The 115343-nt window shown below is 70.6% G+C and carries 93 protein-coding genes and 1 riboswitch (1 of these 94 running past the window's edge); of the genes, 63 read left to right on the plus strand and 30 right to left on the minus strand.

Features of this window, described 5'->3' with window-relative positions:
* From ACTMVF_RS20145 to ACTMVF_RS20180, 8 genes are all read left to right on the plus strand, one after another.
* Positions 1–366, plus strand: a 366-nt coding sequence (locus tag ACTMVF_RS20145; RefSeq protein ID WP_414113871.1) for a DNA-directed RNA polymerase subunit alpha C-terminal domain-containing protein, incomplete at its 5' end; no start/stop codon positions are given.
* Between the two features lie 178 nt (positions 367–544).
* Positions 545–1054, plus strand: a complete 510-nt coding sequence (gene rplQ / locus ACTMVF_RS20150; RefSeq protein ID WP_441272460.1) for a 50S ribosomal protein L17 — start codon at positions 545–547, stop codon at positions 1052–1054.
* Between the two features lie 141 nt (positions 1055–1195).
* On the plus strand, positions 1196–2059 hold the full coding sequence (gene truA / locus ACTMVF_RS20155) for a tRNA pseudouridine(38-40) synthase TruA (RefSeq protein WP_441272461.1): 864 nt from the start codon (positions 1196–1198) through the stop codon (positions 2057–2059).
* 419 nt (positions 2060–2478) lie between these two features.
* On the plus strand, positions 2479–3894 hold the full coding sequence (locus tag ACTMVF_RS20160) for a glycosyltransferase family 2 protein (RefSeq protein ID WP_441272799.1): 1416 nt from the start codon (positions 2479–2481) through the stop codon (positions 3892–3894).
* A complete protein-coding gene (locus ACTMVF_RS20165) occupies positions 3894–4916 on the plus strand; it encodes a glycoside hydrolase family 26 protein (protein WP_441272462.1) in 1023 nt (340 codons plus the stop codon). Before ACTMVF_RS20160 ends, ACTMVF_RS20165 begins: the two co-directional genes overlap by 1 nt.
* Entirely contained in the window at positions 4916–6766 is a 1851-nt protein-coding gene (locus ACTMVF_RS20170; protein ID WP_441272463.1) for an ArnT family glycosyltransferase, read from the plus strand. The genes ACTMVF_RS20165 and ACTMVF_RS20170 overlap by 1 nt, the downstream gene beginning before the upstream one ends.
* Positions 6767–6800: 34 nt before the next feature.
* Positions 6801–8111: a UDP-glucose dehydrogenase family protein gene (locus ACTMVF_RS20175; protein ID WP_441272464.1), complete on the plus strand. Its 1311-nt coding sequence runs from the start codon at positions 6801–6803 to the stop codon at positions 8109–8111.
* Between the two features lie 29 nt (positions 8112–8140).
* Complete coding sequence (locus ACTMVF_RS20180) at positions 8141–8905, plus strand: polyprenol monophosphomannose synthase (protein WP_441272465.1); 765 nt, start codon at positions 8141–8143, stop codon at positions 8903–8905.
* Between the two features lie 20 nt (positions 8906–8925).
* On the opposite strand, the gene ACTMVF_RS20185 is transcribed toward ACTMVF_RS20180, so the two are convergent.
* Positions 8926–9813, minus strand: a complete 888-nt coding sequence (locus tag ACTMVF_RS20185) for a hypothetical protein (protein WP_441272466.1) — start codon at positions 9811–9813, stop codon at positions 8926–8928.
* Between the two features lie 70 nt (positions 9814–9883).
* Between ACTMVF_RS20185 and ACTMVF_RS20190 the strand changes: the two genes are divergently transcribed.
* The 5 genes from ACTMVF_RS20190 (at position 9884) to ACTMVF_RS20210 (ending at position 15333) form a co-directional block, all read left to right on the plus strand.
* On the plus strand, positions 9884–11248 hold the full coding sequence (locus tag ACTMVF_RS20190; RefSeq protein ID WP_441272467.1) for a glycosyltransferase 87 family protein: 1365 nt from the start codon (positions 9884–9886) through the stop codon (positions 11246–11248).
* 806 nt (positions 11249–12054) lie between these two features.
* Positions 12055–12498 (plus strand): 50S ribosomal protein L13, encoded by a 444-nt coding sequence (gene rplM, locus ACTMVF_RS20195; RefSeq protein ID WP_030046395.1) that lies wholly within the window; start codon positions 12055–12057, stop codon positions 12496–12498.
* A gap of 42 nt (positions 12499–12540) precedes the next feature.
* Positions 12541–13053, plus strand: a complete 513-nt coding sequence (gene rpsI, locus ACTMVF_RS20200) for a 30S ribosomal protein S9 (protein WP_067018959.1) — start codon at positions 12541–12543, stop codon at positions 13051–13053.
* 196 nt (positions 13054–13249) lie between these two features.
* Positions 13250–14608: a phosphoglucosamine mutase gene (gene glmM, locus ACTMVF_RS20205; RefSeq protein ID WP_441272468.1), complete on the plus strand. Its 1359-nt coding sequence runs from the start codon at positions 13250–13252 to the stop codon at positions 14606–14608.
* Positions 14609–14805: 197 nt separating this feature from the next.
* A complete protein-coding gene (locus tag ACTMVF_RS20210) occupies positions 14806–15333 on the plus strand; it encodes a hypothetical protein (protein ID WP_441272469.1) in 528 nt (175 codons plus the stop codon).
* On the opposite strand, the gene ACTMVF_RS20215 is transcribed toward ACTMVF_RS20210, so the two are convergent.
* Positions 15330–16277, minus strand: a complete 948-nt coding sequence (locus ACTMVF_RS20215; RefSeq protein ID WP_441272470.1) for a DUF389 domain-containing protein — start codon at positions 16275–16277, stop codon at positions 15330–15332. The genes ACTMVF_RS20210 and ACTMVF_RS20215 overlap by 4 nt on opposite strands.
* A gap of 47 nt (positions 16278–16324) precedes the next feature.
* Positions 16325–17293 (minus strand): type I pantothenate kinase, encoded by a 969-nt coding sequence (coaA, locus tag ACTMVF_RS20220; protein ID WP_441272471.1) that lies wholly within the window; start codon positions 17291–17293, stop codon positions 16325–16327.
* A gap of 200 nt (positions 17294–17493) precedes the next feature.
* Here coaA and ACTMVF_RS20225 point away from each other — a divergent pair, with 200 nt between their 5' ends.
* From ACTMVF_RS20225 to glmS, 3 genes are all read left to right on the plus strand, one after another.
* Complete coding sequence (locus tag ACTMVF_RS20225) at positions 17494–18510, plus strand: ATP-binding cassette domain-containing protein (RefSeq protein ID WP_441272472.1); 1017 nt, start codon at positions 17494–17496, stop codon at positions 18508–18510.
* Entirely contained in the window at positions 18507–19322 is an 816-nt protein-coding gene (locus ACTMVF_RS20230; RefSeq protein WP_441272473.1) for an ABC transporter permease, read from the plus strand. Before ACTMVF_RS20225 ends, ACTMVF_RS20230 begins: the two co-directional genes overlap by 4 nt.
* 248 nt (positions 19323–19570) lie before the next feature.
* On the plus strand, positions 19571–21418 hold the full coding sequence (glmS, locus tag ACTMVF_RS20235) for a glutamine--fructose-6-phosphate transaminase (isomerizing) (RefSeq protein WP_441272474.1): 1848 nt from the start codon (positions 19571–19573) through the stop codon (positions 21416–21418).
* Positions 21419–21748: 330 nt separating this feature from the next.
* Here glmS and ACTMVF_RS20240 read toward each other — a convergent pair whose 3' ends face one another.
* Together ACTMVF_RS20240 and ACTMVF_RS20245 are read right to left on the minus strand one after the other, a co-directional pair.
* Positions 21749–22933, minus strand: a complete 1185-nt coding sequence (locus ACTMVF_RS20240) for an FAD-dependent monooxygenase (RefSeq protein WP_441272475.1) — start codon at positions 22931–22933, stop codon at positions 21749–21751.
* 45 nt (positions 22934–22978) lie between these two features.
* Positions 22979–24415 (minus strand): NAD(P)H-hydrate dehydratase, encoded by a 1437-nt coding sequence (locus tag ACTMVF_RS20245; protein ID WP_441272476.1) that lies wholly within the window; start codon positions 24413–24415, stop codon positions 22979–22981.
* Positions 24416–24560: 145 nt separating this feature from the next.
* Between ACTMVF_RS20245 and ACTMVF_RS20250 the strand changes: the two genes are divergently transcribed.
* Positions 24561–25706: a hypothetical protein gene (locus ACTMVF_RS20250; protein WP_441272477.1), complete on the plus strand. Its 1146-nt coding sequence runs from the start codon at positions 24561–24563 to the stop codon at positions 25704–25706.
* Between the two features lie 43 nt (positions 25707–25749).
* Here the strand turns inward: ACTMVF_RS20250 and ACTMVF_RS20255 are convergent, their stop codons facing one another.
* Positions 25750–26121 (minus strand): holo-ACP synthase, encoded by a 372-nt coding sequence (locus ACTMVF_RS20255; protein WP_441272478.1) that lies wholly within the window; start codon positions 26119–26121, stop codon positions 25750–25752.
* Positions 26122–26237: 116 nt separating this feature from the next.
* On the opposite strand from ACTMVF_RS20255, the gene ACTMVF_RS20260 reads away from it, so the two are divergent.
* The 5 genes from ACTMVF_RS20260 to ACTMVF_RS20280 all read left to right on the plus strand — a co-directional run bounded on the left by ACTMVF_RS20260 (position 26238) and on the right by ACTMVF_RS20280 (position 30838).
* A complete protein-coding gene (locus ACTMVF_RS20260; protein WP_441272479.1) occupies positions 26238–27356 on the plus strand; it encodes a L,D-transpeptidase family protein in 1119 nt (372 codons plus the stop codon).
* An 83-nt stretch (positions 27357–27439) separates the two neighbouring features.
* The gene (alr, locus tag ACTMVF_RS20265) at positions 27440–28606 is read left to right on the plus strand and encodes an alanine racemase (protein WP_441272480.1); all 1167 of its coding nucleotides are present in this window, start codon (positions 27440–27442) and stop codon (positions 28604–28606) included.
* 177 nt (positions 28607–28783) lie between these two features.
* Positions 28784–30025 (plus strand): alpha/beta fold hydrolase, encoded by a 1242-nt coding sequence (locus tag ACTMVF_RS20270; protein WP_441272481.1) that lies wholly within the window; start codon positions 28784–28786, stop codon positions 30023–30025.
* A complete protein-coding gene (gene tsaE / locus ACTMVF_RS20275) occupies positions 29991–30503 on the plus strand; it encodes a tRNA (adenosine(37)-N6)-threonylcarbamoyltransferase complex ATPase subunit type 1 TsaE (RefSeq protein WP_441272482.1) in 513 nt (170 codons plus the stop codon). The genes ACTMVF_RS20270 and tsaE overlap by 35 nt, the downstream gene beginning before the upstream one ends.
* Before the next feature lie 161 nt (positions 30504–30664).
* Complete coding sequence (locus ACTMVF_RS20280) at positions 30665–30838, plus strand: hypothetical protein (RefSeq protein ID WP_441272483.1); 174 nt, start codon at positions 30665–30667, stop codon at positions 30836–30838.
* 159 nt (positions 30839–30997) lie between these two features.
* Here ACTMVF_RS20280 and ACTMVF_RS20285 read toward each other — a convergent pair whose 3' ends face one another.
* Positions 30998–31552, minus strand: coding sequence for a hypothetical protein (locus ACTMVF_RS20285; protein ID WP_441272484.1), 555 nt, complete (start codon positions 31550–31552; stop codon positions 30998–31000).
* A gap of 115 nt (positions 31553–31667) precedes the next feature.
* Between ACTMVF_RS20285 and tsaB the strand changes: the two genes are divergently transcribed.
* The 4 genes from tsaB to ACTMVF_RS20305 are packed head-to-tail and all read left to right on the plus strand — an operon-like array spanning position 31668 to position 34273.
* Complete coding sequence (gene tsaB / locus ACTMVF_RS20290; RefSeq protein WP_441272485.1) at positions 31668–32324, plus strand: tRNA (adenosine(37)-N6)-threonylcarbamoyltransferase complex dimerization subunit type 1 TsaB; 657 nt, start codon at positions 31668–31670, stop codon at positions 32322–32324.
* A 56-nt stretch (positions 32325–32380) separates the two neighbouring features.
* The gene (rimI, locus tag ACTMVF_RS20295; RefSeq protein WP_441272800.1) at positions 32381–32878 is read left to right on the plus strand and encodes a ribosomal protein S18-alanine N-acetyltransferase; all 498 of its coding nucleotides are present in this window, start codon (positions 32381–32383) and stop codon (positions 32876–32878) included.
* Complete coding sequence (gene tsaD, locus ACTMVF_RS20300; protein ID WP_441272486.1) at positions 32871–34019, plus strand: tRNA (adenosine(37)-N6)-threonylcarbamoyltransferase complex transferase subunit TsaD; 1149 nt, start codon at positions 32871–32873, stop codon at positions 34017–34019. Before rimI ends, tsaD begins: the two co-directional genes overlap by 8 nt.
* Positions 34016–34273, plus strand: coding sequence for a hypothetical protein (locus ACTMVF_RS20305; RefSeq protein WP_441272487.1), 258 nt, complete (start codon positions 34016–34018; stop codon positions 34271–34273). Before tsaD ends, ACTMVF_RS20305 begins: the two co-directional genes overlap by 4 nt.
* A 176-nt stretch (positions 34274–34449) precedes the next feature.
* On the opposite strand, the gene ACTMVF_RS20310 is transcribed toward ACTMVF_RS20305, so the two are convergent.
* Positions 34450–36768 carry a glycoside hydrolase family 3 N-terminal domain-containing protein gene (locus tag ACTMVF_RS20310; protein WP_441272488.1) on the minus strand — a complete coding sequence of 773 codons (2319 nt, stop codon included), beginning with the start codon at positions 36766–36768 and terminating at the stop codon, positions 34450–34452.
* 155 nt (positions 36769–36923) lie between these two features.
* On the opposite strand from ACTMVF_RS20310, the gene ACTMVF_RS20315 reads away from it, so the two are divergent.
* The 3 genes from ACTMVF_RS20315 (at position 36924) to ACTMVF_RS20325 (ending at position 40578) form a co-directional block, all read left to right on the plus strand.
* Complete coding sequence (locus ACTMVF_RS20315) at positions 36924–38012, plus strand: LacI family DNA-binding transcriptional regulator (RefSeq protein ID WP_441272489.1); 1089 nt, start codon at positions 36924–36926, stop codon at positions 38010–38012.
* 83 nt (positions 38013–38095) lie between these two features.
* Positions 38096–39454 carry an endo-1,4-beta-xylanase gene (locus tag ACTMVF_RS20320; RefSeq protein WP_441272490.1) on the plus strand — a complete coding sequence of 453 codons (1359 nt, stop codon included), beginning with the start codon at positions 38096–38098 and terminating at the stop codon, positions 39452–39454.
* 74 nt (positions 39455–39528) lie between these two features.
* Positions 39529–40578, plus strand: a complete 1050-nt coding sequence (locus tag ACTMVF_RS20325) for an LCP family protein (RefSeq protein WP_441272491.1) — start codon at positions 39529–39531, stop codon at positions 40576–40578.
* A gap of 51 nt (positions 40579–40629) precedes the next feature.
* On the opposite strand, the gene ACTMVF_RS20330 is transcribed toward ACTMVF_RS20325, so the two are convergent.
* A complete protein-coding gene (locus tag ACTMVF_RS20330) occupies positions 40630–41313 on the minus strand; it encodes a TetR/AcrR family transcriptional regulator (protein WP_441272492.1) in 684 nt (227 codons plus the stop codon).
* Between the two features lie 94 nt (positions 41314–41407).
* Here ACTMVF_RS20330 and ACTMVF_RS20335 point away from each other — a divergent pair, with 94 nt between their 5' ends.
* The 3 genes from ACTMVF_RS20335 to ACTMVF_RS20345 are packed head-to-tail and all read left to right on the plus strand — an operon-like array spanning position 41408 to position 44607.
* Positions 41408–42901: an MFS transporter gene (locus ACTMVF_RS20335; protein WP_441272493.1), complete on the plus strand. Its 1494-nt coding sequence runs from the start codon at positions 41408–41410 to the stop codon at positions 42899–42901.
* Positions 42902–42943: 42 nt separating this feature from the next.
* Positions 42944–43300, plus strand: a complete 357-nt coding sequence (locus ACTMVF_RS20340) for a YciI family protein (RefSeq protein WP_126394316.1) — start codon at positions 42944–42946, stop codon at positions 43298–43300.
* Positions 43301–43347: 47 nt separating this feature from the next.
* Positions 43348–44607, plus strand: coding sequence for an RNA polymerase sigma factor (locus ACTMVF_RS20345; protein ID WP_441272494.1), 1260 nt, complete (start codon positions 43348–43350; stop codon positions 44605–44607).
* Between the two features lie 41 nt (positions 44608–44648).
* Here the strand turns inward: ACTMVF_RS20345 and ACTMVF_RS20350 are convergent, their stop codons facing one another.
* Positions 44649–45818 carry a class I SAM-dependent methyltransferase gene (locus ACTMVF_RS20350; protein ID WP_441272495.1) on the minus strand — a complete coding sequence of 390 codons (1170 nt, stop codon included), beginning with the start codon at positions 45816–45818 and terminating at the stop codon, positions 44649–44651.
* Between the two features lie 90 nt (positions 45819–45908).
* Between ACTMVF_RS20350 and ACTMVF_RS20355 the strand changes: the two genes are divergently transcribed.
* The 4 genes from ACTMVF_RS20355 to groL all read left to right on the plus strand — a co-directional run bounded on the left by ACTMVF_RS20355 (position 45909) and on the right by groL (position 50264).
* Positions 45909–46931, plus strand: coding sequence for a polysaccharide deacetylase family protein (locus ACTMVF_RS20355; protein WP_441272496.1), 1023 nt, complete (start codon positions 45909–45911; stop codon positions 46929–46931).
* A 155-nt stretch (positions 46932–47086) separates the two neighbouring features.
* Positions 47087–47860, plus strand: a complete 774-nt coding sequence (locus tag ACTMVF_RS20360) for a polysaccharide deacetylase family protein (protein ID WP_441272801.1) — start codon at positions 47087–47089, stop codon at positions 47858–47860.
* A gap of 340 nt (positions 47861–48200) precedes the next feature.
* Complete coding sequence (groES, locus tag ACTMVF_RS20365) at positions 48201–48509, plus strand: co-chaperone GroES (protein ID WP_003998759.1); 309 nt, start codon at positions 48201–48203, stop codon at positions 48507–48509.
* A 129-nt stretch (positions 48510–48638) separates the two neighbouring features.
* The gene (gene groL / locus ACTMVF_RS20370; protein WP_441272497.1) at positions 48639–50264 is read left to right on the plus strand and encodes a chaperonin GroEL; all 1626 of its coding nucleotides are present in this window, start codon (positions 48639–48641) and stop codon (positions 50262–50264) included.
* 65 nt (positions 50265–50329) lie between these two features.
* Here groL and ACTMVF_RS20375 read toward each other — a convergent pair whose 3' ends face one another.
* Entirely contained in the window at positions 50330–51022 is a 693-nt protein-coding gene (locus ACTMVF_RS20375; RefSeq protein WP_441272498.1) for an ester cyclase, read from the minus strand.
* 122 nt (positions 51023–51144) lie between these two features.
* Here ACTMVF_RS20375 and ACTMVF_RS20380 point away from each other — a divergent pair, with 122 nt between their 5' ends.
* Positions 51145–54579: a hypothetical protein gene (locus ACTMVF_RS20380; protein WP_441272499.1), complete on the plus strand. Its 3435-nt coding sequence runs from the start codon at positions 51145–51147 to the stop codon at positions 54577–54579.
* Positions 54580–54609: 30 nt separating this feature from the next.
* On the opposite strand, the gene ACTMVF_RS20385 is transcribed toward ACTMVF_RS20380, so the two are convergent.
* The 3 genes from ACTMVF_RS20385 to ACTMVF_RS20395 form a co-directional block, all read right to left on the minus strand.
* Complete coding sequence (locus tag ACTMVF_RS20385) at positions 54610–55383, minus strand: SDR family NAD(P)-dependent oxidoreductase (RefSeq protein WP_441272500.1); 774 nt, start codon at positions 55381–55383, stop codon at positions 54610–54612.
* A gap of 43 nt (positions 55384–55426) precedes the next feature.
* Positions 55427–56959, minus strand: coding sequence for a multicopper oxidase family protein (locus ACTMVF_RS20390; RefSeq protein WP_441272501.1), 1533 nt, complete (start codon positions 56957–56959; stop codon positions 55427–55429).
* A gap of 171 nt (positions 56960–57130) precedes the next feature.
* On the minus strand, positions 57131–57799 hold the full coding sequence (locus ACTMVF_RS20395) for an MOSC domain-containing protein (protein ID WP_441272502.1): 669 nt from the start codon (positions 57797–57799) through the stop codon (positions 57131–57133).
* Between the two features lie 80 nt (positions 57800–57879).
* On the opposite strand from ACTMVF_RS20395, the gene ACTMVF_RS20400 reads away from it, so the two are divergent.
* Entirely contained in the window at positions 57880–58791 is a 912-nt protein-coding gene (locus tag ACTMVF_RS20400; RefSeq protein WP_441272503.1) for a LysR family transcriptional regulator, read from the plus strand.
* 66 nt (positions 58792–58857) lie between these two features.
* Here the strand turns inward: ACTMVF_RS20400 and ACTMVF_RS20405 are convergent, their stop codons facing one another.
* Positions 58858–59187 (minus strand): WhiB family transcriptional regulator, encoded by a 330-nt coding sequence (locus tag ACTMVF_RS20405; protein ID WP_128433186.1) that lies wholly within the window; start codon positions 59185–59187, stop codon positions 58858–58860.
* 381 nt (positions 59188–59568) lie between these two features.
* Here ACTMVF_RS20405 and ACTMVF_RS20410 point away from each other — a divergent pair, with 381 nt between their 5' ends.
* From ACTMVF_RS20410 to ACTMVF_RS20425, 4 genes are all read left to right on the plus strand, one after another.
* Positions 59569–60180: a response regulator transcription factor gene (locus ACTMVF_RS20410; RefSeq protein WP_003948568.1), complete on the plus strand. Its 612-nt coding sequence runs from the start codon at positions 59569–59571 to the stop codon at positions 60178–60180.
* 304 nt (positions 60181–60484) lie between these two features.
* Positions 60485–61072, plus strand: coding sequence for a sigma-70 family RNA polymerase sigma factor (locus ACTMVF_RS20415; protein ID WP_441272504.1), 588 nt, complete (start codon positions 60485–60487; stop codon positions 61070–61072).
* Positions 61073–61226: 154 nt separating this feature from the next.
* Positions 61227–62729 carry an IMP dehydrogenase gene (gene guaB / locus ACTMVF_RS20420; protein WP_441272505.1) on the plus strand — a complete coding sequence of 501 codons (1503 nt, stop codon included), beginning with the start codon at positions 61227–61229 and terminating at the stop codon, positions 62727–62729.
* Between the two features lie 137 nt (positions 62730–62866).
* The gene (locus ACTMVF_RS20425; protein ID WP_301997589.1) at positions 62867–63991 is read left to right on the plus strand and encodes a GuaB3 family IMP dehydrogenase-related protein; all 1125 of its coding nucleotides are present in this window, start codon (positions 62867–62869) and stop codon (positions 63989–63991) included.
* Positions 63992–64080: 89 nt separating this feature from the next.
* Here ACTMVF_RS20425 and ACTMVF_RS20430 read toward each other — a convergent pair whose 3' ends face one another.
* Together ACTMVF_RS20430 and ACTMVF_RS20435 are read right to left on the minus strand one after the other, a co-directional pair.
* Positions 64081–64578 carry a hypothetical protein gene (locus ACTMVF_RS20430; protein ID WP_441272506.1) on the minus strand — a complete coding sequence of 166 codons (498 nt, stop codon included), beginning with the start codon at positions 64576–64578 and terminating at the stop codon, positions 64081–64083.
* A gap of 151 nt (positions 64579–64729) precedes the next feature.
* Positions 64730–65938, minus strand: coding sequence for a nucleotide sugar dehydrogenase (locus tag ACTMVF_RS20435; protein ID WP_441272507.1), 1209 nt, complete (start codon positions 65936–65938; stop codon positions 64730–64732).
* A 262-nt stretch (positions 65939–66200) separates the two neighbouring features.
* On the opposite strand from ACTMVF_RS20435, the gene ACTMVF_RS20440 reads away from it, so the two are divergent.
* A complete protein-coding gene (locus ACTMVF_RS20440; RefSeq protein ID WP_441272508.1) occupies positions 66201–67907 on the plus strand; it encodes a glycerol-3-phosphate dehydrogenase/oxidase in 1707 nt (568 codons plus the stop codon).
* Positions 67908–67969: 62 nt separating this feature from the next.
* Here the strand turns inward: ACTMVF_RS20440 and ACTMVF_RS20445 are convergent, their stop codons facing one another.
* On the minus strand, positions 67970–69037 hold the full coding sequence (locus tag ACTMVF_RS20445) for a serine hydrolase domain-containing protein (RefSeq protein ID WP_441272802.1): 1068 nt from the start codon (positions 69035–69037) through the stop codon (positions 67970–67972).
* Positions 69038–69246: 209 nt separating this feature from the next.
* Here ACTMVF_RS20445 and ACTMVF_RS20450 point away from each other — a divergent pair, with 209 nt between their 5' ends.
* The 8 genes from ACTMVF_RS20450 (at position 69247) to ACTMVF_RS20485 (ending at position 84560) form a co-directional block, all read left to right on the plus strand.
* Positions 69247–71400 carry a serine/threonine-protein kinase gene (locus tag ACTMVF_RS20450; protein WP_441272509.1) on the plus strand — a complete coding sequence of 718 codons (2154 nt, stop codon included), beginning with the start codon at positions 69247–69249 and terminating at the stop codon, positions 71398–71400.
* 185 nt (positions 71401–71585) lie between these two features.
* Positions 71586–74225 carry a protein kinase gene (locus tag ACTMVF_RS20455; RefSeq protein ID WP_441272510.1) on the plus strand — a complete coding sequence of 880 codons (2640 nt, stop codon included), beginning with the start codon at positions 71586–71588 and terminating at the stop codon, positions 74223–74225.
* Positions 74226–74394: 169 nt separating this feature from the next.
* Positions 74395–76182 carry a serine/threonine-protein kinase gene (locus ACTMVF_RS20460; RefSeq protein ID WP_441272511.1) on the plus strand — a complete coding sequence of 596 codons (1788 nt, stop codon included), beginning with the start codon at positions 74395–74397 and terminating at the stop codon, positions 76180–76182.
* A gap of 94 nt (positions 76183–76276) precedes the next feature.
* Complete coding sequence (locus tag ACTMVF_RS20465) at positions 76277–77443, plus strand: serine/threonine-protein kinase (RefSeq protein ID WP_441272512.1); 1167 nt, start codon at positions 76277–76279, stop codon at positions 77441–77443.
* Between the two features lie 92 nt (positions 77444–77535).
* Positions 77536–79257: a protein kinase domain-containing protein gene (locus tag ACTMVF_RS20470; RefSeq protein ID WP_441272513.1), complete on the plus strand. Its 1722-nt coding sequence runs from the start codon at positions 77536–77538 to the stop codon at positions 79255–79257.
* 38 nt (positions 79258–79295) lie between these two features.
* A complete protein-coding gene (locus tag ACTMVF_RS20475; RefSeq protein WP_441272514.1) occupies positions 79296–80969 on the plus strand; it encodes a serine/threonine-protein kinase in 1674 nt (557 codons plus the stop codon).
* A 142-nt stretch (positions 80970–81111) separates the two neighbouring features.
* Positions 81112–82725: a succinic semialdehyde dehydrogenase gene (locus ACTMVF_RS20480; RefSeq protein ID WP_441272515.1), complete on the plus strand. Its 1614-nt coding sequence runs from the start codon at positions 81112–81114 to the stop codon at positions 82723–82725.
* A 29-nt stretch (positions 82726–82754) separates the two neighbouring features.
* Positions 82755–84560, plus strand: a complete 1806-nt coding sequence (locus ACTMVF_RS20485; protein WP_441272516.1) for a GMC family oxidoreductase N-terminal domain-containing protein — start codon at positions 82755–82757, stop codon at positions 84558–84560.
* 113 nt (positions 84561–84673) lie between these two features.
* Here ACTMVF_RS20485 and ACTMVF_RS20490 read toward each other — a convergent pair whose 3' ends face one another.
* Entirely contained in the window at positions 84674–85708 is a 1035-nt protein-coding gene (locus tag ACTMVF_RS20490; protein WP_441272517.1) for an LAETG motif-containing sortase-dependent surface protein, read from the minus strand.
* Positions 85709–85955: 247 nt separating this feature from the next.
* Between ACTMVF_RS20490 and ACTMVF_RS20495 the strand changes: the two genes are divergently transcribed.
* Positions 85956–87209 (plus strand): hypothetical protein, encoded by a 1254-nt coding sequence (locus tag ACTMVF_RS20495; RefSeq protein WP_441272518.1) that lies wholly within the window; start codon positions 85956–85958, stop codon positions 87207–87209.
* Between the two features lie 474 nt (positions 87210–87683).
* Here ACTMVF_RS20495 and ACTMVF_RS20500 read toward each other — a convergent pair whose 3' ends face one another.
* A complete protein-coding gene (locus ACTMVF_RS20500) occupies positions 87684–87980 on the minus strand; it encodes a chorismate mutase (protein ID WP_441272519.1) in 297 nt (98 codons plus the stop codon).
* Positions 87981–88301: 321 nt separating this feature from the next.
* On the opposite strand from ACTMVF_RS20500, the gene guaA reads away from it, so the two are divergent.
* Complete coding sequence (gene guaA, locus ACTMVF_RS20505) at positions 88302–89879, plus strand: glutamine-hydrolyzing GMP synthase (protein ID WP_441272520.1); 1578 nt, start codon at positions 88302–88304, stop codon at positions 89877–89879.
* Between the two features lie 51 nt (positions 89880–89930).
* On the opposite strand, the gene ACTMVF_RS20510 is transcribed toward guaA, so the two are convergent.
* Positions 89931–90404, minus strand: coding sequence for a pyridoxamine 5'-phosphate oxidase family protein (locus tag ACTMVF_RS20510; protein ID WP_441272521.1), 474 nt, complete (start codon positions 90402–90404; stop codon positions 89931–89933).
* A 175-nt stretch (positions 90405–90579) separates the two neighbouring features.
* Here ACTMVF_RS20510 and ACTMVF_RS20515 point away from each other — a divergent pair, with 175 nt between their 5' ends.
* Complete coding sequence (locus ACTMVF_RS20515; protein WP_441272522.1) at positions 90580–91386, plus strand: class II aldolase/adducin family protein; 807 nt, start codon at positions 90580–90582, stop codon at positions 91384–91386.
* A gap of 17 nt (positions 91387–91403) precedes the next feature.
* Here ACTMVF_RS20515 and ACTMVF_RS20520 read toward each other — a convergent pair whose 3' ends face one another.
* Entirely contained in the window at positions 91404–92288 is an 885-nt protein-coding gene (locus ACTMVF_RS20520) for a DUF4429 domain-containing protein (RefSeq protein WP_441272523.1), read from the minus strand.
* Between the two features lie 274 nt (positions 92289–92562).
* Here ACTMVF_RS20520 and ACTMVF_RS20525 point away from each other — a divergent pair, with 274 nt between their 5' ends.
* The gene (locus tag ACTMVF_RS20525; protein ID WP_441272524.1) at positions 92563–93843 is read left to right on the plus strand and encodes a hypothetical protein; all 1281 of its coding nucleotides are present in this window, start codon (positions 92563–92565) and stop codon (positions 93841–93843) included.
* Positions 93844–94467: 624 nt separating this feature from the next.
* Positions 94468–94998, plus strand: a complete 531-nt coding sequence (locus tag ACTMVF_RS20530) for a DoxX family membrane protein (protein ID WP_441272525.1) — start codon at positions 94468–94470, stop codon at positions 94996–94998.
* A gap of 28 nt (positions 94999–95026) precedes the next feature.
* On the opposite strand, the gene ACTMVF_RS20535 is transcribed toward ACTMVF_RS20530, so the two are convergent.
* Positions 95027–95278, minus strand: a complete 252-nt coding sequence (locus tag ACTMVF_RS20535; protein ID WP_441272526.1) for a hypothetical protein — start codon at positions 95276–95278, stop codon at positions 95027–95029.
* Positions 95265–96698 (minus strand): PspC domain-containing protein, encoded by a 1434-nt coding sequence (locus ACTMVF_RS20540; RefSeq protein ID WP_441272527.1) that lies wholly within the window; start codon positions 96696–96698, stop codon positions 95265–95267. The genes ACTMVF_RS20535 and ACTMVF_RS20540 overlap by 14 nt, the downstream gene beginning before the upstream one ends.
* Before the next feature lie 143 nt (positions 96699–96841).
* On the opposite strand from ACTMVF_RS20540, the gene ACTMVF_RS20545 reads away from it, so the two are divergent.
* Both ACTMVF_RS20545 and ACTMVF_RS20550 read left to right on the plus strand, forming a co-directional pair.
* On the plus strand, positions 96842–98167 hold the full coding sequence (locus ACTMVF_RS20545) for an ATP-binding protein (protein ID WP_301997553.1): 1326 nt from the start codon (positions 96842–96844) through the stop codon (positions 98165–98167).
* Positions 98164–98883: a LuxR C-terminal-related transcriptional regulator gene (locus ACTMVF_RS20550; RefSeq protein WP_441272528.1), complete on the plus strand. Its 720-nt coding sequence runs from the start codon at positions 98164–98166 to the stop codon at positions 98881–98883. The genes ACTMVF_RS20545 and ACTMVF_RS20550 overlap by 4 nt, the downstream gene beginning before the upstream one ends.
* A gap of 40 nt (positions 98884–98923) precedes the next feature.
* Here the strand turns inward: ACTMVF_RS20550 and ACTMVF_RS20555 are convergent, their stop codons facing one another.
* Positions 98924–99988, minus strand: a complete 1065-nt coding sequence (locus ACTMVF_RS20555; RefSeq protein WP_441272529.1) for an NlpC/P60 family protein — start codon at positions 99986–99988, stop codon at positions 98924–98926.
* A gap of 521 nt (positions 99989–100509) precedes the next feature.
* On the opposite strand from ACTMVF_RS20555, the gene ACTMVF_RS20560 reads away from it, so the two are divergent.
* Positions 100510–100863, plus strand: coding sequence for a hypothetical protein (locus ACTMVF_RS20560; RefSeq protein WP_441272530.1), 354 nt, complete (start codon positions 100510–100512; stop codon positions 100861–100863).
* 459 nt (positions 100864–101322) lie between these two features.
* On the opposite strand, the gene ACTMVF_RS20565 is transcribed toward ACTMVF_RS20560, so the two are convergent.
* Positions 101323–102489 carry an NlpC/P60 family protein gene (locus tag ACTMVF_RS20565; RefSeq protein WP_441272531.1) on the minus strand — a complete coding sequence of 389 codons (1167 nt, stop codon included), beginning with the start codon at positions 102487–102489 and terminating at the stop codon, positions 101323–101325.
* A gap of 8 nt (positions 102490–102497) precedes the next feature.
* Positions 102498–102651, minus strand: a riboswitch (cyclic di-AMP (ydaO/yuaA leader).
* 408 nt (positions 102652–103059) lie between these two features.
* On the opposite strand from ACTMVF_RS20565, the gene pcrA reads away from it, so the two are divergent.
* Positions 103060–105546 (plus strand): DNA helicase PcrA, encoded by a 2487-nt coding sequence (gene pcrA / locus ACTMVF_RS20570; RefSeq protein ID WP_441272532.1) that lies wholly within the window; start codon positions 103060–103062, stop codon positions 105544–105546.
* A 60-nt stretch (positions 105547–105606) separates the two neighbouring features.
* On the opposite strand, the gene ACTMVF_RS20575 is transcribed toward pcrA, so the two are convergent.
* Positions 105607–107109 (minus strand): M23 family metallopeptidase, encoded by a 1503-nt coding sequence (locus ACTMVF_RS20575; protein ID WP_441272533.1) that lies wholly within the window; start codon positions 107107–107109, stop codon positions 105607–105609.
* Positions 107110–107418: 309 nt separating this feature from the next.
* Positions 107419–108279 carry an esterase/lipase family protein gene (locus tag ACTMVF_RS20580; protein ID WP_441272534.1) on the minus strand — a complete coding sequence of 287 codons (861 nt, stop codon included), beginning with the start codon at positions 108277–108279 and terminating at the stop codon, positions 107419–107421.
* A 647-nt stretch (positions 108280–108926) separates the two neighbouring features.
* On the opposite strand from ACTMVF_RS20580, the gene ACTMVF_RS20585 reads away from it, so the two are divergent.
* On the plus strand, positions 108927–109349 hold the full coding sequence (locus ACTMVF_RS20585; RefSeq protein ID WP_301997542.1) for a cobalamin B12-binding domain-containing protein: 423 nt from the start codon (positions 108927–108929) through the stop codon (positions 109347–109349).
* Positions 109350–109438: 89 nt separating this feature from the next.
* On the opposite strand, the gene ACTMVF_RS20590 is transcribed toward ACTMVF_RS20585, so the two are convergent.
* Positions 109439–111100, minus strand: a complete 1662-nt coding sequence (locus ACTMVF_RS20590) for a DUF5691 domain-containing protein (protein WP_441272535.1) — start codon at positions 111098–111100, stop codon at positions 109439–109441.
* A 169-nt stretch (positions 111101–111269) separates the two neighbouring features.
* Complete coding sequence (locus tag ACTMVF_RS20595) at positions 111270–112625, minus strand: SWIM zinc finger family protein (RefSeq protein WP_441272536.1); 1356 nt, start codon at positions 112623–112625, stop codon at positions 111270–111272.
* A 166-nt stretch (positions 112626–112791) separates the two neighbouring features.
* On the opposite strand from ACTMVF_RS20595, the gene ACTMVF_RS20600 reads away from it, so the two are divergent.
* Positions 112792–113922 (plus strand): ATP-binding protein, encoded by a 1131-nt coding sequence (locus ACTMVF_RS20600; RefSeq protein ID WP_441272537.1) that lies wholly within the window; start codon positions 112792–112794, stop codon positions 113920–113922.
* Positions 113923–114529: 607 nt separating this feature from the next.
* Positions 114530–115343 carry the 5' end (the start) of a DUF5682 family protein gene (locus tag ACTMVF_RS20605; RefSeq protein ID WP_441272803.1) on the plus strand. 1802 nt of this gene lie beyond the right edge of the window, so only the first 814 of its 2616 coding nucleotides appear in the window; its start codon is at positions 114530–114532; the stop codon falls past the right edge of the window.

The following is a 115343-nucleotide window of genomic DNA, read 5'->3' on the forward strand; positions in this document are numbered from 1 at the left end:
GGTCTCGCCCGTGAGCTGAACATCGACGCCGAGGGCATCGACATGGGCCCGTCCCCGACGGACGCCGCCCTTGCCGCTGATCTGGCGCTGCCGATCGAGGAGCTGGAGCTCACCGTTCGGTCGTACAACTGCCTCAAGCGTGAGGGCATCCACTCCGTGGGTGAGCTCGTGGCTCGTTCCGAGGCCGACCTGCTCGACATTCGTAACTTCGGTGCGAAGTCGATCGACGAGGTCAAGGCGAAGCTGGCCGGCATGGGCCTGGCCCTGAAGGACAGCCCGCCCGGATTCGACCCGACCGCTGCGGCGGACGCCTTTGGGGCGGACGACGACGCGGACGCCGGGTTCGTCGAGACCGAGCAGTACTAAGCGCTCCGCGGGGAGGCCGTACTGTGGCTGCGGGCCGGCTGTGGCTGGCAGCGCAGTTCCCCGCGCCCCTTCCGGGGTGCCCCTTCGGGGACACCCCGGATCTCTGACAGACAACCGTCTGCTCAGATACTGACCCCGGTACCTGATACGGCCGGGGCAGACACCTAGGAGAAACACCATGCCGAAGCCCGCCAAGGGTGCCCGTCTGGGCGGCAGCGCCGCGCACGAGAAGCTGCTCCTCGCGAACCTCGCGAAGGCGCTGTTCGAGCACGGCCGTATCACCACCACCGAGGCGAAGGCCCGCCGTCTGCGGCCGTACGCCGAGCGTCTGGTCACCAAGGCGAAGAAGGGCGACCTTCACAACCGCCGTCAGGTGCTCCAGGTCATCACGGACAAGAGCGTCGTCCACACGCTCTTCACCGAGATCGGCCCGCGGTACGAGAACCGTCCGGGTGGCTACACCCGTATCACCAAGATCGGTAACCGCCGTGGCGACAACGCGCCCATGGCTGTCATCGAGCTGGTCGAGGCGCTGACGGTTGCGCAGGAGGCCACGGGTGAGGCCGAGGCGGCCACGAAGCGTGCCGCCAAGGACGCCGAGGTTGCTGAGGTTGCCGAGGCCAAGGTCGACACGACCAAGGCTGAGGACGCCGCTGAGGCTCCCGCCGAGGAGTCGAAGGACGCCTAAGCGTTCTGCCGGGGGCTGTGTGTTGGCGGCTGCGGGTTCGTCGTGGCCGGTCGCGCAGTTCCCCGCGCCCCTACAGGGCGATTGCGGGCCCGTTCCTTTTCAGGAGCGGGCCCGCTCTTGTGTTGCTGAGAGGATCTGTACGTGAGTGATGAAGTTGCAGCCGGTTACGTGCGTATCCGCCTCGATCTGTCGTACGACGGTGCCGCGTTTCACGGCTGGGCCAAGCAGGCCGGTGGGAAGCGGACCGTGCAGGGGGAGATCGAGGATGCGCTGCGTACGGTCACGCGGTCCCGGGAGACGTATGAGCTGACCGTCGCCGGACGTACCGATGCCGGGGTGCACGCGCGGGGCCAGGTGGCACATGTGGATCTGCCGCGGGAGGTGTGGGCCGAGCACAACCCGAAGCTGCTCAAGCGGCTCGCCGGGCGGCTGTCCAAGGATGTGCGGGTGTGGGCGCTGAGGGAGGCGCCCCGTGGGTTCAACGCGCGGTTCTCCGCCGTCTGGCGGCGGTACGCGTATCGCGTCACCGACAATCCCGGCGGTGTCGATCCGCTGCTGCGCAGTCATGTCCTCTGGCACGACTGGCCCCTCGATGTCGAGGCCATGAACGAGGCGGCGCGGCCGCTGCTCGGCGAGCATGACTTCGCTGCCTACTGCAAGAAGCGGGAGGGGGCCACCACCATCCGCACACTGCAGGAGCTGAGTCTGGTGCGGGGGGACGACGGGATCATCACCGCGACGGTTCGGGCCGATGCCTTCTGCCACAACATGGTGCGGTCGCTCATCGGGGCGCTGCTGTTCGTGGGGGACGGGCACCGGCCCACCGACTGGCCGGGCAAGGTGCTCGCCGCCGGCGTACGGGACTCGGCCGTGCATGTCGTACGGCCCCATGGGCTGACGCTCGAAGAGGTCGGGTATCCCGCCGACGAGTTGCTCGCGGCGCGGAACAAGGAAGCGCGAAACAGACGATCCCTGCCCGGGACGTCCGGATGCGAAACCTGTTAGTTACCCGACATTTGAGGTCGGATAGCACCCATGTCGGGACTTACCTGGCGTAAGTCCCCTAGTTCCCCCTTACGACCTTCTTACCTCTCGTATAGCCTTTCGTCGCTCGACTGTTGGTTCGAGCTGCTCGGCCATTGTTCGAGAAATCGACATGGGGAAGGCCGAGTAGGGGTGGGGGTCAACGGGCCGTATCCGGGCCCGGGGGTGGGTTTTGCATGAGTTCAGTTGGTCCTGCGCGGACTGGGGGGCGCCGAACCGCGCGCCAGAGCAATCCTGGTGGGCGACGGAAGGCGGGACGGGGTGAGGGTGCCCCGTTGGGGCTGCTGCCGCTGCCGCCGACGGACAGGGAGAAGTACTCCTACGCGCGCCGGCGTCTGTGGATCCTGACGATCAGTTCGCTGATCAGTTTCTGCTGCCTGGTGGTGAGCCAGTTCAAGCTGGCCCAGTCGACGCCGGTGCTGTGGATCTACACACCGCTGCTCGTCTTCACGGTCATCTACTACCTGGTGTCGCTGCGGGTGAACGGCTTCACCCGGGACTTCGACATCGCGCATCACAAGCGGCTGGTGCACAACTGGCGGCCCGAGGTGTACCCGAGCGTGGATGTGTTCCTGCCGGTGTGCGGTGAGCCCATCGAGGTGCTGCACAACACCTGGCGCCATGTGCGGGAGATGGCCGACCGGTATCCGGGTGTGTGCGTGCCTTTCGTGCTCGACGACGGTGCCAGTCCCCAACTGGCCGCCATGGCCCGCGACTTCGGGTTCCGCTATGGCACCCGGGAGAACCGCGGCTGGTTCAAGAAGGCCGGCAACCTGCACTTCGGGTTCGGGCAGTCCGACGGCCAGTACATCCTGATCCTCGACGCCGACTTCACACCGCGCTCCGATCTGCTCCAGGAGCTGCTGCCGTACATGGAGGCGGACCCGAGCATCGGGATCGTCCAGTCGCCGCAGTACTTCCGGGTGCTGGACTCGCAGAACTGGATCGAGCGCGGCGCGGGTGCGGTGCAGGAGCTGTTCTACCGGTCCGTGCAGGTGTCGCGGCAGGGCAGCGACGGCGCGATCTGTGTGGGTAGCTGTGCTGTGTATCGGCGGGCCGCCTTGGAGACCAACGGCGGTACGACGCTGATCGAGCACTCCGAGGACGTGCACACCGGGTTCGACCTGCGGGGGCTCGGCTGGGATCTGCGGTATGTGCCGGTCGCGGTGTCGACGGGGGTGTGCCCGGACACCGCGGGTGCCTTCTTCAACCAGCAGTACCGCTGGTGTTCGGGATCCATGAGCCTGCTCGGCAGCCGGAAGTTCTGGCAGGCGAAGATCCGGCTGTCCAGCCGCCTGTGCTACATGTCCGGGTTCTTCTACTACATCCACACGGCGCTGTTCACCTTCGCCGCCCCGGTCATCCCGATCGTGCTGCTGCTGATGATGCCCGAGAAGCTCATGGTCGAGCACCTGATCCTGGTGCTGCCCAGCATCATCTACACCACGATCATCTTCCCGATGTGGCACAAGGCGCCCTACCGCCTGGAGGCCTGGGCGGCCCGCATGATGTACGGCTGGGCGCATGTCTTCGCCATCTGGGACATCCTCCGCAAGAACCGCATGGGCTGGCAGCCCACCGGCTCCTCCGGCGCCAAGAAGAACAAGACCCGGCGCTTCTGGATCGGCATGTGGGTCTGGAGCGGCGGCACCGCGCTGATCTGGGTCGTGGGAGCGGTCTACCGGACCTTCACCATGGACGCCCCGGACTTCGCCCTGATCCTGTCCTCCGGGCTCTTCTACGCCCTCGTCGTGGGCCGTGTCCTGGTCCAGCCCCGCGAGAAGGCGGTCGCCTGATGCAGCTGTTCACCCGTACCCGCACGGCCCTCGCGGCCGGTCTGCTCAGTGGCGTGCTCGCCCTCAGCGGCTGCTCGGTCCTCGGTGAGGACTCGGGCGGCTCCTCGGGGAACAGTGAGCAGGGCAAGGCCGGGGACGACGCCTCGGCGAGCCCCGAGGCCGACGTGCCCTACGACGTCGTACCGCTCCTGAAACCGGACAAGAAGTACTTCGGCGCCGCGGTGGACGGCGCGCCGAACTCCATGAAGGGCGTGGACACGTACACGAAGATGGTCGGCAAGCAGCCGAACCTCATCGAGTACTACGCCGCCTGGGGCGACGGCTTCGACGCCACCGGCGTGCGCAACGCCTGGCGTGAGGGCGCCATGACGCTGATGTCGTGGGAGCCCTTCGACACGCCGATCGCGGACATCGCGGCGGGCAAGTCGGACGCGTACATCAAGGAGTACGCGACGGCGGTGCGCAAGCTGAACCTGCCCGTCGTGATCTCCTTCGCCGACGAGTTCAACGGCCACTGGGAGAAGTGGGGCACGAAGAACGTGACCTCCAAGGACTACGTGGCCGCCTGGCGGCACATCCACGAGACCTTCATCGACGCCGGCGCCTCGAACGTCATCTGGGCCTGGTCGCCCAACATCGTCAACCCGGTCAAGAGCGTGCGGCTCAAGCCGTACTACCCGGGCGACGCCTACGTCGACTGGGTCGGGCTGATCGGCTACTGGACGATCGAGGAGGACGGCGCCTTCGACAGCGTCTTCGGGCCGACCCGGGACCAGGTCCGCACCTTCACCAAGAAGCCGATGATCCTGCTGGAGACCGCCGCGATGGCGGGTGAGCGGCGGCGCGCCGACATCCGCAATCTGTTCGCGGGCGTCGCGGCGGACGGCGACATGCTCGGCTTCGTCTGGTTCAACCACAAAAAGCGTGCCGACTGGCGACTGGAGGCGAGCCCGCTGGCGCTGAAGGAGTTCAAGCGCCTGGCCGCCGACGACAGCTTCGGCTTCGACGTACGGAAGCCGTGATGAACTCCAACTCCCGACACGAGCACTACACGCCTCAGCCCTACGATCCGTATGCCGAGGAAGAGTCGGCGTCCACGTGGTTCAACTCGAACGGGCGGGGCTCCCAGCAGCAGGGTCACGCGTACGACGACGACCAGTACGGCTACCAGCAGGAGCAGTACCAGGAGCCGTATCAGGACCAGCAGTACCAGCAGGACCCGTACGCGACGCAGATCCCGCAGCAGCCGCACGGCCGGCACGAGGACCATGCCGACCAGCCGACGTACGCGCTGCGCACGGTCCAGTACCAGCAGGTGCCGGACGACGAGCCCGAGTACCACATCCCCGAGACGCCGGAAGCCGGCTGGGAGATGGCGGCGAGCAGGCGGCGGGCCTGGGTGAGCCGGGTCGTGCTGCTGTGCATCATGGCCATCCAGGCGGCGCTGTCGCTGCGTCTGTCGAACACCGCGTTCCAGGACGAGGCGCTGTACCTCGCGGCCGGCCATGCCCAGCTGGACCATATGCTGGGCGGCACCGAGCTGCCTCGCGACTACGCCGCCTACTTCTCCGGCTCACCACAGCTCTACCCCGTACTCGCCGCGATCGTGGACGCGGAGTTCGGGCTCGCCGGGGCGCGGACCCTGAGCCTGTTCTTCATGCTCTGCACCACGGGGCTGCTGTATTCGTTCACCCGGCGACTGTTCAACGAGCGGGCCGCGCTGGCCGCCGCCGCGCTGTTCGCGGTGCTCCAGTCGACCGTCGTCATGGGCTACTTCGCCACTTATGACGCGGCCGCGGTCTTCCTGCTGGCCCTGACCACCTGGATCGTCGTACGCACCGACCGGGCGCCCGTGATCGCCGTGCTGCTGGCCGCGCCCTTCGGGGTGCTGGCGGTCGGGGTGAAGTACGCCTCCGCGCTGTACCTGCCGACCATCGTCGTGCTCGCGCTGCTCACCGCGTGGCCGCACAAGGGCCGCGGTGCCTTCGTGCGGATGGTGGTGCTCGCCCTCGGCATCGGCGGTCTGCTGGCGGCGGGGATGTACACCACCGACCTCATGGCCGGTGTGCGGCAGACCACCACCGACCGTGCCCATGGCACGGACACCGTCGAGTTCCTGTTGGAGCAGACCGCCAAGTGGGGCGGGCTGATGTTCCTCACCGCCGTCGGCGGCGCCATCTCGTATGTGCGGCGCAGCCGTATGAACGAGTCGCCGCTGGCGCTGCGGCTCGGCAACCCCGGCTGGCGCTGGCGGGCCCTGCTCGGGCTGGTGCTGTGCGGTACGGCCGTGCTGGCACCGGCGTACCAGATTCATCTGGGGACCGTGGTCTCGCTGTTCAAGCACGTCGGCTTCGGTCTGCTCTTCGCCGCGCCGATGGCCGGTGTGGGAGTCAGCCGCCTGATGGGCGCGCACTTCCGCTATCCCCAGCTCGGCATCATGCTCTGGACCGCCGTGCTGTGCCTGGGCATCCAGCAGGCGGACTGGCGTTTCGACATCTGGCCGAACTCCACGAAGATGATCAACGCCATCGAGCCCCATGTGGACTCCAAGGGCGAGTACCTCGCCTCGACGCCCGAGGTGCCCGTCTACTACCTGTACGACAAGTCCAGCCACCGTCAGTGGCACAGCCTCTTCGGCATGGAGTACAAGGACGCGAAGGGCAAGTACTACGGCGGCGACGAGGCCTACAAGGCGGCGGTGAAGGCCGGCAAGTTCGACCTGATCGTCCTCGACGGGCTCACCAACCCGAGGGTCGACGACATCATCGCCGCCGCTGCCAAGGGCAACTCGCACTACCGGCTGCTGGCCGAGATCCCGTTCCGCAACGCGAACGGCACGAGCGAGTACCGCATCTGGATCAAGACCTCCTGAGCGCATCCGCGCTGAAGCAAGAAAGGCCGTACCCATGCGGCTCACCGTCATCGGCACCGGCTACCTCGGTGCCACCCACGCCGCCTGCATGGCGGAGCTCGGCCACGAGGTGCTCGGGGTCGACGTGGACCCCGAGAAGGTCGCCGCGCTGCAGGCCGGGCGCGTGCCGTTTCACGAGCCCGGGCTGCCGGAGCTGATCGCGAAGCACACGGCGAGCGGGCGGCTTCGGTTCACGGGCGACTACGCGGAGGCCGGCGCCTTCGGCGACGTGCACTTCGTGTGTGTCGGGACGCCTCAGCTCAAGGGGTCCGAGGGCGCCGATCTCACATACGTCGACTCCGCCTTCGCTGCCGTCGCCGCGCACGCCCGGCCGGACGCGCTGCTGGTCGGCAAGTCCACCGTGCCGGTGGGGACGGCGGGGCGGCTCGCGGAGACGTACGCCGGTGTCGAGGTGGCCTGGAACCCGGAGTTCCTGCGCGAGGGCTTCGCCGTCGAGGACACGCTGCGGCCGGACCGGCTGGTGTTCGGGGTGCGGTCGGAGCGGGCCGAAACGATTCTGCGGGATGTGTACGCCCCCGTTCTCGCCGCCGGGACCCCGCTCGTCACCGCCGACTTCCCGACCGCCGAGCTGGTCAAGACGGCCGCCAACGCCTTCCTCGCCACCAAGATCTCCTTCATCAACGCGATGGCGGAGGTCTGCGAGGCCGCGGGCGGCGACGTCGGCGTGCTCGCCGAGGCGATCGGGTACGACGACCGGATCGGGAAGAAGTTCCTGCGCGCCGGCGTCGGCTTCGGCGGCGGCTGTCTGCCCAAGGACATCCGTGCCTTCGCGCACCGCGCCGACGAGCTGGGGGTCTCGCTGGCGTTCCTGCGGGAGGTCGACGCGATCAACATGCGGCGGCGCGACAAGGTGGTCGAGGTGGCGCGGGAGTGGTGCGGGGGAACGGTGCTGGGCGCCCGTATCGCCGTACTCGGTGCCGCCTTCAAGCCCGACTCCGACGACATCCGTGACTCGCCGGCGCTCAACGTGGCCGCGCGGCTGCGCCTCGACGGAGCCGACGTCACGGTCTACGACCCCGAGGCGATGGACAGCGCCCGCAAGGCCTTCCCGCTCCTCGGGTACGCGCTGTCGGCCGAGGAGGCGCTGCAACGCGCCGATCTCGTGCTGCATCTGACCGAGTGGCCGCAGTTCCGGGAGATCGACCCGGAGCGCGCCCGGTCGCTGGTTTCCCGTCCGCTGATCGTGGACGGGCGGGGGGTGCTCGACGCGGACCGCTGGACCGCGGCGGGCTGGCGGTTCTGGGCGCTGGGAAGGTCCGCGCCCGTTGGGGAGGGGCCTCGGTAGGGGCTCCTAGGGGAGGGAAAGAGAAAGCCATGACGGGACGTGACAACCACGACAGACACCCGGGCGTACCGGTCACCGTGGTCATGCCTACGTACAACGAGGCCGCGAACCTGCCGCGGATGGCCGAGCTGGTGCTCGGGCTGCCGCTCGACGGGCTGCACCTGAAGATCGTCGACGACTCCAGCCCGGACGGCACCGGGCGGATCGCCGAGGAGCTGGCCGAGAAGTACAACTGGGACGGGCGCCGCCGGATGAGCGTGCTGCACCGCACCGAGAAGGACGGTCTGGGACGGGCGTACGTCGCGGGCATGACCGCGGCGCTTCAGGAGGGCGCCGCGTACGTCGTCCAGATGGACGCCGACGGCAGCCACCCGGCGGAGGCGGTGCCGCGGATGCTGGGGACGGCCGTGGCCTCGGGGGTGGGCCTGGTCGTCGGCAGCCGGTATGTCGAGGGTGGCTCGCTCGACGAGGACTGGGGCATCCACCGCGTCCTGCTGTCCCGGTTCGCCAACCGCTACGCCCGTGCCGTGCTCGGCACCAAGATCCGGGACATCACGGCCGGCTTCAACCTGTGGTCGGCGGCGACCCTGCGCGACCTCGACCTGGCCACCCTGGACAGCGCGGGCTACAGCTTCCAGGTCGAGCTGAAGTACAAGGCCGTGCGGGCCGGGCACAGCGCCGTGGAGATCCCGATCCGGTTCGAGGAGCGGACGGAAGGTGTGTCGAAGATGACGCTGAAGACGCAGCTGGAGTCGGCGGTCGTACCGATCCGGCTGCGCCTGAAGCACCGGTGAGCCCGTCGGGCGGCGGTTGACTACTCGTTGGCCGCCGCCGACGCCTGCACCTCGCCCCGCTTGCGGATCTGACTGAACGTGAAGTCCTCCAGGTTGTCACTGGCCCGGAAGGCGTCCGTGTCCTTGTCCGTCATGTCCTTGCCGTTGGTGAAGCCGGTGATGGTGAAGTAGGCGTAACGGCCGTAGGAGTTGGAGGTCGAGAGACAGACGGAGGACGTGCAGAAGTCCTTGACGCCCTTGCCCGAGAGCGACCTGATGATGTCCTTCTTGGTGTTGACCTGGCTCTTGACCTTGGTGGCCTGCGCAGCCGTGTCGAACACGGCCACCCCGACCGTCACCGCGATGCCGTCCTTGACGTAGGACACGCGCAGGAAGCGGGTGCAGTCGTTGGCGGTGAGGATCTTCGGGAGTCCGCCCTTGGTGGCCGCGGAGCAGCTCTTGGTGTCGTCCGTCGCGCCCTTCTTGTACACCGTCCCCCCTGGCACGGTCAGCTGCGTGCCCGGGAAGAGGATCTGAGCACCGAGCGGGGCGGTGTCCTTGCTCTTGCTGGAGACGAAGTCCTTGGGATCCAGCGGCGGCGGAGCGCTCGTCGACTCGAACGACGGGGTCGCGCCGGTGGTCTCGCCCGGTACGTTCCCGCTCGCGGGGTTGCCCGAAGCCGGGTTGGTCGCGGGGTTGTTGTCGTTCGCCGACACCACGGCCACGGCGACGGCGGCACCGATCGCGACGGTGGCCAGTGCGCCGCCGCCGATGAACAGCAGCCGACGCCGCTTGTTGCGGGACTCGGACGCCTCGGCGAGTGCCGCCCAGTCCGGGGTCTCGTCGGCGCCGCTGTTCCACGGCTGCTGGGAATGCGGTTTCCAGGGATCCCACTGGGACTGGGGTCCCCCCTGCTGCCCGAAGCTCATGGGGCGCATCTTAGACGGGACGAGGGCGTGCCGGTCTGCCTCAAGGGGCCCATGCGCACCTAGCGTTCACATGGTGAGTGAGTACAAAAGCGACATCTCCGGGTGGTTGGTGCGGCGGGCGAGCTGGCATCTGTGGGTGGTGCTCGGGGCCGTCCTGGGCGCTCTCGCGGCGCGTACGGCGCGTGTGACCTCGGACGGAGGGATGGACAACGCCATCGTTGTGCGGGCGGCGCGGGTCTGGCTGGGCGGGGGGTCGCCGTATGACGACCCCCACTTCCTCTATTTGCCGAGCGCGGTGCTGGCGGCGGCTCCTCAGGTGCTGGTTCCGCGGAGTGTGCTGGCCGTGCTGGTGCCGGTGGTGGTGACCGGGTGCCTGGTGGGTGGGTGGGGGTGTGCGCTGCGGCTGTACGGCGTCGGGCTGCGCAGCCGCTTCGCCGTCCTCGGGCTGGTCGGCCTCGCGGTCGGGTTCGCGCCGTTCGCGCACCTCGTTCTGCTGGGGAACTGGACGGCGACGGCGGTGCTTGCCCTGCCGTTGGGGTTGTTGCTGGCGGGGCGGGGGCGGTGGGTGGCGGCGGGGGTGGTGATCGGAGCGGCGGTCGCGTTGAAGCCGTTGCTGGCGCCGGTGGGGTTGTTGTTCGTGTTCGCGGGGCGGTGGCGGGGGCTGGTGGTGATGGTCGGGGTGCCGGTGGTGGCGTCCGTGGGGGCGGCGCTGTTGCTGCCGGATCCTGTGGGGTTCTTCACTCGTACGTTGCCGTTTCTGCTGCGGGGCGATGACGGCTTTGTACGGCTGTATGAGGCGTCGCTGGTTGCTGTGCTGCCGAGGGTGGGGGTGCCGGGGGTGGTGGCCGGGGGGATCGGGTTGGGGGCGGCGGCGGTGGGGGTCTGGTGTGCGTATCGGCGGTGGCGGGGGCGGGGGCGGGGGTGTGGTGAGGGGGGCGGGGCGAGCGGTCCGCTGTGTCTCGCGGAGACCGCGGCGATGTTGATGCTCTCGGCGTTTCTGGTCTCCAGGCCGTCGTACGACCACTATCTGCTCGTTGTCGTGCCGGTGCTGTTGGCGGGGGTGCCGTGTGAGGGGGCGGTGGGGCGGGGGGTGTGGTTCTGGATGGCGCTGGTGCCGCAGCTGCCTGGGGTGACGTGGCCTTATCTGGAGGGGGTTCAGCGGCGGGCGTTTCGGGATGCGGTGACCTTGTGCGGGCTGGCGGCGACGTTGGCTGTTCGCTGTTTCGGGGGTGCGCGGGTTTTCTCGCCCCCGCCGCCCCTACCCGTCCCGTCCTCCAGGGGCGCTGCCCCTTCGACCCCGCCAGGGGCTCCGCCCCTGGACCCCGCTGAGGGCTCCGCCCCCAGACCCCCGGGGGGTTGCCCACCCACCCACCCGACTCGGTCGGCCAAGAGGCGGGCCTCGGGGGCGTCGGGGGTGCCCGGGGTGGGGGAGTGAGCGTCGGTGTTGGGCCGGGTGCTCGCGGGGCGCTGTCCGGGGGTGGGTGCGGGTCTCTGTCGGGGTTGCTTTTCTGCGTGGGGTTGTTGTCCGGGGTTGGGTGTAGGCCTCGGCCGGGGTCGCTTTTCTGCGCGGGGTCGTTGTCCGAGGTTGGGCGCTGATCTCTGTCGGGGGCGCACTCCTGCCGGGGGTCGCCGTCCTCGGCTGGGGTTGGTTTCTGCGGGGGTCGCTTTCCTGCGCAGGGTCGCTTCCCCGGGCTGGGCGTGTGACTCCGTCGGGCCGTTTTCCTGCGTGGGGTCGCCGCCCCGCCTGCGTAGGCCTCCGGTGATCCGCGATGCCGGGCCGCTGATCGTCGTTTCCCGGCAGGGGTGGCCGCTTCCCGGCGCCGGGTGGCGCCGCCGTGGGAGAGGTGGTCCAGGCCGTTCGGCGGTGGTGAATCGCCGGGGCTCCTCTGGCTCCGGGGCGCATCATCCAGGCCGTCCGGCGTTTGAGGACGAGGCCCGTTCAGGGGCGAAGCGGAGGTCTGGGGGCGGCAGCCCCCGGGCGGGGCGTTTACCCTGGGGGTCGGACAGCAGCGGCCTGCCGCGCCAAGCCATTTTGACCCGGCCCGGGCGCCGCAGGTATCCTGCATGTTCGTTGTGTATTGGCTTGCTCATTCTCACGGGACGGGCCCTTACACCGGTCCACCGGGCCGATGACCAGCGACCCCACGTACGCGGTATGCGTCGCCGCAGTGCGGTCCAGGCTGTCGTGATCGTTTCGGTGACCTTGTCAGGACCATTCACTCGAAGCGAAGGCTACGAACCGTGCGTACGTACAGCCCCAAGCCCGGCGATGTGACGCGCCAGTGGCACGTCATTGACGCTCAGGACGTCGTCCTGGGCCGTCTCGCCAGCACCGCCGCCTCCATCCTGCGGGGCAAGCACAAGCCGATCTACGCGCCTCACGTCGACACCGGTGACTTCGTCATCATCATCAACGCCGACAAGGTGCACCTGTCCGGCAACAAGCGGACCCAGAAGATGGCATACCGCCACTCCGGCTACCCGGGTGGTCTGCGCTCCGTCCGTTACGACGAGCTCCTCGACAAGAACCCCGAGAAGGCCATCGAGAAGGCCGTCAAGGGCATGCTCCCCAAGAACACGCTGGGCCGTCAGATGCTCTCGAAGCTGAAGGTCTACAAGGGTGACCAGCACCCGCACGGCGCGCAGCAGCCGCAGCCGTACGAGATCACCCAGGTCGCGCAGTAAGTCCGGCCACCCCCTAAGCCTGAAGAGAATCTGAGGAGAATCGTGGCCGAGACCACTGCCGAGCAGCCGCTCGAAGAGCTTGACATCGACAGCTACACCACCGAGTCCGAGGTTCCGGTGGAGGGTGAGTACACCTCCGAGTCCCTCGCCTCGCGCTTCGGTGAGCCCCAGCCCGCCGCCGGTCTGGGTCGTCGTAAGAACGCCATCGCCCGCGTCCGGATCGTTCCGGGCACCGGCAAGTGGAAGATCAACGGTCGCACCCTTGAGGACTACTTCCCCAACAAGGTGCACCAGCAGGAAGTCAACGAGCCGTTCAAGGTTCTCGAGCTCGAGGGCCGTTACGACGTCATCGCCCGCATCGCCGGTGGCGGTGTCTCCGGTCAGGCCGGTGCGCTCCGTCTCGGTGTCGCCCGTGCGCTGAACGAGGCCGACGTCGACAACAACCGCGGCGCGCTGAAGAAGGCCGGCTTCCTCCGCCGCGACGACCGTGCGGTCGAGCGCAAGAAGGCCGGTCTGAAGAAGGCCCGCAAGGCCCCGCAGTACAGCAAGCGCTAAGCTTCGCTGCCTGTACGTCCGAACGCCCCGGCGGCACGCCACAGTGCCGCCGGGGCGTTCGTTTTCTCACAGGCTTGGGCGTATAACGGCACAAGGTGTTCAAAGGCTGATGTGCTCGTGTGCCTGTGGGCTCGTGTGATCGGGCGATGGGATGATCGGACGATCTCCGGAAACTGATGCTTCCTCAGGAGGACAAGTGGGACGACTCTTCGGCACGGACGGCGTGCGCGGCGTCGCCAACGCGGATCTGACGGCCGAGATGGCGCTCGGTCTGTCCGTGGCGGCGGCGCACGTACTGGCCGAGGCGGGCACCTTCGAGGGCCACCGGCCGACAGCGGTGGTCGGACGGGACCCGCGTGCGTCCGGGGAGTTCCTGGAGGCCGCCGTGGTGGCCGGTCTGGCGAGTGCGGGTGTCGATGTGCTGCGGGTGGGGGTACTGCCGACGCCGGCGGTGGCATTTCTGACGGGATCGCTCGGCGCGGACCTCGGCGTGATGCTCTCCGCCAGCCACAACGCCATGCCCGACAACGGCATCAAGTTCTTCGCCCGCGGTGGCCACAAGCTCGCCGATGAGTTGGAAGATCGTATCGAGTCCGTTTACGACGAGCATCGGCACGGTGAGCCCTGGGAGCGGCCCACGGGTGCCGCTGTCGGGCGCGTGCGGTCGTATGACCAGGGGTTCGAGGAGTACGTCGCCCACCTCCTCGGGGTGCTGCCCAACCGGCTGGACGGACTCAAGATCGTTCTCGACGAGGCGCACGGTGCCGCGGCGGGCGTCTCGCCGGAGGCCTTCTCGCGGGCCGGGGCCGAGGTCGTCACCATCGGTGCCGAGCCGGACGGGCTCAACATCAACGACGGGTGCGGGTCCACGCATCTGGACAAGCTGAAGGCCGCCGTCCTCGAGCAGGGCGCGGATCTCGGTATCGCGCACGACGGTGACGCCGACCGTTGCCTCGCCGTGGACCACACGGGCGAGGAGGTGGACGGCGACCAGATCCTCGCCGTGCTCGCGCTGGCGATGCGGGAGCGGTCCGCCCTGCGGTCCGACACCGTGGTGGCGACCGTCATGTCCAACCTCGGCTTCAAGCTGGCGATGGAGCGCGAGGGCATCCAGCTCGTACAGACCGCGGTCGGTGACCGGTATGTGCTGGAGGAGATGAAGGAGAAGGACTTCGCGCTGGGTGGCGAGCAGTCCGGGCACGTCATCGTGCTGGACCACGCCACGACCGGCGACGGCACGCTGACCGGGCTGATGCTGGCCGCGCGGGTCGCCGAGAGCGGGCGTACGCTGCGGGATCTCGCGTCGGTGATGGAGCGGCTGCCGCAGGTGCTGATCAATGTGCCGGACGTGGACAAGGCGCGGGTGAAGACCTCGGCCGACCTCGCCGCCGCTGTCGCCGAGGCGGAGCGGGAGCTGGGGGAGACCGGGCGGGTGCTGCTTCGGTCCTCGGGGACCGAGCCGTTGGTGCGCGTGATGGTCGAGGCCGCCGACATCGACCAGGCACGGTCGGTCGCCGGGCGGCTCGCCGATGCCGTGAAGTCGGCGCTGGGATAGCGCTGCGGGACGTCGTCCGGGGTGGGTGCGCAGGTCCGCTCTCTGCCCCGGATGCCTCATGCCGCTGCGGTGCGATGTGCGTCACTCCGTGGCCGTAACAAAGAGTGCCGGGTTGATCGCTGGTTGTTTCACTGGCGTCGAGGCCGCCCCTACGTGGCGAGCCCCTCGACGGAAGTGAGAAACGCAGCATGAAGACAGTGAGCAGCACCCTGAAACGCGCGGCCGTTCCGGCCCTGGCCGCCGGTCTCCTCGTCACCGCGCTCGCCACCCCGGCCGCGGCGCAGACCCCCGGCTCCACTGCGTTCCGTTTTTTCGGCAACGTCGGGCTCAGCGCGCGTGCCGGGTTCGTGAACAACGTGACGGCCACCGTCGTCGGCGCCAATCTGAGGCTCACGGACAGCTCGGGCGTCGCGGCGGGACCGGGGTGCCGTCAGGTGGACTTCAACACTGTCGACTGCCCCCTCCCCGTCAGCCGGCTCTCGGTCGGGCTGGGTGACCAAGGTGACACTTTCGACGGGACGAGCATCGTCATCCGCACTGTCGTCGATGCCGGCCCGGGCGGGGACACCGTGGCGACCGGCGGCGCCAACGACATGATCGGCGTGGACGACGACACGCCCAACAACGACACCGTGACCACCTGCGGCCTCGGTTCCGACGCGGTGTTCGCCAACTCCGGTGACCGCATCGGCACGGGCTGCGAAGCGCGTTACATCTCTTCCTAGGCGCTGCCCGCCTTCGCCGTACGTTCGCGCTGCCTGGCCCAGAGCCACTTCTGGGCCAGCAGCGTGAGCGTGCCGGCGAGGACGATGCCCAGCAGGTTCAGGAGCAGCTGGCCCGTCGAGAGCCAGGTCTGGTTGGCGTCGTCGTAGATCAGGGCCACGGCGGCGTTGGCGGCGGCCGGGACCGTGGTCACCGAGATGGCGACGCCGACCAGGGCGCCGGACTTCGACGACGTCAGCGAGAGGGTGCCGGCGGCGCCGGCGAGGACCGCCACGACGAAGGAGAACCAGTCGGGGGCGTAGATGAAGCCCGTGTTGGGCCGCTCGGCCTCCAGTTTGGCCTCGGTGAACAGGCCGACGGCGTCCATGAAGTAGCTGAAACCCACCGTCACCGCCATCGCCACGGCGAAGCCGACCAGCAGGGCGATCAGTGAGCGCAGCGCCAGGCGCGGCGCCCGCTGCACCACGGCCGTGCAGATGCCCGCCAGCGGTCCGAACTCCGGGCCGACCGCCATCGCGCCCACGATCAGGATCGCGTTGTCGAGGACCACACCGCAGGCCGCGATCATCGTGGCGAGCGTGATGAAGGCGAGGTAGGTGATGGAGAGGGTGGACTCCTCGTGCGTCGCGTCCGTGAGGTGCTCCCACAGCACCGCGTCCGCGCCCTCGCCAGGGGCCTCCGCCTCGGCCTTGTCGGCGCGCTCGGACAGCGACAGGTCGATGTTCTCGACGGCGATGGAGCCGTGCTTGTCGAGGTCCAACTCCTGCAGCCTGCTCAGGAGTTCGTCGCCCGCCTCGCGCGCCACGTCGCACAGGACGACGTCCCCGGAAGGGTTACGGGCGGCGCCCGGCAGTACGACGAGGTGTGTGGTGCCGATCGTCTTCTCGATCAGGCGGACCACGGCGTCGGTCTTGTCCGCCGGGGTGATCAGGCGCAGATGCAGCATGACGTCTTTCTAACAGGCCCGCGCAACGGCCTCACGGCCCCAGTGTCTTACAGCTTGCGCAGGCTCAGGCGCTGGACCTTGTGGTCCGGGCCCTTGCGGACGACGAGGGCGGCGCGGCCTCGGGTGGGGGCGATGTTCTCCACGAGGTTGGGCTTGTTGATGGTGCGCCACATCGTGCGGGCGTAGTCGAGGGCCTCCTCCTCGGACACCTGGGTGTACTTGCGGAAGTACGAGGAGGGGTTCTGGAAGGCGGTCTCGCGCAGGCGCTTGAAGCGGTTGAGGTACCAGTGCTCGATGTCCTCGGTGCGGGCGTCGACGTACACGCTGAAGTCGAAGTAGTCCGCGAGGCCGACCCGGGTGCGGCCGTCCTTGCCGGGGAGGGCGGGCTGGAGGACGTTCAGGCCCTCGACGATCAGGATGTCGGGCCGGCGGACCGTGAGCCGCTGGTCGGGGACGATGTCGTAGATCAGGTGGGAGTAGACGGGGGCCGTGACCTCGTCCTTGCCCGCCTTGATGTCGGCGACGAAACGGGTCAGGGCGCGGCGGTCGTAGGACTCGGGGAAGCCTTTCCGCGACATCAGGCCGCGGGCCTGGAGTTCCTTGGTGGGCAGCAGGAAGCCGTCCGTCGTGACCAGTTCGACGCGCGGGTGCTCGGGCCAGCGGGAGAGCAGGGCCTGCAGGAGGCGGGCGACCGTGGACTTTCCTACGGCGACCGAGCCGGCGACTCCTATGACGAACGGGGTGCCGGACTGGGAGCCCTGTTCGCCGAGGAAGGTGTTCAGGGCGCCGCGCAGGCCGTCGGTGGCGCCCACGTAGAGGTTGAGGAGCCGGGAGAGCGGGAGGTAGATGTCACGCACCTCGTCGAGGTCGATGACGTCGCCCAGGCCGCGCAGCTTCTCGACCTCCTCCGCGGTGAGCGGCAGCGGGGTCTTGTCGCGCAGCGCGCTCCACTCCGAGCGGGTGAGGTCGACGTAGGGAGTCGCCTCCGGCCGCTGCCGGTGGGCGCTCCGGGGCATCGAGGAGACCGGAGAGATCACAGTCCATTGTTACGGCAGTACGAACAGACGGTGAGGTGGGATCCGTCACGCGGGTCCCGTTCTCATTCCTTTTCTGGAGGAAACGGGACAAGGAGGGGAATGTCAGTGGTGTGGGTCACAGTTGTGGGAGAGGTGGGCCCGGGCCGGGGTCCGCTGAGCCGAACCCCGAGGGGTGACCCATGACGTATGCGATAGAGGCGGAAGGTCTGGTCAAACGGTTCAAGGAGACCGAGGCGCTGGCCGGTGTCGATCTCGGGGCCCGCAAGGGCTCGGTGCTCGGGCTGCTGGGACCCAACGGGGCGGGGAAGACGACGGCGGTGCGGATCTTCGCGACGCTGCTGAGGCCCGATGGGGGCAGGGCGCGGGTCGCCGGGCACGACGTGGTCCGGGAGGCCGGGGTCGTACGCGCCATGGTGGGGCTGACCGGGCAGTACGCGGCGGTGGACGAGAACCTGACCGGTACGGAGAACCTGCTGCTCATCGGCCGGCTGCTCGGTCTGCCGAGGCGGGAGGCCCGGGCGCGGGCGGCTGAGCTGCTGGAGCGGTTTCAGCTGGCGGACGCGGCCGGGCGGGCCGTGAAGACCTTCTCCGGAGGCATGCGCAGGCGGCTGGATCTCGCGGCCAGTCTCGTCGGCCGGCCCAGCATCCTCTTCCTCGACGAGCCGACCACCGGCCTTGATCCGCACAGCCGCGGTGAGCTGTGGGACCTGCTGCGGGGCCTGGTCGCGGACGGTGCGACGGCCCTGCTGACCACGCAGTATCTGAACGAGGCCGATGTGCTCGCCGACGACATCGTGGTGATCGACAAGGGCCGGGTGATCGCCGAGGGCACCCCGGATCAGCTGAAGTCGCAGGTCGGAGGGCAGGTGCTGGAGCTGCGGCCGGTGGCGGGGCAGGACCTCGCGCGGGCGCATGCGCTAGTGGCGGGGGCCGCCGGACCGGAGGCGCGGATCGAGGGCGAGACGATCACCGCGCCAGTGAAGGACCCCGAGCTGATGCCGGCCGTCGTACGCACGCTCGACCGCGAGGGGATAGCGGTCGGTGAGCTTGCCCTGCGCCGCTCTTCGCTCGACGAGGTCTTCCTCGCCCTGACCGGCCACCGCGCCGAACCCGGCGCGCCCGAGGGAAACGGCGGCGCGGCCGTCCGGGACGGCGGCGAGGACGCCGAGCTGCAGAAGGCGGTGATGCGGCCATGACCGCCACCAGCACGACCATCACGGCACCGGTCACCGAGTCGGGCCGGGTGCGGCCGCTGGACGGGCTGCGGCAGACCTTCACGATGGCCTGGCGGAGCCTGGTCGCGGTCAAGCACAACCCGCTGGAGCTGGTCGACTACAGCATCACGCCCATCATGTTCGTGTTCCTCTTCACGTATGTGCTGGGCGGGCAGATGGCCGGAACACCGGAGGCCTATCTGAAGTACGCGCTGCCCGGGATCATCGTGCAGAACACCCTGTTCATGACGATGTACACGGCGATGGCGCTCAACACCGACCTCACCAAGGGTGTCTTCGACCGGCTGCGCAGCCTGCCGATAGCCCGCTCCGCCCCGCTCATCGGCCGGATCACCGCGGATCTCGCCAAGCATGTGTGGGCACTGCTGTTGATGATCGGCCTCGGGCTGCTGCTCGGTTTCCGGGTCACGGGCGGGCTCGACGGGTTCCTGCTCGGCACGCTGCTGGTGGTGGTGTTCGCCGCGGCCGTGTCCTGGAGTGCCGTGCTGATCGGGATGCTGGCGGGAGATGCGGAGAAGGTGCAGGCCTTCGCCTTCACGCTCATCTTCCCGATCACCTTCACCAGCAGCGCGTTCGTCATGGTGGACACCATGCCGGGGTGGTTGCAGGCGTGGAGTGACGTCAATCCGGTGACGCATCTGTCCGACGCGTTCCGGGGGTTGCTGCTGGGCGGGCCGGTCGCGGAGCCGGTGTTGTGGTCGTTGGTGTGGGCCGCGGGGATCGCGCTGGTGTTCTATCCGTTGGCCATGCGGGCTTATCGGGCCAAGACATGAGGCTGCGGCGGTTGATGGGGCGCGGTGCTGATCTCGCCGGAGGCTGCCGTCGCGGTCGTGACGTGCAGGGCTCGCCCCGACTGCCGGGCTCCTTCAGAGGTGCGGCGTCGACGGCCAGGACATGTGTGACGTCGCCGCGGGCTTCGCGGCGGAAGTGGCACCCCGCCGTACCGAAGTGAGGCGGGAATTTCCGAAATCGGGCACGCTACGGCCGTTTCCGGGCGGCGTTCGGTCGTAGGCTGCCGCGCATGTGCGGAATCGTGGGATACGTGGGGTCGCAGTCGGCGCTCGAGATCGTGATGGCCGGACTGAAGCGGCTGGAGTACCGGGGATACGACTCGGCGGGCGTCGCCGTGCCGGCGGACGGGGGGCTGGCTGCCGCGAAGAAGGCGGGCAAGCTCGCGAATCTCGAGAAGGAGCTGACCGAGCGGCCGTTGCCGACGGGGAGCACGGGGATCGGGCATACCCGGTGGGCCACACATGGTGGGCCCACCGATGCCAACGCCCATCCGCACCTCGACAACGCCGGGCGCGTGGCCGTCGTGCACAACGGGATCATCGAGAACTTCGCCGGCCTGCGGGCCGAGTTGGAGGAGCGGGGGCATGAGCTGGGGTCCGAGACCGACACCGAGGTGGTCGCCCATCTGCTCGCCGAGGAGTTCTCGGTGACCGCCGACCTCGCCGAGGCCATGCGGCTCGTGTGCCGGCGGTTGGAAGGGGCCTTCACGCTGGTCGCGGTGCATGCCGACGAACCTGATGTGGTCGTCGGCGCGCGACGGAACTCGCCGCTCGTGGTGGGCGTTGGGGAGGGTGAGGCCTTTCTCGCCTCGGACGTCGCCGCGTTCATCGCCCACACGCGGTCGGCGATCGAGCTGGGTCAGGACCAGGTGGTGGAGCTGCGGCGGGACGGGGTGACCGTCACCGGGTTCGACGGGCGGCCGGCGGATGTGCGGTCGTATCGCGTCGACTGGGATGCCGCCGCCGCGGAAAAGGGGGGCTATGACTACTTCATGCTCAAGGAGATCGCCGAGCAGCCCAAGGCGGTCGCCGATACGTTGCTGGGGCGCATCGACGCCGTCGGCTCACTGACGCTGGACGAGGTCCGGATCAGCGCCTCCGAGCTGCGGGAAGTCGACAAGATCGTCATCGTCGCCTGCGGTACGGCCTTCCACGCCGGGTTGATCGCCAAGTACGCCATTGAGCACTGGACGCGGATTCCGTGCGAGGTGGAGTTGGCCAGTGAGTTCCGGTACCGGGATCCGATCCTCGATCAGCAGACGCTCGTCATCGCCATCTCCCAGTCCGGCGAGACCATGGACACGCTCATGGCGCTACGGCATGCCCGTGAGCAGGGGGCCCGGGTACTGGCGATCTGCAACACCAACGGGTCGACGATTCCGCGGGAGTCGGATGCGGTGCTGTACACGCACGCCGGGCCGGAGGTCGCGGTCGCTTCGACGAAGGCGTTTCTCACGCAGCTCGTGGCCTGCTATCTCGTCGCGCTGTATCTGGGGCAGGTGCGGGGCACCAAGTGGGGGGACGAGATCCACGCGGTGATCCGGGACCTGTCGCAGATCTCCGGTGAGGTCGAGCGGGTGCTGGAGACCATGGAGCCGGTGCGGGAGCTGGCGCGGAGCCTGGCCCACAAGAACACGGTGCTGTTCCTCGGTCGGCACGTGGGGTATCCGGTGGCGCTGGAAGGTGCGCTCAAGCTGAAGGAACTCGCCTATATGCACGCCGAGGGGTTCGCGGCGGGGGAGTTGAAGCACGGGCCGATCGCCTTGATCGAGGACGATCTGCCCGTGGTCGTGGTGGTGCCCTCGCCGCGGGGGCGGTCGGTCCTGCACGACAAGATCGTGTCCAACATCCAGGAGATTCGGGCTCGGGGGGCGCGGACGATCGTGATCGCGGAGGAGGGGGACGAAGCGGTGGTGCCGTACGCGGATCACCTGATCTGGATTCCGGCTACGCCGACCTTGCTTCAGCCGCTCGTGGCTACGGTGCCGCTTCAGGTCTTCGCGTGCGAGCTGGCCACCGCCCGGGGGAACGAGGTGGATCAGCCTCGGAACCTGGCGAAGTCGGTGACGGTGGAGTAGTCGGCCTCTACGCCGTCGAGGAAGGCCGCGAAGGCCCCGGTTGGGAAGGTGAGGGGTGCCCTGGCCGGGCTGCGTGGCATCCCGGTCTCGCCGTCGGTGCGTGAGCGGGTCAGGGCTTGCTCCGGCCTCGATCTGCTCGACACCTGGTTCAAGCGGGCGCTCCACGTCGAAAACGCGGAGGACCTGTTCGTTGGCGACCGAACCCGACAAGCGGGCGCCCTAATCTCTTCGTCTGGCGGGGGATTGGGGTGCCGGAATCGGTCAGGCGCAGGCTGTGGGAGACCGAAGACCTGTCTCAGCTGCGGCAATGGCGTGATCGTGCTTACGAGATCACCGATCCGGGGGACCTGTTCCGCGAGGCTCCTCCCGCCACGCCGCCGCCTGCGGCATGAACCTGTGCTCGGCCGCATGCGCCGCCATACGCGCGTTCCGAGCCTCGGCCTCCGGCCCGTCCGGCACATGAAACTCACCGCCCGCCCGTGCGGAACGGGCCTGCATGCCCGTCGCCCCCGCCCGCCGTCGCCGGACGTAGCGGTCCAGGGCCTCGGGTACGTCGGCCGGTATCACGCCCGTCATGACGTCGCCCAGTACCGCCGCGTCCAGGATCGCCTGGGCCGCCCCCTGCGCCTGGAACGGGACCATCGCGTGGGCGCTGTCGCCGAGCAGGGTCACGCGGCCCAGGCTCCAGCGCTCCAGCGGGGTGCGAGTGAAGATGCCGTAGCGGAAGACCTGGCCCGCGCGTTCGAGGACGCTCAGGACGCGGGGGTCCCAGCCGGCGAACTCGCGCAGTTGTTCTCCGGGATCTGCCTTCGCCGTCCACGACTCCTGGGCCAGTTCCGCCGTGCTGAACACGGCCACCACGTTGAGCAGTTCACCGCGCCGCACCCAGTAGTGCACGAAGTGGCGGTCCGGGCCGAGCCAGACGGCGAGTGGAGGGAGGCCCAAGCCGGCCACGTCGCCGGCCGGAAGCAGGGCCCGGTAGGCCGCCGTTCCCGAGAACACCGCCTCGTCCTTGCCGAAGAGCCACTGGCGGGCGGTGGACCGGATGCCGTCCGCCGCGACCACGAGGTCCGCGGTCAGACGTTCGCCGGTCGCCGTCATCACCTGGGCGTAGCCGTCGTCCTGGCCGACCGCGACGACCGTCGTGTTCAGGCGTACCGCCTCCCGCGGCACCGCGGCGGCCAAGGCGCCGTGCAGGTCCGCCCGGTGGACCACCAGATACGGCGCCCCGAACTCCTCCTCCGCCTCGCGGCCCAGCGCGTAGCGGCAGATCTCCGAGCCGTCCGACCAGGTGTGGAAGCTGACGTGGGCGGGGCGGGCGGCCAGGGCGGCGACCGCGTCCAGCACGTCCAGCCGGCGTAACTCCCGCGTGGCGTTGGGGGCGAGCTGGATTCCGGCGCCCACCTCGGTGAAGCGCGCCGTCTGCTCGACCAGGGTCACGTCGACGCCCGCGCGGCGCAGGCTCAGTGTCGCGGCCAGTCCGCCGATGCCGGCTCCGACCACGATCGCCCTCATGGGGCGGCGCCCGGTGAGACAGGCCGCCGCCGCGTCAACGTCTTGTCAGCCCCGTACATCCCGCCAAGCTCCCGGAATCCCCTCGGCCACGTCATGCGCCCCCACCGGCGCCCCGTCCGCCGCGAATCTCGCCGAGAGGCCATGGAGATACGCCGCCACGCTCGCAGCGTCCACCGTCGTGAGCCCCGCCGCCAGCAGCGATCCCGCCAATCCGGACAGCACGTCACCGCTCCCGGCAGTGGCCAGCCAGCCGGTTCCGGTCGGGTTGACGCGCACGGCCCCCCTACCGCCGGCGTCCGCCACCAGCGTCGTCGACCCCTTCAACAGCACCGTCGCCGCGTACCGCCCCGCCAACTCCCGTACCGAAGCCAGCCGAGCCCCCTCGACCTCCTCCCGTGCCACCCCGAGCAGTGCCGCCGCCTCCCCGGCGTGCGGGGTCATCAGGGTCGGTGCCGTACGGCCCCGTACCGCCTCCGCGTCCGCCAGCCGCAGCCCGTCCGCGTCGATCAGTACCGGGACGTCCGTCGCCAGCACCTCCGCCACCGTCGCCGCGTCGTCCCCCGCGCCGGGGCCGACGACCCAGGCCTGCACGCGCCCGGCCTTCTTCGGCCCCCGGTCCGACACCAGCGTCTCGGGGAACCGCGCGATCACCGCGTCCCCGGCGGGACCGACGTACCGTACGGCGCCCGCCCCGCCCCGCAACGCCCCCGCCACGGCCAGTACGGCCGCGCCCGGATACCTCGCCGATCCCGCAGCGATGCCGACGACCCCCCGGCGGTACTTGTCCGTCTCCGCCGCCGGCAGCGGCAACAGCCGTGCCACGTCGGCGTGTTGCAGCGCCTCCAGCTCCACCGCGTCGTTCGGCAGCGCCAGACCGATGTCCACCAGCCGCACCACCCCGGCGTACTCCCGCGCCGGATCGATCAGCAGCCCCGGCTTGTGCGTACCGAAGGTGACGGTGAGGTCGGCCCGCAGCGCCGTGCCGCGTACCTCGCCCGTGTCGACGTCCACGCCACTCGGCAGGTCCACGGCGACCACGGCCGCCCTCGACCGGGCCACCGCGCCGGCCAGCGGGGCCGCCTCCGGACGCAGCCCGCCCTTGCCGCCGATCCCGACGATCCCGTCGACGACCAGATGCGCGCGCTCGATCACATCCTCGGCGGCATCGACACCGGTCGTCCTCCCCCCTGCCCGGCGCAGCGCCTCCAGCCCCCCGGCATGCGCCCGCTCGGGCGTCAGCAGGATTGCCGTAACTCCCGCCCCGCGCCTGGCCAGTCGGGCCCCGGCGTACAAGGCGTCGCCGCCGTTGTCGCCGCTGCCGACCAGCAGGACGATCCGGCTGCCGTACACCCGGCCCAGCAGATCCGCGCAGGCGGCGGCGAGTCCGGCCGCCGCCCGTTGCATCAGTGCCCCGTCCGGAAGCCGTGCCATCAGCTCCCGTTCGGCCGCCCTTACCGTCTCCACGCTGTACGCACTCCGCATGCGACCGAGTCTCCCGTACCCGGCAAGGCTCGTCGCATCCATTGACGCTTTGCCGTGCCTTTGCCAAACTCACCGGCCCCCACAGGATGAATCGATTCAGTCGAACGGATTCGATGAGATCGGTTCTATTGAGAGGAAGCCCCTCATGGGACGCAGAGCCGCCCTCCTCGCCGCCGCCGGTGCCACCGCCCTCCTCACCGCCGTCGGCACCCTCACCGCCCCCACCCCCGCCGCGGCCGCCGCCTGCGGCGACGGCTCCTACCAGGCCGAGGCCGTCCTCAGCGGCAGCACCTGGACCGCGCGGCGCGGCGGCAGCACCGTCTATACGGGCGGTGACATGCGGGCCGCCGTCCAGGCGGCCGTCAACAGCCTGACCGCCGGGCGTACCGCCAAGGAGCGGGTGGTGGTGCGGGGTTCGGGAGCCATGTCCGCCGGGTCGCGCATCTCCCTGCCCAGCTACACCGTGCTCGACGTCTGCGGCACCATCAACGTCACCGGCAGCGGTTCCGGCGACCAGGCGCCCGTCTACTCGCGCGGCACCCGGGACGTCGAGGTCCAGCACCTGAACCTCACCGGCAGCCCGCTGTACGGCGTCTTCATGCGGAATGTTCAGAACGTGGTGCTCGGGCAGATCGACATGCGTCTGTCCCGCGGACTGGGCGTGCGGATCGACAACCGCGGGGACACCAGCCAGTGGACGCGGAACGTCCGGATCGACAACGTGTATGTCTCCGGGGCCTCCAGCCACGCTGTGGAGACGTACGGCGTCGACGGCATCACCATCGGGACGGTGACCGCGCGCAACGTGGGCGAGTCGGGTCTGCTGCTCAACCAGACGATCAATGCCACCGTCACCAAGGTCGACGCCGAGAACGCGGGGACGGGCACCGGGTACGCCGCCTTCCGCATGGCCAACCGGAACGGGCGGGTGGGGAGTTCGTACCCGACCAACATCCGGGTGGGCGAGGTCGTCGCGCGTGGCGGCGGGCGTGGTGTGTTCTGCGTGTCCGAGAGCGGCGGGGCCGTCATCGACCGGGTCACCCTCTCCAACACCGGCAACAACTCGGTCCTGATCGAGAACTGCTACAACGTCAGCCTCGCCGCCCAGAGCGGCACGATCACGGGGGGTGGTGAGCTTCGGTTGGCGGCGCGGTCCGAGTTCCCGAACAACCGGGACATCACCGTCCAGAACCTGACCGTGACCAACTCGGCCATCAGGGAGAGCCCTTGCGGTGAGAACACCACGTTCCGGAACATCACCCGTGTGAACACCAGCCAGTCGATCTGCTGACCGCCGCGTGCGTGGTGGCGGAGGCTCGGCCCGTGCCGGTGGCTCAGCCCTCCGCCACCACCACCGCCGACGCCACTCCGGCGTCATGGCTCAGCGACACGTGCCAGGACCGCACGCCCAGTTCGGCCGCCCGTGCCGCCACCGTTCCCGTCACCCGCAGGCGCGGCCGGCCGCTGTCCTCGACGAAGACCTCGGCGTCCGTCCAGAGCAGGCCCGAGGGTGCGCCCAGTGCCTTGGCGAGGGCCTCCTTCGCGGCGAAGCGGGCGGCGAGCGAGGCGATGCCCCGGCGTTCGCCGCTGGGCAGCAGCAACTCGCTCTCCAGGAACAGCCGATCGGCCAGCCCGGGCGTGCGTTGCAGCGCCGCCTCGAATCTGTCGATCTCGGCCACGTCGATACCGACCCCGATGATGCTCATGCCGAGCACCCTACGATCGGCGTCCCGTTCGCCGATGCCGGGCTCCCGCTCCTCGTTAGGGTGACGCCGCCGCGCGGCACCTGCCGCCCGGCAGGCCCTCACGCTTCCCTGTGCGCATGATCAGCGGACGTATCGCATGTCGGAGCCTGGCCGTAGTGCTCGCGGCGGCCACCCTGCTGCCCGTGGGCAGCGCCTCGGCCGACCCCGTCCCCCCGGACTCCGGACCGCAGGCCGAACTCGCGCCGCAGGATTCCGGACCGCAGACCGAACCGGTGCCGCAGGATCCCGAGCCACAGGCCGGCTCTGTCTCCCGGGACGCCGAGCCGCAGACCGGCCCCGATTCCCGGAACGCCGAGCCGCAGGCCGACCCCGTCTCCCCGGACTCCGAGCCGCAGGCCGAGCTCGTGCCCCCGGACTCCGCAGCACAGGCCGACCCCGTCCCCTCGGACTCCGGACCGCCGCACGACCTCGTGCCCGGAATGCCCCTGGGCCTCCCCCCGCTCTGGCAGACGGACACGCCCGACCAGGCGCTGGCGCCGGAGGTGTACACGCCCACCGCCGAGGAGGACGCCGTCGAGCCGGAGGACGCGCCGCGGGAGGCGTACGACAGCGTGGAGTACGTCGATCCCATCGACGCCCTCGGGGGCGTGAAGTGCAGCGAGGAGACGGGCCCGCGGCAGCGGCAGGTCGAGCGGTGGCTGAAGCTGCCGGTGGACGGGGAGCAGTCGGCCGCCGACTGCCGGACCATCCGCGCCTTTCAGAAAAAGCACGGCATCAAGCCCGCCATCGGCTTCGCCGGGCCTCTGACCTGGTCCACCATGCAGCTCGTCGACGCCCGGAAGAACCCGAACGCCGCCAAGAAGTGCCCGGTGCGGGCGTACCGGGTCGCCTGTGTCGACCTCGACCGGCAGCTGACCTGGGTGCAGCACGGCAAGAAGGTCGTGTTCGGGCCCGCGCCCATCCGGAGCGGACGGGAGGGGTACGGGACGCGCACCGGGTGGCACACGGTCTACTGGCGGCACAAGAACCACGTGTCGTCGCTGTACAAGAGCCGCATGCCCTACTCCCAGTTCTTCAACGGGGGCCAGGCCTTCCACGGCGTCTACGGCAACATCTTCAGCCCCGTCGGCTCGATGGGCTGCGTCAACATGCGCCTGGACGAGGCCCGGCGGCTGTGGCGCGTGCTGAAGCAGAACGACCGGGTGTACGTGTGGGGGCACCGGCAGGAGGCGTAAGTCCGCCGGCCGGGACCGGTGGCCACGGGTGGGGGTCCCGGCTCGGCGGTGTTGTCGGACCCCTCTGAGACACTGGGGGCGCGATGACAGAAACAGCAGCCCTGCGGACCGCGCCCCTGCGTGCCCGCGCCGAGATCGATCTGGCCGCCCTGCGGGCCAATGTGCGGACCCTGCGCGCCCACGCGCCGGGCGCGGCCCTGATGGCCGTCGTGAAGTCGGACGCGTACGGCCACGGGGCGGTGCGGTGTGCCCGCGCGGCCGTCGAGGCGGGCGCCGCCTGGCTCGGTACGGCCACGCCCGAGGAGGCCCTCGTGCTGCGGGCCGCCGGGCTGGACGACGTACGGATCATGTGCTGGCTGTGGACGCCGGGCGGACCCTGGCGCGAGGCCATCGAGGCCGACCTCGACGTCTCCGTGAGCGGGATGTGGGCCCTGCGGGAGGTCACCGACGCCGCCCGGCAGGCCGGCGCCCCCGCGCGCGTGCAGCTCAAGGCCGACACCGGGCTCGGGCGGGGCGGCTGCCAGCCCGGGGACGACTGGGCCGAGCTCGTGCGTGACGCCCTGCGGGCCGAGGCCGAGGGGCTGGTCCGGATCACCGGGCTCTGGTCGCACTTCGCCTGCGCCGACGAACCGGGCCATCCGTCCATCACCGCCCAGCTCTCCCGGTTCCGGGAGATGGTCGCCTACGCCGAGGCACAGGGCGTGCGCCCCGAGGTGCGGCACATCGCCAACTCACCCGCCACGCTCACCGTCCCCGACAGCCACTTCGACCTGGTGCGCACCGGCATCGCGACCTACGGCATCTCGCCCAGCCCCGAGCTGGGCAGCCCCGCCGACTTCGGGCTGCGGCCCGTGATGACCCTTTCGGCGTCCCTCGCGCTGGTGAAGCACGTGCCGGGGGGCCACGGCGTCAGCTACGGGCATCACTACATCACCCCGGGCGAGACCACCCTCGGCCTCGTCCCCCTCGGCTACGCCGACGGCATCCCGCGGCACGCCTCGGGCGCCGGGCCCGTCCTGGTCGGTGGCAAATGGCGGACGGTCGCCGGACGCATCGCGATGGACCAGTTCGTCGTCGATCTGGGCGGGGACGAGCCCGAGCCGGGCGCGCAGGCCGTGCTGTTCGGACCCGGGGACCGCGGTGAGCCCACCGCCGAGGACTGGGCACAGGCCGCGGGAACCATCGCCTACGAAATCGTCACCCGGATCGGAACGCGCGTTCCACGCGTCTATAGAAATGCGTCCATGTGATGCGGTCACCTGATGCGGCCACCTGATGCGTCCATGTGATGCGTCTATCCGAATGCATCTAGGTGAATGAGGAACAAGACGGGTAACCCGTAGCGGAACAGCCCTTCGGACAACACCCGCACCATCCAGCACCTACGTCACACCGGCACCACCCGACCCAGCGAAGAGGAGCGGTACGTGAGCGAGAGCAGCGCGGAGGTCGTCGCGGCCGTCGCCTCCGCCACGGGGGCGGCCGCGAACTGGCGCAGGGCCACAGGCATCGCCGGTGCGGCGATAGGCGTGATCGCGGCGGGCGCGGCCGCGGGCGTCGCCATAGAGCGGATGACGGTGGGCCGGGGCATGCGGCAGAAGGCCCGCCTCGCCCTCGACTCGGCGGGGCCGTACGGCTCGCTGCGCGGCATGCCCGGCAAGGCGTACGCCGACGACGGCACCGAGCTGTACTACGAGGTCGACGACCTCGACCCCGAGGCCGCTCCCGCCCTCACCCCGCGCCGACGACGGCTCTTCGGGCGCAAGTCCCCCGCCCCCGTCACCGTCGTCTTCAGCCACGGCTACTGCCTCAGCCAGGACTCCTGGCACTTCCAGCGCGCCGCGCTCAGGGGCGTCGTCCGCACCGTGCACTGGGACCAGCGCAGCCACGGCCGGTCCGGGCGGGGTGTGGCCCAGGTCGAGGACGGGGTGCCGGTCGACATCGAGCAGCTCGGGCGCGACCTGAAGGCCGTCATCGACGCCGCCGTGCCCGAGGGGCCGATCGTGCTGGTCGGCCACTCCATGGGCGGGATGACGGTGATGGCGCTGGCCGACCAGTACCCGGAGCTGATCCGCGACCGGGTCGTCGCCACCGCCTTCGTCGGTACGTCGTCCGGGCGGCTCGGCGAGGTCAACTTCGGACTGCCCGTCGCCGGTGTGAATGCGGTACGCCGGGTGTTGCCGGGCGTGCTCAAGGCGCTGGGGCAGCGGGCCGAGCTGGTGGAGAAGGGGCGCCGGGCCACCGCCGACCTGTTCGCGGGGATCATCAAGCGGTACTCGTTCTCGTCGCGGGACGTCGACCCGGCCGTCGCCCGGTTCGCCGAGCGGATGATCGAGGGGACGCCGATCGACGTGGTCGCGGAGTTCTACCCGGCCTTCACCGACCACGACAAGACCGCGGCGCTCGCCCTCTTCACGGAGATGCCCGTGCTCGTCCTCGCCGGTGTGGGCGACCTCGTCACGCCCAGTGAGCACAGCGAGGCGATCGCCGATCTGCTGCCGGACGCCGAGCTGGTGCTGGTCCCGGACGCCGGGCACCTGGTGATGCTGGAGCACCCCGAGGTGGTCACCGACCGCCTGGCCGACCTGCTCACCCGCTCGGGTGCCGTGCCCGCAGGGGCTACCGTAAGTGGCTATGGAAGCACCAGCAGCACCGCACAACGCGGGTGACCTCGAGCTGACCGTCACTTCTCCCGACCAGATGCGGGAACTGGGCCGCCGCCTCGCCAAGCTGCTGCGCGCCGGCGACCTCCTGATGCTCAGCGGGGAGCTCGGCGCGGGCAAGACGACGCTGACCCGGGGGCTCGGCGAGGGGATGGGGGTGCGGGGAGCGGTCACGTCCCCGACCTTCGTGATCGCCCGCGTGCACCCCTCCCTCGCCGACGGTCCGCCGCTCGTCCACGTGGACGCCTACCGGCTGTCCGGCGGCCTGGACGAGATGGAGGACCTCGACCTCGATGTCTCGCTGCCCGAGTCGGTGATCGTCGTGGAGTGGGGCGAGGGCAAGGTCGAGGAGCTGACCGAGGAACGGCTGCAGGTCGTGATCCACCGGGCCGTCGGGGACACGACCGACGAGGTTCGGCACGTCACCGTGACGGGGCTCGGCGAGCGCTGGGCGGCGGTGGATCTGAGCGTGCTGTCCGCGTGAGCGGGTGGCGGGCGGGCCGGGTGCGGTGAATGCGCCGAATGAACATTCCGACAAGACGTCGGCAAGATATTGCGTTCGCGGTCTTGCGCGTGGTCACATGGTATCCAGTCCGTAGTTAGGTGTACCTAACTACGTCCGCCCCCGGCCCCAGGAGGCGTCCCATGTCGGCATCGGAGAACAAGGTCCAGCAGCGGCCGCAGGTGGTCGCGGGGGTGTCCATGCGTGATCTGCTGGCGGCCGGAGCGGCTGCGAACGTGATCTCGACCCCGCCGCGGGTGCCCGAGCCGGAGGGGGCGCGGGCGCCGGCTGATCAGGGGCATCGCAAAGCGGCGTAGCTCCGCTGGTCGCGCCGGGGGAAAGTGCCGCGCTGTGTCGTCGGTCGTGTGCTGCGCCGTCGTGGCTGGTCGCGCCCACGCGGCGGAGCCTCATATCCATACAGCCCCGCGCCCCTGAAGGGCGCTCCCGCGCCTTCAGGGCGGTTCGCCCGCCCTGCCTCAGGGGATCACCGCTACCGTTCGGCCGATTGTTGCGAAGTCCCACATCGCGGCTCCGTCCGCGCGGGACTGGCGGATGCCGCCCGTTTTCACGGTCGGGTCGGGCTGGGGGGTCGAGCCGTCGACGGCCGCGCTGAAGCCGATGGTGACGTCGTCCACTTCGCTGAAGCGGACGACGTGCTCGATGGCGGTGCCGTCGGTGCCGGTGACCGCGTTGGAGCGGGACGTGACCGAGTAGACGCCCGGTGCCGGGTCGACCGATCCGGCGGTGACGCGGAACGTGCGCTTGACCGTGTCGCCCTCGCCGACCAGCCACACCCGGTCGTCGTCCAGCGCGTACACGACCCGCACACCCGTACCCGACCCGGCGGGCAGCGCGCCGGGTTCCTCGCCGTCGCGGGGCCCCTTGGCGGCACTCACTTCGGGTGAGCTGCTCGCCCCGGGCCTGGCCAGGTCGGCCGGGACGCTCGCCGAGGCCTGGTAGGCGAGGAAGCCGACGGTCGCGAGGGCGGCCGTGGTGAGCCCCGCCACGAATCCGGAGCTGCTGGTTGCCACCGTCGCCCACCTCGGTCGTTCGCGTCGTACGTCATGATCCAGCCCGACCGTAGCAGCCGTCGGGCGTGCCGCCGGGGCGGCGCTTCCTGGGGCGAGAGCGCCGTAGGCTGTTTGCGTGCTCTTGCTCGCTCTGGATACCGCCACCCCCGCCGTCACCGTCGCGCTGCACGACGGTACGGACGTCATCGCCTCGTCGAGCCAGGTGGACGCGCGCCGACACGGTGAGCTGCTGCTGCCGGCCGTCGACCGCGTCCTCGCCGAGGCCGGCGTGCGGCTCGACGCCGTCACCGGCATCGTCGTAGGCATCGGCCCCGGCCCGTACACCGGGCTGCGCGTCGGCCTGATGACCGCCGACACCTTCGGGATCGCCCTCGGCGTCCCCGTGCACGGTGTGTGCACGCTCGACGGTCTCGCGTACGCCGCCGACATCGAGAAGGGCCCCTTCGTCGTGGCGACCGACGCCCGGCGCAAGGAGGTCTACTGGGCGCGCTACGCCGACTCCCGTACGCGGCTGACCGACCCGGCCGTCGACCGGCCCGCCGACATCGCCGACCAGGTCGCCGGGCTGCCCGCGGTCGGCGCGGGCGCGCTGCTGTACCCCGACACCTTCCCCAGCGCCCACGAGCCCGAGCACGTGTCGGCGGCGGCCCTCGCGGGGCTGGCCGCCGAGAAGCTGGCGGCGGGCGAGGAACTGCCCGCGCCCAGACCGCTGTACCTGCGCCGGCCCGACGCCCAGGTTCCCAAGAACTACAAGGTGGTCACCCCCAAGTGACAGGACAGCCGACCGGACCGCAGGCCGGGCCGCCCGTGACTCCTGTGCTGCGCGAGATGCGCTGGTGGGACATCGACCTGGTGCTGGGCCTGGAGAAGGACCTCTTCCCCGAGGACGCCTGGTCCCGGGGCATGTTCTGGTCCGAGCTGGCCCACTCGCGCGGGCCCGAGGCGACGCGGCACTACGTCGTCGCCGAGGAGGGCGGACGGCTCGTGGGATACGCCGGACTCGCGTCCGCCGGGGACCTGGCCGACATCCAGACCATCGCCGTCGCCCGGGACTACTGGGGGACGGGCCTCGGCGGCCGTCTCCTGACCGAGCTGCTGCGGGCCGCCACCGCCTTCGAGTGCGCCGAAGTGATGCTGGAGTGCCGCGTGGACAACGTCCGCGCGCAGAAGCTCTACGAGCGCTTCGGCTTCGAGGCCATCGGCTTCCGGCGCGGCTACTACCAGCCGGGGAACGTGGACGCCCTGGTGATGAGACTGACCACGAAACCCAACGGCGGCTCCGCCGCGGGTTCAACTTCCGTACAAGGAACCGAGATCAATGGCTGACTCACGCGACGAGCCGCTCGTACTCGGCATCGAGACCTCCTGCGACGAGACCGGCGTCGGCATCGTCCGCGGGACCACCCTGCTCGCCGACGCCATCGCCTCCAGCGTCGACGAGCACGCCCGCTTCGGCGGCGTCGTGCCGGAGGTCGCCTCCCGGGCGCACCTGGAGGCGATGGTCCCGACGATCGACCGTGCGCTGAAGGAAGCGGGGGTCAGCGCGCGGGATCTGGACGGCATCGCCGTCACCGCCGGCCCGGGTCTCGCGGGCGCGCTGCTGGTGGGCGTCTCGGCGGCGAAGGCGTACGCGTACGCGCTGGGCAAGCCGCTCTACGGCGTCAACCACCTCGCCTCCCACATCTGCGTGGACCAGCTGGAGCACGGGGCGCTGCCGGAGCCGACGATGGCGCTGCTGGTGTCCGGCGGGCACAGCTCCTTGCTGCTGTCCTCGGACATCACCTCCGATGTCCGCCCGATGGGCGCGACCATCGACGACGCGGCGGGCGAGGCCTTCGACAAGATCGCCCGCGTGCTGAACCTGGGTTTCCCGGGCGGGCCGGTCATCGACCGGTACGCACGCGAGGGCGACCCGGCGGCGATCGCCTTCCCGCGCGGTCTGACCGGGCCGCGCGACCCGGCGTACGACTTCTCCTTCTCCGGCCTCAAGACGGCGGTCGCCCGCTGGATCGAGGCCAAGCGGGCCGCGGGCGAGGAGGTTCCGGTGCGGGATGTCGCGGCCTCCTTCCAGGAGGCGGTCGTGGACGTGCTGACCCGCAAGGCCGTCCGCGCCTGCAAGGACGAGGGCGTCGACCACCTGATGATCGGCGGTGGCGTGGCGGCCAACTCCCGGCTGCGGGCGCTGGCCCAGGAGCGGTGCGAGGCGGCCGGGATCCGGCTGCGGGTGCCCCGGCCGAAGCTGTGCACGGACAACGGGGCGATGGTGGCGGCGCTGGGTGCGGAGATGGTGGCGCGCAACCGGCCCGCGTCCAGCTGGGACCTGTCGGCGGACTCTTCGCTGCCGGTGACGGATCCTCATGTGCCGGGGAATTTCGGTGACCAGGGTGACGGTCAGGGCGGGGGACAGGGCCACCATCACGGCCACGACCATGTGCACGAGGTCAGCAAGGAGAACCTCTACTCGTGACGGTCACGCTGATGTGGGAGGCGCGGGCGGTGCCCGGGCGGGGGGAGGAACTGCTCGCCTGGGCGCGGGCGCAGGAGCTCGACGCCGAGCCCCTGCGCCGTGAGACCTTCCGCGCTCCCCAGGACCGGGTGCTGGTGATCACGTGGTGGGACGCGGCCTACGACGCCGGGCTCCCCGAACTGCCCGAGCCGGACGCGGACTTGGTCATGCGGGCTGTGCACCGGTGGCGGTTCGAGTCGGTGGGCGTGAGCTGACAGCGGCCTCGAAGTGCCGCACGTCGCTGAACCCCTTGATCCTGGTCGCCTTCAAGAGTGTCGACACGAGCAGGAGGGCGAACAGGATCGTGACGAAGCGCAGACCGCCGGTACTCGGCGGCGAGAACCCGCGGACGACACCCGCCACGGTCCCCCTGGCGCTCTCGGCGCGGAGGTCACGCCACCCCCGACACCTCCGTCCCGCACCGCAGCAGCCGGTCGGGGCCGAGGACCCGGACAGGGCCCGTGAGGTTCAGCCGTGCCGTGTGGCGTACGTCCGCGCTGGACGCGGCCACACGTAGTTCGAGGGCGCCCGGCTCGACCACCCTCCGGCCTGAACGGTCGGTGAACGCCGACAGATCCGTGTGGAAGCGGAAGGTCACCCGCGCTGCCTCGCCGGCCGCCAACTCCACGCGCTGATAGCCGATCAGACGGACGTCGGGCCGGGTCACGGAGGCCACCGGATCGTGCAGATACAGCTGGACCACCTCCGCGCCCGCGCGCTCGCCCGTGTTGCGGACGGTCACGGACACGTCGTACGACCCGTCCGTGCTGATCTCCGTCTCTCCCGGATCCACGGACTCCCACGCGAACGACGTGTACGAGCGCCCGTGCCCGAACGCGTACAGCGGCGTCGGATCCAGGTTGCTGACCTCGCCCGCCAGCCCCAGCGGCGGCTGGAGATACGTCCACGGCTGGCCCCCGGGCACCCTCGGCATGCTCACCGGCAGCCGGCCCGACGGGTTGATCCGGCCCGACAGCACTCCCGCCACCGCCGGACCGCCCTCCTCGCCCGGGAAGAACGCCTGGACCACCGCGGCCAGACGCCCGTGCCAGTGGCCCAGCGCGTACGGGCGGCCGGTGAGCAGGACCAGCACCACCGGGACGCCCGTGGCCACGAGCGCGTCCAGCAGATCTCCCTGCACACCCGGCAGCCGGAGGTCCGTCACATCGCAGCCCTCGCCCGAGGTGCCCCGCCCGAACAGCCCCGCCCGGTCGCCCAGCACCGCCAGGCACACATCCGCCTCCGAGGCCCGCGCCACCGCCTCCTCGAAGCCCGCCGGGTCGGGGTCCAGGACGCCGCAACCCTCGGTGAACGTCACCTTGGCGTCGGGGAGTTCGGCGCGCAGGGCCTCCAGGACCGTCGGGATCTCGATGCCCATCGGCACCTCGGGGTGGTGCGTGAGGACGTGGGAGGGGAAGGAGTAGCAGCCCAGCATCGCCAGGGCGTCCGCCGCGCGCGGGCCCACGACCGCGATACGGGCGTCCGGGGGGAGGGGGAGGACGCCGTCGGGGTTGTCCAGCAGGACCACCGACTCCTCGGCCACTCGGCGGGCCAGGGCGCGGTTCGCGGGGGAGTCCAGGTCGAGGGGTGCCGTCGTCGGCTCCGGGGTCCAGTCCTCGTCCAGGAGGCCCAGTTCGCACTTCTGGAGCAGGACCCGGCGGGCCGCGCGGTCCACCAGTTCCTCCGGGACCTCGCCCGCCCGAACGGCGTCCACCAGCGGCTTGCCGTAGCACTTCAGGGTCGGCAGCTCCACGTCGATGCCGGCTGCCAGCGCCGCGTGCGCCGCCTCGGCCGGTGAACCCGCCACGCGGTGCAGGGTCTCCAGGAACGCGATGCCGAAGTAGTCGGAGACCACGGTGCCCGTGAAACCCCATTGCTCGCGCAGGAGTTCGCTCAGCAGCGCCGGGTCGGCGGAGGCCGGTACCCCGTCCGTCTCGTTGTACGCCGCCATCACCGAGCGTGCCCCGCCCTCGCGCAGCGCCATCTCGAACGGCGGCAGGGTGACGTCCGCGAACTCGCGGATGCCCGCGCGTACGGGCGCGAGGTTGCGGGCGCCCGCCGAGGACGCGTACCCGGCGAAGTGCTTGAGCGTCGCGACGACCCCGGCCGACTCCAGGCCCCGCACATACGCCGCGCCGACCGTGCCGACCAGGTACGGGTCCTCGCCGACGGTCTCCTCGACCCGGCCCCAGCGCGGATCGCGGACGACGTCCAGGACGGGCGCCAGACCCTGGTGGACGCCGACCGAGCGCAGGTCCTCGCCGATGCGCCGACCCATCTCCTCGACGAGCGGCGGGTCGAAGGACGCCCCCCACGCCAGCGGCACCGGGTAGGCGGTGGCCTGCCAGGCCGTGAAGCCGGCCAGGCACTCCTCGTGCGCGACCGCGGGGATGCCGAAGCGGCCGGCGGCGGCGATACGGCGCTGGGCGCGGGCCAGTGCTCGCGCGCCCAGCGCCGGGTCCACGGGGGCGGTGCCGAAGGAGCGGGTGAGCTGGCCGAGGCCGAGGGCGATCAGCTCGTCCCATTCTTCCTCGGCGGAGCCGGCGGTCATGTCGTGCTGGTGCGGGGCGACGCCGTCGCCGTCCGTGGCGGCCCCCACCCACACGCCGTACAGCTGGGCGGTCTTCTCCTGAAGGGTCATCCGGGAGAGGAGGTCGTCGACGCGGGCGGCGGCGGGCAGGGCGGGGTCGCGCCAGGGGGCGGTGGTCATGAATCTCCTGTCCGGGCGATGGCTGGAAACTCCTGTCGGGGCGGTGACGGGACGGCCCTCTCGCGAATGTTTCGTTATTCACCTCGAATGTTCCGGGAACCTAGGGGTGGTGAGAAGGGTTCGTCAAGAGGGCGCGCAGGGATACGATCGCCGCCATGACACCCCCGGAGCCCGCCGAAAGCCGGACGACAACACGTGAAACCCGGACGACATCACCGTCGGCCGGGCGGTCCACGCAGACCGCGACGCTCGCCGAGATCGCCCGCGAGGCCGGCGTGTCCGCGCCGACTGTTTCGAAGGTCCTCAACGGACGAGCCGACGTCGCTCCGGCCACCCGCAGCCGGGTCGAGGAACTGCTGCGCGCCCACGGCTACCGTCGACGGCGGGCCGAGGCGAGCCGGTCGCCCCTGATCGACCTGGTCTTCCACGAGCTGGAGAGCGCGTGGGCGATGGAGGTCATCCGGGGCGTGGAGAACGTCGCCAGGGACGCCGGGCTGAGCGTCGTGCTGAGCGAGAGCGCCGGGCGGCTCACCCCCGGCCGCACCTGGGCCGACCAGGTCGCCGCCCGGCGCCCGCACGGCGTGATCCTCGTGCTGTCCGGCCTCGACGAGTCCCAGCGCGCCCTGCTCACCAGCCGGTCGATCCCGTTCGTGGTGATGGACCCGGCGGGCGACCCGGGCGCCGACGTGCCGTCCATCGGGGCGACCAACTGGCAGGGCGGACTCGCCGCCACCCGGCACCTGGTCGAGCTGGGCCACCGCAGGATCGGCGCGATCACCGGACCGTCCCGGATGATGTGCAGCCGCGCCCGCATCGACGGCTATCGGGCCGCCCTGGAGACGGCCGGGCTCCCGGTCGACCAGGACCTGATCCGGCCCGGCGACTTCCACCACGAGACCGGCTACCGGCAGGGCCTTGAGCTGCTGCGCCGCCCCGACCGGCCGACGGCCGTCTTCGCCGGGAACGACCTCCAGGCGCTCGGGCTGTACGAGGCCGCGCGCGAGCTGGGGCTGCGGATTCCGGAGGACCTGAGCGTGGTCGGCTTCGACGACCTGCCGATCGCACGCTGGGTGGGGCCGCCGCTGACGACCGTACGACAGCCGCTGACGGAGATGGCGGAGGCGGCGGCGAAGCTGGTCCTCGACCTCGCCCGGGAGGAGGGGACACCGGCGGCGACGCGGGTGGAGCTGGCGACCAGCCTGGTGGTGCGCAGCAGCACCGCGACGCCTGTGGCCGGAAGTTGACGTATTGACGGGTGGGGCGGGCGCCTTCACACTCCTCCGAAGTCAATCGGTTGTACGACCGAAACTTTCGGAGGCGCCCCGCCATGAGAACCTCCAGATCGTTACGTGCACGTCTTGCCGCCCTCGTCAGCGGGGCCGCCGTCGTCCTGCTGACGCTCGGCGCCACCCCGGCGCACGCTGCCGACCCACCCCTGCGCGACCTCGCCGCCGCCAAGGGCAAGGTCATGGGTACGGCCGTCACCGGCTCCAAGCTCACCGGCACCTACGGCGACATCGCGGGCCGGGAGTTCAACGCGCTGACCCCCGGCAACGCCATGAAATGGGGCTCGGTCGAGCCGACGCGCGGCAACTTCGACTGGGCCGAGGCCGACCAGATCGTCGCCTTCGCCGAGGCGCACGGACAGCAGGTGCGCGGCCACACCCTGGTCTGGCACAGCCAGAACCCGAGCTGGCTGACGAACGGCAGCTGGACGTCGGCCGAGCTGAGCGAGCTGATGAACGATCACATCGCACTGGAGGTCGGCCGCTACAAGGGCAGGCTGGCGACCTGGGACGTAGTGAACGAGCCGTTCAACGAGGACGGCACCTATCGCCAGACTCTCTGGTACAACGGCCTCGGTGCCGACTACATCGCCCAGGCCCTGACCGCGGCCCGCGCCGCCGACCCGAGCGCCAAGCTGTACATCAACGACTACAACGTCGAAGGCGTCAACGCGAAGAGCACCGCCCTGTACAACCTGGTCAAGTCGCTGAAGGAGCGCGGCGTCCCGATCGACGGCGTCGGCCTCCAGGCCCACCTGATCCTCGGCCAGGTGCCGTCCACCATGCAGCAGAACATCCAGCGGTTCGCCGACCTCGGCGTCGACGTGGCGATCACCGAGCTGGACATCCGTATGCAACTGCCGTCGGACAGCGCCAAGCTGACGCAGCAGGCCGCCGACTACAAGGCCGTCATGAACGCCTGCCTCGCGGTGTCCCGGTGCGTCGGCGTCACCGTCTGGGGCTTCACCGACTCCGACTCCTGGATCCCGAGCACCTTCCCGGGGCAGGGCGCGGCGACGCCGTACGACGAGAACTACGCGCCGAAACCGGCGTACTCCGCGATCGCCGAGTCGCTGGGCGGCGGCACGACCACGCCGCCTCCCACGGACGCCTGCACGGCGACCTACAGCGTGCCCAGCCAGTGGAACACCGGCTTCACCGGGCAGGTCAGGATCGCCTGCTCGGGGGCGGCGCGGGCGTCCTGGAAGGTGAGCTGGACCTTCGGCGCGGGGCAACGGCTCACGCAGGCCTGGAACGCGAGCTGCACGCAGTCGGGGGCGATGGTCACCTGTTCCAACGCCTCGTACAACGGGACGGTTCCCGACGGTGGTTCGGTGACCTTCGGGTTCAACGGATCGTGGAGCGGGAGCAATCCGGTGCCCACGGTGACGCTGGGCTGAGAAGTCTGAGATTTTCCGAAGAAAACCCGGTCTGACGTTCCTGCCCGTAATAATTCGGACTTACGTTCCTCCCTGTGAGTGGACGAGGCGGGAACGGGGACGACGGCAGACGCGCGGGCCGGCGGTCGAGGGTGCTGAAGACCGCCGGCCTCGTCCTCGCGGGCGCCCTGGTGCTGGGCGCGACCTCCGCGGGCTGGGCCTACTGGCACCTGAACGGCAACATCAAGAGCGTCGACATCAACAACGCCCTCGGCGACAACCGCCCGGCGAAGCCGGTGGCGACGCCGTCGGTCTCCGCCTCGGCGTCCGAGCTGCCGACGCAGGCGCTGAACATCCTGGTCCTGGGCTCGGACTCACGCAGCGGCGACGAGAACCAGGCGTTGGGCGGCGGCAGCAGCACCGGCGCCCGCTCGGACACCGCGATGGTGGTGCACGTCGACGCGGGCCGGACCTCGGCCACGGTGGTGAGCATTCCGCGCGACACGCTGGTCACACGACCGTCCTGCCCGCTGCCGTCGGGCGGTTCGACGAAGCGGGCGCACAGCGCGATGTTCAACAGCGCGTACGCGGTGGGCGGGCCGGTGTGCGCGGTCAAGACGGTCGAGTCGCTCACGGACGTCCGCATGGACCACTACATCGAGATCGACTTCTCGGGCTTCGCGAAGCTGGTGGACGCCCTCGGTGGCGTGACCGTGACGACGGACGAGGACATCGACGACGAGGACAGCCACCTGACGCTGGAAGCGGGCACCCACCACCTCGACGGCAAGACGGCCCTCGCCCTGGCGCGCACCCGGCACGGCATAGGCGACGGCAGCGACCTCGGCCGCATAGGCCTGCAGCAGAAGCTGGTGAAGGCGCTGCTGGCACAGATCTCCTCGACCGACCTCCTCACCGACCCCACCAAGCTCTACAAGGTCGCCGACGCGGTGACGGGCAGCCTGACGACCGACACCGGCCTTGACTCGCTGAGCGAGTTGATGTCCCTCGGCAAGAGCCTGCAGGGCTTGCCGGCGGGCGAGGTGAAGACGGTGACGATGCCGGTGGTCACGGCGGCGTCGGACGCGAACCGGGTGGTGGCGCAGGAGCCGGAGGCGAGCGAGTTGTGGGAGTCGTTGCGGTAGGCGTCCATGACCTGTGGGGCAGGTCGGCTGGGGTGGGCCGGCTGAAGCGGGTCAGCGCCCCTTCCGCAGCAGCCCGTCCACCACGGCCTCCAGCTGCTCGGCGATGTCGTAACGCCCCTTGATCTCCTCCCAGTTCGCCGCCATCTCGGCCATACGCGGCAGCGCCACCGCGTCCTCCTTGGCGAGGAAGGTCGGGAAGAACGGCCGGCGTTCGGGGTCGGCGGCCCGGCGGGCGTCGGCTCGCTGGAAGACCAGGGCGCCGTAGACGACGTACCAGATGGTGCGGTAGGCGTGCAGGGCCTGGGTGGGGGTCAGGCCGCAGGCGATGGCCGCGTCGATGATCTCCTCGGGCATCCACAGCGCGTCCTTGTCGGTGAGGTCGCCGAGGCTCAGTACGTCGATGACCCAGACCACCTCGCTGAGGATCGCGTGCATGTGGACGGCGGTCGTGAGGATGCGCTCGCGGGGGTCGGCGGGGAGCGGCGGGCGCGGGAACGTCGCCGCCATGCCCCGCAGGGTGAGCAGGAGCAGCTCGTCCTTGTCGCGTACGTGGTTGTAGAGCGCCATCGGCGTGGCGCCGACCTCCTTCGCCACCCGGCGCATGCTGACCGCCTCGACGCCCTCCTCCTGGAGGAGCCGCCGGGCCGCGTCGACGATCTGCTCCGCCGCTATGCGGGGCGGACGGCCGCGTTTACGACTCTGCGAGTTCGCTGTCTCTGCTGCCACGGGAGGCATTGTCTCGCGGTGGTGTCGGTCGGTCTTCGGCCGGAGCTGGGAGGCTCGCTCGGACCCTGGCTAATTTATGTACGCGTATATTAATCTGCTCGGCATGGTGGATACCCTCAACTCCCAGAAGCCGGGCGCCCGTTGGTTACTGCCGGTGCTGCTCACCGTGCAGTTCCTCGTCTCCCTCGACATGTCCGTCGTCAACGTCGCCCTCCCGGACATCGGCACCGGCCTCGGCTTCGACGCCGGGTCGCTGGCCTGGGTCGTCAACGCCTATGCGCTCACCTTCGGCGGGCTGCTCATGCTCGGCGGACGGCTCGCCGACATCGCCGGACGGCGGCGGGTGCTCGTGGTCGGCTTCGTCGTCTTCGGGCTCGCGAGCCTCGTCGGCGGACTCGCCCAGGCGCCGGGGCAGTTGATCGCGGCCCGGGCGGTGCAGGGGGTGGGCGCGGCCCTGTTGTCGCCGGTCGCGCTGGCGCTGATCACCGTCAACTTCCCGGCGGGGGCCGCCCGTTCACGCGCCCTCGGACTGTGGGGTGCGGCCGGTGCGGCCGGCGGGGCCGTCGGGGTGCTCGCCGGCGGGCTGCTCACCGACTGGTTCGGCTGGCGGGCGGTCATGCTGGTCAACGTGCCCGTCGTGCTCGCCGTACTGGCCGTCGTACGGCCCGGTGTACCCGCCGACGACCGGCGGGCGAGCGGGAGCCGGCCGCGGCTCGACGCCCTCGGCGCGCTCCTCGTCACCGCCGGAACCTCGCTGCTCGTCCTCGGGCTCGTGCGGACCGAGCCCCACGGCTGGACGGCATGGCGGACCGGCGGGGTGCTCGGCGCGGGCGTCGTCCTGCTGGCGGTCTTCGCCGTGGTGGAGACCCGCGTACGGCAGCCGCTGCTCAGGCTCGGGCTCCTGACCCGAAGGCCGGTGCTCGCGGCGAACGTCTTCGCGCTGCTGATGTCGGCAGGCCAGTTCGCCGCCTTCTACTTCACCTCCCTCTACATGCAGCAGGTGCTGGGCTACGGCCCCACCGCCGCCGGGAGCGCCTTCCTGCCGTTCTGTGTCGGGGTCGTGGCCGGGTCGGTGATCGCCGCGCGCACGGTCGGGCGGGTCGGGGCCGGGGTGCTGCTGCTGGTCGGCGGGCTGCTCGGGGCGGCCGGGATCGCGTGGTTCGCGGCGGCGGTGGCGGTGGACGGCGGGTTCCTGCTCTCCGTCCTCGGCCCGTCGGCGGTCGCCTCGGTCGGCATCGGCATGTGCTTCGTACCGCTGGGCACGGCCGCCACGGAAGGGGTCGCGCCGGAGGAGACCGGGATGGCGTCCGGGCTGCTCAACAGCGCGCGGCAGGTCGGCGGGGCGGTGGGGCTCGGGGTGCTGGTGACGGTGGCGGCGAGTGCCGGCGGGGACGGGGCGGAGGGGGCCGAGGGGCTCGTCGACGGGTACGCGGCGGCGTACTGGGTGGCGGCGGGGCTGCTCGCCGTGGCCGCCCTGGCCGCCGGTGCGCTGCACGGGGTGAGGGCTCGGCCTGCGGAAACGCCCGCCGGAGAAAAAGATTCGAAGAATTCCGGCGAGCGTGTCGATCCGGGTGTCTCCCGTTCGACGCAGGGGTGAGAGGCCGGGAAGGAACCGGTCACCGAACCCTGAGGAGTCACCATGCCGCGTTACCTGTCCCTCGTCCGGATCGACGAGTCCACCGCGCCCGCCGAGGGCCCCAGTCCTGAGCTGATGCAGCGCATGGGGGAACTGCTGGAGGAGATCACCAAGGCCGGCGTGATGCTCGACACGGCAGGGCTCACCCCGTCGGCACAGGGCACCCGCGTGCACTGGGACGGCGCGAAGACGTCCGTCACCGACGGGCCCTTCACCGAGTCCAAGGAGGTCATCGGCGGCTACGCGATCATGCAGTGCAAGGACAAGGCCGAGGCGCTGGAGTGGGCCTCGCGGTTCCTGAAGGTCCACGGGGAGGAATGGCAGGTCACCTGCGAGGTGCGGGAGATCGCCGAGGGCTGACCTGCCCTCCTTGGATCCACGACCGTACGGGTGTTGCATGGTGGGCTGTGACCCCGCAGCCCACCGCCGACCCGCGCGGCACCGTCGAAACCGTCTTCCGCATCGAGTCCCCGCGCATCATCGCCGGCGTCGCCCGCATCGTCCGCGACGTCGGCATCGCCGAGGAACTCGCCCAGGACGCTCTCGTCGCCGCCCTGGAGCAGTGGCCCCGCGACGGCGTCCCCGACAACCCGGGCGCCTGGCTCATGGCCGCCGCCCGGCACCGCGCCGTGGACCTGATCCGCCGCCGCGAGAACTACGCCCGCAAGCTGGCGGAGATCGGGCGGGACCTGGAGACGACGGCCCCGCCCGAGGAGCCGGCCGACCCCGACGACATCGACGACGACCTGCTCAGGCTCGTCTTCACCGCCTGCCACCCCGTGCTGTCTCCCGAGGCCCGCATCGCCCTCACTCTCCGCCTCCTCGGTGGCCTGACGACGCCGGAGATCGCCCGCGCGTTCCTCGTCCCGGAGCCGACGATCGCCCAGCGCATCGTGCGCGCCAAGCGCACGCTCGCCACGAAGAACGTCGCCTTCGAGGTCCCGTACGGCCCCGACCGCGAGGCCCGCCTCGGCTCCGTCCTCGACGTCATCTACCTGATCTTCAATGAGGGCTACGCCGCCACGGCCGGCGACGACTGGCTGCGCCCGGCCCTGTGTGAGGACGCGCTGCGGCTGGCCCGCGTGCTCTCGGGACTGATGCCGAAGGAACCGGAGGTGCACGGCCTGACCGCCCTCCTGGAATTCCAGACGTCCCGCGCGGCAGCCCGCACCGGCCCGTCCGGCGAACCGATCCTCCTCAAGGACCAGAACCGCCGCCGCTGGAACCGCATGCTCATCGCGCGCGGCATCAAGGCGCTGGGCCGTGCCCGTGCCACCGCCACGGGTGCGCCGGGCCCGTACGCCCTCCAGGCCGCGATCGCCGCCTGCCACGCGCACGCGTACACGTACGAGGAGACGGACTGGAAGACCATCGCCACCCTGTACGGCCTGCTGTCCGCCCGATCCCCTTCCCCCGTGGTCGAGTTGAACCGCGCGGTCGCCGTGTCGATGGCGGACGGCCCGGAACCCGCTCTGGAGATCGTCGACGCGATCGCCACCGAACCCGCCCTGCGGGACTACCACTTGCTGCCGAGCGTGCGCGGCGACCTGCTGCTGCGCCTCGGCCGTACGGCGGAGGCGCGGGCGGAGTTCGAGCGGGCGGCGGAGCTCGCACGGAACGAGCGGGAGCGGGAGATGCTGCTGCGCCGGGCGACGGAGGTCTCGTAGGGCGAACGTGAGCCTCGACTCGTCCCGCTCCCTCGACCCGACTAGGCCGGCCGCCCGACGAGCATCGTCGGCGCCCCCGCCACCCGCGTGAGAATCACGGTCGCCGAGTTGGGCCCCTGCGGCTTGACCTTCTTCCGCAGCTCCTCCGGCTCGACGGCCGACCCGCGCTTCTTCACGGTCAGCGTGCCGACCTCCCGCTCGCGCAGCAGCGCCTTCAACTTCTTGACGTTGAAGGGGAGTTGGTCGGTGATCTCGTACGCCGTGGCATACGGCGTCGCGTGCAGCTCGTCCGCAGTGATGTACGCGATGGTCGCGTCGACCAGCCCACCGTTCAGTTGGTCCGCCACTTCGGCGACCAGATGCGCCCGGATGACGGCACCGTCGGGCTCGTACAAGTACCGCCCGACGGGCCGCACCTCGGGGTCGGGCAGCCCTCGGGAGAGCAGCGAACGCGGCCCCGGCAGCAGTGTGGCCCGGATGGCCCCGGGCTCCGTGCCGAACCACAGCACCGCCTCCTTCACCTCCCCGCCGTCCGAGATCCACTCCGCCTCGGCCTCGCCCGGAACGGCCTCGTGCGGAATGCCGGGCGCGATCTTCAATGCGGCGTGGGGAGCCCGGCCGGCGGTCTCGACGGCCCATGACAGCGGGGGCGAATACGCTTCGGGGTCGAAGATCCTGCCGCGACCGCCCCGGCGGCCGGGGTCGACGAACACGGCGTCGTAGCCGGCCGTGTCCACCTCGGTGACGTCGGCCTCCCGCACCTCGATGAGGTCGGCAAGACCGAGACCCTCCGCATTGGCCCGGGCCGCCGCCACCGTCACCGGATCCCGGTCCACCGCCAGCACCCGGATCCCGGCCCGCGCCAACGCGATCGCGTCACCTCCGATCCCGCAACACAGATCGGCGACCGACCCCACCCCCAGCTCCTTCATCCGCCCGGCCCGATACGTGGCGACACTCGCCCGCGTCGACTGCTCGACGCCGTTCGGCGTGAAGAACATCCGCCCCGCGTCCACCGCCCCGAACTTCGCCACCGCCCGCTGCCGCAACCGTGCCTGTCCGAGCGCCGCCGACACCAGCTCGGCGGGGTGCTCGCGGCGCATCCGGGTGGCGACGGCGAGTTCGTCGGCGGGATCGGTGTCGCGTACGGCGTCGAGGAGGGCGCTGCCCTCGGGGGTGAGGAGGCGGGAGAAGGAGGCGAGGTCGTTCACCGGGTCATTGTCGGCCAGTCGGTGGATGGTCCGCCTCCGGCGGCGGTGTCGGCCGATCTTCGGGGCGGGTGCCTGCGAGGATCCGGCTCCATGCGAGTAGTACGACAAAATGACAAAAGTCGCCGCAATGGGGTAGCCGCGGGGTGTCGTCATGGGACGGCGGGGCGTTCGCGGATCCGCGGCGGAATCGCCGCGCTCACCGTCGCCGCCATCGCCTCGGGGTGTGCCCAGGGCGGGGGAGGCGGGCAGGGCGGCGGAGGCGGAGGCGGACATGAGGCCGTACGCCCCACGCCGAGCCGGCAGCCCCTCAAGGCGCCGCCCCCGGTCGAAACCCCGGACCCGAACGCCGAAGCCCCCCGGACCAAGAAGTTCCGGTCCGCCCAGGCCGCCCACGCCGCCCGGGTCGCCGCCGCGAGGCGCTGGCGCCTGGCGCGAGTGCCGCTCACGCCCCCGCCGCCACCCACCAAGAAACCGGAGATCACCACCCGCGACGGCTTCGAGGTCGACGGCCACGAGGAACTCGGCCTCCCGCCGGTCTTCACGACCGTCCCCACCAAGCAGCGGGTCGTCTTCCTCACCATCGACGACGGCGCCGAGAAGGACCCGGCGTTCCTGCGGATGATGAGCGAGCTGCAGGTGCCGTACACCGCCTTCCTCAGCGACTACCTGATCAAGGAGGACTACGGCTACTTCAAGCGGATGCAGCGCGCCGGCGTGGTCCTGAACAACCACACCCTCCACCACCCCTACCTCCCCGCCCTCTCCTACCACCGCCAACGGCATGAGATCTGCGGCATGCAGGAGGTGATCGAGAAGCGCTACGGCAAGCGCCCGCTGCTCTTCCGCCCGCCCTTCGGCAACTACAACAGAAACAGCCTGCGCGCCGCGAAGTCCTGCGGCATCGAGTACGTCCCGCTGTGGAACGAGGAGGTCTTCGTCGACCACTGGGACTACCGCGAGTGGGACCGGAAGATCCGCCCGGGCGACATCGTCCTCAGCCACTTCCGGGGCCGGGACGACTGGAAGGGCACAATGCCCGACATGATCCGCCGATTCCTGAACAAAGTGACGGCCGAGGGGTACGCGGTGGCCCGGCTGGAGGACTACCTGTGAGGCGGGCGCCGGCAGCGGTGCCGGCGCCCGAGCCGGCGGCTCCCACGGCCGTACGCGCCCTCACAGTCGTCACAGTCGTACGAGTTCCGGCGGTGGTACGTGCTCTGACAGCCGTCGCCCTGGCAGCCGCGGTGCTCGCCGGTTGCGCCCGGCCGATGGGGTCGGTCGAGCCCGGCGGGCGGTCGGCCGAGAGGGCGGCGCAAGAGGCGCGTTCGGCTAAGGGCCCGACGACCACAGCACAGCCGTACCGCCGATGGGGCCTCACCGCCCCGCTGCCCGCACCCCCGTCCCCACCCGCCCGGCGGCATTGGCTGCCCGGGGGTGATGGGCCGTCCGCGGGCGGGCTGCTGCCCGTCGTGGACCGCATCCGCACCCACGACCAGGTCGTGTTCCTCACCTACGACGACGGCGCCGAGAAGGACCCCCGCTTCGTCGACATGGTCCGCGAGCTACGGCTGCCCGTCAGCATGTTCCTCACGGACAGCGTGGTCGGCCCGGGCTACGGCCACTTCGCGCGCCTGCGCTCGGTGGGCGCGTCGATGCAGAACCACACCCTCGACCACGCCGCCCTGCGCGGCCTGCCGTACGCCGGCCAGCGCGCCGAGATCTGCGGCCAGCAGAACAAACTCCGGGCCCGCTTCGGCATCCGGCCCCAGCTCTTCCGGCCGCCCTACGGCACGTACGACACCACCACGCTCCGCGCGGCGGCCGACTGCGGTGTGCGGGCGGTGGTGCTGTGGCGGGCGGCGATGGAGGGCGACGGCGAACTGACGTACGCGCAGGGCCCGGCCCGGCTGCGCCCCGGCGACATCGTCTCCGTCCCTTCGGGCGAACCGACCGGCCTGAGCCTGAGGGAGCGCACGACGAGGCTGCTGCGGGAGATCCAGGGGCGGGGGCTGACGGTGGGCCGACTGGAGGACTACGTCTGACGGTGGGCCGGCTTGAGGACTACGTCTGGCGGTGGGCTGTTCGGAGGATTGCGTCCGGCGAACTTCTCGGCGCCGTCCAGGCATCCCAGCCCGTCTGGGGGCGGCAGCCTCAGGAGCGCTCACGGCAATGCCGGCGACAAGGAACCCGGCTCAACCAGCGCAGCGAATTAGCAGTCCGCTTGACCGAGTGCTAATCACGGTCATAGTCTCGGCTCTGGCACTCCCCACTGGAGAGTGCCAACTACGCGACGGGCAGGTCCGGCACCCGCGACGACGGATCCACCTGGTCGCCACCTCAGACAGTTAACCCCGTGAGATCTCCGAAGGGGGAGGTCGGATCGTGACGACCACCAGCTCCAAGGTTGCCATCAAGCCGCTCGAGGACCGCATCGTGGTCCAGCCGCTCGACGCCGAGCAGACCACCGCCTCTGGCCTGGTCATTCCGGACACCGCCAAGGAGAAGCCCCAGGAGGGCGTCGTCCTGGCCGTGGGCCCGGGCCGCTTCGAGAACGGCGAGCGTCTGCCGCTCGACGTCAAGACCGGCGACATCGTGCTGTACAGCAAGTACGGCGGCACCGAGGTGAAGTACAACGGCGAGGAGTACCTCGTCCTCTCGGCTCGCGACGTGCTCGCGATCATCGAGAAGTAATTCACCCGCTTCCTCACCGAAGCACATTGCTTGTGAGCTGCGCCCTTGGCCCCCGCGACCACTAATCAGCCGGGCGTCGGGGGCGCAGTTCGTTTCACCCACGTTTTCCGAGAGGGCTGAACCGCTCCCATGGCGAAGATCCTGAAGTTCGACGAGGACGCCCGTCGCGCCCTCGAGCGCGGCGTCAACAAGCTGGCCGACACGGTCAAGGTGACGATCGGCCCCAAGGGCCGCAACGTCGTCATCGACAAGAAGTTCGGCGCGCCCACCATCACCAACGACGGCGTCACCATCGCCCGTGAGGTCGAGGTCGAGGACCCGTACGAGAACCTCGGCGCCCAGCTGGTGAAGGAGGTGGCGACCAAGACCAACGACATCGCGGGTGACGGTACGACCACCGCCACCGTGCTCGCCCAGGCGCTGGTGCGCGAGGGCCTGAAGAACGTCGCCGCGGGTGCCTCCCCGGCGCTGCTGAAGAAGGGCATCGACGCCGCCGTCGCCGCGGTCTCCGACGAGCTGCTGGCGACCGCCCGCCCGATCGACGAGAAGTCCGACATCGCCGCCGTCGCCGGTCTGTCCGCCCAGGACACGCAGGTCGGCGAGCTCATCGCCGAGGCGATGGACAAGGTCGGCAAGGACGGTGTCATCACCGTCGAGGAGTCCAACACCTTCGGTCTGGAGCTGGACTTCACCGAGGGCATGGCCTTCGACAAGGGCTACCTGTCGCCGTACTTCGTGACGGACCAGGAGCGCATGGAGGCCGTCCTGGAGGACCCGTACATCCTCATCAACCAGGGCAAGATCTCCTCCATCGCGGACCTGCTGCCGCTGCTGGAGAAGGTCATCCAGGCGGGCGCCTCGAAGCCGCTGCTGATCATCGCCGAGGACGTCGAGGGCGAGGCCCTGTCGACCCTGGTCGTCAACAAGATCCGCGGCACCTTCAACGCGGTCGCCGTCAAGGCCCCGGGCTTCGGTGACCGCCGCAAGGCGATGCTGCAGGACATGGCGGTCCTCACCGGCGCCACGGTCATCTCCGAGGAGGTCGGCCTCAAGCTCGACCAGGTCGGCCTCGAGGTGCTGGGCTCCGCCCGCCGCGTCACGGTCACCAAGGACGACACGACCCTCGTCGACGGCGCCGGCAACTCCGAGGACGTCCAGGGCCGCGTCGCCCAGATCAAGGCCGAGATCGAGAACACCGACTCCGACTGGGACCGCGAGAAGCTCCAGGAACGCCTCGCGAAGCTGGCCGGCGGCGTGTGCGTGATCAAGGTCGGCGCCGCCACCGAGGTGGAGCTGAAGGAGAAGAAGCACCGTCTGGAGGACGCCATCTCCGCGACCCGCGCCGCGGTCGAGGAGGGCATCGTCTCCGGTGGTGGCTCCGCGCTGGTCCACGCCGCCAAGGTGCTCGAGGGCGGCCTCGGCAAGACCGGCGACGAGGCCACCGGTGTGGCCGTCGTCCGCCGTGCCGTCGTCGAGCCGCTGCGCTGGATCGCGGAGAACGCCGGCCTGGAGGGCTACGTCATCACCTCCAAGGTCGCCGAGCTCGAGAAGGGCCAGGGCTTCAACGCCGCCACCGGCGAGTACGGCGACCTGGTCAAGGCCGGCGTCATCGACCCGGTCAAGGTCACCCGCTCCGCCCTGGAGAACGCCGCCTCCATCGCCTCCCTCCTCCTCACGACCGAGACCCTGGTCGTCGAGAAGAAGGAAGAGGAGGAGCCGGCCGCCGCTGGTCACGGCCACGGCCACGCCCACTGAGGCACGCACCACCTGAAGAAGCCCCCCGTTGCTGCGGCAACGGGGGGCTTCTCCCTTCGCGGGCGTCACTGACCGAGTACCCCCAACTGCTCCAGCAGTCCCGCCCGGTCGTAGAGCCAGTGGCCCTCGCAGATCTTGCCGTCCCGGAACCGCTGCCAGGTCATGCCCTGCATGCTGACCTCCTGTCCGGTCGCCGGGATCCCCAGGAACTCGCCCTTGTGCCGCGCGGTCCAGGTCCACCGCGTGCACACCTGGTCGCCCTGGGCCAGCTGATCGTCGATCCGGAACGTGAAGTCGAAGGCGGCACGCCACCCCGCGTACTGCTCGCGCACTCCCTCGACCCCCTGCACGGGCTGCGGATACGACGGATCGTGATCCACGTAGTCGTCCGTGAAATGCTCACCGATCGCCGCCGGCGCCATCCTGCCCATGGCCTTGAAGAAGGCCTGCGCGGCCAGGACGTTCAGCTGCTCGTCCCGCACGACGTCGAGATCGGTGAACGTCGGCGTCTCGTCACAGAGCGCGACCATCTCCTGGAAGATCCGATCGGTCTCGGGGAGATTGGAGTTCCGCATCGCCTCCTCGTACGAGGCGAACTCCACGATCTCGATGAAGTGCGACGCGTCCGACCGGTCCTTCCCGATGATGTCGTGCGTCGCCGTCCGCTTCCCCTTGGTCTGCTCGACCCACCTGTCCATCAGCCGGTTCATCTCGTCGAAGCGGCTGGTCCTGCAGTCGATGAGCTGTACGAAGGTCATAGGGGCGCCTCCCGACCCTTCGGGTCCGGTACGGTTGATATGCATATTTTATTGCTCTTTGGGTGCTCGCTCTCCTCGAGTGTTCGCCGCTTCCAGGGATCGGACGGCGACGATCTGGGACCATGGCGCACATGCAGGCGCGGGGGAGGCAGTCTGTCGCAGCGGGCGGCGACATCGGTGTGGCCGTCACGGGCGACAACAACCAGGTCGTACTGGCCCGGCCGGTGCGCTCGGCCTACTGGGAGCAGGTGCGCCGCATCGCGCCGCGGGAACTCATCGGCCGCGGCAGGGAGTTGACCGACCTCGCCGCCTTCTGCACCGCCAAGTCCGGCCCTGCCTACGCCTGGTGGCGGGCGGGGGCGTGGGCGGGCAAGACCGCGCTCATGGCGTGGTTCGCACTCCATCCTCCTGAGGGGGTGCGGATCGTGCCGTTCTTCATCACCGCCCGACTACGTTCGCAGAACGACGCGGTGGCCTACGGCGATGTAGTGCTCGAGCAACTGACCGAACTGGCCGGGGACAGCCTGCCCGCACATCTGACGGAAGCGACGCGCGATGGACACTTGCTGCGGCTGTACGACCAGGCGGCCCGCGTTTGCCATGAGCGGGGTGAAAGGCTGGTTCTCCTCGTCGACGGTCTGGATGAAGACCGTGGCGTGACCACGGGCCCCGAGGCCCGCAGCATCGCGAGTCTCCTGCCGAGTCGCCTGGAGTTCGGTGCCCGGGTCATCGTCTCCGGCCGTCTCAATCCACCGCTCCCCAGTGACGTGGCGCACGACCATCCGCTGCGAGATGCGCGGCACATACGGAGCCTCCAGCCTTCGCCTCGTGCCCAGGCCATTCGTGCCGAAGCAGAGCGAGAGCTGAAGGGATTCCTGGCCGAGGGACATCTGTGCCGTGATTTGCTCGGCTTCGTTGTCGCAGCTGAGGGCGGCTTGACGGCGTCCGATCTGGGCCACCTTTCCGGGGAGCGACTCTATGAAGTGCACGACCTGCTTCGGAACCGGGCTGGAAGAACCTTCGCGAGACGTGATGCTCCTTCGCTCGACACTTCGAAGGCCGGCCTCTTTCTCCTTGCCCATGAGGAACTCCAGGAGCGGGCAGAGGAGATGCTCGGACCTCATGATGTCGACCTGTATCGCCAACGGCTGCACGTCTGGTGCGACGAATACCGGGAGAAGTGCTGGCCGCCCGAAACCCCTGCCTACTTGTTGCGTGGCTATTTCCAGATGCTGCATGCGCGGGGAGACATTGAGCGGGTAATTCTCTGCGCTGTCGACCGAGACCGGCACGAACGTCTTCTTCACGCCTCCGGGAACGATGCCCTTGCTCTCGCCGAGATCAGAGTGGCGAGCGAGATGATCATCGAGGAAGGCGGCCGGCGGCTGCGGGACATGCTCCGGTTGTCGATCCGCCGGAACGCCCTTGAGGAGCGAATCTCGAAGGTGACTCCGGCCATGGCGGCGGCGTGGGTGCGGGTCGGTGAGGAGACCAGAGGCGAGATGCTCGCACGGAGTTTCCCGGACAGACGGGAGCGTGCGCTCGCCCTGGCAGAAGTGGGCGAGAGTCTCGTCGGACCCGAAGCGGCGCGAGTGCTGGGGGAGGCCGAGGAAGTGGCTCGTCAGGCAGGCGATGAGGCCACTCGAGAGGCCATCTTGGTGCGCATCGTGCTGGCGCTGGTGCGAGCACGACAGTTTGCACGGGCGGAGGAATTGGCCGCGACCCTGTCCCATCCCCGCGTGGGCCGGGAGTCGGCGCGGCGCATCATCGCCGGGCTGGTGGAAGCGGGCGAGGCCGATCGTGTCGAAAGGATGGCGTCGGCCCTGGGAATCTCCAGAGAGGTTCCGATCCATGCGGCGGTCGCACTGGCCGAGCGCGGCAGCCACTCCGAAGCGGAGGCAGTGGCCCGTGGCGCGGTTGATCCGGTGGTGAGAAGAGAGGCGCTTGCCAGGCTGGCCTCCGTGCGACGCCGTCTGACGGACGGTGACGGCGCCGACATCCTGATCCAGGAGGCTCTGTCGAGTGAGGTGACCGTCTCGGTGGAGCGCCTGGCACCCGCGCTGGCATCGGCAGGCGAGCTGGCCGCCGCACTCGACCTGGTGAAGGAGGTGACCCTGGACGACTGGCGCTTCGAACTGATCTCAAGAATGGTGGGAGAAAGCGCTCGGTCCGGGCATTTGGATCAGGCCAAGGAACTGCTCCGATTATTGCCCGACGGGGACTACCTATCCACAGGTGCGGCTGCCGCAGTCGCGGCGCTCTGCCATGAGGGCAGTGTGGATCAGGCGTTCGGCATGGCTCGGCTCATCACGGCGGACCGCATGCTCTCCAGGGCTCTCCTCGCCATCTCCCTGGCCATGGTCCGCGCAGGACAGTCGGAAGAAGCTCTGAGAATCGGTCGCATTCTGGTCATGGACGACGGCTCTATCGACCCACTGATTCGCATTTCCGTCGAACTGGCGTCGAGCGGCTCGGTCGAGCGAGCTCGCGAGGTTCTGGTGAGTGCCGAAGAGCTGGCTCGCAGGTCCGTGAGCACCCCGGCGAGGCTTCGTGATACGGCGGCGGTTGCCCAGTCGTTGGCCGCAGCGGGGTTTGTCGAGGCGGCGCAGTCCCTCTTGGAAGGCGCGGAGGACGACCTTGCGGCGGTGGTGGGCCGGACGACGCACGGTACGTCGTGGCGTGAGGAACTGGAGATCTCTCTTGCTCGGGCGCTGGCGCAGGCAGGTCTTCTGTCGCGCGCCGAAGAGTTGGCGAAGCGAGCGGACAGCGCCCGGTGCCAGGAACGCATCTGGGCAGAGATCGCGAAGGTGATGTCCGGTCTCGGTAGATTCGAGGAGGCAGAGAGGGCGGCGCGAACGCCCTTGAAGCTTGGCCGCAGCCGACTTCCTGGTCTTGCAGCCGTTGCGCTGGCGGCCGACGGGGAGTTCGAAAGGGCCGCCGGCCTCGCCCGGGGCCACGCGGAAGCGCATCACGATGCCTGGGCTCTGTCGGAGATCGCGGGCGCGTTGCAGGCCGCGGGGCGGCATGGCGAGGCCAGGGCTTACCTCGCCGAGGCCAAGGAACTGGCCAGGGGCGCGCCGTCGGCCCGAACCGCCGCGAGCCTGGTCCGTGCCCTGGTCAGGGCGGACGACGTAGCGGACGCTCGAACTCAGCTGGGGCAGGCCGAAGCCGCCATCGGCAGAGTGCTGGTCACCGACCCGAACGGCGTCCGTGACATCGCTCGCGCCATGGTCGCAGTCGGGGACTTCGACCGTGCCGAAGACCTCGTCGACAGTACTCTCGGACCGTCAGCCCAGGCAGCGGCGCAAGCCGATCTGGTGGAGGCCTATGCGTCGCAGGGCGAGTACACGCGAGCCGAGGCCATGGCCGAGCGCATCAGGATCGGCCGAGAGGCGGCCCGGGCATACCTGGCCATCGCGCGGAGCACGAGTTCTGCGCGCCCCCACGTCTCCGTGGCACAGGCTCTCCACCATGGCTGGTGGCCACTCTGCCTTCCCGAGCTGCTGCTCCTCGACCCAGCCACGGCAGGTATCGCGATCGGTGCGGTCAAGGGCTGACGGAAGCTCATGACCGAATGCCGAAGCGACTCACTGCGGCCCGTACTTCCGCCCCGTCTTCGAACTGATCCCCCCGAGCAGCCCCCGAGGCACCAGCTTCGTCGCGCCCATCAGCACCTTGTAGCGAGGATCCGGAATGGACAGGGACTTCCCCCGCGCCAGATCCTCCAGCGCCGCGGCCGCGACCTTGTCCGCATCCAGCCACATCCACCCCGGAATGTTGTCCGTCCCCATCCCCGCCCGCTGATGGAACTCCGTCCGCACGAACCCCGGGCACAGCGCCATCAACCGCACCCCGCTCCCGGCCAGATCCCGCGCCGCCCCCTGCGTGAACTGCACGACCCACGCCTTGGACGCGCCGTACGTCCCGCGCGGCACGAAGGCCGCGACCGACGCGACGTTGACGACACCCCCGCGCCCCCGCTCCCGCATCGCCGCCGCTGCCGCCGAGGTCAGCCGCAGTACCGCCTCGCAGTGCACCTTGAGCATCATCAGCTCGTCGGCCATGGAGACGTCGAGATAGCGGCCCTTGTTGCCGAAGCCGGCGTTGTTGATCAGCAGGTCGACGGGGTTCCTGCGGTCGCCGAGGCGGGCGGCGACGGCCTCGATGCCTGCGTCCTGTGCCAGGTCGGCCGTCAACACCTCCGCCTCGATGCCGTGCCGGTCGTGCAGCTCCGTCGCCTGCTCCCGCAGCCTCTTGGTGTCCCGGGCCACCAGGACGAGGTCATGCCCGTCAGCCGCCAGCCGCCGCGCGAACGCGGCGCCGATGCCCGCGGTCGATCCCGTAATCAATGCCGTTGTCATGGCGCAAGATTAGTGACCTGGACTGCGCGTTTCCCCTCCCTGCTCAGCCATGCTGGTGCCCTGAGTGACCGAGTGCCCCGCGTCCCCTCGACGGAGCTCCCGCCCGCTGCCCCTTCTCCGCCACCACGAACTGGCCCATCATCCCCTCGTCCTCGTGATACAGCAGATGGCAGTGGTACATGTACGGCGTGTCCGGATCCGCCGGCCCGGTGAAGCGCAGCGCCAGCTTCATGGCCGTCCCGTTGGGCAGGAACACCGTGTCCTTCGGCCCGCGCAGCGCCGGCGGCGGTGTCTCGCCGTTCACCTCCAGCACTCGGAACTGGACGTCGTGCACATGGAAGTTGTGCGGCATGCCGTTGCTGTTGCGGACCGTCCACACCTCCGTCGTTCCACGCGTGACCGTCTCGTCGACGCGGCCCAGGTCCATCGATCGCCCGTTGATACCGGACCGCTTCAGATCGAAGTGCCTGCCCCGCACCGCATCGGCGCCGTCGGGTGTCTCCAACTCGCCCAGTGCGGTGGGTATGCCGGGCGAGGGCCGCAGCTCTCGGGCCGCCCGCAGCTCCAGGACGTCGAAGGAGTCGTCGCCCCCACCGAACCTTCGCTGCCAGCCGTCCCCGTAGTTGTCTTGCGGAAAGCTGCGCAGCATCACACGCTCACCCGCCCGCATCCGTACGACGATCTCGGCCCGTTCGCCCGGCGACAGCTGGACACGGTCCATCGACTCGGGCCGCTCCAGCAGACCTCCGTCCGTCGCTATCAGCGAGAAGGCGCGGTCGTCCGGGAATCCGAAGGCGTACGTGCGTGCCGTCGAGGCGTTGAGCAGCCGCAGCCGTATGAGCTCGTCGCCGACCGCCCGGTAGGGACGCAGCGTGCCGTTGACCATCGTCCGGTCGCCGAGGAAGCCCACGTTCTGCATGATCCTGCGGTCGCCGTCGAGCTCCGCGCCGTCGAAGCGCACGTCCTGCACGATGACGGGCAGGTCGTCGACGCCATACCGCTTCGGCAGGGCGAGCTTCGTGGACCGCTCGTCGTCGAGGATGAACATGCCGGCCAGACCCTTGCGGACATGCCGTTCGGTCGACCCATGCGGGTGCGGGTGGTACCAGAGCGTCGCGGCGGGCTGGTCCACGGTCCAGTGGGGAGTCCAGGTGCCGCCGGGGGCGATCATCTGGTGCGGGCCGCCGTCCATCCGCGCCGGCAGGTGCATGCCGTGCCAGTGCACGCCGGACGCCTCGTCGAGCCCGTTCGCTATGCGTACGCGGACCTTCTCACCACGGGTCGCGCGGAGTGTCGGGCCGAGGTAGGAGCCGTTGAAGCCCCAGGTCGGGGTCTTCAGGCCGGCCTCGAACTCCGTTTCGCCGGCGCGCATACGCAGGTCGAAGACGCGGGTGCCGTCCTTGTCCACGGACGACTCGGCCAGGGGCGGTATCGCCAGCGCGTTGTCCAAGGACGCCTTGCCGACCGTGCTGACGTCGGCGCCGGTCCACAGCCAGGTGAACAGCCCGCCGACCGCCATCACGAGGACCGTGACGACGGACCCTAGAACGAGGAGGACGCGCTTGAAGCGAGACATGCTTCGAGCGTCCTCGACCGCGGCCCGCCGAACATCCGGGTCGTCCCCCGGACCACCCCGAGTCAACCCCCGCCGCTCGTACGGGGTTTCCCCCTAGGAGCCCTGCCGCGCCTGGGCGACCGCCGGGCGACCGCCGGGTGACCGCCGCATCAGCCGTCGGCCGACGTCCCGTCAGACCCCGTACTTCGCCACGTACTTACGCGCCGCCTCCAACGACTCCGGATGCAGCGCCTCACCCGCGGCCAGCAGCCGCGGCAGCAGCTTCCGCTCCGTCGTGACCGCCCGGAACTGCAGCGCCACCGTCACGTCGTGATCCGGACGGTGGATGATCTCCAGCGCATCGCCGGCCCGGACCTCGCCCGGCTCGATCACCCGCAGATAGGCGCCCGGCGCACCCTTCGCCGTGAACCGCTTCACCCACTGCTTCTCACCCAGGTGGCCCTGGAAGGTGACGCAGGGAATCCGCCCGCACGTGACCTCCAGCACCACCTCGGACCCGATCCGCCAGCGCTCGCCGATCAGCGCGCCGGACACGTCCAGACCGGAGGTCGTGAGGTTCTCGCCGAACCCGCCGTTCGTCAGCGACCGCCCCAGCTCGCGCTCCCAGTCGTCGAGGTCCTCGCGCGCCACCGCGTACACGGCCTGGTCGTTGCCGCCGTGGTGCTGCTTCTTGCACACCGCGTCGCCGGCCAGCCCGCTCCCTCCGATGCCCTTCGGCCCGGGCGCAGCCACCCGTACCGGCCCCGTCACCGGCTGCTTGTCGATGCCGGTCACGCCTTCGGGGTTATCCGTGTACGGCACGGCCTTCGAACGGCCCAGGTTCACAGACAGCAGCTTCATGGCGGCACGGTAGGCCAGGCCTGGCCAAAGCGTCCATGCATTATTCGGCGCCATGCCCAAGGATCACTTATGCTCGATGGGTGATCGAGGCCCGTCATCTCCGTGTGCTGCGCGCCGTCGCCGCCACCGGTTCCTTCTCCGCGGCGGGGCGTGAACTGGGCTGCACCCAGCCCGCCGTCAGCCAGCAGATGAAGGCCCTGGAGGCGTCCGTCGGCACACCCCTGCTGATCCGCAGCGGGCGCGAGATGCGGCTGACCCAGGCCGGTGAGGCACTGGTGCGGCACGCCGCCGGGATCCTGGCGGGACTCACCGCCGCCGAGGAGGAGGTCGCCGCCATCGCCGGGCTGCGGGCCGGGCGCGTCCGCCTCGTCTCCTTCCCCAGCGGCAGCTCCACCCTCGTCCCCACCGCCCTCGCCGCCCTGCGCGCCGCGCACCCCGGCACCCGCGTCTCGCTGGAGGAGGCCGAGCCGCCGCAGTCCGTCGAGATGCTGCGCGAGGGCGACTGCGACGTGGCCCTCGCCTTCCGGTACGAGGGCGCCGCGGGCGTCCCGGAAGGGGAGTGGGACGACCTGGTCGTACGCCCCCTGCTGACAGATCGTCTAGTCGCGCTCGTACCCGAACGGCACCGGCTCGCGCGCACCGCGCCCTCGGGGTCCGTCGCCATCGGGGAGCTCGCGGCCGAGCCGTGGATCGCCGGATGCCCGCGCTGTCGGGGCCAGTTGGTCGAGGTGTGCGAGAGCGCGGGCTTCACGCCCCGTATCGACTTCGCCACCGACGACTACCCGGCGGTCGTCGGCCTCGTGGGGGCCGGCCTCGGCGTGGCCGTCCTGCCCCAGCTCGCCGTCGAGTCCGTACGGCCGCGAGGCGCGCGCATGGTGGCGCTGGAGCCGGCGGTGCGGCGGGAGATCGTCGCGCTCACCCTGCCCGACCTCGCGCAGGTGCCGGCGGTGGCGGCGACGCTCGAACAGCTGACGCGGGCCGCTGCCCGCTAGCGAAGGGCAAGGGCACGGCGAAAGCACGGGCACGCGCGTGTGTGCCCTTCTTGGAGAAACGTTCCTTCAGTTGTGCGGGCCAGCCTCTCCGCTGGTCGTCGACGCCGAGACCAGCCGGTTGCGCGCCCGCCCCATGAGCTCCTCACGCTCGTCCTCGGTCAAGCCGCCCCACACGCCGTACGGCTCGCGCACGGCCAGCGCGTGCGCTGCGCACTGCGCGCGCACCGGGCACCTCATGCAGACCTCCTTGGCCGAGTTCTCACGAGCGCTCCGGGCCGCACCGCGCTCACCCTCCGGATGAAAGAAGAGCGAGCTGTCCACCCCGCGACAGGCAGCCAGGAGCTGCCAGTCCCATAGGTCCGCGTTCGGTCCGGGAAGGCGGGAGAAATCTGCCATTGCGTGACCCCTTGTAGCCGTTCTGGGCGGATACGGTGTCCACGACCGTACATCTACGATCTAAGGAGATGAAAATATGACTCATTGCGAATCTAGCCTCAGACGCCAATAAATGGGAAGAAAAAGGGCTGAATGGGGCATGGGTTGTGATGAAAGGTTGAGGGTCCGTCGTGCATGTCTGCCCCGTGTCCACCCCCTCACGTAGAGTGCCGAAGACGGCATATGGCCCCGTAACTCTTTCGAGTGACCGTCGTTGAGAGGGCGGAGGCGGTTGAAGGAACAAGCGCTCGGGCAGGCGTCCGAGACGGTCGACCGCACAGGTGACGATTTCGTACCAGCCTGGAGGCTCAAGGTGACGTGCATCAGCTGCGGAGGGCGGCCATGACATCCGTCCTCGTCTGCGACGACTCCCCGCTTGCCCGAGAGGCGCTTCGCCGTGCGGTCGCGACCGTGCCCGGCGTCGAGCGCGTGACGACGGCGGCCAACGGCGAGGAAGTCCTCCGCCGCTGGGGCGCCGACCGCTCGGACCTGATTCTGATGGACGTACGCATGCCCGGCTTGGGCGGCGTCGAGACCGTCCGGCGGCTGCTGTCCGCCGACCCAGGTGCGCGCATCATCATGCTCACCGTCGCCGAGGACCTGGACGGCGTGGCTCTCGCGGTCGCCGCCGGTGCCCGCGGCTATCTGCACAAGGACGCCTCGCGCGCAGAGTTGCGCGCCACCGTCACGCAGGCCCTCGCCGACCCCACCTGGCGGCTCGCCCCACGTCGGCTGCGTTCCGCCGAGATGGGCGCCGCGCCGACGCTCACCGCGCGTGAGATCCAGGTCCTCGAGGGCATGAGCCACGGCCGTTCCAACGCCGAGATCGGCCGCGAGCTGTTCCTCTCCGAGGACACCGTCAAGACGCACGCCCGACGCCTGTTCAAGAAGCTCGGCGCCTCGGACCGGGCGCACGCGGTGGCGCTCGGCTTCCGGTGGGGCCTGGTCCGGTAGGTGGGCCTCAGCGGGGGCACGGGAGTCCCCGCCTGCCAACTGGTGGGCGGGGCTGCTTTTCACAGCGTGGGTCGGCGTGTTTACCCCAAGGTGAGCGGTGGTGGCAAAGCGGCCTGCCGGGTGCCCGCTGCTCGTTTCGGCGCGGATGCCGCATCCTTGAGATGTGGAGTCTCTCGGGGACGAGTCGGTCGAGCGGAAGGGGAGGGCGCAGGGGATGAGTGCCGGCGCACCTGCTCATAACGCTTCAGTGCACAACATCGGGCGTGATGCCGCGGACCGTACGGCCGCAAGGCACCATGGACCGATGCGCGACGACGAGGCGGCTTGTGCCCCAGGGGCGATCGGTGCACTCGTCCATCGCGCCGTGGACGGGGACGAGCAGGCCACGCACGATCTGCTCGCGCACGTCCACCCCCTGGCCCTGCGCTACTGCCGCACCAGGCTGTCCCGCCTTCCGGGCGACGCCCGCCACTTCGTCGAGGACCTCGCCCAAGAGGTCTGCGTCGCGGTCCTCCTCGCGCTGCCGCGCTACAAGGACACCGGCCGCCCCTTCGAGGCGTTCGTCTTCGCCATCGCCGCGCACAAGGTGGCGGACCTGCAGCGGGCGGCCATGCGCCACCCCGGCTCGACGGCCGTGCCGTCCGACGAGATGCCGGAACGCCCGGACGACTCCCTGGGCCCGGAGGAGCGGGCGCTGCTGAGCAGCGACGCCGAGTGGGCCAAGAAGCTGCTGGCCAACCTGCCCGAAAACCAGCGGGAGCTGCTGCTGCTGAGGATCGCGGTGGGGTTGACCGCGGAAGAGACGGGTCAGATGTTGGGAATGTCACCCGGCGCAGTACGGGTGGCCCAGCACCGGGCGCTGAGCAGGTTGCGGGCGCTGGCCGAGCAGTAGTGCTCCCCTTGAGCGCGCCCCAAATGAACAGGCTTCTCCGCGGTTCCGTACGAACATACGAAGCCTGAAGCCACCCAGAACCGTGGAATGAGTCAGCCATGCTTCCCGTTAGCATGGACATCCGCACCGATCAAGGCCATTTGGGGAAGGTGTCATGACTGCCAACGTCGACGGAGTGCCCGAGAAATTCGCGACACTCGGGCTGACCTACGACGACGTGCTGCTGCTGCCGGGTGCATCCGAGGTGCTCCCCAACGCGGTCGACACCTCGTCCCGCATCTCCCGCAATGTCCAGGTGAACGTCCCGCTGCTCTCGGCGGCCATGGACAAGGTGACCGAGTCCCGCATGGCCATCGCGATGGCCCGGCTGGGCGGCGTCGGCGTGCTGCACCGCAACCTCTCCGTCGAGGACCAGGTCAACCAGGTCGACCTGGTGAAGCGGTCCGAGTCCGGCATGGTCACCGACCCGATCACGGTGCACCCGGAGGCGACCCTCGCCGAGGCCGACGCCCTGTGCGCCAAGTTCCGCATCAGCGGCGTCCCGGTCACCGACCCGGCCGGCAAGCTGCTCGGCATCGTCACCAACCGGGACATGGCCTTCGAGTCGGACCGCAGCCGTCAGGTGCGCGAGGTCATGACGCCGATGCCGCTGGTCACCGGCCAGGTCGGCATCTCCGGCAGCGACGCGATGGAGCTGCTGCGCCGACACAAGATCGAGAAGCTTCCCCTGGTCGACGAGGCGGGCGTCCTCAAGGGCCTGATCACGGTCAAGGACTTCGTCAAGGCGGAGAAGTACCCCAACGCCGCCAAGGACCCCGAGGGCCGTCTCCTCGTCGGTGCCGCCGTCGGCGCCAGCCCCGAGGCCCTGGAGCGCGCCCAGGCGCTCGCCGAGGCCGGTGTGGACTTCCTGGTCGTCGACACCTCCCACGGCCACAGCAGCAACGCCCTCAGCTGGATGTCGAAGATCAAGTCGAGCGTGGGCATCGACGTGATCGGCGGCAACGTCGCCACCCGTGACGGCGCCCAGGCCCTGATCGACGCCGGTGTCGACGGCATCAAGGTCGGTGTCGGACCGGGCTCCATCTGCACCACCCGCGTGGTCGCCGGCATCGGTGTCCCGCAGGTCACCGCCATCTACGAGGCCTCCCTCGCCGCCCGCCCCGCGGGCATCCCGCTGATCGGCGACGGCGGCCTGCAGTACTCCGGCGACATCGGCAAGGCGCTCGCCGCCGGCGCCGACACCGTGATGCTGGGCTCGCTGCTCGCGGGCTGTGAGGAGTCCCCGGGCGAGCTGCTGTTCATCAACGGCAAGCAGTTCAAGTCGTACCGCGGCATGGGCTCGCTGGGCGCCATGCAGTCCCGCGGCCAGGGCCGGTCGTACTCGAAGGACCGCTACTTCCAGGCCGAGGTCGCCTCCGACGACAAGCTCGTGCCCGAGGGCATCGAGGGCCAGGTGCCCTACCGCGGCCCGCTGGCCAACGTGCTGCACCAGCTCGTCGGCGGGCTGCGCCAGACCATGGGCTATGTGGGCGCGGCGACCATCGGCGAGATGGAGACCAAGGGCCGCTTCGTGCGGATCACCTCCGCCGGTCTCAAGGAGAGCCACCCGCACGACATCCAGATGACGGTCGAGGCGCCGAACTACAGCCGTAAGTGACGGCCACGCGCGCGTGAGGCGTATCGAGGGCGGGCCCGGAGCTTCCGGGGCCGCCCTCGTCGTACCGCTGGGCGGCGCTGTCGTACCCGTCGGCGATACTGGAAGACGCTGAAACGCATCAGGGAAAGGCCACAGACGTGACTGAGATCGAGATCGGGCGCGGCAAGCGCGGCCGCAGGGCGTACGCCTTCGACGACATCGCCGTCGTCCCGAGCCGTCGTACGCGGGACCCGAAGGAGGTCTCGATCGCCTGGCAGATCGACGCCTACCGCTTCGAGCTGCCCTTCCTGGCCGCCCCCATGGACTCGGTCGTCTCCCCGGCCACCGCGATCCGCATCGGCGAGCTCGGCGGCCTCGGCGTGCTGAACCTCGAGGGCCTGTGGACGCGGTACGAGGACCCGCAGCCGCTGCTCGACGAGATCGCCGGGCTGCCCACGGAGGCCGCCACGCGCCGTCTTCAGGAGATCTACGCCGCCCCCATCAAGGAAGAGCTGATCGGGCAGCGCATCAAGGAGGTGCGCGACTCGGGCGTGGTCACGGCCGCCGCGCTCTCGCCGCAGCGCACGGCCCAGTTCTCCAAGGCGGTCGTCGACGCGGGCGTGGACATCTTCGTCATCCGCGGTACGACGGTCTCGGCGGAGCACGTCTCCGGTGCGCACGAGCCGCTGAACCTGAAGCAGTTCATCTACGAGCTCGACGTCCCGGTGATCGTCGGCGGCTGCGCCACCTACACCGCGGCCCTGCACCTGATGCGCACCGGCGCGGCGGGCGTCCTGGTCGGCTTCGGCGGCGGCGCCGCGCACACCACGCGCAACGTCCTGGGCATCCGGGTCCCGATGGCGACGGCGGTCGCGGACGTGGCGGCGGCCCGCCGTGACTACATGGACGAGTCCGGCGGCCGGTACGTGCACGTGATCGCGGACGGCGGCGTCGGCTGGTCCGGCGACCTGCCCAAGGCGATCGCCTGCGGCGCCGACGCGGTCATGATGGGCTCCCCGCTCGCGCGCGCGACCGACGCGCCGGGCAAGGGCCACCACTGGGGCATGGAGGCCGTCAACGAGGAGCTGCCGCGCGGCAAGAAGGTCGACCTCGGCACGGTCGGCACCATCGAGGAGGTGCTGACGGGCCCGTCCCACACCCCGGACGGCTCGATGAACTTCTTCGGCGCCCTGCGCCGCGCCATGGCCACGACCGGCTACAGCGAGCTCAAGGAGTTCCAGCGCGTCGAGGTGACGGTGGCGGACTCGCAGCACCAGCGCTGACGCCGCGCCCGGCTCGAACGGAAGGGGCCCGGACCACCGAGAGGTGTTCCGGGCCCCTACGCGTGCGTGACGCGTGTGCGCGGGACGGCTCAGGCCGCGGCCTTCTTCGCGCCGGAGAACGCGGCGAACGCGCCGATGCCGAGGAAGACGAAGCTCAGCGCGTCCGCCTCCTCGCTCCAGACCTCGGTCACCACGTCCAGGTGGTCGGTGAGGACCGTGGTCACGGAGACGCCGAGCTCCTCGGCGCCGATCGCCGCGATGCCGATGAGCTGGCCGAGGTAGACGGCGCCCAGGGAGAGGATCGCGCTCATCACGGGCAGTGCCGGGTTGGCGCCGCCGACCTTGCCGGCGGCGAAGCCGATGACGAAGCCGACGCCGACGGCGGCGTAGCCGATCTCGTACTCGGTGGCGCCGACGATGCCGCCGTAGATGCCGGCGGTGACCAGGGCCGCGACGACGGCGGCGACGATACCGAGGGCGATGTTGCCCCGCGCAGGCGTAGGCGCGGGCGGCGCCGGGGGCACGGCGTCCGACTTCTGGGCGAACGGGTTGCCGTCGGTGGGCTGTGGCGGCACTGACTGGGTCATGACAGGAATCCCCCCACGGGACTGTGGTCCCCCCACGGGACCTTGAATGAGCGGTGTGACTGCGCACGGTGTGCGATGAGACGCCGAAGAGTAACAGGCAGCCCGCCCCGGTTCGCCAGTGTTTTCGGGGGAGGATCGGTGGTCGCCGTCGTCAGAGCCGGTGTGCCGCCCCCATCGGCGTCGCCCCCCGGGTGTCCAGCAGCAGCTGGGCCTTCACCGACAGGCCCTGGAGGTCGTAGGTGCGGTGCTGCTGGAGCAGGATCGTCAGGTCGGCGTCGGCGGCGGCATCGTAGAGGGAGTCCGCGCGCGGGACCGGGCGGTCCAGGATGCTCCAGGACGCGATGTGCGGGTCGTGGTAGCTCACGGAGGCGCCCAGCTCCATCAGGCGGATCGCGACCTCCTGGGCGGGCGTGGACTGCTGGTCGGCGAGGTCGGGCTTGTAGGTGACGCCGAGAAGGAGGATGCGGGCGCCGCGCGCGGACTTGCCGTGCTCGTTGAGGAGGGTCGCGGAGCGCTGGACGACGTAACGGGGCATCTGGCTGTTGACCTGCTGGGCCAGTTCGACCATCCGCAGGGTGCGGCCCGCGGGGGCGGTGAGCTCCTGTGGGACGGCGTGTCCGCCGACGCCGGGGCCCGGGCGGAAGGCCTGGAAGCCGAACGGCTTGGTCTCCGCACAGCGGATGACGTCCCACAGGTCGACGCCCAAGTCATGGCAGAGGACAGCCATTTCGTTGACGAGGGCGATGTTGACGTGCCGGAAGTTGGTCTCCAGCACCTGCACGGTCTCCGCCTCGCGCGGTCCACGCGCGCGTACCACCTTGTCGGTGAGCCGGCCGTAGAAGGCCGCGGCCGACTCGGTGCACGCGGGCGTGAGGCCGCCGATCACCTTGGGGGTGTTGGCGGGCGTGAAGTCGCGGTTGCCGGGGTCGACGCGGGTGGGGGAGTAGGCCAGGTGGAAGTCGCGGCCGGCGCGCAGCCCCGAGCCCTCTTCGAGGAGGGGGCGCAGGACGTTCTCGGTGGTGCCCGGGGGCACGGGCGACTCCAGGATGACGGTGCTGTGCGGGCGCAGTCGTGCGGCCAGGGTGCGGGCGGCCGCCTCCACCTGGCTCAGGTCGAGCGCGCCGTCCGCGCCGCGCGGCGTCGGCGCGCAGATCACGGCGGTGCGCACGCGGCCGAGCTCGGCGGGGCTGGTGGCGTGCTGGAATCCCCCCGCGAGCATCCGGCGCAGCTCGGCGGGGCTGAGGGAGCCGGCCTCGGGCCCGGTCCGGTAACCGAGCGTGCGGATGCCGGCGGCGACGGCAGCCTGGGCCAGGGGCAGGCCGTACAAGCCGAGTCCGATGACGGCGAGATCTGCGGGCATGGCGTGGGCCGTCCTTCCCAATAACCGAAGCGGGGCGGGTGCGCAAGCCCTGTGGACAGGACGAGGGAGCGCAATGTCAGACTAGGAGTAAATATGACCGATTTGCGGGATTGGACGTTGGCGTTTCCGTGAGTGTTGTCCACAGGCTGGGGGCGAGTGGTGGCTGAAGTCGGGCAACCCGGTCAGAATTTGGGCATGGGGGGTACGAAGCGGGCTTCGCCCGACGGGTGCGGCCTACGCGACCGATGAGCGGGAGGCAGCGGTGAGGACAGCGACACTGGGGCCGGCGGAGCGCGCCGAGTCACTGGCATCCATGGCCGAGCGTGAGCTGGACCTACTGGTCGTGGGCGGTGGCGTCGTGGGCGCGGGCACCGCCCTGGACGCGGCCACTCGCGGACTGTCCACCGGCCTGGTCGAGGCACGTGACTGGGCGTCGGGCACATCGAGCAGGTCCAGCAAACTGATCCACGGCGGCCTGCGCTATCTGGAGATGCTCGACTTCGTGCTCGTACGGGAGGCCTTGAAGGAACGCGGCCTGCTGCTGGAGCGGCTCGCCCCGCATCTGGTGAAGCCGGTGCCGTTCCTGTACCCCCTGCAGCACAAGGGCTGGGAGCGCCTGTACGCCGGTTCGGGCGTCGCGCTCTACGACGCCATGTCGATGGCCCGCGGCCACGGGCGCGGCCTGCCCATGCACCGCCACCTGAGCCGCCGTCACGCCCTGCGCGTCGCCCCGGCCCTGAAGAAGGACGCGCTGGTCGGGGCGCTGCAGTACTACGACGCCCAGATGGACGACGCCCGCTATGTGGCCACCCTCGTGCGCACGGCGGCGGCCTACGGCGCGCAAGTCGCCAACCGCGCGCGCGTGACCGGGTTCCTGCGTGAGGGCGAACGCGTCGTCGGCGCCCGGGTGCAGGACGTCGAGGCGGGCGGGGAGTACGAGATCCGCGCCAAGCAGATCGTCAACGCGACCGGGGTGTGGACCGACGACACCCAGTCGATGGTGGGGGAGCGCGGGCAGTTCCACGTACGCGCCTCCAAGGGCATCCACCTGGTCGTCCCCAAGGACCGCATCCACTCCACGACGGGGCTGATCCTGCGCACCGAGAAGTCCGTGCTGTTCGTGATCCCCTGGGGACGGCACTGGATCGTCGGTACGACCGACACCGACTGGGACCTCGACAAGGCCCATCCGGCCGCGTCCAGCGCGGACATCGACTACCTGCTGGAACACGTGAACTCGGTGCTCGCGGTACCGCTGACAAGGGACGACGTGGAGGGCGTGTACGCGGGACTGCGGCCCCTGCTCGCCGGCGAGTCGGACGCCACCAGCAAGCTGTCGCGCGAGCACACCGTGGCGCACCCCGTGCCCGGGCTCGTCGTCGTGGCCGGCGGCAAGTACACGACGTACCGGGTGATGGCCAAGGACGCGGTGGACGCCGCCGTGCACGGTCTCGACATGCGGGTCGCCGAGTGCGTGACGGAGGACATTCCGCTCCTGGGCGCCGAGGGGTACCGGGCGTTGTGGAACGCGCGGGCGCGGATCGCCGTGCGGACAGGGCTTCACGTGGTGCGGGTGGAGCACCTGTTGAACCGGTTCGGTTCGCTGGCGGAGGAGGTGCTCGAACTCATCGCCGCCGATCCCACGCTGGGCGAACCCCTGCAGTCCGCCGACGACTATCTGCGCGCCGAGATCGTCTACGCCGCCTCGCACGAGGGGGCGCGGCATCTGGACGACGTGCTGACGCGGCGGACGCGCATCTCGATCGAGACGTTCGATCGCGGGACGCGGTGCGCCCGCGAGGCGGCCGAGCTGATGGCGCCGGTGCTGGGCTGGGACGAGGGCCACATCGAGCGCGAGATCGAGCACTACCGGAAGCGGGTGGAGGCCGAGCGGGAGTCGCAGCGGCAGCCGGACGATCTGACGGCGGACGCGGCGCGGTTGGGGGCGCCGGACATCGTGCCGTTGTAGTGCACCGCTTATCACTCGAACGGGTGGCTGAAGCTGGGATCTCTGCTCGAACCTCGGCCGTTCTACCAGGTGCGAGGGCAGAACTCGGCGGCGAGCAGCCGGGGTTCGAGACCGGGATCTGCGATCGCCGTCGTGTTCACCCGGAGTGTGAGGACGCGACGACCGCCGACGGTGGCCGCGGAGCGCACGTAGCTGCCGGCGATGCGCCCGGTGTGCCCCCACACGACGGTGCCGCACGGCAGTTTCATGGGAAGGAGCCCCATGCCGTACGAGCCATGCGCGGCACGGGTGTCGAGCATCTCGCGCAGCCAGTGCGGGGGCAGCAGCCGGCCGCCGAGCAGTGCGGCGTAGAAGCGATCGAGATCGGCGAGCGTCGTCACCAGCTCGCCCGCGGCGCCGGCCACCCGCGGGTCGAGTTCGGTGACGTCGGTCCCGTCGGCGGCGTAGGCGCGGCCGTGCGGCAGGGGAAGAGAGGTGCGGGATCCAGGAAAGGAGGTGCCGGTCAGACCCAGCGGAGCGATGATGCGGCGCTCGGCCTCGGCGGCGTAGGAGCGGCCGGTGACCTGTTCGATGACCAAGCCGAGCAGGACGTAGTTGGTGTTCGAGTAGGAGAAGCTGCCTCGATCGGCAGGGGGGTGGGCGAGTGCGATGCGTACGGCCTGAAGCGGCGTGACGGGGACGGTGCCCCCGGTGTCGGCGGTGAAGTCGTACAGACCGCTGGTGTGGGTCAGCAGGGAACGAAGGGTCAGCGCGCGCCCGTCGTTGCCCGACCCGCGTACTAGGCCCGGCAGATGCTGCTCCACCGTGTCGGCAAGGGACAGCCGTCGTTCGGCGGCCAGTTGAAGGACGACCGTCGCGAGGAAGGACTTCGTGATGCTGCCGGCGCGGAAGTGGTCGGTGGGGGCGATGCCCTGGCCGGCCTGGGCGTAGCGGGTGCCGGTCTCCTCGCGGGCCAGCAGGGCCGCGGTGGGTGCCTTGCCCTTGGTGACGAGCAGCGGAAGGAGGGTGCCCGTCGCCCATACCGGGGGCGCCGAGGAGGCGATGGGGGCCAGACCGAGGAGTGCCACGGACACCAGCCCGAGGAGGGAGAGGGACACAGGAATGCCCAGTAGCGTCCGAAACGGCGGCATCGTCGGTCGCGCCATGCGGGTTCCTTTCCTTGTGGCGGCTCATCATGCCGGGCGGCGGAATGTTCGATTCAGCTGGGCTCGGGTGCATCGGGGCCGAGAGGTTCGTGCCTTGCGATGGCGTGGTGGTGCGACGGGCACCCTGGGCGTTGGGCACTTGTCGGGTGAGAGACAATGGAGCCTCTGTCAGGGCGGGTTGTATGAGGGGACGCATGTCGGAGGCGGAGCGGGCGGGGACATCTCGTCAGGACACTCGTCAGGACAACCGCGAGCGTCTCCTGGCGGGGCGGTATCGGCTGGGCGATGTGCTCGGCCGCGGCGGTATGGGCACGGTGTGGCGTGCCGAGGACGAGACCCTGGGGCGGACGGTCGCCGTCAAGGAGTTGCGGTTCCCGTCGAACATCGACGAGGAGGAGAAGCGGCGACTGATCACGCGCACGTTGCGTGAGGCCAAGGCGATCGCGCGGATCCGCAACAACAGTGCGGTGACGGTGTTCGACGTGGTTGAAGAGGACGACCGGCCGTGGATCGTGATGGAACTCGTCGAGGGCAAGTCGCTCGCCGAGGTCATCCGCGAGGACGGCCTGCTCGAGCCGAAGCGTGCGGCCGAGGTCGGCCTGGCGATCCTCGACGTGCTGCGGTCCGCGCACCGCGAGGGCATCCTGCACCGCGACGTGAAGCCGTCGAACGTCCTGCTCGAGTCAGACTCCGACCGGGTCGTGCTCACCGACTTCGGCATCGCCCAGGTCGAGGGCGACCCGTCCATCACCTCGACCGGCATGCTCGTCGGCGCGCCCTCCTACATCTCTCCGGAACGGGCCCGCGGTCACAAGCCGGGCCCGGCGGCCGACCTGTGGTCGCTGGGCGGACTGCTGTACGCGTCGGTCGAGGGTGTGCCGCCGTACGACAAGGGCTCCGCGATCGCGACGCTCACTGCGGTGATGACCGAGCCGTTGGAGGAGCCGAAGAACGCGGGGCCGCTGAAGGACGTCATCTACGGCCTGCTCACCAAGGACCCCGCCAAGCGGCTCGACGACGCCGGTGCGCGGGCGATGCTCAACGCCGTCATTCACGCGCCCGAGCCCAAGGACGAGCCGGAGCCGGCGCTGGACGTGACGCGGGTCGTGCCGTTGCCGCCGCAGCCGGACGGGCCTGCGGACAAGGGCCGTTCGGGCGCGGGGTCTGGGTCCGGTTCCGGGGGCAAGCGGGGCGAGGAGGCCGGGGAGCGGTTGCGCGGGGCGCTGCGTTCCGTGCGGAAGGCCGCGGTGAGTGCGGGGGCGGCAGGGGCGGCGGCCGCCGCTCGTACCAAGTCCGGGAGTGAGACGACTGTCTCGGAGCCCGGTGGTGGAGCGGCCGGCGGTTCGTCCACGGGCGTGGGCGGGGCCGGGGCGTCGGCGACGACATCCGCGACGGCGGGGGAGTCGGGCCGGGCTTCCGGTGCCAAGGATGGAGCGGCTGCCGGGGCCGACAGCAGCGCCGGTTCCGGTGCCGGACAGCGGGATGCCCGGACGGTGAACGAGAAGAGCGGCGCCCGGAGTTCGGGGTGGCCCGTGGTGCCGCCGCCGGATCTGCCGCCGCGGCCCGTGCCGCGGGCTCCGCTGACCGATGTGGTGCCGAAGCGGACGCTGGTGATCATCGCGGTGGTCGTGGTGCTGGCCGTGATCGGAGTGGTGCTGGCCTTCGTGTTCGACGGGGACGGCGACGGGTCGAAGGCGTCCGCGAGTGGTGGCAAGCCCAAGGCCTCGGCCAGCGCGGGTGCGAGTGCCGACACCAAGGAGGACGAGAGAGGCGGCACTCACACGGACGGTGAGGCGACCGAGTCCGCGGACTCCGGTGCGGGGTCGGGATCCGGCAAGGAGACCGGAAGCAAGCCGAGTGCTGGGGTGAGCGCGACCGGCGGGAGCGGTGCCGAGGCGGGATCCGGGAGCGACAGCGGGGCCGCGGAGACCCACAAGGGGGGCCAGGGGTACTCGATCGGGCTGCCCAAGGGGTGGAAGTTCCAGTCCACGGGGTCGGCGGGGGACCGGTTCACCGGGCCGGACGGGCAGAAGCTGCTCGTCGCCTGGACGTCCGCCCCGAAGGGTGACCCGGTGACGGACTGGAAGAACCAGGAGCAGTACATGGTGCGCTCCCAGTACAAGAGGATTCGCATAGAGGCGGTGGACTACCGCGGCTGGAACACGGCCGACTGGGAGTTCACCTATACCGAGGGCGGTACCAAGTACCGGACGATCGACCGTGGGTTCGTGGTGAACGACGATCTCGGATATGCGTTGATGTACACCGCGAAGGCCAGCAATTGGGGCAGCGACCTACGCAAGGACACATGGCGGACGTTCACGGACACGTTCAAGCCGAAGTCGTGATCTGAGCGGCTCTCGGTTCGGGGCCGCGACGGACAGGGGCGAACGGTGAGATACGGCAACCCCTCTTTGCGGGTTGCCTACGGCACGTATCGTGAATGCTTGCGGACCGTACGCATCCAGTCGCGCGTCCGGAACGGGACGCAACACGAGCGGAATTGACCAGCCGGGCGGCCGGGGGAGGCAACGTGGACGACTACGCGGGTCGGGTACTCGCCGACCGCTACCGCCTGCCGCTGCCGCCCTCCGACGAGTACGAACTCACCGAGTCCCGGGCCTTCGACACCTACAGCGGGCAGGAAGTCCTCGTCCGGCAGGTGCCGTTGCCGGAGGTCGTCGAGGCGGAGGTGCTCGATGCGGAGGGGCTGCCCGACGGGTTCACCGCCCGGGACGCGCGGGAGCGGGGGACGGGGCGACGGCCCTCGGGGCGGTCGAGTACGCGCCGGCCGAGTGATCCCGCCGTACGGCGGGCGGTCGAGGCGGCGCAGGCCGCGGCACGGATCCCCGACCATCCGCGGCTGGACCAGGTCTTCGACGTGTTCGCCGAGGGCGGTTCGCTGTGGATAGTGAGTGAGTTCGTGGCCGCGCGTCCGCTGGCCGCGTTGCTCGCCGAGCAGCCGCTGACGCCGTATCGGGCGGCCGAGGTCGCCTCCGACGTCCTCATGGCGTTGCGGGTGCTGCACGCGCATGGTTGGGTCCACCGGAACATCACCGCCCGTACGGTGCTCGTGTGCGACGACGGCCGGGTGATGCTGACCGGACTCGCCGTCGGCGCCGCGGAGGAGGCGCTGTGCGGGTACGACCCGGTGCCGGTCGAGGACGGTGACGGGGGCGGCGGGGCCGCGACGTTCGGTGGTGCGGGTGGCCCCGGGGCGCCCGGTCGACCCGCGGCGGCGGCCGGGGGCGATGGGTCCGGCGTCGGTGGTACGGATCCCGAGGCCGCTCGGCGTGCCGCCATCGAAGCGCGTGCGGCCGGGGGGCTGCCGGTGCCCGGCGCCGACGCCGGCCACGGGACAAGGGACTCGGCGGCGGCGAGCGGTGCCTTGGAGACCGGCGGGGACGTCAGGGCCGCGCGGGCCGGGGCGATCGCCGCGTATCGGGCGGGCGCCCGTGCCGCGGCCCGGGTGCAGGAGGGCCAGCAGAACGGACGCGTCGCGTTGCCCGGCGCCCGCTCGGCGCCCGAAGGCGACCCCGCGTCCCGGACGAACGGCGCGGCGCAGCAGCCGTACCCCTCCGGCAACGGCATCACCACGCCCTCGGGCCAGATCGCCGACCCGTACGGCGTGCAGGCCACTCCCTGGCACGGCGCCGCGCCGCGCATCGGGCTCGGCGGCGCACCGACGGAAGAGAGCCCCGAGCGCACGGCCCTGCCTCCGGCGGGCCAGGGCGCCCAGCCCGGCACCGGCGGCTTCCTCCCCACCCAGGGCGGGGTCCCCACCCAGGGGCACTCCGCGCCCGGCCCCACCCCCACCACAGGCACCCCTGCCCCACCCCCGGCCGTCCCCGCCCCGACCCGCTGGAACGAGCTCGTAGCAGACACCCCCGGCCATCGGGGCCCCACCCGAGGCCCCACCAGCGCGCTCGCCGCGGAGCGAGCCCGGCAGGCGCGGATGGCCGTGGTCGGGCCCGTGACCGAGCGGTGGGCGCCGGAGCAGGCCGGGCCCGTGCACGAGAACTGGCAGCTCGCCGCGCCGATCGGGCCCGCGACCGACCTGTGGGCGCTGGGGGCACTGCTCTTCCGGGCCGTGCAGGGGCATGCGCCGTATCCGGAGGAGTCGACGGCCGATCTGGTGCAGCTGGTGTGCGCGGAGCCGCCCGCCTACGCCGAGGAGTGCGGGCCGCTCAGGCCGGTCGTGGAGTCGCTGCTGCGTCAGGACCCCATCGAGCGCCTGGACTTCGAGGAGCTGCGGGGCTGGCTGCGCTCGCTGGTGCGGTCCGCGCCCGAGCCGGAGGCAGGCGCGCATGTCGTCGCCGCTCCGCCGGCCGACCCGAACCGGCTGCCGATCGTACGGCGCCGGGGCGAGCTGGTGCGCCGGCGGCGGGCCGGGCTGCCCGCGCATCACGGGCGGCACAAGCGGGCCAAGCAGGAGAGCGCCTCGCCCCGCAGGCTGGGGCGTACGTTGCTGCTGCTCGTCCTGCTCGGTATGGCCGCGGCGATCGCGTACGCCATGCTGTTCATGCCGAAGGCCGACAGCGGCAACGGCGGTACCGCGGACGCCGATCGCACCGGAGCCGCCGGGGCCACTCAGGCGGCGCCCGAGCAGTCCGCCGAGGCGAGCAGTGAGCCGAGGCCCGACCAGACCACCCCCGGGTCCGGCAACAGCCCCTCGAAGTCGGCTGGTTCCGACGAGACGCAGACCTCCGGCCCCGAGGTCCCCGACGGTTTCACCCTGCGCGAGGACGCGGCCGGCTTCCAGATCGCGGTGGCCAACGGATGGGACCGCACCCCGGAGAACGGGCGAGGGCAGGTCGTGTACTCGCACGGCGACTTCGACCTCATCGTCGTACCCGGCCGGGACACCGCGGACGAGTACGGCAGCGACCCGATGGTGTACCAGCGGGAGCACGAGCGTGAGTTGCAGCCGTACCGGGACTCCAGCTGGGCCTCGTCCGGCGGGCTGAAGACGATCCGGGTCGGCGAGCGGACCATGGCCGAGGGGCAGTTCACCTGGACCGACGACCAGGGGCGTGAGCTGTTCGTGCGGAACGTCGCGATCCTGATCGGCGGGCGGTACCACGTGGTGCAGTTGCGCGGGCCGGACGCCGAGCGGGACGAGGTGACGCGGCTGTTCGAGCAGGCGTCGGCGACTTACCAGGTCACCGGCTGAACCAGGTCACCTGCTGAACCCGCCTGTCGACCCTGTGTGATGGTTGCGTCCCGCTCGCGAAAGCGAGAACCATCACAGTGCGGTCTCCTTGGTACCCCCGCGGTTCCCGTCCCCTCCGCCGGTCCCTAATCTGACCCTGTCAAGAGCATTGCGGGGCAACGTGAATCAGATGCAGGGCCAGCTCGTTTCGGGGCGCTACCGGCTCGCCGACGCGATCGGCAGCGGCGGTATGGGCCGAGTCTGGCGTGCGCATGACGAGGTGCTGCACCGGGCCGTCGCGATCAAGGAGCTGACCGCAGCGCTCTACGTCTCCGAGAGCGACCTGGAGCGGCTGCTCGTGCGCACGCGCGCCGAGGCACGGGCCGCCGCGCGCATCAACCACTCCGCCGTCGTCACCGTGCACGACGTCCTGGAGCACGACGGCCGGCCGTGGATCGTGATGGAGCTGGTCGAGGGGTACTCGCTGGCCGACGCGGTCAAGGAGAGCGGACGTGTCGAGCCGACCGAGGCCGCCCGTATCGGACTGTGGGTGCTGCGGGCGTTGCGCGCCGCGCACGCCGCCGGAGTCCTGCACCGCGACGTCAAGCCCGGCAACGTCCTGCTCTCCGAGGACGACGGCCGCGTACTGCTGACCGACTTCGGCATCGCCCAGATCGAGGGCGACACCACCATCACCCGCACCGGAGAGGTCGTCGGCTCGGTCGACTACCTCGCCCCCGAGCGTATCCGCGGCCACGACCCGGGCGCCTCCTCCGACTTGTGGGCGCTCGGCGCGACGCTGTACACGGCGGTGGAGGGGCGTTCGCCGTTCCGCCGCACCTCGCCGCTGAGCACCATGCAGGCGGTGGTCGACGAGGAGCCCGCCGAGCCGCAGCACGCCGGCCCGCTCGGGCCCGTGATCACCGCCCTGCTGCGCAAGGATCCGGCCACCCGGCCCGACGCGGCCGAGGCCGAGCAGATGCTGGCCGAGGCGGCGGAAGGACGGCGGCCGAGCACGGCGCAGGCGTACGTGCCGACGCAGCACACCCGGTACGAGCCGGAGGCGCGCGCGGGGGGCGCGCACAGCGGGACGGCGGCGGGCTCCGGGGCAGCTGCGGGCACCGGGGCGGAGGCGGCGACCGGTACGCCGTATCCCCCGTTGACCGGCCGGACGCCGACGGGTACGCCGTACCCGCCGATGACCGGCCGGACGCCGACCGGCACGCCGTACCCCCCGATGAACGGCCCGACGACAGGCGGCCAGCCGTACGACATCTCGGGCGCCGGCGCCGTGACCGCCGGGCCGCACCGGCCGCGCCGTCGGCTGCGCACGCTCGCCCTCCTTGTCGCGTTCGCCGCGATCGTCGGCGGGGGCACCGCGGTGGTGCTGCGGCAATGGTGGCCGCAGAGCGTTGACGGCACGTCCGCCTCGACCTCGACCTCGACTTCGACCTCGCCGAGCGCCTCGCCGACCGAGGCCCAAGGCCCGGAGGGCGGTGTGCCCGCGTCGTGGGAGCAGGTCGACGACCCCCTCGGGTTCAGCCTGTACCTGCCCAAGGGCTGGAAGCGGGACGAGGTCGGCAGGGAGATCGGCGGCCTCCGACAGGTCGACTACACGCCCGACGGCGGCGAGCACTTCGTCCGCATCGCCGTCGACACCTCGCCGGACTTCGCGAATGCCTACGACCACCAGCGCGACCTGGAGGAGCAGGTGGGGCGGCGGCTGGTCGCGTACCGGACGGTGTCCCTGGAGGAGAACCTCTACCGCGACCGCGAGGGCTCCCTGTGGGAGTACACGTGGACCGCGCGGGCCGAGGACACAGCCTTCCCCGGGCCGCGCCGCGCCATCGACCAGGCGTACATCGACCGGGACGGCACGGAGTACGCGATCTACATGTCCTCGCCGGCGGCGGACTGGGCGGCCACGCGCACACAGTTCACCGCGGTACTGAAGGGCTGGCGGCCGGGCGGCTCCTGAGGCTCTTTGCCGCGTTGCGGAGGCTTTGCGGCTTTGCATAGTTGGCCGATCGGCGCCCCGGAGTCGATCCGTCCGGTGCGGCATGATGGGGCGCATGGGGACCGAGGGCGCCAACTTCCGTGTGATCGCGGGGCGTTACCGCATCGAGGCGAAGCTCGGTCGCGGCGGCATGGGCGTCGTATGGCGGGCGACCGACCAACTGCTCGGACGGCAGGTGGCCGTCAAGGAGATCCCCCTCGACGAGACGCTCTCCGCGGCCGAGGCCCGGCGACAGCGCGAGCGCACACTGCGCGAGGCCCAGGTGGTGGCGCAGTTGAGCCACCCGCACGTCATCGTCGTCCACGACATCCTCGAGGACGACGAACGTCCGTACATCGTCATGGAGTTGATCGACGGCGACTCCCTCGCCGACCGCATCGCGGCACACGGGCCCGTCGACGCCTACGAGGCCGCCCGGATCGGCGTCGACCTGCTGAGCGCGCTGCGCACGGCGCACGCCGCCGGGGTCCTGCACCGCGACATCACGCCGGCCAACGTGCTCATCGAGAACGGCACCGACCGCGTCGTCCTCACCGACTTCGGCATCGCACAGATGGCCGGCACGTCCACGCTCACCGAGTCCGGGTCCTTCGTCGGCTCGCCGGAGTACACCGCGCCCGAGCGGATGTCCGGGGCCAGGACCGGTCCCGCCGCCGACCTGTGGTCGGTGGGTGCGCTGCTGTGTGCGGCCCTGAGCGGCGAATCGCCGTTCCGGCGCGACTCGTTGAGCGGCATCGTGCTCGCCGTCGTGTCCGACGAGATCCGTCCGCCCGCGCAGGCGGGGCCGATCCTGCCCGTCGTCCAGGGGCTGCTGGAGCGGGATCCTGGGCTGCGGCTGGACGCGGCGGGGGCGGAGCGGATGCTGCGGGAGTTTCTGGAGACCGGGCTGGCGCCTGCGCCGAAACGGTTCGACGGCGCGCAGCGCCGGTACTCCACGCGCAGCGTGCTGGCCGCCGCGATGCTGGTCGCCGCGATGGCGGTGGCGGGGGTGTCGGCGGCGGCGCTGCTGGCGGACGGGGGCGGGGACGGGGGTGTGGTGCCGACCAGTTCGGCGCCCAAGGTATCGGTGAGGCCGTCCAGTACCTCTCCCTCACCGAGTACGCCTCCCCCACCGAGTACGCCTCCCTCACCGAGCGCGTCTCCCTCACCCAGTACCTCTCCCGCACCCAGTACCTCTCCCTCATCGAGTACTCCGACTCCTTCGCCCACCAACTCCGAATAAAGGGGAGATAAGTGGCGACCTGAGTCACGGCTCTGTGACCGGAAAGCATTCCCGCTGGATGCCGAAGCGCTTGCCGCGATATTGATGGAGCCATGAGCAGCAACGGGGGAGTCCCTAACCGGTCCGACGAGCCGACGAGTTTCGAACTGCAACCGCCGCAGACGAACCCGCCCGCGCCCGTGCCGCACCCGGACAATCCATACGCGGCACCCACTCGGGTCGTACCGCAGCAGGGCGCGCCGGCATCACAGCCCGCGGTTCCCGTGCGGCCAGCCCCTGCCCCCACCTCCGCTCAACCCGCCCAGCCCACCGCCCCCGACCCCGGCACCGGCAGGCTGATCGCGGACCGATACCGGCTGCTCGCCAAGCTCGGGCACGGCGGCATGGGCACGGTCTGGCGGGCCAAGGACGAGACAGTGGACCGCGAGGTCGCCGTGAAGGAGCCTCGCGTACCGGATCATCTTCCCGAGCGCGAACGCGCGAACGCTTTCGAGCGGATGCGCCGCGAGGCACGCGCCGCGGCCCGGCTCGATCATCCGGCGGTCGTGAACGTGCACGACGTCGCCGTCGTGGACGGCCGCCCCTGGATCGTGATGGAGCTGGTGCAGGGCCGTTCGCTGGGCGCCGCGTTGCAGGAGGGCACGCTCGGTGCCCGGGATACGGCGAGAATCGGCCTCGAAGTGCTCGGCGCGCTGGAGGCCGCGCACGCGGCGGGCATCCTGCACCGGGACGTGAAACCGGACAACGTCCTGCTCGGCCGCCACGACCGCGTCGTCCTCACCGACTTCGGCATCGCCCAGATCGAGGGCGAGACCAATCTGACCGACACCGGCGGCTTCGTAGGCTCGCCCGAGTACATCGCACCGGAGCGGGTGCTGGGCCAGCGGCCGGGCCCGGCGAGCGACCTGTGGTCCCTGGGTGTCGTCCTGTACGCGGCGTCGGAGGGCGTCTCGCCGTTCCGCCGCAGCAACACCCCGGCCACCCTCCAGTCGGTCCTCAACGCCACGCCCGCACCGCCCGCCTCGGCCCAGGGCCCGCTCGCCGATGCCATCAACGGCCTGCTTCAGAAGGACCCGGCGCGCCGCCCGAACGCCGCGCAGACGCGGGCGCTGCTGGAACAGGTGGCCAACCCGCCGGCGCCGGTCCCCGCCACGCAGGTCGTGCGGATCCCCGAGGACGTCAAGGGCATCAAGGGCGGCGTCCGGCTGGGGCGCAAGGCGCTGCTCGGGCTCGGCGCGGCCGTCGTCGCGGCCGCGGTGGCGGCGTATCTGGTGATCGCCGATCCGTTCGCGGGGCCGTTGCCGGACCACTGGAAGATCCGCGAGGAGACAGCCCTCGCCGCCTCGCTGGCGGTGCCCGAGGGCTACAAGCGGGGTGTGCCCGAGGACACGGACGACGACCACTGGGTGACGTACACCGACGAGAGCGGTGCGATCTCGATCGGCCTGAGGCTCGACAAGAAGGCCGAGGACACCAGCAACACGATCGCCGGTTCCGCGGCCGCCGAGATGTACGAGGACGACGGCGACTACAAGGAGAACGGCTACTACGAGGCGAGCATGCCGGCGAATCCGAACACGGACCCCAAGCAGACCACGTACCAGGGCCACAAGTCCGCCGAGAACACGATCGTCTACACCACCACCGACACCCAGAACCCGCGCCCGCGCGAGATGAGGATCTTCTACTACAAGACGTCGGCCGGGGACATGTACAAGCTCACCGTCAGCTATCCCGGCAAGGGCGATTTCACGGACCGAGGACGCGAGGTGGCGCAGACGGCCATCGACAACCTGGAGATCGACAAGCTCTGAACTGGCCAACGGCCGGTCCCGCAAGGTAGGCATGGAACATGACCAACGACGGGGGCGGCACCGGCCACAAGGAGCGCGTGATCGGCGGGCGTTACCGGCTGGTCGAGCGCATCGGCTCCGGTGGGATGGGCACCGTCTGGCGGGCGCTCGACGAACTGGTGGAGCGCGAAGTCGCCGTCAAGCAGCCGAGGTTGCCCGGCGACCCCGAGGACGCGGCCCATCAGCGCGCCGCCCACCGGCTCTACCGTGAGGCCCGCGCCGCCGCCCGCGTCGACCACCCGGCCGCCGTCGCCATCCACGACGTCGTCGTCGAGGACGGACTGCCCTGGATCGTCATGGAGTTGATCCGCGGCGAGTCCCTGCACGAGGCCCTCCAGCGCGGCCCGGTCGAGGCGGCCGAGGCCGCCCGCATCGGCGTCGCCGTCCTCGGCGCCCTGCGCGCCGCGCACACCGTCGGCATCGTCCACCGGGACGTCAAGCCCGCCAACGTGCTGCTCGGCCCGCATCGCCGCGTCGTCCTCACCGACTTCGGCATCGCCCATATCCAGGGCGAGGAATCCCTCACGGTCAGCGGTGAGTTCATCGGGTCCCTGGAGTTCATCGCCCCCGAGCGGATGTCCGGCCGCAGCGCCGGCCCCGCCTCCGACCTGTGGTCGCTGGGCGTGCTCCTGTACGCCGCCGTGGAGGGCTGGTCGCCGTTTCGCCGTACGACCCTGGAGTCCACGCTCGCCGCGATCCTCTCCGCCGATCCGCCCGAGCCCAAGCAGGCGGGCCCGCTGGGGTCACTGATCGTACGGCTGCTGGCTAAGGATCCCGAGGCGCGGCCCGGCGCGGAGGAGGCCGGGGCGGTGCTGGAGGCGGTGGCGGAGGGGTGGCCGGTGCCGGATCCCTCCGGAGGTTCGGCCGGGGCTGAGCCGCAGGATGCTTCGGAGCTACGGGAGTTCGCGGAGGACTCCGGGACGGTACGGCTGGGCGGTACGGCGGGGCGACCGGCGGGTGAGCGTGAGCCGGGGCCCGAGCCGACGGCCGATGTGAGCCAGGAGCCGACCTCCGAGTCCACGGACGCGACTTCGAAGCGCAGGGGCCGCTTCCTCCTTCGCCCGATTCCCGTCGCGGTCCTGGGTGTCCTCCTCGTCGGCGGCACCTGGTTGACGACGTCCTCCTTCCTCGTCGACAAGGGCGACGACCGCAAGGAGATGAACCCCGTCCGCACCTCGGCCCCGCCGGCCACGGCAACGACCCCCGCCCCCACTCCCACCGCCGGCACCTGGACCACGCACCGGGAGAAGGACATGGGCGCCGTACTCTCGGTCCCGAGTCGGTACAAGGAGTTCGCCCGGCAGGGCAGCGCGAGCTATCAGCCACGCATCGTGATCTACGAGAACGACGGCATCCAGGTCCGGCTGAGCCAGTGGGACAAGGCACCCGGTTCCCTGAAGGCCCAGGCCCAGGAGGCGCACGCCACCTGGGACAGCTACAACGGCGATGCGCTCACCAATGACACGAGCACGAGCTTCGACGGCTTCGATGCCGTCCTCGTGGACACCACGTACGACATGGAGGAGAACCCCACCCGGGTCATGCAGCTGCTGATCCTCACCGCCGGCAGCCGCATGTACGAACTCCGCGTCGACATGCCCAAGGGCAGCCCCGACGAGAAGGAGGGCACCGCGGTCTTCAAGGGTGCCCGTGACCGACTCGAGATCGAGTGACTCGGCACTGACTCGACACCGACTCGGCAACGCCCTGATCAGCGCGTTTGTTGCCAGTGGACACTGGCGTCGTGTGAGCACTCGGTGAATCCGCGTTACCGACGGGTACACAAAGCCTCCGCTCCGGCATACTCTGCGCCTCATGACGGACGCGCAGGCCCCGGCCAAGACCGGCACCAACCCCCTCGCCCCCACCCCGGAGGGCGCCCGCACCGCCGCCGACGTGGTCACCCCCGAGCTGGTCGCCCAGCTCACCAAGGGCGTGGTCGGCTCCGGTCGTACCGCCAACCACACGCCGTTCACCGGCGAGAAGCTGGCCGACCTGCCCGAATCCACGCCCGAGGACGTGCGGAAGGCCTTCGAGGCGGCCCGCACGGCGCAGGCGGTCTGGGCGCAGGTCCCCGTACGGCAGCGTGCCGCCGTCCTGCTCCGCTTCCACGACCTGCTGCTCGAACGCCAGGCCGAGGTCCTCGACCTCATCCAGCTGGAGACCGGCAAGGCCCGTCTGCACGCCCACGAGGAGGTGCAGGCCGTAGCCGTCGCGGCCCGCCATTACGGTCGTAAGGCACCCTCCTACCTCAGGCCGAAGCGGCACGCGGGCGCCATGCCCACGCTCACCCGCGTCACCGAACTGCGCCACCCGCGCGGCGTCGTCGGCCAGATCGCCCCCTGGAACTACCCCCTGGAACTGTCCGTCGGCGACGCGCTCCCGGCGTTCGTCGCGGGCAACGCGGTCGTCATGAAGCCCGACACCGAGACCTGCCTCACCGCCCTGTGGGCCCGTGACCTGCTCATCGAGGCCGGTCTGCCCGCCGACGCCTTCCAGGTCGTCCTCGGCGAGGGCCCGGTCGTCGGCCCCGAGGTCGTCAAGCACGCCGACTACGTCTCCTTCACCGGCTCCACCCGCACCGGCCGCCAGGTCGCCCAGGGCGCCGCCGCCCGCCTGGTCGGCGTCTCGCTCGAACTCGGCGGCAAGAACGCCATGCTGGTCCTGGAGGACGCCGACGTCGAGAAGGCCGCCGCGGGCGCCGTCCGCGCCTGCTTCTCCTCCGCGGGCCAACTGTGCATATCCATCGAGCGGTTGTACGTCCACGAGTCGATCGCGGACGCCTTCGTAGAGCGCTTCGCCGCCCGCACCAAGGCGATGCGGCTGGGCAAGTCCCTTGCCTACGGCGCCGACATGGGCTCCCTGGTCGGCGAGCGCCAGCTGGAGACCGTCACCCGGCACGTCGACGAAGCCGTAGCCAAGGGCGCGAAGCTCGTCGCCGGCGGCACCGCCCGCCCCGACATCGGCCCGTACTTCTTCGAGCCGACGATCCTCGACGGTGTCGAGCCGGAGATGACCGTCTGCACCGAGGAGACCTTCGGCCCGGTCGTCTCCATCTACCGCTTCAAGACCGAGGACGAGGCGATCGCGCACGCCAACTCCACGCCGTACGGCCTCAACTCCTCCGTCTGGACGAAGGACGGCAGCCGCGGCCGCGCGGTCGCCGCCCGTCTGCGCACCGGCACGGTCAACGTCAACGAGGGCTACGCCCCCGCCTACGGCAGCGTCCAGTCGCCCATGGGCGGCATGAAGGACTCCGGCCTAGGCCGCCGCCACGGCTCCGAGGGCATCCTCAAGTACACGGAGGCCCAGACGGTCGCCCAGCAGCGGCTGCTGCCGATGGCGCCGTCGCTGGGGATGGACGACGAGAAGTACGCACAGTTCATGAGCAGGAGCCTGCGGCTGATGAAGGCGTTCCGCTTCCGCTAGACAGCACCCGTTCTCAACGAGGAGAGCACGTGTCACAGGAGAAGTCTGTCCAGACCCGGGACGAGGACGGGTACGACTACGACGTCATCGTGGTCGGATCGGGGTTCGGCGGCTCCGTCACCGCGCTCCGCCTGACCGAGAAGGGCTACCGCGTAGGCGTACTGGAAGCCGGCCGCCGCTGGACCCGCGAGAGCCTCCCCAAGAACTCCTGGGACCTGAAGAACTACCTCTGGGCCCCCAAGCTCGGCATGTACGGCATCCAGCGCATCCACCTGCTGGGCAACGTCATGGTCCTCGCGGGCGCAGGCGTCGGCGGCGGCTCCCTCAACTACGCCAACACCCTCTACGTACCGCCGAAGGCATTCTTCGACGACTCCCAGTGGCGTGACATCACCGACTGGCAGGACGAGCTGAAGCCGTACTACGACCAGGCCCAGCGCATGCTCGGCGTACGGCTCAACCCGACGATGACCCCCTCCGACGTCCACCTGAAGGCGGCCGCCGAGCGGATGGGCGTCGGCGACAGCTTCCACATGGCGCCGGTCGGCGTCTTCTTCGGGGACGGCAAGGACGCCGAGGGAGCGGCACGCGCCAAGCCGGGCCAGGAGGTGTCCGACCCGTACTTCGGCGGGGCGGGCCCGGCGCGCAAGGCGTGCACGGAGTGCGGCGAGTGCATGACGGGCTGCCGCCACGGCGCGAAGAACACCCTCAACGAGAACTACCTCTACCTGGCCGAGAAGGCGGGCGCGGTCGTCCACCCCCTGACGACGGTCGTGTCGATCACGGACGACTCGCAGGGCGGTTACGCGGTGGCGACCCTGCCGACCGACCGCGGGAAGAAGGGCGAGGGCAGGCTGTTCAAGGCCCGCCGGGTGGTGCTGGCGGCCGGCACGTACGGCACCCAGACCCTGCTGCACCGCATGAAGGCGGGCGGCCAACTGCCGTACCTCTCGCCCAAGCTCGGCGAGCTGACCCGCACCAACTCCGAGGCCCTGGTCGGCGCGCAGACCGACAACCGGCGTTACCGCAGGGCGACGGGCGAACCGAAGGTCGACTTCACCCGCGGAGTCGCCATCACGTCGTCCATCCACCCGGACGCCAACACCCACATCGAGCCGGTCCGCTACGGCAAGGGCTCCAACTCGATGGGCGGCCTGTCGATCCTGCAGGTGCCGTACGCGGAGGGCTCGTCGCGTGTCGCCGCCTGGGTCCGCAACGCGGCCCGGCACCCGCTCCTGGTCCTGCGCTCCCTCTCCAACCGCCGCTGGTCGGAGCGGACCATCATCGGCCTGGTGATGCAGTCGCTGGACAACTCGCTGACGACGTACCTGAAGCCGGACGGCGTGGGCAAGGGCCTGCTGACCGCACGCCAGGGCCATGGCTCGCCCAACCCCAAGCAGATCAGGGCGGCTTCGGAGGCCGCGTCGGCGATCGCGGCCGACATCAACGGCTTCGCCGGCTCCAACGTCGGCGAGCTGATGGGCACCCCGCTCACCGCCCACTTCCTCGGCGGCTGCCCGATCGGCGACTCACCCGAGACCGGCGTGATCGACCCGTACCACCGCCTGTACGGCCACCCCGGCATCTCGGTCGTCGACGGAGCGGCGGTCTCGGCCAACCTGGGCGTGAACCCCTCCCTGACGATCACCGCACAGGCCGAGCGGGCCATGTCGTACTGGCCGAACAAGGGAGAGGCGGATCCGCGTCCGGCGCAGGGGGCGGCGTACGAACGCCTGAAGCCGGTCGAGCCGCAGTCCCCGGCGGTGCCGGCGGAGGCGTTCGGGGCGCTGAAGCTGCCGTTCCTGGGGATGCCGGCGGTGCCGCCGAAGAAGTAGCAGGCAGCGACAGACGTAAAGCGGCGGACGAAAACAGAGAAGGACCTGCACCCCCCTCCGAGCGCAGGTCCTTCTCTGTCTTGCGTAGAGCTTCAGGTGGAGCTTGGTGAGACCTACGCCTCGGCACCGCTCCGGCGACGCTTCATCGCGAACATGACGCCGGCACCGGCGACGATCGCGACGCCACCGATGGTGCCGATGATCGGGAGGTTGGAGCTGGAACCGGTCTCGGCGAGCGACCCGTCGACGTCGACCTCGTCGACGTTGGAGATCGGGGCCTGGCCACCCGTCTGCGGCTTGGCGTCGTCCGGGTCACCCGGGTCGGAGCCCGCGGCGAGGATGTCGAAGAAGTAGATCCAGCCGTTCGGGTCGTCGGCGATCCAGCAGCCGTCGGCGTCCGAGTACGTGGCGAAGCCGCCGGTGATGCCGATGGAGTCCGGCACCTTGCCGCTGACGCTCAGCCGCAGCTTGAACGAGGTCGACTGGCCGGCGTCGAGCGCGAACGCGGTGAAGGTCGCGCCCTCACCGGCGGCGTCCGCGAGCGTCTGCCAGCTGCCGGTCTCCTTGTCGAAGACCTGGACCTTGATCTGGCCGGAGTAGTCCACCTCGTCCCAGCCGAGCGCCGCGACGCCGATCAGCGGCTTGATGTTCTTGATGTCCTGGTCCCCGGAGTTGGAGACGTTGAACGAGAAGTTGGTCCAGCCGCTGCCGGCGACGATCGTCTCGGGCAGGCCCGACAGACCGCTGTGCAGGTCCTCGCTGAGGCCGACCGACTCGTCGTCGGCGTCCTCGCAGTAGTCGACCTCCTCCGGGGTGCTCTCGCTGGGGCTCGGCGACGGGGAGGCGGAGGTGGAGGCGGTGGGCTCTTCGGTGGGCGTCGGCTCTTCGGTGGCCGGGGTGGTCTCGTCCTCGGTGGGCGCCGGCTCTTCGGTGGCCGGGGTGGTCTCGTCCTCGGTGGGCGCCGGCTCTTCGGTGGTCGGCGTGACCTCGTCCTCGGTGGGCGTCGGCTGCTCGGGAGCCGACGTGGTCTCCGACGCCGTCGGCGTCGGGGTCTCGTCCGTGGCGAACGCGGCCGGCGCGGACAGCAGCGCGATCGGCGCGATGACAGCTGTCGTGGCCGCGGCGGCCAGGGCACGGCGAAGCTTCATGAAGACCTCGAAAGTCCGGAGTGCTGCGACCTCGCAACACGCGCATGGCAGGGAGGCCTCCGCGTGTGGGGCGCGGGTGTGGCCCTTGATACGCAGGGTTTGATCGGCGACGGCTGTGAATGGTTGTGCCCGCACTAACAGGTTTCTTATGTGGTCTGCATCACATAGGGACAAGCTCTGCTCCGCTGCCCGGAGCTGACGTACGCTCAGCCGGCCGACAGCCCGCTGAGAGGAAGCGCATACCGCCGTGACCGACAAGCCGTCCGAAGGGCCCAGACCGAAATCCACGTCCGACCGTGACTCCGGTGGCTCCTCGCCCTTGCCCGGGGGCTCGTCCATATCGGACGAGGCGTGGGAGAAGTTCGTCCAGGACGCCGAGCGCGATCACGCCGCCGCCCCGAAGGAGCCGTCCGCGCGGGCACGGATGGTGACCGAACGGCTGCGCGCGCTGGACGAGGCGGAGGCCCGGCAGCCGCGCGCCGGACGCCGCTGGGGAAGGAAGAAGGCGCCCGCCGGGCCCCGACAGCCCGAAGGATGGCGTACCGGGCCGGCCTGGCAGGAGATGAACGGCCGGAGCTCGCGCCGGCGGAAGCTCTGGAGCGCCCTCGGCGTGCTGCTCGCCGTCGCGGTGGCCGTGATCGCCCTCAAGCCCTCGGCCGCGCTGTCCTGGCTGCCCGGCGGTTCGCAGGACGAGGCCGGGGCGCCCGCTTCGGCGTCGCCGCTGGCCCCGGAGACGAGCCGGCCGAGCGGTGCGCCCGCCGACGCCGCCGGTCTGCCGACGCGGAAGCGGCCCTTCGCGGGCTCCCCGGCCGAACGCTGGGCCGCGGGAGCGGACGCCATCGAGGTGCCGAAGGCGTCGAAAGCCGTCGGCGGAGTCTCCGCCGCGCGGATCACGACGGCGCTGGGGCTGACCAAGGACTTCCTGGTCGACGCGAATCTCGACCGCGACGTGCTGTTCGGCGCCGAACCGAAGAAGGCACTGGCGCTGGTCGACCCGCTGCAGCAGGACTACCTGTCCGACCTGCGGTCCGCCCTGCGCCACCCCACGGTGAAGAACGACCCCACGTGGACCTTCACCCGCTTCGACCCCGACAAGGTCGAACTCGTGGGCACCGAGGTCCGGGTCCGCGGCCGTATGACCGTCGAACCCGGGGACGCCGCCGGCCAGGCGCGAATCCGGGCCGACTACACCTTCGTCTACCCGCTGGCCAGGGCCGGTGGTGGAAACGAGGTCACCCGTACGATCGTCCGCCGGGTCGTCGAGGTGGACGTCTCGGATCCCGCCAGATTCCAGGGAACCGAAGGGCACATATGGGTGTACGACCTCGACGGCGAGATCTCCAACGACAACTGCCGGGACGGTGACGGTCTCATCCAGCCGCTGTTCCAGGCCGATCTGCACGCCAGTCCCGAGCCCTCCGGCGAGGTGGTCGACCCGTACGACCGCAGCAGGCGGCTGGACCGGGCCGAGGACGAGTGCGGCACCGTCTCGCGCACCTGAGACACGAGATGAGACATGAGAAGGGCCCCGCAGGGCGGAGCCGCGGGGCCCTTCTTTCGTCAGCACCGACGTCAGGGCAGCGTCGGTGCCTGGGGAGCGGCGCCGGGGGGTTGCGCCGCTGGTCCTGTGGTCCGGGTCCACGATGGGACTCGGAGCTTTCTCGCATCGTGCTGGATGGGTTCGGCCACCGCAACCGCTCGACCCGTCCTTGTACTCCGTTCCGGCACTTCCGCCGGCCGGCCCCGGGCGTCCCCGGAGCCGACCGTTCTCTTGGGTGACCGGGCTGCTGTCCCCTGCCGTCCGGTCACTTACCTGGAGCGAGGTCCCACGGCGCACGGCACGATCCGTACGCCTCATCACTCCAGCGAGCCACGCGTGGTTCTTTCGGGCCCGCCCCTGGCTGGCACGGACACCGGTACCAACGAAGGCATCCGGGGGGCGTCACGGGCCGTACGGGTGAGAGGGGGCCCGAACTCAGATGCGACCGCGGCACAGTTCGAGGAGCGTCATGGCGAGCGCCGTGCCCGGCTTGCCCAGCGCCTCGCTGTAGTGGTTGAGGACCTCCATCTCGCGGGAGAGGTTCACCCGCCGCCCGCCGGAGGTGATCCGCGCCTCCTGGATGACGGCCGAGACGGCCATCCGTTCCTGGATCAGGCCGATGATCCGGTCGTCGAGCGCGTCGATGCGTTCACGGGCGCCGGTGATCACGCCGGCGGCCTCGGCGGTGTGGGCGCCGGTCTTTTCTGCGGGGGTGGTGGAGGTGGTGGTCATCTCGGAGGCTCCTCGCTGGATGGGCGGGCCGCCCCGGAGCGACAGGACCCGGAAACGCCAGACGCCCCGGACCTTGTCGGCCCGGGGCGCCTGGGAAGTCGCTTGTCAGTTGCTCAAGCAGCACGACCATGGCAGCCGGCGGGCCGGGTGCCATAGGTAAAGAGGAAGGTCGGGTGCGTGAGCATGGGGTCAGTATGCCCTGCCGCCCGGAGGCGTCCAAGGCGGTTCGCATCCTGAGACGGCCTTCGGCCCAGAGGGGCTCCCGCCGAGCCCGGTAGACTCGGCCTCACACACACCTCGCTCACCGCCGGAAGGCAACCCGTGTCATCAGCGAACCCCGCAGCCGCCCCCGACACCGTTCTGGTCGTCGACTTCGGTGCGCAGTACGCCCAGCTCATCGCCCGTCGCGTCCGCGAGGCCCGGGTCTACAGCGAGATCGTGCCGAGCACCATGCCGGTCGCCGAGATGCTCGCCAAGAACCCGGCGGCGATCATCCTCTCCGGCGGCCCCTCGTCCGTGTACGAGGAGGGCGCCCCTCGTATCGACCGCGCGCTCTTCGAGGCCGGCGTCCCCGTCTTCGGCATGTGCTACGGCTTCCAGCTCATGGCGCAGAGCCTGGGCGGGACCGTCGACAACACCGGCGCCCGCGAGTACGGCCGCACGGATCTCCACGTGTCGAAGTCGTCCTCCACCCTCTTCGAGGGCACCCCGGCCGAACAGCACGTGTGGATGTCGCACGGCGACGCCTGCTCCGCCGCCCCCGAGGGCTTCTCCGTGACGGCCTCCACGGACGTCGTCCCGGTCGCCGCCTTCGAGAACGACGAGGCGAAGCTGTACGGCGTCCAGTACCACCCCGAGGTCATGCACTCCACGCACGGCCAGCAGGTGCTGGAGCACTTCCTGTACCGGGGCGCGGGCCTGACCCCGAACTGGACCACCGGCAACGTCATCGAGGAACAGGTCGCCGCCATCCGCGAGCAGGTCGGCGACAAGCGCGCCATCTGCGGTCTGTCCGGCGGCGTGGACTCCGCCGTGGCGGCGGCGCTGGTCCAGAAGGCCATCGGCTCCCAGCTGACGTGTGTGTATGTCGACCACGGCCTGATGCGCAAGGGCGAGACCGAGCAGGTCGAGAAGGACTTCGTGGCCGCGACCGGCGTACAGCTGAAGGTCGTGGACGCGGAGGAGCGGTTCCTGACCGCTCTGAAGGGTGTCTCGGACCCCGAGGAGAAGCGGAAGATCATCGGCCGGGAGTTCATCCGGGTCTTCGAGCAGGCGCAGGCCGAGATCATCGCGGACGAGGGCCCGGCGGTGGAGTTCCTCGTCCAGGGCACGCTGTACCCCGACGTGGTCGAGTCCGGTGGCGGCACCGGCACCGCCAACATCAAGTCGCACCACAACGTCGGCGGCCTGCCGGAAGACCTCGAGTTCAAGCTGATCGAACCGCTGCGCAAGCTGTTCAAGGACGAGGTCCGCATGGTCGGCCAGGAGCTCGGCCTGCCGGACGAGATCGTCCAGCGCCAGCCGTTCCCGGGCCCGGGCCTCGGCATCCGCATCGTCGGCGAGGTGACGAAGGAGCGTCTCGACCTCCTCCGCGAGGCCGACGCCATCGCCCGCGAGGAGCTCACGGCGGCCGGTCTCGACCGGGACATCTGGCAGTGCCCGGTGGTCCTGCTCGCGGACGTGCGCAGCGTGGGTGTGCAGGGTGACGGGCGGACGTACGGCCACCCGATCGTGCTGCGGCCCGTCTCGTCCGAGGACGCGATGACCGCCGACTGGTCGCGACTGCCGTACGAGGTCCTGGCGCGGATCTCGACCCGAATCACCAACGAGGTGCGGGACGTCAACCGTGTCGTCCTCGACGTGACGTCGAAGCCGCCGGGGACGATCGAGTGGGAGTAGGCCCCACGGGCCAGGCCCCGGGCCAGGCGCTACAGGCGAGTGGGGCGGGCCCTAGGTGCGCTTGATCGTGCGCAAGGGCTCCCCGGGCTGCCAGATCTGGACCACGAGGTACTTGTCGTCCTCGACATAGGTCCGTACGACCTCGGTCAGCTCGGTTCGGAAGAGGTGGAACGGCTCCGGCGGTTCCACCTCTTCGCCGTACGCGGCCTTCAGCTCCGGGTCCTCGACCTCGATCGCCCGCCCGGCGATCCGTACGTCGCCGCCGCCCATGGACTGCCCCTGGCCGGGGTTCGCCTGGAGCGCGAAGCGCGGGTCGCGGCGCAGGTCGAGGGCCTTGCGGGAGTTCGGCATCATGCCGAGCCACAGCTCGCCGTCGAGGAAGCGGACCTCCAGGCCGGTGGTGCGCGGGGAGCCGTCCTTGCGGAGGGTGGCGAGGACGTGGTGGGTGAAGGCGCCGAAGCGCTCCTCGGCGGTGCGGGCGAGCTCCGGTTCCGCCGCGCTGAAGGTTGCCCAGTTCGCTGTCATACGGCGAGTGTGGCGCCGATACCCGACATCCGCTGTCCGGTTTCCGCGGCCCCGGGGGCGTGAGGAGGCCGTGACGGGGGCGTGACGAGGGCCGGATCTTTACAGAACATCTCTGTTCTCCTGTGCTGACCGGCGGTAACTTCCGCCCCGTAAGCAACCCAGTGCTGGAGGACACATGCACGGGACGCCCCTCGGGCCGATTCCGCCCTCGCCGCTGCCCACCGACCAGTTGCGGTTCGCGATGCCGCCGATGCACGAGTCGGTCGAGGACGAGCGCCGGCACCGCAAGGAACGGCTCGCGGGCGCGCTGCGGATCTTCGGGCGGCTCGGGTTCGAGGACGGGGTCTCGGGGCACATCACCGCGCGCGATCCCGAGTTCAGCGACTGCTTCTGGGTCAACCCGTTCGGGATGCCGTTCAGGCACGTCACCGTCAGCGACCTGGTGCTCGCCAACTCCGAGGGACAGGTGATCGAGGGCCGCTACCACGTCAACCAGGCGGCCTTCACCGTGCACTCCCAGGTCCACGCCGCCCGCCCGGACGTCGTCGCCGTCGCCCACTGCCACTCGGTGCACGGGCGGGCGCTCGCGGCGCTCGGGGAACTGCTGGACCCGATCACCCAGGAGAGCTGCGCCTTCTACGAGGATCACGCGCTCTACGACGCCTACTCGGGGGTCGCCGTCGACGCCTTGGAGGGCCGACGGATCGCGGCCGCACTCGGCTCACACAAGGCGCTCGTCCTGCGCAACCACGGCTTGCTGACCGTCGGTGACTCGGTCGACGCGGCGGCCTGGTGGTTCCTGTCGATGGAGCGGTCCTGCCAGGTGCAGCTGACCGCGAAGGCCGCGGGACGTCCGGTACTCATCGAGCATCGGCAGGCGGTGGCCACGCGGGAGCAGTTGGGCGGGGATCTGGTGGCGTGGATCAACTACCAGCCGCTCTGGCAGGAGGTCAGCCGGAGCGAGCCGGATCTGCTGAGCTGAGGGTCCGGACGCCGTGATCAGAAACTCCGGAGTACGACCGCTTTCGTCATCGCGAACTCCTCGTCCGTGAGCACGCCGTCCCGGTGCAGCTCGCCCAACTCCCGCAGGCGGCGCAGCAGCACGTCGTGGTGGTCGGCCGGGGGCGGGATCGACGCCGTCACCTGGGCGCGGTCGGTGGAGTCGAGGGCGGGCCGGGTGGACGGGTGTGGCAGGCGGGCGGTGACCGCGGTGGCGATCAGGGCCGTGAGCAGGTCGCGGCGGGTGCTGCCCCACAGGTCCAGGGCGTACGGGTCCTTCTCGGGCGGGAGTTTGGAGAACACCGTCTCTCGGGTCACGAAGCGCAGGAAGCCGTCCTCGTAGCCGGAGTTGGGCAGCCACTCGACCTGGACGAGGTCGCCGACGTCGATGATGCGCGGGCCGGTGGCCCGTTTGACCCGGTCGGAGGTGTCGGACCAGTCGATGCGCACCTGGGTGCCGTCGAAGGAGACCGTGCCGTCGGAGGAGCGCACGGAGACGGGTACGGGCGGGCCGGGGAGGAGGTAGGTCCTGGTCGGTTCCTTGGGGATCTGGTCCAGCAGCAGGGCGTGCCGGATCTCCTCGGCGACGTACTCGGCGACCCCCGCGCGGTCGACTTCCACCGTCAGCCGGTACGGATCCGCCGGGTCGGGGAGCCGGCCGCCGGTCGCCTGGAGCAGCGGGTCCGCGCCCTCACGCAGCCGCATGCGCAGCCGTCCGCGTTTGCGTTCGGGCTCGAAGACGATGCTCGCGACGGCTTCGAGGGGTACGGCGATCTCCCCGTACGTCTGCCGGAACAGCGGCACGGAGCGGTGGAGTCCCGGCGTGATCCGGACCGTTGTGCCGTCGAAGGCCCAGGTCCCGTCGCGCTGGATGATCTCGGCCATGGGCAAATTCTCGCAGTCGGGTCAACACGACGGCCCTCTCATCACCCGCGCCGACCGGGCCTGCGGGAGGGGAGCGGGGGGTGTGCGGCACAATTCGCTGTCGTCGTAGGGGAGTTGTCGGTGGTGCGGACGGTGGCCGCAATCTGTGATGGCCGGTATGTGAGATCCGGCTGCCGGTCGTGGGGCCGTGAGGCTATAAGGCCATGTGGTCATCTGGTCCTCTGGTTGCTGGGGCACCAGGTCGTGAGCGTTGTACGGAAGGCGGGCATCGGGCGTGGCGGTGCAGGAGGCTGGGCAGGGCGGCGCGGCTGCGGGCGCGCATGGGGGCGGCTGCACCTGTGGGGGCTGTCCGCACGGGGCGCGTGCGGGGCATCGGCGGGCTGTCGCCGAATTCCTGCGGAAACGGGACGAGTTCGCGTCCGGGCGGGGGCTGCCGGCCGCGGTGGCTCACTCGGCCTCGGCCTCCCGGCAGTGGGTTTCCGAGGAACTGACGCAGTCGGCGGAACAGGTCGCCGAGCGAGGGCGGGCCGAGGGCGAGGCGTGGCTGGCGCGACTGTGGTGGCTAACGGCGTCGGTGGTCTGGGTTCTGGTCGTGGTGCTCCTGCTGGTGCAGGCGTTCACGGCGATCGGGGCGGGGTGGACTTCGGCGCGCACGGCCGGTTTGCTGGCGGCGCTGGTGACGGCCGGGGCGCTGACCGCGGCGTCCTGGTTCCACCGGGCGCGGGGCGGGGCGCTGGCACCGGTCATCGGTGAGGACAACCGGCTGTCCACGTCGCGTGCGGTGGCCGGGGCGTGGGTGTTGTTCGTGGTCTACGCCGTGTTGGTGCTCGTGGGACGGTTGGCAGGGGCCTCCGGGCATGAGGAGCGCGATGCGCTGATCGCCGGTCTCGAGCTCGGGCGGGCTGCCGGTGTGGTGACCGTGCTCGCCGTGGTGTGTGCGATCGCGGTACTGGTGCGGCGGGTGGTCGGGGTGCGGGTGCTCGGGCAGCGGCTGCAGAAGGTGCGGGCGGATCGGCCTCGGGCGGCGGATCTGCTGACGGATGACGCGGGGCGGGGGACGTTCGCGGACATCCAGTACGTCGTGATCGGCGGGGTTGCGTTGCTGTTCGCGGCGGTGCGGTTGGGGCGGCGGCCGGATCAGCTGCCCGATCTGCCGTGGGGGTTGGCGGTGGTGGTGCTGATCTCGGCGGCGACGTATCTGGCCGGGAAATATGCGGAGGGGGGTCGGCCGGTGATCCTCTCGGTGGTGCGGGCGCGGGAGGCGGGTGACTTGGACGCGCCGATCCGTACCGGGGACGACATCGAGATCCGGGGGGCTGGGTTCGTGCCGCCCGGGGCGCAGGGGGCCGACCGGTTGTCGCGGATGGTGGTGCGGATCGGGGCGGTGCATGTGCATGTGCCGTTGGTGCCGGTGAGTGGGGGGTTCAGCAATCCGACGGATGCGGTGCTGAGGGTGCCTGTGCCGGCGGATGTGGAGCCGGGGCGGGTGGAGGTGCAGGTGGTTACTGCGGCGGGGGTGGAGACTAATCGGTATGGGATTGATGTGACTGACTGAGGGGGGTGCCTCCGGCGGTTGGGCCGGGGGTGCCTGCGGCGGCCTGTTGCTGTTCGGTGGGGGTGCGTGTCGGGTGCCTGCGGCGCCTGTGCCGGTTCGGTGGGGGTGTGGGTAGCGCCTTTGGGTGGGTTGTGGGTCGGGGCCGTGCCGGGGGGTGTCCGTCCTCGGTCCGGTGGTGGGCGTTGGGCGAGAGGTGCCGTTTGTTGACACCGGACTCTGCGGGCGGACACCCCCCGGCACGTCCCCTTGCCGCCGTACGCGACTGCGGGCCGTCCCGCCCCAGCCGTGGGCCGTCCCCAGCCGCGGGCCGTCCGTCCCCAGCCGCGGGCAGTCGTGCCGCTGGGGCGGCACGGGTGGGCGCGGGCGGTACCCCTTCAGCGCCGGGCTGCGCGACCCCCTCGCTCAGCACTCACGCCGGGCAACCCGTACAGCGAACGGGCACCTGTGACTCGGGCCAGCCGACGCAGTCACCCCGTCCCCGGAACGGACATGGGGGCCGAAAACACAACCTCGGATGGGCCAAGTCGGAAAAGGCGGTCGGGACAGGATTGAGCCGGGTCGTTGTTGCGTACGTATCGTCTTTTGAGGGGTCACGGCACGGCGGGTGAGAGGCGGCTATGGGTGATGACTCACGGTAGGCACACGGACACGCACACCCCTTACCTCGACGGCGGCCGGAGCTGGCGGGATGCCGCCGGCCGGTACGCGCTACTGCCACTCCGCGTCTTTCTCGGCGTCACCTTCATCTATGCCGGCCTGGACAAACTCACCGACAGCGCCTTCATGAAGGACGCCGGCTCGGGCTCGATCGGCGACATGATGCGGGCTGTTCGTGATTCCTCGGCCATTCCGGCCATGGTCGACATGGCCCTGGAGAACCCTGTCGCCTTCGGCTATGCCATCGCCATCGGTGAGGTGGCCGTCGGTATCGCCACGCTGGTCGGGCTGCTCGCCCGTGCGGCGGCGCTCGGCGGTGCGCTCATCTCGCTGAGTCTGTGGTTGACGGTGAGCTGGGCCTCCGATCCGTACTACTACGGCAATGACCTGGCCTATTTGATGGCCTGGCTGCCGCTCGTGCTCGCGGGTGCCCCCATGTTTTCGCTGGACGCCGCACTTCGTGCGCGGCGACGGCGGCGGGCGGGGGGTTACCGGTAGCCGTCGTTGGCGGGGTTGTCGGTCGATGTCAGTGGTGTGGGGTCGATTGGGGGTCCGGGGGTGTCGGGTTGGGGCTCTGGGGTGAGCGATGGCGTCTGCGTATCGCCCGTGTCAGGACCGCTGTCGCGCCTGCCAGGCACAGGCCGCCCACGACCAGCGGGATCACCACGAACCACGGTGTCTCCCAGGCGTCGCCCGCGTCACCGGCGTAGATGATGCCCGCGAGGGTCAGGAAGGTGCCGGCGACCAGCCTGCCGGGCTGGAACTCATGACGTAGCACGGCTCACCTCCGCCTGTCCCGCGCCGACGCTGAGCTCGAGGTCCAGCGTGCCCGCATCCTTGGTGCCCGTGGCCGGTGTCAGGGTCAGCTCCTTGTGCTTGCCCGGTGCCACGTCCACGTCCTGCTCGTCGTCGCCCGGCAGTTGGATGTCTCCCACCCCCACATCGATGCTCAGCTCCACGGTCACGTCCTTGGGGACGATCACTTTCAGTCGGCCCACGCCCACGTCTGCCCTCGTCGTCACCGTCTGGTCCTCGGTGAGCTCCAACCGGGACAGGTCCAGGGTGCCGACGCCGCTGCCGAGGTCGTACTGCGGCTGTACGTCCGCCACGGCCGCCGGTCGCCAGTTCCGCTCGATCCAGTGCGTGCTGATGTCCTTGGGCAGCGCGGCCGAGGCGGCCAGGAGACCTGCTGTGATGATCGCCAGGAATATGGAGCCCGCTCCTGTCCGGCCCAGGAACGCGCTGACCGCTATGCCCACGCCGAAGACGAGCAGCGCGCAGGACAGGCCGGTCTGCAGGCTGGTGCCGAGCGCGTGGTTCTCCCACGTCGCGCTGGTGCCGAGAGCGCCCGCGAGCAGGGCCAGCAGGAATACCCAGCCGCCGATCCCACGGGGGCCGCGCGGCTTCGGCTGGTGGGGGCGCCTGGCACGTATGTCCTGGCGGCTGCTCCAGGTGGTGCCGAGGCTGATGTTGACGGCCGCCGCGATGTCGCGGTCGCGGGAGTCGCGAGGGCCCCAGAGATAGCCCGTGCCGCCGTCGTGCGTGCCGTCCTTGACGATGGGGTCGCGCCACCAGGAGGGGTAGGCGGAGGGGACCGGCGGAGCCTGGGCCTCGGGTGGGGCGTCGGCGACGGCCTGGGCGGCGAGCGGGTCGGGGTCGGGAGTGGCGCGGTGCCGCGACCAGTAGCCGGCGCCCGCCACGAGGAGGGAGAGGACGACGGCGAAGGCCAGCACACCGCCGTTCTTCAGCAGCGTCAGGAACACGCCGCAGCCGACCAGCGCGAACAGCACGGCCGTCAGCGCATGGCCGTCGACGCGGCCGGTCAGCAGCTTGCGCACCTCGTTCTCGTCCTCGTCGTCGTACGGGACGAAGAGCCAGGCGAACCCGTAGAAGATGAGGCCGATGCCGCCGGTCGCGGAGAGCACGGCGAGCGTGATTCGGAAGATCACCGGGTCCATGTCGCACTGCCGGCCGAGCCCCGCGCACACACCGGCCAGCATCTTGTACCGCCGGTCGCGGCGGAACTTGCGCGGCGGGTCGAGTGCACCCGCTTCGGCGGACGCTGTTGCTTCTGCGCCCGTGTGCGCGCGCGGTTCCTCACCCACGGCGCTCGCGGGTGCCGGGCCGGACGGGGCGCCCGCGGTGGGCACGGCGTCCGGCTCGGGCACGGAGTCCGCGGCGGGCTGGTGATCTGTCATGTGTCCATGGTGACGGGCGGGTCGGCGTGGCGGGAGTCGGCATGACCCTGGTCGGACCCTGATATCGGCCCTGAGGGAGGTGCGGGGGAAGCGTTCGAGGTGGAGGGGTTCGAAGATCAGGGGAGTCTCGGGGGTCGACCCTGATGCCCTGCTGCTCCGGCCGTGTGAACATCGATGGCATGCCGGAAGCCGCAGCAGCGCCACTCGTCGAACCGCGGCCGCCGCGCAAGCTCTACCGCAGCAGTGACGGACGCTGGCTCGGGGGCGTGGCGCGGGGGCTCGCCGGACATCTCGGCCTGCCCGTCATCTGGGTGCGACTCGTCTTCGTCGGCCTGTTCATGGCGGACGGCCTCGGCGCGCTGCTGTATGCCGCGTTCTGGTTCTTCGTGCCGCTCGGCGTCGGAGGTGTCGACGCGCAGCGGCCCTCTCCCTTCGCCACCGAGACCGCGGCCGACGGCCGCCGCAGACTCGTCGCCCGCAAGCCGGACAAGGGGCAGATCGTCGCGCTGCTCCTCATGGTCGTGGTGGCGATGGTCTTCGTCGGCAGCGTGGACCTGGGCAGCGGCGCCAAGGCCTACCTCCTGCCCGCCGTGCTGGTCGGCGCGGGCGTCGCCCTGGTCTGGCGCCAGGCGGACAACGCCCGACGGGCCCGCTGGATGGAGGTCGGGCGGCATCGGCGCACCCTGACGCTGCTGCGCGCCGCGGGCGGCGTCGTCCTGGTCACGGCCGGCGTCTCCGGCATCTTCGTCCTGCAGGGCTCCGCCGACCACCTCGGCTCCGTCCTGCAGGCGGCCCTGGCGGTCCTCGTCGGTATAACGCTCCTCGCGGGCCCGTACCTGGTCCGGATGACCCAGGACCTCTCCGAGGAACGCCTGATGCGCATCCGTGCCCAGGAGCGCGCCGAGGTCGCCGCGCACGTCCACGACTCGGTGCTGCACACCCTGACCCTGATCCAGCGCAACGCGGAGAACGCGAACGAGGTCCGCCGCCTCGCCCGCGCCCAGGAGCGCGACCTGCGCACCTGGCTGTACAAGCCCGAGGGCACCGGCAAGGACGAGGCCGACGAACCCACCCACCTCGCCGACGCGGTCCGGCGCAACGCCGCGGAGGTGGAGGACAAACACGGCGTCCCCATAGAGGTCGTGGTGGTCGGCGACTGCCCGCTCGACGAGAAAATCGGCGCACAGATGCAGGCCGCGCGCGAGGCGATGGTGAACGCCGCGAAGTACGGTGGCGAGGGCGGCGCCGTGCAGGTCTACGCCGAGGTGGAGGGGAAGACCGTCTTCGTGTCCGTCCGGGACCGCGGTCCGGGCTTCGACCTCGACTCGATACCCGCCGACCGCATGGGCGTCAGAGAATCGATCATCGGCCGCATGGAGCGCAACGGCGGTACGGCCCGGCTGAGGGCGGTGCCCGGCGGCGGTACAGAGGTCGAGCTGGAGATGGAGAGGGCGGAGAAGACGTCATGAGCGACCCGACCGAGGCGAACGAGCCTGTGGAGTCGACCGGCGGGAGCGCGGGCGAGCGGCACGTGCGCGTGGTCCTCGTCGACGACCACCGCATGTTCCGTACGGGAGTCCAGGCCGAGATCGGCCGCACCGAGCAGACCGGCGTCGAAGTCGTCGGCGAGGCCGCGGACGTCGACCAGGCGGTCACGGTCATCACCGCGACCCGACCCGAGGTCGTCCTCCTCGACGTACACCTGCCGGGTGGCGGCGGGGTCGAAGTCCTGCGTCGCTGCGCCCCTTTGATGGCGGCCGCCGAGCAGCCCGTCCGCTTCCTCGCGCTGTCCGTCTCGGACGCGGCGGAGGATGTGATCGGGGTGATCCGGGGGGGTGCGCGCGGATACGTCACGAAGACGATCACCGGCACGGATCTGGTCGACTCCATCTTCCGGGTCCAGGAGGGAGACGCGGTCTTCTCGCCGCGCCTTGCCGGGTTCGTGCTGGACGCCTTCGCGTCGACGGACGCGCCGCCGGTCGACGAGGACCTCGACCGGCTCACCCAGCGAGAGCGGGAGGTGCTGCGGCTGATTGCGCGGGGATACGCGTACAAGGAGATCGCCAAGCAGCTCTTCATCTCCGTCAAGACGGTCGAGTCCCATGTCTCGGCGGTGCTGAGGAAGCTCCAGTTGTCGAATCGGCATGAGCTGACGCGGTGGGCGACGGCGCGGCGCCTGGTGTGAGTCCGGGCCCGGGCAGCGCTCCCGGTCCCGGCTCACTGGCTCACACCACCCGCGTGGCCCCCGCGAACGGCATCTCGTCGAGCGGGGCCACCCGGACCGGTGCGGACGGGTTCGGGGCGTGGATCATCTGGCCGTTGCCGATGTAGAGACCCACGTGGCTGATGCTGGAGTAGAAGAACACCAGGTCACCCGGGAGCAGTTCGGCGCGGGAGACGCGGCGGCCGGCGTCGATCTGGGCGTAGGTCGTGCGGGGTAGGGAGATGCCGGCCGAGCGGTACGCGGCCTGAGTGAGGCCGGAGCAGTCGAAGGCGTCCGGGCCGGTCGCGCCCCAGACGTAAGGGCTGCCGATCTTGGTGTGAGCGTAGGAAATCGCGGCTGCCGCACGGGAGTTGGGCGCCTGCGCGGTAGCGGGGCCGGGGGCCGTCAGGGCGTCGCGGGTGCCCGTCGAGGAGCGTGCGGCGCGGGGTGCGCCGGCTGCGCCCGCCCCGAGCCGGGCCCGCTCCTCGGCGGTCAGTCGGGCGAGCAGGCTTCGGGCCTTGTCCAGCTTGCCGGTGATCGTGTTCTTGTGGCGTCGCAGTTCGGCCTGGCGGGTCTTCAGGGAGGTCAGCTCGACGCGTGCGGCTCCGCGCAGCTGCTCGATCTCGCGGAGTTGCTCACGGACGCTCGCGACGGACGCCGCCTGACGGTGGCCGGCGCGTTCGGCGAACTCCGCTCCGTCGAGGTACCGGTCGGGGTTGGCGGAGAGCGCGAGCTGGAGGGACGGGTCGAGGCCGCCGTCGCGGTACTGCGCGGCCGCTATCGAACCCAGTGCCTCCCGCGCCGAGTTGAGCTTCTCCGTCTTGCGCGCGGCCTCGTCCTGCAGTGTCCTGATCCGCCGTTCGGCCGTGTCCGCCTTCTCCTTCGCGCCGTTGTACTTCTCGGTGGCGACCTCCGCCTCCTGGTACAGCTTGTCCACCTTCGCCTTGACCTGCTCCGGTGTCAGCTGCGGCTCGGCGTGTCCGGTCCCGTCGAACCCCGTCGCCGCGCCCGCCAGGGCGATCGTCCATGCCGTGCGGGCCGTGTTGCCGCCGGCCGAGCGCTGACGGGGCTTGCGGTGCGCTGCCACGTGGACTGCACGTCCTTTCGTACGACCGCCTACGACCGCCTCGTCCCGTACGGGCGCCTGGGGGAGCGGCCGTAGGACGCCGGGGGGTGCCGGGGGGCGGGTTGCGCGTCCGGCGACGGCCCACACAGGGGGAGCGGGTCGCCGCCGGACTTCCTCGGCGGTGGTGTCCGACTGCCGCCCCTGGCCCGGGCGGCGGTGGGGAGCCGGTCACCTGGTGGAGGACGCTAAACCTCGCTGTGTCGGGTCGGTAACGCGTTGTACGGAAGTGCCGGGAGCGGATCGCGGGATGACCGTAAGTGAGCGTGATCCCGGCCTGGGGGCGTCGTGTTCACGCAGTGTGGTGACCGATGTGGCGGTTTCCGGGGTCGTGGGGGTGACGGGGTGTTATGGGCCGCCCGCATATATGCAAGATCGGTAGGGCGGCGGGTGTGGGCGTGGGTGTGGGGTGGGTGGAGGTGCGTGGAGTACGTCGAGTGGGGCGGTGTCGGGTGGTTGTCCGGCGCTCATTAGGCTCCGGCTCCATGGACGTACTCATCCATTTCTTCGTCGGCCTGCACATCATCGGGATCGCCGCGCTGCTCGGTGGTTTCTTCACCCAGATGAAGGCGATGGGCCAGGGCACCGCCCGGTTCGTCCCCGCGATGCTGCACGGCGCGCTGACCATGCTGGTCACCGGGGTGATCCTCGTCGGCCTCAATCAGGCGGACGATCAGTCCGTCAACAACATCAAGATCGGCGTGAAGCTGGCGCTGCTGATCGTGATCCTCGGACTCGTCTATGTGAAGCGGGACGACGAGACGGTGGACAAGAGTCTGTTCGGAGTGGTGGGGCTGCTGACCACGGCGAACGTCTTCATCGCTGTGTTGTGGACGTGATGTTGGAGTCGGGGGGCGGTCCGGGGGCGTGTGCGGTGTAGGCCCGTAGGGCGGCTGCGGTGGCCGCCAGCCATGCCGTCACCGCGAGCCACGCAGTGCCTCGCCGGGGCTTGAGCTACGGGACGTCCATGGTGGCGACGGCGGCGGCCTGTGTGGGTGGGGGTGCGCGTCGGGTGCCTGCGGCGCCTGTGCCGGTTCGGTGGGGGGTGCGGGTAGCGCCTTGGGTTGCGTGGTGGGTCGGGGCCGTGCCGGGGGGTGTCCGTCCTCGGTCGGGCGGTTGGCGTTGGGCGGGAGGTGCCGTGTCTTGACGCCCGACTCTGCGGGCGGACACCCCCCGGCACGTCCCCTTCCCGCCGTACGCGAGTGCGGCGCCGTGCGCCGGTGGCTCTCACGCGCGCGTGTCGGAAGTGCGCCACGCGCGCGTGCGGGTCGGAAAGTGCGCCACGCGCGCGTGCGGCGTCAGGCCGGGCGGACCACGCTGTGGATCGACGACTCCCCGTCGTAGTAGATCGACTCCTCGCGGACGTAAGCGCCGGGCTTCGGGGCGTGGATCATCATGCCGTTGCCGATGTAGATGCCCACGTGGGTGACGTCGTCGTAGAAGAAGATCAGGTCGCCGGGCTGGGCGTTGGAGAGGGAGACCGTGGTGCCGGCGTTGACCTGGTCGTAGGTGACGCGGGGGATGTCCACGCCGGCGGCCTTCCAGGCGGCCTGGGTGAGGCCGGAGCAGTCGTAGGAGTCGGGGCCGGTCGCGCCCCAGACGTACGGCTTGCCTATCTGGGAGCGGGCGAAGGCGAGGGCCTTCTCGGCCTTGGTGGCGTACGAGGAGTCCGACGCGGACGAGTCCGAGGTGCTCGAGTCGGACGGCTGCTCGGTGCTCTCCTGCTGCTGGGCGGCCTCCTGGCGTTGACGCTCCGCCTCTGCTTGCTGCCGGGCCAGCTCTGCGGCCTTACGTGCGGCCTCCTCCTGCTTGCGCTTCTCGATCGCGGCTAGGCGTGCCTTTTCTTCCGCCGTCAGCTTCGAGAGGAGTTCGCGTGCGTCGGCGAGCTTCCTTTGGACGGTGGTCTTGGCGGTCTGCAGGTCGTTCTGCGACTCGGTGAGCGTCTCGAGGCTCTGGGTGGCCTCCTGGCGCTTCTTCATCGTCGCGGACTGCTGCGTGAAGTAGTCGTCGACCGCTTCCTTCTGACGGCCGGTCATACGGTCCATCAGCTGGGTCTGGTCGAAGTAGTCCTGCGGGGTGTCCGCGAGGAGGAAGGTGGCCGTGTCGGGGGCGGTGGCGCCGGTGCGGTACTGGGCGGCGGCGTTGCGACCGAGTTCCTCGCGTGCGTCGTTGAGCTTCTGGGTGCGCTGGGCGACGTCGTCGAGGAGGGTGTCGACGCGCTTGCGCTGCTTCGCGGTCTTCTCCTTGGCCGCGTTGTACTTCTCGGTGGCCGACTCCGCCTGGCGGTAGAGGTCGTCGACCTTCTTCTCGACCTCTTCGAGGCTCGGCTTGTCGTCTGCCGAGGGGCTCGCGTTGGCCGTCTGGGACAGCAGGGCCACGGAGGTGAGGGCCGCCGTGGCGAGGGCGGGGGTCCGTATGCCTGCTACGCGCGTACCCGCGGGACGCGACTTGCGGTGCGACGCCAAGGGAGGCGACTCCTTCCGTACTCCGCCTACCGAGTTAGCTGTCGGGTTCGGGCGGGTGGTCCGGAAGGGTTGCCCTACGGCCTGTCCCTGGGCGGGATCGGGCCGATTCACCCCAAGTTCGGTGGGTCCCCGGCTCCGGCAGCGCGGCGGCGTACCGGACTCGGCGGAGGCCGCGCGGCCCGGCGACGTTCGCCGGAGGGGGTCGTACGGCCTGTCCGGCACGGTAGCCAACTCGTGTGGCCCCTGTGAAGGTTGATGTTCGATATGCCCGATACATTTTCGTGACCTTGAGTCAGGGCGTTGCGGACTGTGGTGGATGTGGGTGGGTGTGTAGGGATTTGCGATTTTTGGGTGGAGCGTTGAGTTTGGGTGGTTCCGGGCTTATGGGGTGTCGGGACTCTCGGCGGGCGGGGTGCGGGTTTTCGGTCGATTGCGGACCGTGACGGGAAGGGTGAGGAGGGTGAGGGGGCGGGGGAGGGGGTGGATCTGGAAGATCATCCGGTGTTGAAACAGGCGATGTTCTCGGGGTGGCCGCGGGCTGTCAGTGGGGCGCCCTAGACTCGGAGAGCGATGAGCAGCCTCTTTGACGACAGCTTCCTGGCGGACCTCCAGGCCCCACGCGGCCACGAGGAAGAACTCCCGCCGCCGCCCGAGGACGATCACACTCCGGAGCCGGTTCCGGACGATCTGTTCGGCGGGAAGTTCGACGTGCCCCCGGACCGGGACGCCTACTACCGCGACGGCGCCCCGCGCCCGGCCATCGACGCGGCCGCGCTGCTGGAGGGGCTGAACGAGAACCAGCGTGCGGCCGTCGTCCACGCCGGCGGCCCGCTGCTCATCGTGGCCGGCGCCGGGTCCGGCAAGACGCGGGTGCTCACCCATCGCATCGCCCACCTGCTCGCCGAGCGGAATGTGCACCCGGGGCAGATCCTCGCGATCACCTTCACCAACAAGGCCGCGGGCGAGATGAAGGAGCGCGTCGAGCAGCTCGTCGGCCCGCGCGCGAACGCGATGTGGGTGATGACCTTCCACAGTGCGTGCGTGCGCATCCTGCGGAGAGAGAGCAAGAAGCTCGGGTTCACGTCTTCTTTCTCGATCTACGACGCCGCCGACAGCAAGCGGCTCATGGCGCTCGTCTGCCGGGATCTGGATCTTGACCCGAAGAGGTTTCCGCCCAAGTCCTTCAGCGCCAAGATCAGCAATCTGAAGAACGAGCTGATCGACGAGGAGGACTTCGCCGCTCAGGCGACGGACGGTTTCGAGAAGACCCTCGCCCAGGCCTACGCCATGTACCAGTCGCGGTTGCGGGAGGCCAACGCCCTCGACTTCGACGACCTGATCATGACGACGGTCAACCTGCTGCGCGCCTTCCCGGACGTCGCCGAGCACTACCGCCGGCGCTTCCGCCATGTGCTGGTGGACGAGTACCAGGACACCAACCACGCGCAGTACGCCCTCGTGCGCGAGCTCGTCGGGACCAGCGAGCACCCGGTCGACGTACCGCCCAGCGAGGACGACATCCCGCCCGCCGAGCTGTGTGTGGTGGGTGACGCCGACCAGTCGATCTACGCCTTCCGCGGCGCGACCATCCGTAACATCCTCCAGTTCGAGGAGGACTACCCGGACGCGACGACCATCCTGCTGGAGCAGAACTACCGTTCCACACAGACGATCCTGACCGCCGCCAACGCGGTCATCGAGCGCAACGAGTCGCGCCGCCCCAAGAACCTGTGGACCAACGCGGGCGCGGGCGCGCGTATCACCGGCTATGTCGCCGACACCGAGCACGACGAGGCACAGTTCGTCGCCGACGAGATAGACCGACTGACCGATGCGGGGGACGCGAAGGCCGGCGACGTCGCCGTCTTCTACCGTACGAACGCCCAGTCCCGTGTCTTCGAGGAAGTCTTCATCCGCGTCGGGCTGCCCTACAAGGTCGTCGGCGGGGTTCGGTTCTACGAGCGCAAGGAGGTCCGGGACGTCCTGGCCTACCTGCGGGTGCTGGCCAATCCCGAGGACTCCGTGCCGCTGCGGCGGATTCTGAACGTGCCCAAGCGGGGCATCGGTGACCGTGCCGAGGCAATGATCGATGCCCTTTCACAGAGGGAGAAGATCAGCTTTCCGCAGGCGCTGCGGCGCGTGGACGAGGCGTACGGCATGGCCGCGCGGTCGACCAATGCCGTCAAGCGGTTCAACACGCTGATGGAGGAGCTCCGTACGATCGTCGAGTCCGGCGCGGGACCGGCGACCATCCTGGAGGCGGTGCTCGAACGCACCGGCTACCTCGCCGAGTTGCAGGCCTCCACCGACCCGCAGGACGAGACCCGGATCGAGAACCTCCAGGAACTTGCCGCTGTGGCACTGGAGTTCGAGCAGGAGTCGGAGGAAGGAGAGGCGTCCGGTGGGCTCGCCGCCTTCCTGGAGCGGGTTGCCCTGGTCGCCGACTCCGACCAGATTCCCGATGAGGACGAGGACGGCTCCGGCGTCATCACCCTGATGACCTTGCACACCGCCAAGGGCCTGGAGTTCCCGGTCGTCTTCCTCACCGGCATGGAGGACGGCGTCTTTCCGCACATGCGTGCCCTCGGCCAGGCCAAGGAGCTGGAGGAGGAGCGGCGACTCGCCTACGTGGGCATCACGCGCGCGCGTGAACGGCTTTATCTGACGCGGTCGTCGATGCGGAGCGCGTGGGGGCAGCCGTCGTACAACCCGCCGTCCCGCTTCCTGGAGGAGATCCCGGCGCAGCACGTGGACTGGAAGCGCACGGGCGCGTCCGCGCCGGTTTCCTCCGGCCCGGCCTCCGGTGTGGCCGCCTCGCTGTCCTCGTCCCGCTCGCGCTCCGCGGCCTCGGGCGCATCCGGTTTCGCCACGCGCCGTACCTCGGAGAAGCCGGTCGCCCAGCTGGCGGTCGGGGACCGGGTCACGCACGACCAGTTCGGGCTCGGCACCGTGATGGCGGTCAAGGGCACGGGTGGGAACGCCGAGGCGACGATCGACTTCGGGGACACCAAGCCGAAGCGGTTGCTGTTGCGGTACGCGCCGGTGGAGAAGCTCTAGCACCGACAAGTGTGCGCCCCCGCTGCAGGGCGGGGGCGCACGGGGAAGTTGTCGGGTCGCTTACGTCGGGTTGATTCCGTGGCTGCGCAGCCAGGGAAGCGGGTCTATGGCTGAACCGCCACCCGGCCGTACCTCGAAGTGCAGGTGCGGGCCGGTCGAGTTGCCGGAGTTGCCGGAGTACGCGATCGGGTCGCCGGCCTTCACCGTCGTACCGGAGGCGACACGGTAGCTGGAGAGGTGGCAGTACCACGTCTCCGTGCCGTCCTTCGCGGTCACGATCATCATGTTGCCGTAGGCGCTGTTCCACTGCGTCCGGACGGTGCCGTCGGTCGCGGCCATCACCGTCGTGCCGTACGAGACGGGGAAGTCGATGCCGGTGTGCACGGACATCCAGTTGATGCCGGCCTGGCCGTAGTAGGCGCTGAGGCCGTGCTGCGCCACCGGAAGGGCGAACTTGGGGCGCAGCCGCTCCTTGCGGGCCGCCTCCTCCGCCGCCTTCTTCTTCTCGGCCACCTGCTGGGCCTTGAGGTCGATGCGCTCCTGCGTACGGCTGGCCCGGTCGGCGAAGTCGTCGGCGCCTGCGGAGAGGCTCTCGAGCTGGGTGTCCAGCTTGTTGTTCGCGGTGGACGGCTTCACGGCCTGGCTGTCCGAGGCCGTCGTCGCCGTGTCCTGGTCGTCGGTCGTCAGGGTGCCGACGGAGGCGGCGGCGATCCCCGCGACGCCCATCACACACGCCGAGGGCACGGCGACCGTCAGCAGCGCGGAGCGCTTGGGGGGCGTACGGCGGCGGGAGCGGGAGCCGCTGCGGGAGGCGGCGCGTGGGGAGGGGGCCGGAGTGGACTCCTCCTGGCCGTCGAGGAGCGGGGCCGCGGCGGGGAGGTCACCGGTGGCGCTCAACTCGGCGTCATGCTGGGCGGGATCGCCGTACGAGGCGGGGTCGTCGTACGGCGCGGGGGCCGCGTGGTCGATCTGCTCGAAGTGCGCGGTCGCCTGCTGATCGAAGGATTCTGCTGACTGCTCGTATTCGTCGGCTGCGTGCCCGGTGGTGCCGGTGTCGCCGTCGGAGTTCCACTGCGTGGCGTCGTACGCCCCGGTGTCGAAGGCCTGCGTGCCCCATTCCCACTGCTGGGTCTGGTCGGCCGGGGCGCCGGACTGGTCGGGCTGGAGCCAGTTGCTCGCGTCCCAGTGGCCGGAGGTGTCGTGGCCGGTGGCCTGCTGCGGGACGAAGGGGAGCCGCTCGTGTTCGGCCGTCCAGGCCGTGGTGTCGTACGCGCCGGTGTCGTAGGCGGCGTGGTGCTGGGCCGCGTAGGCGTCGTAGTTCACGGTGTGGTGGTTGCCCGTGGACCACTGCGTGGTGTCGTACGCGCCCGTGTTCTCGCCGGGAAGGCTGCCGAACAGGGGGTCCGCGTCAAAGGTCGGGGCGGCGGGGGCGTGGTCGGCGGCGCTGAATTGAGTGGCGTCGTAGGTGCCGTAGCTGGTGGAGTCACCGTAGTGGGCTTCCTGGGCGCCGTACGACGCGTAGTGCGCCGAGGTGGCATCGGAAGCCGCAGCCGGGGAGGTCATGGTCCCCGACGGGTGACGATCGTTCACCAACTTCTCTCTCGCCTCGACAACAGGGGCTGCCAGAGCAGTGCGGCGACTGTACCCGGCGGTACGCGGGCACGACAATCTTCGGCAGGTTTCGCGCGCGAAGGAAACGGGCATTCGGCCGTGTTTTGGCGGACTGTGGGCGCGAGTTTGGCCTTGTGTTCGAAGATTGTTCGATGTCGGTGGGCTGTCCTGGGGCTGTGAGCCGAGTGTGAGTCGGGTGTTGGGGGCTGTTGTCGGGGTCGTCGCGGGCGCCGTGTCGCGGGAGCTGTCGAGGGGCGGCGGTCACGCCACCGTCAGGCCGTCGGCCTGTGCCGCGGTTTCCGCTCCTGGCTGTGCGGTGTCGAGGGCCTGCCGTATTCCGGTCGCCACGGCGGGGTGCACGGGCAGGGCGAGGTGGCCGATGCCGGTCACGCGGACGTTCTGTGCCATCAGGTCCGGGTGGTCGATGCAGGCCGTCTCCAGCGGGTCCATCAGATGGTCGAGGTCGCTCCAGAAGCTCACGAAGTGGGTGCGGCAGCCGGGCGCGGGCCTGGTCAGTTCCTCGAGGACCGGTGAGCCGGGGCGCATTTGACGCACGATGGGATGCGCGTTCGCCAGGGGGACGACGCGGGTGCCGGAGTGCGGCGTGCCGAGCGTGACGAGCGTGCGGACCCTGCGGTCGCCGCCGAGACACTGCACGTAGTAACGCGCTATCAGCCCGCCGAGGCTGTGCCCGACGATGTCGACCTGCCTGCTGCCGGTGCGCTCGCAGATCCCCTCTATATGCCGGCCGAGCAGTTCGGCGGCGGTGCGGATGTCGCAGGTCAGGGGGGAGTAGTTGAGCGACTCGACCTGGTGCCTGCCGTGCTGGGCGAGGCTGCGGCGCAGCAGGACGAAGACCGAGCGGTTGTCTATGAAGCCGTGCAGCAGGACGACGGGGGGTTTGGTCTCCGTCGGCAGCTGGGCGGTGTCCCGTGTGGGGAGTGCGGGGGTGGTCCGGCGCTCCTGGGTGATGCCGGAGGGGTACAGGAGCAGGTGTCCGGCGAGGATCGCGATCTCCAGCGCGGTCGCCTTCAGCAGAGCCAGGGAGAGGCCGGCGAGTCTGCTCGGGAGCAGGCGCTGGCAGAGCGGAAGAAAGGGGAGTGCTGCCCCGGTGACCTTCATGGCCGACCTCCTTGCGGCACGCAGGAGGACGGCTTCGGCCCCCGTGTGCCCTCGTGGGAAGTCGCGGCGGAGGTGGCCGGCGGGGCATGAGGAGATCGCGGGGGGTGAGCGAGGCGCGTGGCGAGAGCCAGTCCTGTCGGCCAGGGTGCGCCGAAGACCTGGCGGGGCTCCCTGCCGGTGTGACGACGAGGCCCCCCGCTGTCGTGCCTTACCTGCCCTGCGTGCCCTTCGTGCGACCGTCGATGCGCCGCGCCGCCACGGCGCGCGGTCTGCGGCGCGGTGGTGCGGCGACCTCGTTGCGGCTCCCGTTGCGCGTGGTTCCGCTGCGACGCGGGTACCGCAGGCTGCTGCGGCCCGTGTGCCGCAGAGATATGGAACGGTGCGCGGCGAACGTGTCCCACCGTGTGATTTCCCCCTCGGTCTGCACCGCGAAACTGCCGGTTGCGGGATGCTGGAGATAACGTTCGTTCACTTCCTCGGGCAGCGTGGCCCGGGGCATCCGTGCCGTCGTGGCGCGTCCGGTGCGGTGAGCAGCGGAAAAGTGCCATACGCGCACCATGTATGGGATGTGTTGTTTGTGCGGCATAACTCATACATGAGCGGTACTTGTCGGTACGGATGGATGTAGTCGCTTCATGGAGGCAGTGATGGGTGTGGCAGCCGGTCCGATCCGCGTGGTGGTGGCCAAGCCGGGACTCGACGGCCACGATCGGGGGGCCAAGGTCATCGCGCGGGCACTGCGCGACGCCGGTATGGAGGTCATCTACACCGGCCTTCATCAGACTCCGGAGCAGATCGTCGACACCGCGATCCAGGAGGACGCCGACGCGATCGGCCTGTCCATCCTCTCCGGCGCCCACAACACCCTCTTCGCCGCCGTGATCGAACTCCTCAAGGAGCGCGACGCGGAGGACATCCTGGTCTTCGGCGGCGGCATCATCCCCGAGGCGGACATCGCCCCGCTGAAGGAGAAGGGCGTCGCGGAGATCTTCACGCCCGGGGCCACGACGCAGTCGATCGTGGACTGGGTGCGGGCGAACGTACGTCAGCCGGCTGCCTCCGGCGGTTGAGCCGACTTCCGGTGCGGGCCGGTGGGGGTGACCGTCTCTGAGGGCTGCCGCCCCCAGACTCCCGCTTCGGCCCTGAACCGGCCTCGTCCTCACGTGCCGGACGGGCCGAGTGGTTCCAGCTCCTCGATCATGGCCGCCCGCAGCCGCAACGTCGTGGCCAGCCGCTGGAACGCCTCCGCCCAGTACCCTCCGGCTCCCGGCGACGCGTCCTCCGACTCGTCCGGCACCGCCTGCAGGCCGTCGAGGCGGCTTGCCTCGGCCGGGTCGAGGCAGCGCTCGGCCAGGCCCATCACTCCGCTGAAACTCCATGGATAACTCCCCGCGTCCCGCGCGATGTTGAGCGCGTCGACCACCGACCGCCCGAGCGGCGCGGCCCACGGCACCGCACACACCCCGAGCAGCTGAAACGCCTCGGACAGACCATGCGTCGCGATGAATCCGGCGACCCACTCGGCCCGCTCGGCGGAACCCAGCGTGCCGAGGAGCTTCGCGCGCTCGGCCAACGACACCGCTCCCGGACCGCCCGCTTCCGGAGCCGAGGGCGACCCGAGCAGCGCCCTCGCCCACTCGCCGTCCCGCTGCCGTACCGCCGCCCGGCACCACGCCGCGTGCAGCTCGCCCTGCCAGTCGTCCGTCACCGGCAGCGCCACGATCTCCTGAGGTGTGCGCCCGCCGAGCCGCCCCGGCCACGTGCCGAGCGGCGCCGCCTCCACCAACTGGCCGAACCACCACGACCGTTCACCCCGCCCGGCCGGAGCCTTGGCCACGACCCCGTCGCGCTCCATGCCCGCGTCGCACTCGTGCGGCGCCTCGACACTGATCGCCGGCGTCTTTCCCGTGTGGTCCAGCGCCACGCACGCCCCGGCGCGCACCGCCATCCGCGCGGCGAGCGCCGAACCCGGCAGTGCCGAGAGCAGCTCGGCCGCCGTCGCCCGGACATTGCGGCTCCGGTCGGTCAGCGCCTGCTCCAGGAACGGCTCGTCCTGCGGGCCCAGCCCGGTCCGCAGCGAGTCGAGGAACATCAGCCGGTCCTCTGCCCGCTCCGTGGCCCATGTCGCGGTCAGCAGCTCGCGGGCGGCGGCGGGCTCACGGGCGCGTATCGCGGAGAGAAGGGAGACCCGCTCGGCGAACAACCCCTCCTGCCACAGCCGTTGGATCCTGGCCGAGTCCTCGAGGTGCGGCAGTGCCGCGCCCCCGCCGGGTGCCGCCCGCAGGGCGAACCGCCAGTCCGGGTTCAGCCGGGCCAGCCACACCGCCCTCGGGCCCGCGAACGTCAGCGCCGCCGGCCGTAGATCCGTGCGCCCCCGCGCCGCGTCCAGCAACGCGGGCAGCGACTGAGGGGGTGGAGCGAAACCGCGGTCGTTCGCCGTCGCGAGCCACTGGGGCAGCAGCTCCATGAGGTCCGGTGCCGTGCCTCTGCGGCCGCCGCCCGTCGCGCCGGGGCGGTCGGCCAGCAGCATCGCCAGCCTGCGCGCCGCCGCCGGGGGCAGCTTCGGCCGTGGGTCCTCGGGGGCCGGCTGCGGACGCTGCGCCGCTCGCGCCGGCCGCAGTCCCGCCCGCCGCCGTACGGTCTCCACGGCCGCCGCGTCCAGCAGCCCCGCCGGCGCCTCCCGGCCCGGTGCGCAGCCCGGGGGTGTACGCCGGTCCGTGCCGAGCAGCGCCGCGGTGACGAGTTCCTCCCAGGCGCCGGGCGAGGGTGAGTCCACGGTTCCCGGTGCGGGCGAATCCAAGGGGACGGAGGGGCTGTTCATGCGGTTCCTTCCGGTCTTCCTGGGTGGTGGGTGCTGGCTGCCATGGAGGGGGGCGGGGTTTACGCGCGACTGGGGCCGGCCTGACGGGTGGGACGTACGGCGAGGGCGGCGGGGGCCGGGTCGGCGGGCGTCGCTCGGTTCGTCTCACGGTCTGCGCGAGACGCGCCGCTCAGCACAGTTGCACCGCATCTCCCGCCCCCTCCGGCCAGGCCGTCAACGGGGTGAAGCCACGGTGGCCGCACTCGCCGAACACCTTGACCGGCGCGCCGCCCGACAGCGCGACCAGGCGCCACAGGCCGGGGCGGGCGCGGGCGGCAGGAGTGAGCGGCAGTGCCGTGTCCGCGTCGGCATCCGCCAGCTGCCACGAGCCGTCGTCCGGGGTCGGTATGACCCGGTCCAGGGTCACCGGGACGGAGTCCAGCCACGGGTCGTCGCGGAGCGCCTCGCCGTAACGGGCGGTCGCCTCGGTCGTCGTCACACCCGGCGGCCGTATCGCCGTCGGAGCGGGCGGTGCGAACTGCTCGCCCAGAGCCGCCCGCAGCTGCCCGGCGCCCGGGTACGCGGCCACCTCCGCCTCCAGGGCGAGCCCCACCGGCAGCGCCAGCTCCGGGGCACGGCCGGCGGCGCCATAGGAGAGGAGCAGTGCGGTGCGGTGCGAGTCGGCGCCGTACAGCCATATCCGGCGCGTCGTCAGTTTGGTGTCCGACGTGTCGTACTGGGCGAGGACCAGCCAGCGGTCCCGCACCGGCGGGCTGTCCGCCGAGGCGGGCAGGCCGATGCGGGAGCGGACCGTGGCCGCCAGGCCGTCGGGCAGCCGCTCACGGCCGAGCCAGCCTTGGTCGAGGAGGTGCAGAAGGGCGCACTCCTCCAGCAGGCGTACCGGCCAGCCCGGACCGGACGCGGGGATCGCCCCCAGGTCCCGCACCCGCGCGGCCAGTCCGGGGGCCTGGGCGTCGACCATGCGGGCCGCCGTCTCCTCCCACGGGCCGTACCCCGTCTGTTCCGCGCCGGCCAGGCCGCCGCGCAGCAGGTCCGCCAGGCGCTGCTCCAGCTCTGTCGCGCCCGCGGTGACCCGCATGGCCCGGCGCTCCGCCCTGCGCCGTGCTGCCTCCGGATCACCGGACCCGGAGGCGGAACCGGACGCGCCCGCTGTCCGCTTCTCTTCGGTGCGCTGCCTTCTCCCCTTTATCCACTGCTCCGCCCAGTCCGGCGGCTGCCCCGGCGACACCGCCCTTTCCCCGCCCGCCCAGAGGAGCAGCAGCCCGAGCGCGTGCTTGCACGGGAACTTCCGGCTCGGGCAACTGCACTTGTACGCGGGCCCGGATGCGTCCGCGATGTCGATGACCGTCTGATACGGCTTGCTGCCACTGCCCTTGCACAGCCCCCACACCGTCCCCTCGTCGGAACTCCCCGCCTCGGACCACGGCCCCGCCGCGCCGAGTTTGCTTCCCGCTTTGCGTGACGCGGTGTCAGGCGCCAGTGCCAGCACCTGGTCCGCGGTCCAGCGCACCCCCTGCTGAGTCATGCCATCGAAGGTAGATCCCACCACTGACAATCGGCCGGGGCCGAGATCCCTGGAACGGGCTTGCGAGCGCGTTTGTGCAGGTCGGAACGCATTGTCAGTGGCGTGGTGCAACGTGGATGCCAGATCCGAAACGGCTGAACCGGCCGAGCTGGAGGGGGACTTTGCCATGCCTGTGTCCGTAGAACCGACATCCGTCGCAGCAGGGGAGACGGAACCGGCCGAGGCGTTGCGGCCGCACGCCGAGGACTCCTTCGCCCATGAACTCGCCGCGCTGGCCGCGCAGGACGACCGTCCGCGCCCGGCGCGCTGGAAGCTGTCGCCGTGGGCGGTGGCCACGTATCTGCTCGGCGGCACGCTGCCGGACGGCACGGTGATCACACCGAAGTACGTGGGCCCGCGTCGCCTGGTCGAGGTCGCCGTCACCACGCTCGCCACGGACCGCGCCCTGCTCCTGCTCGGCGTGCCCGGCACCGCCAAGACCTGGGTCTCCGAGCACCTGGCCGCGGCGGTCAGCGGTGACTCGACGTTGCTGGTCCAGGGCACGGCGGGCACGCCGGAGGAGGCGATCCGCTACGGCTGGAACTATGCGCAGCTGCTCGCGCACGGGCCGAGCCGTGACGCCCTTGTGCCCAGCCCCGTCATGCGGGCCATGGCGGAGGGGATGACGGCGCGGGTGGAGGAGCTGACCCGGATTCCCGCGGATGTGCAGGACACGTTGATCACGATTCTGTCGGAGAAGACGCTGCCGATACCTGAGCTGGGGCAGGAGGTGCAGGCGGTCCGCGGTTTCAACCTCATCGCCACGGCCAACGACCGCGACCGTGGCGTCAACGACCTCTCCAGCGCCCTGCGCCGCCGCTTCAACACGGTGGTGCTGCCGTTGCCGGAGAGCGTGGAGGCCGAGGTGGACATCGTCTCCCGTCGGGTCGACCAGATCGGCCGCTCCCTCGACCTGCCGGCCGCGCCCGACGGCATCGACGAGATCCGCCGCGTCGTGACGGTCTTCCGCGAGCTGCGGGACGGGGTGACGTCCGACGGCCGCACGAAGCTGAAGTCGCCGAGCGGCACGCTGTCGACGGCGGAGGCGATCTCCGTCGTCACCAACGGTCTGGCACTGGCCGCCCACTTCGGCGACGGCGTGCTGCGATCCGGCGACGTGGCCGCGGGCATTCTCGGCGCCGTCGTCCGCGATCCGGCGGCGGACCGGACCATCTGGCAGGAGTACCTGGAGGCGGTCGTGCGTGAGCGGGACGGCTGGACGGACTTCTACCGGGCGTGCCGGGAGGTGAGTGCGTGAACGACGACCTTGGGTGGGGGCGGCCTGGTGGGGGATCAAAGGAGGGCGGATCGAAGGCGGGTGGGTCAACGGCGGGCGGATCGGTGGTGGGGAGTTCGGTGGCGGGCGGATCCGTGGCTGAGGGGCCGGTGGGGTCGGTGTGGTGAGGCGGGGGGACGACGCCAGGTGGGCGCCTGTGAGGGCGTGGCCGGTGTCCCGCTGGGGGCGGCTTGGGGGTGGTGATGCGGGGTTTCGTTGGGGGCTGTGGTGTGGGCGGTTCGGACGCCGTGGTGTGGGGCGGCTCGGTCAGGTGCTGTGGGGTGGATTGGGGCACGTGGTGCGGTGCGCGGCCGGAGTGGTGCTGAGAGGCGCAGGTCGCGGTTGCGGGGATGAGTTGGTGTCCGGCGGTGTGGTGATGGCGGTCCTGTGACCGTGTGGCACTGAGGGGTCGGGAGGGCGTCCGGTGAGGACATGTGGTGGCAGTGGAGGCGAGGGGGACGGTGTGACAGGCGTTGACGAGGTGGGGAGCGGGGGCTTGGAGGCGAGCGCCCCGGGGGCGGGCGGCTTGCCGGCGGCGTGCTCGGACACCTCGGCTGCACCCGCTTCGGCATCGAAGCCGCCGGGACCGTTGCTGCTCGGCGTGCGGCACCACGGGCCGGGCTCGGCGCGGGCCGTGCGGGCGGCGCTGGACGCGGCCCGGCCGCGGGTCCTGTTGATCGAGGGGCCGCCGGAGGCAGACGCCCTGATCCCGCTCGCCGCCGACGAGGACATGCGACCGCCCGTCGCGCTCCTTGCTCATGCCGTGGACGAGCCCGGCCGCTCGGCTTTCTGGCCGCTGGCCGAGTTCTCCCCGGAGTGGGTCGCGATCCGCTGGGCCCTGGAGCACCAGGTCCCGGCCCGCTTCATCGACCTGCCGGCCACGCACACGCTGGCGTGGGGCAGGCAGGACGAGACCCCGCTCGATGCGGGGGCCGGCGAGGGTCGGGACGCGGAGCCGGGCGCCGACGCCCAGCCGGGGACCGAGGGCGGCGGCCAGGAGGGCGGGGTGGCTGACGCCGGTGGCGAGCCTCGTGCCGATGTCCGGGTCGACCCCCTCGCCGTGCTCGCCGATGTCGCCGGCTACGACGATCCCGAGCGGTGGTGGGAGGACGTCGTCGAACACCGGGGAGCGGGGGACGGGGACGCGTTCGCGCCGTTTCTCGGGCTCGAAGAGGCCATGGGGGCGTTGCGGGAGGCGTACGGCAGCGGGGGGCATGAGCGGGATCTCGTGCGGGAGGCGTATATGCGCCTTCAAGTGCGGGCTGCTCAGCGCGAGTTCGGAGACGCGGTGGCCGTGGTGTGCGGGGCGTGGCATGTGCCCGCGCTGCGGCGGAAGAGCACCGTGGCCGCCGACAAGGCGCTGCTGAAGGGGTTGCCCAAGGTCAAGGCGGACATGACATGGG

It is taken from the genome of Streptomyces sp. SD31 (assembly GCF_052068475.1).
Classification (GTDB): Bacteria; Actinomycetota; Actinomycetes; order Streptomycetales; family Streptomycetaceae; genus Streptomyces.

Excerpts from the sequence above, each read along its gene's own strand:
- ACTMVF_RS20540 (WP_441272527.1), bottom strand. The coding sequence starts at position 96,698 with ATGACAGATCACCAGCCCGCCGCGGACTCCGTGCCCGAGCCGGACGCC.
- ACTMVF_RS20450 (WP_441272509.1), top strand. The coding sequence starts at position 69,247 with ATGTCGGAGGCGGAGCGGGCGGGGACATCTCGTCAGGACACTCGTCAG.
- tsaE (WP_441272482.1), top strand. The coding sequence starts at position 29,991 with ATGGAAGCACCAGCAGCACCGCACAACGCGGGTGACCTCGAGCTGACC.
- coaA (WP_441272471.1), bottom strand. The coding sequence starts at position 17,293 with ATGCCCCGGAGCGCCCACCGGCAGCGGCCGGAGGCGACTCCCTACGTC.
- ACTMVF_RS20380 (WP_441272499.1), top strand. The coding sequence starts at position 51,145 with ATGGCGCACATGCAGGCGCGGGGGAGGCAGTCTGTCGCAGCGGGCGGC.
- ACTMVF_RS20315 (WP_441272489.1), top strand. The coding sequence starts at position 36,924 with ATGACACCCCCGGAGCCCGCCGAAAGCCGGACGACAACACGTGAAACC.
- ACTMVF_RS20430 (WP_441272506.1), bottom strand. The coding sequence starts at position 64,578 with ATGACCCAGTCAGTGCCGCCACAGCCCACCGACGGCAACCCGTTCGCC.
- ACTMVF_RS20580 (WP_441272534.1), bottom strand. The coding sequence starts at position 108,279 with ATGAAGGTCACCGGGGCAGCACTCCCCTTTCTTCCGCTCTGCCAGCGC.
- ACTMVF_RS20340 (WP_126394316.1), top strand. The coding sequence starts at position 42,944 with ATGCCGCGTTACCTGTCCCTCGTCCGGATCGACGAGTCCACCGCGCCC.
- ACTMVF_RS20330 (WP_441272492.1), bottom strand. The coding sequence starts at position 41,313 with ATGCCTCCCGTGGCAGCAGAGACAGCGAACTCGCAGAGTCGTAAACGC.
- ACTMVF_RS20405 (WP_128433186.1), bottom strand. The coding sequence starts at position 59,187 with ATGGCAGATTTCTCCCGCCTTCCCGGACCGAACGCGGACCTATGGGAC.
- ACTMVF_RS20575 (WP_441272533.1), bottom strand. The coding sequence starts at position 107,109 with ATGACCTCCCCGGCTGCGGCTTCCGATGCCACCTCGGCGCACTACGCG.
- ACTMVF_RS20480 (WP_441272515.1), top strand. The coding sequence starts at position 81,112 with ATGACGGACGCGCAGGCCCCGGCCAAGACCGGCACCAACCCCCTCGCC.
- ACTMVF_RS20470 (WP_441272513.1), top strand. The coding sequence starts at position 77,536 with ATGAGCAGCAACGGGGGAGTCCCTAACCGGTCCGACGAGCCGACGAGT.
- ACTMVF_RS20585 (WP_301997542.1), top strand. The coding sequence starts at position 108,927 with ATGGGTGTGGCAGCCGGTCCGATCCGCGTGGTGGTGGCCAAGCCGGGA.
- ACTMVF_RS20410 (WP_003948568.1), top strand. The coding sequence starts at position 59,569 with ATGACATCCGTCCTCGTCTGCGACGACTCCCCGCTTGCCCGAGAGGCG.
- ACTMVF_RS20230 (WP_441272473.1), top strand. The coding sequence starts at position 18,507 with ATGACCGCCACCAGCACGACCATCACGGCACCGGTCACCGAGTCGGGC.
- ACTMVF_RS20415 (WP_441272504.1), top strand. The coding sequence starts at position 60,485 with ATGCGCGACGACGAGGCGGCTTGTGCCCCAGGGGCGATCGGTGCACTC.
- ACTMVF_RS20385 (WP_441272500.1), bottom strand. The coding sequence starts at position 55,383 with ATGACAACGGCATTGATTACGGGATCGACCGCGGGCATCGGCGCCGCG.
- ACTMVF_RS20280 (WP_441272483.1), top strand. The coding sequence starts at position 30,665 with ATGTCGGCATCGGAGAACAAGGTCCAGCAGCGGCCGCAGGTGGTCGCG.
- ACTMVF_RS20530 (WP_441272525.1), top strand. The coding sequence starts at position 94,468 with ATGACTCACGGTAGGCACACGGACACGCACACCCCTTACCTCGACGGC.
- ACTMVF_RS20225 (WP_441272472.1), top strand. The coding sequence starts at position 17,494 with ATGACGTATGCGATAGAGGCGGAAGGTCTGGTCAAACGGTTCAAGGAG.
- ACTMVF_RS20465 (WP_441272512.1), top strand. The coding sequence starts at position 76,277 with ATGGGGACCGAGGGCGCCAACTTCCGTGTGATCGCGGGGCGTTACCGC.
- tsaD (WP_441272486.1), top strand. The coding sequence starts at position 32,871 with ATGGCTGACTCACGCGACGAGCCGCTCGTACTCGGCATCGAGACCTCC.
- ACTMVF_RS20590 (WP_441272535.1), bottom strand. The coding sequence starts at position 111,100 with ATGAACAGCCCCTCCGTCCCCTTGGATTCGCCCGCACCGGGAACCGTG.
- ACTMVF_RS20500 (WP_441272519.1), bottom strand. The coding sequence starts at position 87,980 with ATGACCACCACCTCCACCACCCCCGCAGAAAAGACCGGCGCCCACACC.
- ACTMVF_RS20165 (WP_441272462.1), top strand. The coding sequence starts at position 3,894 with ATGCAGCTGTTCACCCGTACCCGCACGGCCCTCGCGGCCGGTCTGCTC.
- ACTMVF_RS20475 (WP_441272514.1), top strand. The coding sequence starts at position 79,296 with ATGACCAACGACGGGGGCGGCACCGGCCACAAGGAGCGCGTGATCGGC.
- ACTMVF_RS20215 (WP_441272470.1), bottom strand. The coding sequence starts at position 16,277 with ATGCTGCATCTGCGCCTGATCACCCCGGCGGACAAGACCGACGCCGTG.
- ACTMVF_RS20250 (WP_441272477.1), top strand. The coding sequence starts at position 24,561 with ATGGGACGCAGAGCCGCCCTCCTCGCCGCCGCCGGTGCCACCGCCCTC.
- ACTMVF_RS20445 (WP_441272802.1), bottom strand. The coding sequence starts at position 69,037 with ATGCCGCCGTTTCGGACGCTACTGGGCATTCCTGTGTCCCTCTCCCTC.
- ACTMVF_RS20490 (WP_441272517.1), bottom strand. The coding sequence starts at position 85,708 with ATGAAGCTTCGCCGTGCCCTGGCCGCCGCGGCCACGACAGCTGTCATC.
- ACTMVF_RS20560 (WP_441272530.1), top strand. The coding sequence starts at position 100,510 with ATGGACGTACTCATCCATTTCTTCGTCGGCCTGCACATCATCGGGATC.
- ACTMVF_RS20320 (WP_441272490.1), top strand. The coding sequence starts at position 38,096 with ATGAGAACCTCCAGATCGTTACGTGCACGTCTTGCCGCCCTCGTCAGC.
- groL (WP_441272497.1), top strand. The coding sequence starts at position 48,639 with ATGGCGAAGATCCTGAAGTTCGACGAGGACGCCCGTCGCGCCCTCGAG.
- ACTMVF_RS20245 (WP_441272476.1), bottom strand. The coding sequence starts at position 24,415 with ATGCGGAGTGCGTACAGCGTGGAGACGGTAAGGGCGGCCGAACGGGAG.
- ACTMVF_RS20190 (WP_441272467.1), top strand. The coding sequence starts at position 9,884 with ATGGTGAGTGAGTACAAAAGCGACATCTCCGGGTGGTTGGTGCGGCGG.
- ACTMVF_RS20595 (WP_441272536.1), bottom strand. The coding sequence starts at position 112,625 with ATGACTCAGCAGGGGGTGCGCTGGACCGCGGACCAGGTGCTGGCACTG.
- ACTMVF_RS20175 (WP_441272464.1), top strand. The coding sequence starts at position 6,801 with ATGCGGCTCACCGTCATCGGCACCGGCTACCTCGGTGCCACCCACGCC.
- alr (WP_441272480.1), top strand. The coding sequence starts at position 27,440 with ATGACAGAAACAGCAGCCCTGCGGACCGCGCCCCTGCGTGCCCGCGCC.
- ACTMVF_RS20460 (WP_441272511.1), top strand. The coding sequence starts at position 74,395 with ATGCAGGGCCAGCTCGTTTCGGGGCGCTACCGGCTCGCCGACGCGATC.
- ACTMVF_RS20310 (WP_441272488.1), bottom strand. The coding sequence starts at position 36,768 with ATGACCACCGCCCCCTGGCGCGACCCCGCCCTGCCCGCCGCCGCCCGC.
- ACTMVF_RS20395 (WP_441272502.1), bottom strand. The coding sequence starts at position 57,799 with ATGAAGCTGCTGTCTGTGAACCTGGGCCGTTCGAAGGCCGTGCCGTAC.
- rplQ (WP_441272460.1), top strand. The coding sequence starts at position 545 with ATGCCGAAGCCCGCCAAGGGTGCCCGTCTGGGCGGCAGCGCCGCGCAC.
- ACTMVF_RS20375 (WP_441272498.1), bottom strand. The coding sequence starts at position 51,022 with ATGACCTTCGTACAGCTCATCGACTGCAGGACCAGCCGCTTCGACGAG.
- ACTMVF_RS20550 (WP_441272528.1), top strand. The coding sequence starts at position 98,164 with ATGAGCGACCCGACCGAGGCGAACGAGCCTGTGGAGTCGACCGGCGGG.
- ACTMVF_RS20390 (WP_441272501.1), bottom strand. The coding sequence starts at position 56,959 with ATGTCTCGCTTCAAGCGCGTCCTCCTCGTTCTAGGGTCCGTCGTCACG.
- ACTMVF_RS20255 (WP_441272478.1), bottom strand. The coding sequence starts at position 26,121 with ATGAGCATCATCGGGGTCGGTATCGACGTGGCCGAGATCGACAGATTC.
- ACTMVF_RS20180 (WP_441272465.1), top strand. The coding sequence starts at position 8,141 with ATGACGGGACGTGACAACCACGACAGACACCCGGGCGTACCGGTCACC.
- ACTMVF_RS20170 (WP_441272463.1), top strand. The coding sequence starts at position 4,916 with ATGAACTCCAACTCCCGACACGAGCACTACACGCCTCAGCCCTACGAT.
- glmS (WP_441272474.1), top strand. The coding sequence starts at position 19,571 with ATGTGCGGAATCGTGGGATACGTGGGGTCGCAGTCGGCGCTCGAGATC.
- ACTMVF_RS20335 (WP_441272493.1), top strand. The coding sequence starts at position 41,408 with ATGGTGGATACCCTCAACTCCCAGAAGCCGGGCGCCCGTTGGTTACTG.
- ACTMVF_RS20355 (WP_441272496.1), top strand. The coding sequence starts at position 45,909 with ATGCGAGTAGTACGACAAAATGACAAAAGTCGCCGCAATGGGGTAGCC.
- ACTMVF_RS20510 (WP_441272521.1), bottom strand. The coding sequence starts at position 90,404 with ATGACAGCGAACTGGGCAACCTTCAGCGCGGCGGAACCGGAGCTCGCC.
- ACTMVF_RS20435 (WP_441272507.1), bottom strand. The coding sequence starts at position 65,938 with ATGCCCGCAGATCTCGCCGTCATCGGACTCGGCTTGTACGGCCTGCCC.
- ACTMVF_RS20260 (WP_441272479.1), top strand. The coding sequence starts at position 26,238 with ATGATCAGCGGACGTATCGCATGTCGGAGCCTGGCCGTAGTGCTCGCG.
- pcrA (WP_441272532.1), top strand. The coding sequence starts at position 103,060 with ATGAGCAGCCTCTTTGACGACAGCTTCCTGGCGGACCTCCAGGCCCCA.
- ACTMVF_RS20520 (WP_441272523.1), bottom strand. The coding sequence starts at position 92,288 with ATGGCCGAGATCATCCAGCGCGACGGGACCTGGGCCTTCGACGGCACA.
- ACTMVF_RS20240 (WP_441272475.1), bottom strand. The coding sequence starts at position 22,933 with ATGAGGGCGATCGTGGTCGGAGCCGGCATCGGCGGACTGGCCGCGACA.
- ACTMVF_RS20515 (WP_441272522.1), top strand. The coding sequence starts at position 90,580 with ATGCACGGGACGCCCCTCGGGCCGATTCCGCCCTCGCCGCTGCCCACC.
- ACTMVF_RS20185 (WP_441272466.1), bottom strand. The coding sequence starts at position 9,813 with ATGAGCTTCGGGCAGCAGGGGGGACCCCAGTCCCAGTGGGATCCCTGG.
- rimI (WP_441272800.1), top strand. The coding sequence starts at position 32,381 with ATGCGCTGGTGGGACATCGACCTGGTGCTGGGCCTGGAGAAGGACCTC.
- ACTMVF_RS20600 (WP_441272537.1), top strand. The coding sequence starts at position 112,792 with ATGCCTGTGTCCGTAGAACCGACATCCGTCGCAGCAGGGGAGACGGAA.
- ACTMVF_RS20545 (WP_301997553.1), top strand. The coding sequence starts at position 96,842 with ATGCCCTGCTGCTCCGGCCGTGTGAACATCGATGGCATGCCGGAAGCC.
- guaB (WP_441272505.1), top strand. The coding sequence starts at position 61,227 with ATGACTGCCAACGTCGACGGAGTGCCCGAGAAATTCGCGACACTCGGG.
- ACTMVF_RS20360 (WP_441272801.1), top strand. The coding sequence starts at position 47,087 with ATGGGGTCGGTCGAGCCCGGCGGGCGGTCGGCCGAGAGGGCGGCGCAA.